Raw genomic sequence first — 115,343 nt, forward strand, 5'->3', positions numbered from 1 at the left:
TCGACGAAGCGTTCCAGGCCACCGGCGATCCAGGCGCATCCGTCCGGGTCGATCACCGGGTCCTCGTCCTCGGCGGCCGCGTCGGTCGCGTAGAGCACGCCTTCCAGGCCCAGCAACAGGTCGACGAGCTCGGTGTACGCGGTGGCGCGCACCGTTCCGGTCTTGGCGATGTGCAGCGCGAGCGCGCCGGTCGGCGCGGCGATCTCCGGGGCATCGGCGATCGCGCCGAAGTCCACGAACTCGGCGGGAGCCACCGGGTCGTAGTACTGGTTCGTCCGCGGCCAATGCACCGCGACGTTGTCCAGGCCCTTGTCGTGCGCCATCGGGCAACCCTTCCTCGACATGACCTCATGGCCTTGCGCCGTGCACGGCCCGCGCGGGTGAGGTTATGACACCAGCGCCCGCTGCTGACAGGCAGTGTGGCAGCGAGGGCGGACCCGGCCCGGAAGGCGCGCCCGGCTGGCAGCGTTTGCGATTGCGCGGCTGAGCGTTCCGTGTGGGGGGAGACGTGGGAGGCAGGCTGAATCGCGCTACGGGACTCTCAGACGCCCGGAAGGGGTGCGTGCCCTCGCCAACTCGCTTCGGCGGAGTAGAATCGACAGCGACCGGGAAAACTGTGCTTGACGGTGTTCGGACTGCTACACGCAGCTACCTTCGTCACGCTACGCGGTTTTTCCAGCCGATCACGATCCGCGGGCAGCCCGCGGCGACCGGCGTGCACGGTTCCACCGGTGGTCCGCTCTTCCCGCGGTGTCATCAGCCGGTGCTTCGTGCACGCCGATCGCTGCTGGGCGCCTGCCAACCCCGTGCGGGGCCTTCCGGGTCCGGCGCGAGAAAGCGGCCGAGGGTGGCAGAGAACAATCAGGAGTACGGTGCCGATTCCATCACCGTTCTCGAAGGCCTTGAAGCGGTTCGCAAGCGTCCCGGCATGTACATCGGCTCGACCGGCGAGCGCGGTCTGCACCACCTGATCTGGGAGGTTGTGGACAACGCCGTCGACGAGGCGCTCGCCGGGTACTGCGACACCATCGACGTCGTCCTGCTGGCCGACGGCGGTGTCTCGGTCACCGACAACGGCCGTGGCTTCCCGGTGGACCTGCACCCCAAGCTGAAGAAGCCGGGTGTCGAGGTGGCGCTGACCGTGCTGCACGCCGGTGGCAAGTTCGACAACCAGGCCTACAAGGTCTCCGGTGGCCTGCACGGCGTCGGCGTGTCCGTGGTGAACGCGCTCTCCACCAGGATGGCGGTGGAGATCCACAAGAAGGGCTTCGTCTGGCGGCAGAAGTACAACCTGTCGATCCCCACCGAGCTGATCAAAGGCGAGGTCACCGAAAAGACCGGCTCGACCGTCCAGTTCTGGCCTGATCCGAACATCTTCGAGACGGTCGAGTTCGACTACCAGACGATCTACCGCCGGTTGCAGGAGATGGCCTTCCTGAACCGGGCGCTCACCATCAACTTCACCGACAGCCGTCCCGGGTTCGAGGATGAGAACGGTGAACCCCGCAAGGTCACTTTCATGTACTCGGACGGCATCGCGGACTTCGTCCGGCACCTGAACGCGACCAAGAACGCGATCCACAAGACGGTGATCCAGTTCAGCACCGAGGACGACGAGGCCGGCATGGGCGTCGAGATCGCCATGCAGTGGAACGAGTCCTACGGCGAGTCGGTCTACACCTTCGCGAACCGCATCAACACCCATGAGGGTGGCACCCACGAAGAGGGCTTCCGTTCCGCGTTGACGACCATCGTCAACAAGTACGGCATCGAGAAGAAGTTCCTCAAGGGCGACCAGAAGCTGTCCGGCGAGGACATCCGCGAGGGTCTCGCCGCGATCATCTCGGTGACCCTGCGCGAGCCCCAGTTCGAGGGCCAGACCAAGACGAAGCTCGGCAACACCGACATGAAGAGCTTCGTGCAGCGGGTCGCCAACGAGCAGCTGGCCGACTGGTTCGACCGCAACCCGGCCGACGCCAAGCTCATCATCACCAAGGCCGACCAGGCTGCCCGCGCCCGGATCGCCGCGCAGCAGGCGCGCAAGCTGGCCCGGCGCAAGTCGCTGCTGGAGTCCGGCTCGATGCCGGGCAAGCTGGCCGACTGCCAGTCGACCGACCCGCGTGAGACCGAGCTGTTCATCGTCGAGGGCGACTCGGCCGGCGGCTCGGCCAAGCAGGGCCGGTCCAGCAAGTACCAGGCGATCCTGCCCATCCGCGGCAAGATCCTGAACGTGGAGAAGGCCCGGATCGACCGGGTGCTGAAGAACAACGAGGTCCAGTCGCTGATCACCGCGATGGGCACCGGCATCCACGACGAGTTCGACATCGGCAAGCTGCGGTACCACAAGATCATCCTGATGGCCGACGCGGACGTCGACGGCCAGCACATCCAGACGCTGCTGCTCACGCTGCTGTTCCGCTTCATGCGGCCGCTGGTCGAGCAGGGTCACGTCTACCTGGCGGCCCCGCCGCTCTACAAGATCAAGTGGAACAAGCGGGGCGACGACGCGCAGTATGCGTACTCCGACCGCGAGCGGGACGGCCTGATCGAGCTGCGCCAGCAGAAGAAGCCGAACGCCAAGCCGGACGACATCCAGCGGTTCAAGGGTCTCGGCGAGATGAACTTCCACGAGCTGTGGGACACCACGATGGATCCCGAGACGCGGACGCTGCGCCAGGTCACCCTGGACGACGCCGCGGTGGCCGACGAGCTGTTCAGCGTGCTGATGGGTGAGGACGTCGAGGCCCGGCGGTCCTTCATCCAGCGCAACGCGAAGGACGTCAGGTTCCTCGACATCTGATCTTCCCGGGTTGCACTGCTGGTCACGTGTCCACAGCGAAGGGCACCTTTCCACAGTGTTATCCACAGCAGTTCGCGGGCCTTTGGCCGAATTTGTCTGGCTTCACCTTGAGTAAGGGTTAACAGTGACTGACATTCCCGAACCCCCTGACGGCGACGCTTCCCCGGAGGAAACCGGCGGCGGTGTGACCCAGCGCGTCGAGCCGGTGGGTCTCGAGGTCGAGATGCAGCGCTCGTACCTCGACTACGCGATGAGCGTCATCGTGGGGCGTGCCCTGCCGGACGTCCGCGACGGTCTGAAGCCGGTGCACCGCAAGATCCTCTATGCGATGTACGACGCCGGCTTCCGCCCCGACCGCGGGTACGTGAAGTGCGCGCGCGTCGTCGGCGACGTGATGGGCAACTACCACCCGCACGGCGACTCGTCGATCTACGACGCCCTGGTGCGGATGGGCCAGCCGTGGTCGCTGCGGTACCCGCTGATCGACGGCAACGGCAACTTCGGCTCGCCGGGTAACGACCCGCCGGCCGCCATGCGGTACACCGAGTCGAAGCTGTCCCCGTTGGCGATGGAGATGCTGCGGGACATCGACGAGGACACCGTCGACATGCAGGACAACTACGACGGGCGTACCAAAGAGCCGACGATCCTGCCCGCGCGCTTCCCGAATCTGCTGGTCAACGGCTCCGAAGGCATCGCGGTCGGCATGGCCACCAAGATCCCGCCGCACAACCTGCGGGAGATCGCGGCCGCCGTCCAGTGGTGCCTGGACAACATCGAGGCCGACGAGGCGACGATGCTCGAGGCGCTCCTCGAGATCGTCAAGGGTCCCGACTTCCCGACCTACGGCCTGATCGTGGGCCAGCAGGCGATCCAGGACGCGTACCGGACCGGCCGCGGCTCGATCCGGATGCGCGCGGTCGTCGAGGTCGAGGAGGACCAGCGGGGCCGGCCGTGCCTGGTGGTGACCGAGTTGCCGTACCAGGTGAACCCGGACAACCTCGCCGAGCGGGTCGCCGAGCTGGTCAAGGAGGGCAAGCTCACCGGCATCGCCGACATCCGGGACGAGTCGTCCGGGCGTACCGGCATGCGGTTGATCCTGGTCCTCAAGCGGGACGCGGTCGCCAAGGTGGTGCTGAACAACCTCTACAAGCACACCCAGCTGCAGGAGACCTTCGGCGCCAACATGCTGGCGCTGGTCGACGGCGTGCCGCGGACGCTGAACCTGGCGCAGTTCATCCGCTACTACGTCGACCACCAGATCGAGGTCATCCGACGGCGTACGGCGTACCGCCTGCGCAAGGCCGAGGAACGCGCGCACATCCTGCGCGGTCTGTCCAAGGCGCTGGACATGCTCGACGAGGTCATCGCCCTGATCCGGCGCTCGCCCACGGTGGAGGACTCCCGTCAGGGCCTGATGACGCTGCTCGACGTCGACGAGATCCAGGCCACCGCGATCCTCGACATGCAGCTGCGCCGGCTGGCCGCCCTGGAACGGCAGCGGATCCTCGACGAGCTGGCCAAGATCGAGCTGGAGATCGCCGACTTCAAGGACATCCTGGCGAAGCCGGAGCGGCAGCGCGCGATCATCTCCGAGGAACTCGGCGAGATCGTGCAGAAGTTCGGGGACGACCGTCGTACCCAGATCATCCCGTTCGACGGCGAGGTCTCCATGGAGGATCTCATCGCGCGCGAGGACGTTGTGGTGACGATCACACGAACTGGTTATGCGAAGCGCACCAAGGTCGACATGTATCGATCCCAGAAGCGCGGCGGGAAGGGTGTGAGTGGCGCCACCCTGCGACAGGACGACATCGTCTCGCACTTCTACGTGATCTCGACGCACGACTGGATGCTGTTCTTCACGAACAAAGGCCGGGTGTATCGGGCAAAAGCCTACGAACTGCCCGAGGCGAACCGGACGGCCAAGGGTCAGCACGTCGCGAACCTGCTGGCGTTCCAGCCGGACGAGCAGATCGCCCAGGTCATCCAGATCTCGAATTACCAGGTCGCGCCGTACCTTGTGCTCGCCACTAAGAATGGTCTCGTGAAGAAGACCCGCCTCGACGAATTTGACTCCAACCGCAGCGGTGGCATTATCGCCATCAACCTGCGGGAGGATGACGAATTGGTGGGCGCGGCTCTGGTGGCACCGGAGGACGACCTCCTGCTCGTGTCCAAGCATGCCCAGGCCATCCGGTTCAATGCGACCGACGAGGCCCTGCGGCCGATGGGGCGGGCGACGTCCGGTGTGATCGGTATGCGCTTCGGCGACAACGACGAGCTTCTCGCCATGGAAGTGGTGCGTGACGACATGGATGTGTTGGTCGCCACCAACGGTGGGTATGCGAAGCGCACGCCGATCGAGGAGTATCCGGTGCAAGGGCGCGGCGGCAAGGGGGTGCTCACCGCGAAGATCACCGAACGTCGTGGTGGACTTGTCGGCGCTCTGGTGATCAGCCCGGAGGATGAACTGTTTGCCATCACCAGCAATGGTGGTGTCATCCGGACTCCCGTGAAGCCTGTACGGCGCACACGGGATCGGAACACAATGGGGGTCAAGCTGATGGACCTCCCTGAAGGTGTAACCATCGTGGCGCTTGCTCGCAATGCCGACGAGCCTGACGAACAGGACTAGTTGATGCCGGAGACACAGGCGAAGTCGGGGGGCCCCGGGAGCTCATCGACTCCAGGCGATGCGGCGCCGAAGGATGGCGCCGCGACGACTGGACGAGAGACCGCTGGGCGCGCCGCTGTCCCCGCCGATGCCCCGTCCCCGCCGAAGTTCACCAGGGCGCCGGGCATGGCCCCGCCGCCCGGTGAGCCCGCTGCCGCACCGGAGGCCGACAAGCGGCCCGGTGGCCCTGCCGTGGCCAAGGCCTCGGCGGCGGTGCCGGTCGTGACCAAGGGCAAGGGTGCCGCGCCCGGGGCCGCTCAGGCGCGCCCCGCGACGGCGCCCGGCACGGTCACCGGCGGCACTGCGCGGCCGGCGGGTGCCGCACCCACGGTGACCCCGCCCGGCGCCGCGAAACAGCGCACCTCGCCGGTCAGCGGGACGGCCACGCCGGCCGGCCCGGGTGGGACGTCGGCGGTCGGGGCCGCCCGGGTCTCCGAAGCGGTTCGTTCGGCCCGTTCCACGGTGTCCTCGGCAGCCGCGCGCGGCCCGCGCCGGGCTCGCCTGAACCTCAAGCGGATCGACCCCTGGTCCGTCATGAAGTTCGCGTTCGCCGTCTCCATCGTGCTGTTCATCGTGGTGGTCGTCGCGACCTCGGTGCTCTACCTGGCGCTGGACACGATGGGCGTCTGGACGTCGGTCAACGACAGCCTCAAGGAACTGGTCAACGCGAGCGGCGGTGCGGAGACCGGCGGCGGCTTCCGGATCACCGCGTGGGGTGTCATCGGCACGTCGATGCTGATCGGCGCGGTCAACGTCGTGCTGTTCACGGCGCTGGCGACGCTCGGGGCGTTCATCTACAACGTCTGCGCCGACCTGGTCGGCGGCATCGAGCTGACGCTCGCGGAGCGCGACTGACCTTCCTGTCGGGTTGTGAGCCACCCCCGTTTTGGTGGCTCGCAACCCGATGCGGTAATGTTCTGTCCGCAGGTGAGGGGCTATAGCTCAGTCGGTTAGAGCGCAGAGCTGATAACTCTGAGGTCGATGGTTCGATTCCATCTAGCCCCACGAGCGATCGGGCGATCCTGTCCGCACGAATAGCGCGGACGTCGGGTCGCCCACTGTTTTGCTCGCACAGTTTGCGTCTCCCGTCCCAGAGTGGGGGTAGTTGATGCTGAAGAAGCTTCTGATCGTGGCGGCCGTGGTCGGTGCTGCTGCGCTGGTGGTCAAGAAGGTCAAGGCCTCCAGCGACGAGCGGGCCCTGTGGCACGAGGCGACCACCGCTCCTGATCTGCGCTGAGGCGCTGTCCGGGGCCCTAGCTCAACTGGCAGAGCACCGCCTTTGCAAGGCGGGGGTTAGGGGTTCAAGTCCCCTGGGCTCCACAGACTTCTCAAGCCCTCACCATCGGTGAGGGCTTCAGCGTTTTCCAGGCCTTCGTTTCCTGTCCGGACACGTCGCCGGCCCATCTCATTCTTTTCCGTACCGGTCGTCTCGATCTTTGGTCTACTGACTCGATGAGACGGCGGGTTCTTCTGGCGGCGGTGGTCCTGGCCCCTCTGGCCGGATGCGGTCGGTCGCGGACAGAACTGGCCAGCCAGACCCGGACAGATCTGACTGACATCAGCAGTGATCAAGGACACCAGTGGGTGGGTGCCGGCGGTCCGCTCGGGCGAGGTTTCTGCCTGACCATGGTGAGCGGGCTGCGGTCCGAGGCGGCCGTGAAAGCGATCGGCGGGACCATCTCCGAGCAGGTCACCTGGCCACAAGTGGTCGGGCCCGGCGACGGCGAGGAGAACGCCGCGCGGTACTTCCTCGGCGTGAGCGGGTTCGGCCGGTGGACGATGCTCCTTGAGGATGGGCCCGGTGGCCTGGGCATGAACGAGGACATCGCGGGGCCGTTGTCCACGGGGCGGACCGTGGTGGCGTACCGCGGGGACGGCGGCGGGCGTGGGACCCGGCGCGTCTACGAGCGCGGCCGGCTGGTGACCGACGTGACGGATCACACCGAGACGGCGATCACGTGGATCGAGAAGAAGACCCGGCTCAAGCTGAGCGGGGCGGTCCTCTCCAAGAAACTCTTCCTGCTGGTCACCGTTCCGAAGGTGTAGCTACGCATTTGCCCGATACGGGTCTGCCAGTTATCCACAGAGGAATGAAGGAAACCTGCGTCGGGGCACTCCGGCGGCTAGCCTGCGACTCGTGAGCGAACGAAGACGGGCCGCTGCCGTGATCGTGCGGGACGGCCGCGTGCTGATGGTGCACGAGCGCAGCCGGCGATCCGGGGGCGGCGAATGGTGGACCCTGCCCGGTGGAGGACTGGAGCCCGGCGAGACGGCCGAGGACGCGGTGCGGCGCGAGGTCTTCGAGGAGACCGGGCTGGTCGTCAGCGACCTGCGATATGTACTGGAAATGCCGTATCCGTCGGGGATGACTTCGGTCTTCGCGGTGACCGTCGCGGACGGGGAGCCACGAGCCGGGCGGGACGACGGGAAGGGGCCCGAGCCGCTCGGGCTGGACTGGTTGCCGGTGCCGGAACTGCCGATCGAGACCAGCGGGGTGCCGGTGCCGCCGCTGATGGTGGTGCTGCCGACGATGGGGCCGGTCGTGTAGCGGGCCGGGTCGGATCGTGGCTGACCGGGAGACCGACGAGAGCACCGGAGACGGGTGAAGTAGGCCCGGACGTGGCTGACCCGGCTCGACGAGTTGTCGAGCCGGGTCAGTAAGGATGTGGATGGTCGCCGGTGACTCAGGCGTTGGCGGACTCGGCAACGGACGGGGTGGCCGGGTCGCGGTCGGACGGTTGGGCCGGAGCCGGCTCCGGGAGCGATGGAGCGGCCGGCTCGGAGGCGGTCGGCGGGGTGACCGCCGCGGTGGTTCGGGTTGAGGCGGCGGTGACCGCCGCGGTGGTTCGGGTTGAGGCGGCGGTGATGGCGTGGTGGCGTTCGGCCACGAAGTAGGCGGCGGCCGCGGCGTAGCTGAAGGTCAGCAGAAGCCCCAGGACGCGTACTGAGACCGGCGGGTAGGGCAGCAGCGCGATCGTCAGCGAGGTGACTGCCCAGCTGGCCAGAAGCACGGTGTTGATCAGATCGTTGCGGCCCCAGCGGCCGGTTCGGCGGTGGGCCTGACGCTGGATCTCCACGGTGAAGGCGTGAGCCATGCCGAGTGCCAGGAGGGCCAGCAGGATCGTCGCGAATACCGAGTGGTGGCCACCGCCGACCGCTGCCATGGCAGTGGCACCCGTCATCAGGGCCAGGCCGCTGACGCTGCCGATTCGGGGTGCGCGACGTTCCAGGGTGAGCTCCTCCTCCACAACCTCAGACATTCGGCATGATCCGCAAGAACCTGAGGCAACGTGTTGAGGGCGGCGCAGTTCGCCTCAGGCTTGCGTGGGGGTGCTGGATGGGGCTCTGAGTGGCGGCCAGGTATCGGTCGCGCGGTCATATGGCCCTGGGGCCGGGATCGGGGTGATGATGGCGGGCGTGATGGGAAGCCTGCAGACCGAATCTGCTCAGTCTCGACCCGATCTGCTCGCGGCGCCGGTGGCCAAGGCGCTGGCCGTCTGGCCGGACGATGCGCCGGTCGACATCGATCAGGTGCTGGTCGCGCCGATCGATCCGAGTCTCGCCGACACGGCGGCATTCTGCGAGGCGTACGGCGTGACACTCGCCGAGTCGGCGAACTGTGTGATCGTGGCCGGCCGGCGCGGGGAGGTCACGAAGTACGCGGCTTGCATCGTCCTGGCCACCACTCGAGCGGACGTGAACGGCGTGGTCCGGCGGCACCTCGACGTGCGTAAGTGCAGCTTCGCGCCGATGGACGAGGCCGTGTCGCTGACCGGGATGGAGTACGGCGGGATCACCCCGATCGGGTTGCCGGCCGACTGGCCGATCCTGGTCGATTCCCGGGTGATCGCCATGCCGCACGTCATCGTCGGATCAGGGGTCCGGCACAGCAAGATCGCAGTGGCCGGGCCGGTCCTCGGTGCACTTCCCGGGGCCCAGGTCATCGAAGGGCTGGCCAAGGAAATCGACTGAAGTGATCAGCGTCTATAGCGTTTCACGTGAAACGCTATAGACCGGCATCTACGGCTTCGCGCCGGGTGATCTCGGCGAACGCGTCGAGCAGGGCGGCCGTCTCCTGTGCGCCCTGCACCGCGTATTTCCCGTCGATCAGCAGGAAGGGCACGGTGGTGATCGCCAGCTCGTGTGCCGCTGTGAGGTCGGTGACGACCGCGGCGGTGCCGGCATCCGACCTTAGGTAGGCGAGCGCGGCCGCGGCATCCAGGCCGATGGCCCCGGCTATCCGGGCCAGCGTCGGGAAGGAGCCGATGTCGAGGCCGTCGGTGAAGTGGGCGCGCTGGAGGGCGTCGAGCAGGTCGGCCTGGCGACCCTGGGTGGCGGCCCAGGCGATCAGGCGGTGCGCGGCGAGCGTGTTCGCGGCCAGGGCGCGGTCGAAGTCGAGGGTCAGACCCTCGGCAGCCGCCACGGCGGTGACGTGGGCCAGCATCTCGGCGGTGCGTTGCGGGTCGCCGAACACTTCCGCCATCGCCTTCTTGAGGGGTAGCGGCTGCGGCACGGGCGAGGCGTCCAGCTGGTACGCCCGGTAGGTGACGGTGACCTCGCCGGGCCATTGGGCGAGTGCCCTCTCCAGGCGGCGCTTGCCGATGTAGCACCACGGGCAGACGGCGTCGGACCAGAACTGGATGTCCACACTTCTCCGTTCGGGGAGTCAGCTCAGCTGCTCGGAGATCTGCCGCTTCAGCCGGGCCAGGATCGCCGTGCCACCACGGACCCGGAGCGGGCTGATCGCCTGGGCCAGGCCCATCCGGGCGTAGAGATCGTCCGGCACCGCGAGAATCTCCGGCGCGGTTGCGCCGGCCAGGCCCTCGGCCAGGATTCCGGCGAACGCGCGGGTGGTGGGTGCCTCCGGCGGGCAGTCGAAGAACGTCACGACCGTGGCGTCCGGCTGCACCTCGGCTTTGAGGAAGAACGCGGTCTGGCACTCCGGGACCTGCTCCATGCCGGCATGCCCGGCCAGCTCGGCCGGGAGCGGGGAGACCGCGTCGGAGAACTCCAGCATCATCTCCAGCACCACCTCGCGGGGAGCGGAGGCGAACTCCTCGACGATCTCGGCGAGCTTCGGCGGCATATCGGTCACGATGACCAACCTACGCGCTGAGCGCACACGTCGACGGCACCGGTGAAGAGGGCCGCGTCACTCCGGAGCGGCACGAAAGCCGTGGTCGCCTCGGGCGCGGCAGGGGCTGGGCCGGGCCGAAAGCGGCGGGGCCTGAGCCAGGCCGAAGACGGCAGCGCTGAGTCGAGCCGAAAGCGGTGAGGCCTGTGTCGGGCCGAAGACGGCAGGGCTGAGTCGGGCCGAAAGCGGTGAGGCCTGTGTCGGGCCGAAACCGGCGGGGCCTGAGCCGGATCGGGAGAGCAGAGCGACAGCGATCAGGCGACGGCCGAGGTGGGGAGCAGGGCGACGTCGCTGAGGCTCAGCAGCCCGACCACCTTGCGGTCGGTGTCGCAGACCAGGAGGCGGCGGACCGCACGCACGCGCATGGCCTGCACCGCCTCCTCCACCGTCGCGTTCTGCTCGATCATGATGAGTTCCCGGGTAGCGATCGAGCCGAGCGTGGTGGTCCGCGCGGGAAGGTTCTCGGCGATGGCACGGACCACGATGTCCCGGTCGGTGACGATGCCGGCCATGGTCGGCCCGTGGGTCACCACGACATCGCCGATGCCCTGGTCACGCATCGCCTGTGCGGCCTCGTCGAGCGGGGTGTCCGCGGGGAGGTAGACCACCCGTCGCGTCATCGCGTCAGCAACCAGCCTCGCCATGCCTGCACTCCCTCGCCGCCGTCGATACGTCGATTACTCCAGTTCTCCCACGACCAACCCCGGAACGTCCACAAGTGGCACGTCCTTTCGCTCATTCGTCCGGCGGTCACGCCATTCGACGTACCCCTCGGGGAGGCGGCGGCCGAGCACGACGGACCGGGGGATGCCGATCAGCTCGGCGTCGGTGAACTTGACGCCGGCCGAGACGTTGCGCCGGTCGTCGACCAGAACCCGGACCCCGGCCCGGGTCAGCGTCCGGCCCAGCTCCAGGGCGGCCTCGACCTGCCCGTCCTTGCCGGCGGCGACCAGGTGTACGTCGGCCGGGGCCACCTCGTCCGGCCAGAGCAGCCCGCGGACGTCGTGGTGCTGCTCGGCGATCGCGGCGACCGCCCGGGACAGGCCGATGCCGTAGCTGCCCATGGTCGGCCGGACCGGCTTGCCGTCGGCGCCCAGCACGTCCACCTCGAACGCGTCGGTGTAGCGGCGGCCCAGCTGGAAGATGTGCCCGATCTCGATGCCGCGCCGCATCGTCAAGGCGCCGTCGCCACAGGCCGGGCAGGGGTCACCGGCGCGGACCTCGGCGGCCTCGATCGTGCCGTCCGGGGTGAAGTCGCGGCCGGCCACCACACCGGTGGCATGTCGGCCCGGTTCGTTGGCGCCGGTCAGCCACGCGGTGCCGGGCGCGACCCGCGGGTCGGCCAGGTAGCGCAGCTTGATGCCCTGTGGCCCGAGGTAACCCTTGACCAGGTCGGGCCGGGACGCGAAATCGTCGAAGAGGGTGGCGGTGGCCGGGGCGAGCACGGCGTTGAGGCGCTTCAGGTCGACCTCGCGGTCGCCGGGGACGCCGATGGCGACCACCTCGTCCTCCCGGCCCGGGTGGTGGACGGTGACGACCACGTTCTTCAGGGTGTCGGCGGCGGTCCAGTCGGTACGCCCGGCCAGCTTGCGTTCGTTGGCGACGTCGACCAGGGCGGCGATGGTCGGGGTGTCCGGGGTGTCGTGGACGGCCGGCTCGGGTGTGGTGGCGGGATGCTCGGTGGGCACGGGCGTGGTGACGGCCTCGGTGTTGGCGGCGTAGTCACAGCTGGTGCAGCCGACGTACGTGTCCTCGCCCACCTCGGCGGCGGCCAGGAACTCCTCCGAGGCCGACCCGCCCATCGCTCCGGAGACCGCCGAGACGATCGTGTGCTCGAGGCCGAGCCGGTGGAAGATTCGCTGGTAGGCGGCGCGCATCACGGCGTACGCGGAAATCAGCTCTTGATCTGTCAGATCGAACGAGTAAGCGTCCTTCATCAGGAACTCGCGCCCGCGGAGGAGGCCACCGCGGGGGCGCGCCTCGTCGCGGAACTTCGTCTGGATCTGGAAGAGGCGCAGCGGGAAGTCGCGGTAGGACGATGTCATGTCCCGCACGAGGAGCGCGAACATCTCCTCGTGGGTGGGCGCGAGCAGGTGGTCGGCGCCGCGACGGTCCTTGAGCGTGAAGATGTCGTCGCCGTACTCCGTCCAGCGGCCGCTCACCTCGTAGGGCTCGCGCGGCAGCAACGCGGGGAACGCGACCTCCTGCCCGTCGACGGCGGTCATCTCCTCGCGGACGATCGCGGTGATCCGGTCCAGGACCAGCTTGCCGAGCGGTAGCCAGGTGTAGCCGCCCGGGGCGGCGCGACGGACGAATCCGGCGCGCACCAGGAGCCGATGACTCGGCACCTCCGCGTCCGTCGGCTCCTCACGCAGGGTTTTGAGCAGCAGGGTGGACATCCGAAGCAGCATGGTCGTCCACCCTAGAGCGGTCGCGGCACCAAATCACGTGCTTATTCAGGTGTCGCCAGCGTCACGTTCCGCTCTCTGCGAGTCAGGTGAAAACTGGCACCCACAGCTGAACAGCCGTTTGGGGGGAACGATGGCCTGGCGCAGTTTCGTGGCAATGGGTGACAGCTTTACCGAGGGTATGTGCGACGGGTATCCGGACGGCACCTACCGTGGGTGGGCCGATTTGGTCGCCACTCGGCTCGCGGTCGACTCCGGCCCCGACTTCGGATATGCCAACCTGGCGATCCGTGGCCGGCTCCTCGACCAGGTGATCGCCGAGCAGCTCGAGCCGACCCTGCGGATGAAGCCGGACCTGGTCAGCTTCGCGGCCGGTGGGAACGACATCCTGCGGCCCCGGGTCGACCCGCACACGCTGGTCGCGAGGATCGAGCCGGTGATCGCGCGGATCCGGGCGACCGGTGCCGACGTCATCATGTTCCGGTTCGCCGACGTCGCCGTGCACATCCCCGGTGGCCAGCGCATGATCAGCGCCCGGGCGGCGGTCCTCAACGACGGCTTCCGGGACATCGCCGAGCGGCACGGGGCATATCTGATCGACCTCTTCGCCGATCACGCATACCTGAACCGCAGCCTGTGGAGCGACGACCGGCTGCACCTGTCCGAGTCCGGGCACCGGCGGGTCGCCGGGCACGTGCTCAACGCGCTGGGTGTCGGCGTCGACGAGGAATGGATGCTGATCCCGCCGGCTCCGCAGGCCACGCCGTGGCGGCTGGCGCTCAGCGCCGACCTGCGGTGGGCCCGGGAACACCTGGCGCCCTGGGTGGGGCGGCACCTACGCGGCCAGTCGTCGGGCGACCTCGTCACGGCCAAGCGGCCGGTGCTGGCCCCGATCGACATTCGGTGAGGTAGCGCTTGTCACGGGCCCCACGTGGGCCCCGCGGCGAGGGCTAACGTGACAGGCATGTCCGTTCCGAACGATCCGGCGCAGGCGCTGCAGGCCTACGCGCACCCCGACAAACTGGTCACCACCGAGTGGCTCGCCGCGAATCTGGACACCCCCGGTCTGGTGGTCGTCGAGTCGGACGAGGACGTGCTGCTGTACGACACCGGGCACATCCCGGGCGCGGTCAAGGTCGACTGGCACCTGGAGCTGAACGACCAGGTCACCCGGGACTACCTGGACCCGGCCGCGTTCGCTGCGCTGTGTGCGGCGAAGGGCATCGGCCGCGACGACACGATCGTGTTCTACGGCGACAACTTCAACTGGTGGGCGTCGTACGCACTCTGGGTCTTCAGTCTTTTCGGACACCGCGACGTGCGTCTGCTCGACGGTGGCCGGCAGAAGTGGGTGGCCGAAAGCCGGCCGGTGACGCGTGACAAGACGACCCGCCCCACCGCGGAGTACCCGGTGCCGGTGCGCAACGACGCCGAGATCCGCGCGTTCCGGGACCAGGTGATGGGCCACATCGCCAGCGGCCGTCCCCTGGTCGACGTCCGCTCCCCGCAGGAGTACACGGGCGAGCTGACCCACATGGCGGCCTACCCGCAGGAGGGTGCGCTGCGCGGCGGGCACATCCCGGGCGCGGTGAGCAAGCCGTGGAAGTCGGCGGCGAACGAGGACGGCACGTTCAAGGCACACGACGAGCTGATCAAGATCTACCGCGACGAGCTGGGTCTGGAGACGGGCGACGACATCATCGCGTACTGCCGGATCGGCGAGCGGTCCAGCCACACCTGGTTCGTGCTGCGTCACCTCCTGGGGTACCCGCAGGTGCGCAACTACGACGGTTCCTGGACGGAGTGGGGCAACCTGGTCCGGGCGCCGATCGCCAAGGGCGGGGAGCCCGGCGGGCTCAGCTGATCTTCGAAAGGGGCCCTCGAAAAGGGCCCCTTTTTGTCAGACGGACCCGGTACCGTGCGCTGCCGTGAGCAACACCTTCCAGGTCGATCTACGGGGCATCGTCGATCTACTCAGTCACCACCTCTACGCGAGCCCCCGCGTGTATGTCCGCGAGCTCCTGCAGAACGCCGTGGACGCGATCACCGCGCTCGGTCCCGACCACGCCGGCCGGGTCGAGATCACCACCGGCGACACCCTCCGGATCACCGACAACGGCATCGGGCTCACCGAGGCGCAGGTGCACGAGCTGCTCGCCACCATCGGCCGCAGCTCGAAGCGGGACGAGCTGGGCTTCGCGCGACACGAGTTCCTCGGCCAGTTCGGCATCGGGCTGCTCTCCTGCTTCCTGGTGGCCGACGAGATCCGCGTGCACACCCGGCGTGCGGGTGCCGCCCCGGTGCTCTGGACCGGTTACTCCGACGGGCGTTACGAGGTGCGGCCGGGCGACGCGCGGGAGCCGGGCACCACGGTGACGCTGATGGCGCGGCGGGGTGCCGAGCACTACCTGACCAGCACGACCGTGACCGAGCTGGCCGAGCTCTACGGCTCGCTGCTGCCGGTCGACGTGACCGTGGACGGGCGCCGCGTCACCGCCGGGACGGTGCCGTGGGCGCTGCCGGCGGGCGAGCGTAATGCGTACGCGGAAGAGGTTCTGGGTTTTCGCCCCTTCGACGTGATCGAACTGAACGTGCCCGGCTCCGGCCTCAGCGGCGCGGCGTTCGTGCTGCCCACGCCGGTCAACCCGGCGAGCCGGGGCGGCCACCGGGTCTACCTCAAGCGGATGCTGCTGTCCGAGAGCGTGGAGGGGTTGCTCCCGGAGTGGGCGTTCTTCGCGCGCTGCGTGGTGGACAGCACCGAGCTGCGCCCGACCGCGAGCCGTGAGGCGCTCTACGACGACGGCATGCTGGCCGAGACCCGGGAGGCGATCGCCGATCAGCTGCGTGGCTGGCTGTTCCGGCTCTCCACCACCGATCCGCGGCGTCTGGCCCAGTTCCTGCAGATCCACCACCTCGGGGTGAAGGCCCTGGCCCTGCACGACGACGAGATGCTGCGCCTGGTCGAGCAGTGGTATCCGATGCAGACGAATGTGGGTGAGCTGACGCTCGCCGAGTTCCGGGCCCGATTCGGGATCATTCGATACGCCGCGACGGCCGACGAGTTCCGCCAGCTCGCCGCCGTGGCCGCCGCGCAGGACGTCGGGCTGATCAACGGTGGTTACGTCTACGACTCCGACCTGATCCAGCGGCTCGCCACCCTGGACCAGGAGGTGCGGGCCGAGCGCCTCGACCCGACCGACCTGACCACGAAGTTCACCGCCGTCGACGCGGAGACCGAGCTGCGCCTGCGCCCGTTCCTGACGGCCGCGCAGCGCCGCCTCGACAAGCTGGGCTGCGAGGTGGTCATCCGCGCCTTCGACCCGGCCAGTCTCCCCGCGTTGTACCTGGTGAGCCGGGCCGCCGCGTTCCACGACGAGTTCACGGCGAGCCGCGACCAGGCCGACGACCTGTGGGGCGGGGTGCTCGACGCGCTCTCCTCGACCGTGCCGAACGATCGTCCCCAACTGGTGCTCAACCACCGGAATCCGCTGATCCGGCGGGTCAGCGCGCTCGGTGACGCCGAGCTGGCCGGGCTGGCCGTCGAGTCGCTCTACGGCCAGGCGCTGCTGCTCGGTCACCATCCGATCCGGCCGTCCGACGCGGCCCTGCTGACCACGTCGTTCCTGGGCCTGCTGGACCGGGCCGTCCCCGGGGAGGAGACCCGATGAAGACCGCGGAGGAGCTGTGGGGCGTTCTCGAGGAGGCCCATCACCTGCCGCACGGCGCGGCCCAGATCGCCCTGGTCGAGCAGGTGCTCCGGCACGCGGACGGTGCGGGGGACCCGGCGCTGGCGTTCTACACCCGGCTGTTCGCGACGACGGCGTACATCTACGGCGGTGAGTCGGTGAAGTCGTTCGCCACGTTCTCCTGGTGTGTGGCCGATTTCGATCGGAACCCGCAGCCGTACCACGAGCGGTGGACCCACAACCTGCTCTGGCTGTTCAAGACCATGACCAGCGCACTCACCAAGTTCCCGGAGATTCCGCTCGCGCGGACGTACGCGGTGCTCGACGACATGGAACGGCGTTACCGCGAGACCGGTCACGGTCTGCAGCCGGTCTACAAGCACCGCTACCTGGTCGCCCGGCACATCGGCGCGACCGAGGAGGCCGACGGCTGGTTCGAGAAGTGGCGGGCGGCGCCGCGCAACGAGCTCTCCGACTGTGCCGGCTGCGACCCGACCACGATGGTGGTCCACCTCAACCGGCGGGAGCGGTTCGAGGAGGCGGTGGAGCTGGCCGCGCCCGTCCTGGCCGGCGAGCTCAACTGCAGCGAGCAGCCGCAGAGCATTCTCAGCGAGTTGATGGTGTCGTACCTGAAGAGCGGCCGGCCGGAGGACGCGGCCGATGCGCACCGGCGTTCCTACCTGGTGGAGCGGGGTAATCTCGCCGATCTCTCCGGGATCGGTGACCACATCCTGTTCTGTGCGCGCACCGGCAACGAGGCGCGCGGGCTGGAAATCCTCCAGCGGCACATCGACTGGCTGGACAGGGCGCCGTCGCCGGCGGCGGGGATGGATTTCGCGGCGGCCGCGGTCGCGCTGCTGCGCCGGCTCGTGGCGCTCGGACACGGCGACACGACGATCCGGCGGACCGGGCGGGAGGACGTCACCGTCGCGGCGCTGGCGGACGAGTTGACGGCTCACGCGACCGGGCTGGCGGAGCGCTTCGATGCCCGTAACGGTACAGATCACCAGGGCCGGATGGTTGCCGAGACGATGGCGTCCGAGCCCTATGCCGTGGTGCTGCCGCTGTCCCCGACGGCGCGGCGGGCGCACCCTCCACTGCAGACGCCGCGGAAGGAGCAGAAGCCGGAGATCGCTGAGATTCCCGCCGGTCTTTCCGCGGCCGAGCTGCTCGACCTGGCGGAGAAACACCTGGACGCGGACGAGTTCGAGGCGATCGACGCGGTGCTGGAGGCGTTCGCCGGCCGCTTCCCTGACCCGGCCGATCCGCACCTCGCCGGCCGGCTCTGGACGCTTCGCGGTTTCCGCCGCGCCGGGGAGGAGGCCGGCGGCGCCGTCGAGGCCTTCGAAAAAGCGATTTCGGCGTACGAGGTGACGGGCGATCCCGGCAAGGTCAGCGCCCTGCGCGCCCGGGTGGCGTTGGAGCGCGCCCGCCGCGAGGAACTCGCCCCGGAGGAGGCGCTGTCGACCGTCCAGGCCGACGCCGACTACCAGGACGAGCACGGCACCCATCGGGAACGCGCGAGCGCCTGGATGCGAGTGTCCACCTTGTACTTCATGATGGAGCGGTTCGACGAGGCGAACGGGGCCGGTGACCGCGCCGATCGGCACGCCACCGAGTTCGGGGAGCCGCGCCGGGTGGCGTACCACGCCCTGATGCGGGCACGGAACCGTTCCGCCGCGGACCGCGACGACGAGGCTCGCGAGGCAGCCCGGGCGGCGTGGGACTTCTACCGGGCGAACGGGCCGGCCCGGTCCAGCGCCGAGGCGGCGACGATCTACGGCCAGATGGCCGAGGATCCGGCCGACGTCGTGACCGCGATGACGGAGTCGCTGGAGTTCGGGGTGCCCGGTGCCGAGCTGGTCGCCCATGCCCTGCGCGGTCGTGCGCTGATGGCCTCGGGTCGCACGGCCGACGCGATCGACGACATGGTGGAGGCTGTCGCGATCAGCACCGAGCAGGAAAACGACCATTCCGGATCTTTCGCCCGGCAGGATCTGGCCCAGATGTACCGGGCGGCCGACCGCCTGCCGGAGGCCGCCGAGGTGGCCGAGGAAGCCTTGCTCGGGTTCGAGCGGCTGGGCTTCGCCGCGCCCGCCAACGACACGAAGTACATGCTGGCCGGCATCTATCGTGATCTTGGTGACACCGCCCGGGCGCTGGAGCTCTACCGCGAACTGATCGAAATTCTTGCCGACAATCCGGCCGGCCGAGGTCAGATCGGTGAGGACGCCGGTGAGGTGCTCTACCGGCTGGACCGCGACGCCGAGGCGGCCTTGACGTTCCGGGCCGCGGCCGAGGCGCTGCGCGAGGCCGGTGATCCGGTCGGCGAGCTGCGCGTCCTGCGTCGCCGGCTCGCGGCCCTCAACTACGCCGACGAGGTCGAAGAGGCAGAGGAGTTGATCGCCCTGGTTACTCGCCGGTACGAAGAACTCCCCGCCGAACTGGCCGAACAGCCCGGCGTCCAGTGGGGCCGCGGCGTGTTCGCATTCGAGGTCGGCAATCTCCTGATGCGTCGCGGACGATGGGCCGAGGCCCTGCCACATCTCGACGGCGCACCCGAACGGTTGCGGGCGATCGGCGCCGATGATGACGCCGACCGGGTTGCCGGGATGCGGTCCGAGGCGTTGTTCAGGTCGGGCCGGGCGGTCGAAGCGCTCGCGCTGATGGAGACGTTGCCGCCGGCGAGGCGGATCCCGGAGCTCTACGCCGAGGTCCGGGAAGCCGTCGATCGGCTGAACGACCGTTAAGCAAGGACTTGACGAAGGGTTAAGGTGGCGAGGTGACGACGGTAGAACAGCGGCACCGGACCACCCCGCCGGCGCCCCGGCGGCGGTCACGCCGCGACGAAATCCTCGAGATCGCGGTCGGCCTCTTCGCCGCGCGGGGCTATCACGGTGTCTCGATGGACGACATCGGTTCGGCGGCCGGCGTCACCGGCCCGGCGCTGTATCACCACTTCGCCGGCAAGGAGGCGATGCTGGTCGCCGCGCTGATCCCGGTCAGCGAGGGCCTGTTGGAGGGCGGCCGGGAACGCGTCGCCCGGCAGACGGCACAGGCCGAGGCGGCGCTGGCCGACCTGATCGACTTCCATGTCGACTTCGCGCTGGCCAACCCGGCGGTGATCGCGCTGCACCTGCACGAGCTGGACCGGCTGCCGGAAGAGCCACGCCGGCAGATCCGGCGGCTGCAGCGGCTCTACGTGGAGGAGTGGGTCGGCGTGCTGACCCTGCTGCGGCCCGAGCTGGAGCCGGCCGAGGCGCGGGTGCTCGCGCACGCCGCGTTCGGCCTGATGAACTCGACGCCGTTCCTGGGCGGCGAGGTGGAGCGGCGCCGGCGGGCGGCCCTGCTGCGCGACGCGACCATGCATGCTCTGACCGGCCGCTGACCCGCCGGTGAACTGCGAAAACTGAACGAACGCGCCTGAAGACCTGCCTGCGGGGAGGCCCACCGGCCACCCTGGAGGCGACGGAAACACCGGCCGTCCTACAGGGCACGCCGGAACGCCGACACACAGGAGCCCCATGATCGAGTCGTTGCTCGTCGCCAACCGCGGCGAGATCGCCCGCCGGATCATCCGCACCGCGAAGCGCCTGAACATCCGTACCATCGCGGTTCATTCCGACGCTGACGCCGACCTGCCGTTCGTGCTGGAGGCCGACGAGGCCGTCGCCATCGGTCCGGCGAACCCGGCGCAGAGCTACCGCAACGCCGACGCCATTCTCGCCGCCGCTAAGGAGCGCAACGCTCAGGCGATCCATCCCGGGTACGGCTTCCTCAGCGAGAATGCCGGATTCGCCCGTACTGTCGAATCAAGCGGCCTGGTGTGGGTCGGACCCGCCGCCGACGCGATCACCGCGATGGGCGACAAGATCAATGCCCGGAATCTGATGGCCGCGGCCGGTGTGCCGGTCGCACCGGGCACGACCGAGCCGGTCGCCGACGTCGACGCGGCCCTCGCTGCGGCACGTGAGATCGGCTATCCGGTGATGGTGAAGGCCGCGGCCGGCGGCGGTGGGATGGGCATGGCCGTCGCGGCCGACGAGGCGGCGCTGCGCACCGAACTGGGCAAGGTCCAGGCGTTCGCCGAGCGGATGTTCGGCGACGGATCGGTGCTGCTGGAGCGCTATTTCCCGCGCGTGCGGCACGTCGAGGTGCAGATCCTCGGACTGGCCGACGGCCGGGTGATCGCCCTTTCCGAGCGGGAGTGCTCGGTGCAGCGCCGCAACCAGAAGTTGGTCGAGGAGGCGCCTTCCCCGGCGGTCGGCCCGGAGTTGCGCGAGCGGATCCTGGCCGCCGCGGTCCGCGCCGGTGAGGCGGTGAACTACCGCAACGCGGGCACGGTCGAGTGCCTGCTCGACCCGGCGACCGGCGAGTTCTTCTTCCTGGAGATGAACACGCGCCTGCAGGTCGAGCATCCGATCACCGAGCTGATCCACGGCATCGACCTGGTGGAGCTGCAGCTGCGGATCGCCAGTGGCGAGGACGTGACAGTAAGTACTGACAAATCGGGTCACGCGATCGAACTGCGGATCAACGCCGAGGACCCGAAGCGTTTCCTCCCCGGGCCCGGAAAGATCACGACCTGGGTGGAGCCGGCCGACGCCCGCGTCGACTCGGGGTACACCGAGGGCAACACGGTCACCCCGTTCTACGACTCCCTGCTCGCCAAGCTGATCGTGGTCGGCGCCGACCGGATGGAAGCGCTGGCCAAGGCCCGTGCCGCGGTCGCCGGCTTCGCGATCGCCGGGCCGAAGAACAACCTCCCGTTCTTCGCCGAGCTGCTGGAGAATCCCGAGTTCGTCTCCGGTGACTACGACACCGGCATCGTCGGCCGGATGAGGTGAAACATGCCTTTCATCAGCATCCGTGAGGTCGCGCCGCGCGACGGCCTGCAGAACGAGGAGCCGATCCCGGCCGACGGCAAGATCCAGCTGATCGACGCGCTCAGCCGGACCGGCGTGCGACGCGTCGAGGCGGTCTCGTTCGTGCACCCCAAGGCCATCCCGCAGATGGCCGACGCGGACGAGGTCTGGTCCCGGATCGACCGCAACCCGGACGTCCGTTACTCCGCGCTGATCCCGAACACCCGGGGCGCCGAGCGCGCGCTCGCCGCCGGGTTCCGCGAGATCGAAGTGGTCGTCTCGGCCAGCGACACCCACAACCGGCGCAATCTCAACCGCTCCACCGACGAGTCGCTGGACGACATCGCCGGGCTGATCCCGCTGGTGCACGAGGCCGGCGCGACGCTCGAGGTGATCGTGGCGACCAGCTTCGGCTGCCCCTACGAGGGCGACATCGACCCGGAACGGGTGGCCGGCATCGTGGAACGGGTGCGTGCCGACGGTGCGGATCGGATCGCGTTCGGCGACACCACCGGGATGGCGACCCCGCGCCGGGTCAAAGACCTTCTTTCCGCAGTACGGCCGGACCTGCTCCACTTCCACAACACCCGCGGCACCGGGCTCGCGAACATTCTCACCGCCCTTGAGCTCGGAATCGTCGAGTTCGACGCGAGCGCCGGCGGGCTGGGCGGGTGCCCGTACGCACCCGGCGCCTCCGGCAACGTGGCGACCGAGGAGGTCGTCCACATGCTCCACGACATGGGTTACGACACCGGAATCGATTTGGACAAGTTGCTCCACGCCGCCGAACTGGCCGAACGCCTGGTCGGTCGTTCCCTTCCGTCAGGTGTTCTGCGAGCTGGGCCGCGTAACCGTCTCGTGTGATTCTTCGACGCGATTCCTGCGATCATTTTTCTGATTTGCTCGCGTGACTTCTCGCTCGCTCACGTCGTTACCAATACCGAGTGGCCGATATCGCCGGTCCCGGGATCGTCCGGGAATTAAAAGCGAGGCCGACGACGAGGGGTGGAAACGATGACGGGCTGGAGGGTCGAGCGCACGCCGCGCGCGGCGTCCGGTTCCGTGCCGGCCACCCCCGGCAGCTCCCTGCTCATGCCGCCCCACAGCCAGGGGGCGGAGCGGCGGACGGAGCGCCGCGCCGGACGTGCCGGTTCCCGGTGGGTCCTGCGTGCACTCGTCGTCGGTGGTCTGGCCGGCGCGGCCTGGCTGCTCACCGGTGCCGCCGCGAACGCCGCGGAACCCGACGCCGAGCCGGTCAACGGCTCGGCGTCCGGGATCGTGCTCGACGACGCCGTCGAGCCGGCGACCACCCGGCTGAATCCGAGCCGGGTGCCCGTGGCCGGCGAGCTCCTGAAGGCGGCCGCCCAGCCGCTGGAGTCCGAGCCGAAGCCCCACCGACAAGTCCTGACGATGCTCTTCGAACCGGCCGCCGAGCCGGTGGAGGACGTACTCACGGACGAGCCCGCGGACGACGCGGAACCCACCGGCGATGCCCTGCCGACGGTGCTCGCGCCGCTGCGTACCAGCAGCGGGAACGCGGACGACCAGGAGCAGCCCGCAGCCGAGGGCGACGCGGACGATCCGATGGCGCAAGCTCCCCCGACCGACGCCGCAGTGACCCTGCCGTCCACCGCTGAGCTGCCGGAACGTACAGCCCTCACCGGTGCGGCACGGGAGGCGGCAGTGCCCGAGGGCACCCGTACCGCCCAGGTTCCGGCCGGAGACGCCACGGATGGCGCCGCGCCGGCCCGGCGGGTTCGCGATCACGCCCGGTCGCACGTCCACCGGCATGCCCCGGCCGCCCGGCCGGTTGCGCCGAGGACGATCCAAGAACCGGAGGAGATCCGGGAGGACGTGCCCGGCGGTGACGGTTCCGTACCCGTGGGGACGAACCTCGGGGCGGTCAGCGGTATCCCGGCCAGTGGGTCGGGAGCGAACACGGAGGGCGGCTCGTCGGCCGTTCTTCCGGCCGGGAACGCGAACGGCCCGGTGGCCTGCCACCGCTGCCCGGTCGCGCCCGATGTCGACGCCCGGCGGCACGATGCCGAGGCGCCGACCGTCTCACCTGACTAGCCGATGGCTCGGCGGCGCGCCCGAGGGGCGGCCGCTCGTGAAACAGGCCGGACGATTCCCGAACCGTTTGCGAACAAGCGGCGAATCGTGCGCGGTCACCAGCAGTCATCATCATCATCATCACCACCGCGGCGGCGTATGTCGACGAGCGGGTCAGGGCCGGAATTCGCTATGCGCCAGGGCACCGCTGCGCCCGGATGCGGAGTTCGCTCCGAACAGCAAATTTAATACGCGGTAATCCTTGCTGACCATTTTTGAAAGGCATCACTTTTCTCATGAAGAAGACGTGGGTTCGTAAGACGCTGAGCGTCGGGATCATGGCCGCCGGCGCCCTGCTGATGGCGCCGGCCGCGGCTCAGGCCGGCGGGTACGGCAGCGTCGCTCCGGCAGGCGGGATCACCCAGGTCTCGTCGACCAACCTCGGTGCCCTGAACGGCACCCAGTTCGCCGCGCCGGTCGTCGCGCCGCTGAACGCCAACGGCAACGCCATCGCCCTGGGCGGCGTCTCCTCCGCGACCGGCGGCGGCATCAACCGGGTCGAGGGCTCGCAGGCCCGTCGCGGCGGCAGCGGCATCGCCCAGCAGTCGGGCGGGAACGTCGGCGTCCTGAACGGCACCCAGATCGCCGTGCCGGTCACCGTGCCGATCAACCAGAACGGGAACGCCGACAGCCTCTTCGGGGTCAGCTCGGCGCGCGGCAGCGGTGTCAACCACGTCACCGAGGGCGCGCAGACCACCGGCGGCGGCTGGGGCAACGGGATCGCCCAGCAGTCGGGTGGCAACGTCGGCTTCCTGAACGGGACCCAGATCGCCGTTCCGGTGACCATCCCGATCAACCAGTGCGGCAACGCGGACAGCCTGCTCGGGGTCTCCTCGGCCCAGGCGACCTGCGCCAACTTCATCGGCAGCGGCTTCGGGCGCAGCGCGCAGCAGGGCGGCTACCAGGGTGGCGCCGCGGGTCACGGTCTCGGCGGCCGTCAGACCGGCGACATGGGCTACGGCGGCCAGCAGGGTAACTCCTGTTGCCACGGCCAGGGCAACCAGCAGGGCGGCTCCTGGGGCAACAGCTTCGGTGGCAACCGGGTCGGCGGCTGGGACAGCGGCATCAACCAGAGCAGCTTCGGCAACATCGGCTTCCTGAACGGCACCCAGTTCGCGGCGCCGATCGTGGCCCCGATCAACGCCTGCGGCAACTCGCTCGGCTCTCTGCTGGGCTCGGCGCAGTCGTCGGCGATCTGCGTGAACCGGATCGGCGACACCGGCAACGACACCATGTGGGTCAAGAAGCCGGCCAAGGGTCACTACCACAGCAACCCGAGCGGTGGCGTCCGTGGTAACAACGGCGACGACTGCTCCTGCAAGGGCGGCGACAACAACAACGGCGGCGTTCGTGGCGACCAGGGTGGCTACACCAACGGTGGCGCCTCGGCCCCGGTTGTGAACGACGACCAGGGCTACAGCAACGACGACAACGGCGACGTCATGGGCGACGACAACGGCTACGGCGACGTCAAGGGTGGCCACAAGGGCGGTCACAAGGGCCACAAGGGCGACGTCAAGGGCAACACCAAGGGCAACACCAAGGGTGACAAGGGCTACGGCGACGTCAGCCCGGACACCTACGGCGACAAGACCGGTGGCCGCAAGTCGATCGAGAGCACCTCGGTCAGCGGCCTGACCGGCAGCCTCGGTGGCCTGGACCTGCTGAACTCCCTGCGCTGACGCGCTAACCGGCGGGCGCCGTCCCGGGCGCTGCCGGCACACCGGTGCTCCTCCACGCGCCGGTAATCAGGACGGGAGCCTCCGCACTCGCGGGGGCTCCCGTTCGTCGTTCCCGGGCCCGCCTCGTTTCCTGCAGCCGGGTTTCTCGCTCGAGCCGGGTTTCTCGCTCGAGCCGGGTTTCTCGCTCGAGCCGGGTTTCTCGCTCGAGCCGGGGCAAGAGCCGGGGCGGGCGCTCGTTGCCGCCGATCTTCGTTTGCGATAGCCTAACGACCGTTAAGCCTAACGAGCGTTAAGGAAAGTTGAACGAGGGGGAACGATGGACGCCGACGCGCTGGCGCAGGTCCGCAAGCGTGTCCAGGCCGGCGGTGCGGAGCGCTACCACGCGGCCAACGCGGCGAAGGGCAAGCTCTTCGCCCGGGAGCGGGTCGCTCTCCTGGTCGACGAGGGTTCCTTCGTCGAGGACGGGCTCTATGCGAACAGTCTGGCCGAGGGTCTGCCCGCCGATGGCGTGATCACCGGAGCCGGCCGGATCGGCGGCCGCGACGTGTGCGTGATGGCCAACGACTCCACGGTCAAGGCCGGCTCCTGGGGCGCCCGCACGGTCGAGAAGATCGTCCGCATCATTGAGCGGGCCTACCAGCTCGGCGTCCCGATGATCTACCTGGTCGACTCGGCCGGCGCGCGGATCACCGACCAGGTCGACCTCTTCCCCGGCCGGCGGGGCGCCGGCAAGATCTTCCATACGCAGGTCAAGGCGTCCGGCGCGATCCCGCAGATCTGCGCGCTGTTCGGCCCGTCAGCAGCCGGCGGGGCGTATATTCCGGCCTTCTGCGACGTGGTCGCCATGGTCGAGGGCAACGCCAGTATGTATCTGGGCTCCGACCGCATGGTCGAGATGGTCACCGGGGAGAAGACGACGCTCGAGGCGATGGGCGGTGCCCGGGTGCACTGCGCCGAGTCCGGCGTCGGCCACTTCCTCTGCAAGACCGAGCAGGATGCGCTGGACGTCGTCCGCACCTATCTGTCCTATGTGCCGCAGAGCTGGACCGAGCGTCCGCCTTCGGCGTCCGCCGTCGAGGCCTCAGGGGCCGATCTTGCCGCCTTGGTTCCGGCCAGCGAGCGGCAGGCCTTCGACATGCGGAGGTACGTCAAAGGCCTGGTCGACGAGGGTTCGTTCTTCGAGATCCAGGCGTTGTGGGCGCGCGAGCTGACGGTCGGGTTCGCCCGGCTGGGCGGCGAGGTGGTCGGCGTGCTCGGCAACAACTCGATGTTCAAGGGCGGTGTGCTGTTCGTCGACTCGGCCGACAAGGCGAGCCGGTTCGTGCAGCTCTGTGACGCTTTCAACATTCCGCTGCTGTTCTTGGCCGACGTGCCCGGTTTCATGGTCGGCTCGGCGGTGGAGAAACAGGGCATCATCCGGCACGGCGCAAAGATGATCACCGCAGTCTCCGAGGCCACGGTGCCGAAGATCTGCGTGGTGGTGCGCAAGGCCTACGGCGCGGGGCTCTACGCCATGGCCGGCCCCGGTTTCGAGCCGGATGCCACGATCGCGCTGCCCACCGCCAAGATCGCGGTGATGGGCGCCGAGGCCGCAGTCAACGCGGTCTACGCCAACAAGATCGCGGCGATCGAGGACCCGGAGGCCCGGGCCGCTTTCGTCGCCGAACGCCGCGCGGAGTATGAGCGCGACATCGACATCATGCGCCTGGCCAGCGAACTCGTCGTGGACGCCGTGGTCGAGCCCGGTGAGCTGCGCGGCGAGCTGATCCGGCGATTCGCCGCGGCGCGCGGCAAGGACCGTAGTTTCTCCCGCCGCCGTCACGGGGTCACTCCCGTCTAGAGGAAGCGCATAGCGAGATGGTGGATTTCCGGCTCGGCGACGAGCTAGAGGATTTGCGCGGCAGCGTCCGGCAGTTCGCCCGTGAACAGGTGGCGCCGGTCATCGCCGATCATTACGAGCACAAGACTTTCCCGTACGACGTGGTCCGCCAGATGGGCAAGATGGGTCTGTTCGGCCTGCCGTTCCCCGAGGAGTTCGGCGGGATGGGCGGTGACTACTTCGCGCTGTGCATCGCGCTGGAGGAGCTCGCCCGTGTCGACAGTTCCGTCGCGGTCACCCTGGAAGCCGCGGTTTCCCTTGGTGCGATGCCGATTTTTCGGTACGGGACGACGGCGCAGAAACAGCGCTGGCTCCCTCAGCTGGTCAGCGGTGAGGCACTTGCCGGTTTCGGTCTGACCGAGCCCGGGTCGGGGTCGGACGCGGCCGGCATCACCACCCGGGCGGTGCTCGACGACGCGACCGGCGAGTGGGTGATCAACGGGACGAAAGCGTTCATCACCAACTCCGGTACGGAGATCACCTCACTCGTCACGGTGATGGCAGCGACCGGCACGAACCCGGACGGCTCGCGGGAGCTCTCCACGATCATTGTCCCGTCCGGCACCCCGGGTTTCACCGTCGCCGCGCAGTACTCGAAGGTGGGCTGGTGCGCGTCGGACACGCACGAGCTCTCCTTCGACGACGTCCGGGTCCCGGCGGAGAACCTGCTCGGCGAGCGGGGCCGTGGGTTCGCTCAGTTCCTGCGGATCCTCGACGAAGGGCGGATCGCGATCGCCGCGCTCTCGGTCGGCCTCGCCCAGGGCTGCGTCGACGAGTCGGTGGCCTATGCGAAGCAGCGCACCGCGTTCGGCCGGCCGATCGGGGACAACCAGGCCGTCCAGTTCATGATCGCGGACATGGAGCTGCGCGCTCACCTGGCCCGGCTCGGCTACTACGACGCGGCCGCGCGGCTGATCGCCGGTGAGGACTTCAAGCGGTACGCCGCGATCGCCAAGCTGAACGCCAGCAACGCCGCCATGGAGAACAGCCGCTACGCGACCCAGGTGCACGGTGGGTACGGCTTCATGAACGAGTCCGCAGTCGGTCGTTTCTACCGCGACGCGAAGATCCTGGAAATCGGCGAGGGCACCTCGGAGGTCCAGCGGATGTTGATCGCCCGCGGCTTGGGACTTTAGGTTTTAGTAACTCTCCGGAGTCGAATTCCCGACAAACGGCCTTCTGGGTTCGCCTCGATCGAATCCGATGCCTAGGTTCGCAGCATGGCGTCCGAACAGGGCTTCGCGGCCCTGCTGCGCAATTATCGACGGCGTGCCGGCCTGACTCAGGTGGAGCTGGCCGACCGCGCTGCCATCGGCGTGCGTACGGTCCGTGATCTGGAGCGAGGCCGCGCTTCCCGTCCACAGAGGACTACCGCCGAACTGCTGGTGCGGGCCCTGGGCCTGACCGGTTCTGATCGGGACGGATTCCTTGACGTGGCCCGCGGCCGGCTCGTCAACGGCGCCCCGGACACCCCGTTCCTGCGCGCCGCGACGGTCGACGAGCTGATCGGGCGGGACGCCGACATCGCCGAGTTCATGGCCCTGCTCTCCGACGCCGACGGGCCGCGCGGCGCGACCCTGGTCGGCGTCGCCGGCGTGGGCAAGACCAGCCTCGCCACCGTCGTCGCGCACCGGCTGGCCGGCGTCCATCCGGGCGGGGTCGCCGGCGTCGCGGTGGACGACGACTCGACCGCCGGTGAGCTGCTCGACGTCGTCGCGGCCGGGTTCGGGGCGGCTCACGCGCGGGACCTGCCCGGGCACCTCGCCGGCGGGCCGGCGCTGCTCTTCGTGGACGGGGTGGACCGAGCGCCGACGGCGGCCGGGGAGGCCCTGACCGGGCTGCTGGAACGGGTGCCACGACTGCGGTTGCTGGCGACCGGACGACAGCCGGCCGGGTTCACCGGGGAACGGGTGTGGGCGGTGGCGCCGCTGACGGTGCCGCCGGTGGAGCATTCCGCGGGGACGGTTGCGGAGCTGATGCCGTACTCGGCAATCGGTCTTTTTCTGGAACGTCTCGGACGGGTGCGCCGGACGCGGCTCGCGCCGCACGAGATCGCCCCGCTCGCGGCACTGGTCCGGCGGCTGGGCGGCCTGCCGCTCGCGATCGAGCTGGCGGCGGCCCGTGGGCGGGTGCTGACCATCCCGGAGATCCTCGCCGGCTATTCCGTCCCGGCTCCGCACCCGGTCGTGCCGTTGCCGGTCGTCGTGGCGGAGACCTACCGGGTGCTGGCGGCGCCCGAGCAGCGGGCGTTGCGGCTGCTGGCGATGTTCCGACACCGGTGGTCGCGCGAGCACGCCGAAGTGGTGCTGGACACATCGGACGGTGACCGCGCCGACGTGGTGCATCTGCTCGACCGGCTGGTCGCGTTGGGCCTGCTCAGTGTGGGTGGCGACGACGTGGTGCGGTTCCGCCTGCCGGCCGCGGTCCGGGATTTCGCCACCGAGCGCGCGGCGGCCGAGGGCGAGTTGGAGGAGGCGCGGAAGCGGCACGCACGCCTTGGCCCGGACACCGCCTCCGGCGACCGCGTCGTCCCCTGACACTTGCTGCCTGCTGCCTGCTGCTTGCCGCGTGAGTCAAGGCGCAGTCGCCTCACGGGCTGGAATCCTGGCCTCGAAGTCGGGCGAGAGCCGGGAGCCTGCCGAACGCTGCGGCCGGGACCCACGCGAGGTTGGGGAAGGCTGCGGCCGGGACCCACGCGAGGTTGGGGAAGGGTGCGGCCGGGACCCACGCCAGGTTGAGGAAGGGTGCGGCCGAAGTCTCCGCGAGGCTGCGGAACGTGCGGAACGTGCGGGGCCGGGGCCCCGGGCGCGGCGTGCGCAACCGACGCGATTCGTGCCCCCCACACGCGCCGGTCGCAGCGACGCCGCGCCCCCAAGCGGCGAGAACGAAGACTCCCCCGAAAGCCCCGTCAGTCGCCTCGAACGCGCCGCATCCCCCAGGGCCGCAACACTAGCCCGGCCGTGCACGCGGCCGAGGGAATTCGCCCGTTCTGCCGGTGGTTCTGCCGGTCTGGCCGGTCCGAGTTGGACCGTCATGACCGTTTCTGATCTGGTCTCCCATCGACCTCGGTCGACGGTTTCTGTGCGTTGACCGGGTCAGGCGGACGCCACTGCTTCCGCGCTGCCGGTGGTAGCGTCCGGGTGGCCGGGTCAGGCGGACGCGACCGTTTCCGCGCTGCTGGCGGTAGCGTCCGGCTGGCCGGGTCAGGCGGACGCGACCGTTTCCGCGCTGCCGGCAGTGGCGTCCGGATTGACCGCGTCGCGGATCGTGCGCAGCGAATCGAGCAGATCGTCCAGCCGGTCCTGCGGGAGCAGCCCGACATACCACTGCTGGACCAGTTCCAGGTGCCCCGGCAGTACCTGGGCCAGCCGGTTCTGCCCGGCGTCGGTGATCACCGCGTAGGAACTGCGCCGGTCGGTCGGGCAGGCCTCGCGGCGGACCAGGCCGCCGCGCTCCATCCGGTCGACGACCCGGGTCACGCCGCTGGTGGAGAGCGTGGTCTGGCCGGCGAGATCGGTCATCCGGAGGCGGTGGCCGGGCGAGCGGGCGAGGCGCATCAGCACCTCGAACTCGACCGGGGAGAGGCGGTGCTGCTCGAACTGTGCGGCGAGGCGGTTCATCAGACCCGTGTACGCCTCGGCCAGCAGGCCGACCGCGGTGAGGCGAGGGTCGTCCAGATCGGTGTTCACCTAGTCAACACTACCAGGCACTTGACAGGAGGAATATTGCTCCGCATATAGTTGTTCCGTCAGACAAGCAACCCGCCAGCTTTCGAAAGAAGGACAAGTCATGACGCGCGAGTTCGAGGGTCTTCAGTTTCCGGACGCCGGCACCTACGAGCTGGACGCTGCGCACAAGCGGGTCGGCTTCGTCGTGAAGCACCTCATGGTCAGCAAGGTCCGCGGTCAGTTCAGCGAGGCGACCGCGACCATCGTGGTGGCGGAGAACCCGCTGGAGTCCTCGGTGACGGCGTCGATCAAGACCGCCAGTGTCGAGACCGGGCAGGTCGACCGTGACAACCACCTGCGCACCGGTGACTTCTTCGAGGCCGAGAAGTTCCCGACCATGGATTACCGGAGCACCGGTGTGAAGTCGCACTCGGGCACCGAGTTCGTCCTCGACGGTGAGCTGACCATCAAGGGCGTCACCAAGCCGGTCGAGCTGGTCGTCGAGTTCGAGGGTGCCACCACCAGCCCCTACGGGCAGAGCATCTTCGGCTTCAGCGCCACCACCGAGATCGACCGCGACGACTGGGGCTTGAACTGGAACGTCGCGCTCGAGGGCGGCGGCGTGATGGTCAGCAAGAAGGTCAAGATCGAGATCGAGGGCGAGGCCGTTCTTCAGGCCTGATCCCCGCACTGTCCACACGCGAGGCGCCACCGGGAATCCCGGTGGCGCCTCGCGCTGTCTGTGGGTGGTCGTCTGGCGATAGCCGCCCGGGGATGGGAAGGTGGACCGACAGTATCCGCTCGTTCACAGCATGGTGATCGACGTCCGTTTCGTCCCCGACCGGCTCGGGAGGGCAGTATGGGCAAAGATCTGGCACACGCGATCTTCTCGCCCGACGATCGGGTCCGGTTCCGGCACCGGGTTCGGCGCGGCCTGGATGTGCTGGGCGGCCTGCTGGACGCCGACGTGTTCGACCCCGGGACCGGCATGACCGGGCTGGAGATCGAGATCAACCTGGTGGACGCCGATGCCCGTCCAGCGATGCGCAACGCCGAGCTGCTGGCCGATCTGGGCGACCCTCGGTTCCAGGCTGAGCTGGGACGATTCAACATCGAACTCAACGTGCCTCCGCGTCACATCTCGGCGGAGGGTTTCGCGGGCTTCGAAAAAGACATTTCAGATGCCTTGCGTACGGCCGAGGAGCGCGCCGGAAAAGCCGACAGTCGCCTGGCGCTCATCGGGATGCTGCCCACGCTCGTACCGGATGATCTGGTTCTGGAAAATCTGTCGGACGGCGAGCGGTTCCGGGCACTGAACGACGAGATCGTGGCGGCCCGGGGCGAGCAGTTCCCGCTGGACATCCGCGGGGTGGAGCGGTTGCGCAGCGCGAGCTCGACGATCGTGCCGGAGGCGGCCTGCACCAGCGCTCAGTTCCATCTGCAGGTTGCGCCGGAGTGGTTCGCGCGCTACTGGAACGCGTCCCAGGCAGTGGCCGGCGTGCAGGTCGCGCTCGGGGCCAACGCGCCGTTCCTGCACGGGCGCCGGCTCTGGGCCGAGACCCGGATCGCCCTGTTCGAGCAGGCCACCGACACCCGGCCGGACGAGCTCAAGGCGCAGGGGGTGCGGCCGCGAGTCTGGTTCGGTGAGCGGTGGATCACCTCGGTCTTCGACCTCTACGAGGAGAACGTCCGGTTCTTCCCGCCACTGCTGCCGATGCTCAGCGACGAGGACCCGGTCGAGGTGCGATCCGGCGGCGGGATTCCGCGATTGGCTGAGCTCTGCCTGCACAACGGGACGGTCTACCGGTGGAACCGGCCGGTCTACGACGTGATGGACGGACGACCGCACCTGCGCGTGGAGAACAGGGTGCTGCCGTCCGGCCCGACCGTCGTCGACCTGCTCGCCAACGCGGCCTTCTACTTCGGGGTGGTGCGCCGGCTCGCCGAGTCGGAACGCCCGATCTGGTCCCGGCTCGACTTCGCCGTCGCGGGCGCCAACTTCCGGGTCGGAGCGCGGGACGGGCTGGGTGCCGCGATGCGCTGGCCCGCGCTCGGTGAGGTGCCCGCCGCGGAACTGGTGCTGGAGACGTTGCTGCCGCTGGCGTACGAGGGACTCGACCGGTTCGGGGTCGACCCGGGCGAACGGGACCGGCTGCTCGGCATCATCGAGGGACGCTGCCGGACCAGGCAGAACGGGGCTTCGTGGCAGACCGCCGCGGTGTGCGCAGCCGAACACCGCGGCCTGTCACGAGCCGATGCCCTGGTGGAGATGACCCGCCGCTACCTCGACTGGCAGCGCACGAACGAGCCCGTACACACCTGGGTCTAGTTCTTGGGGTTGATCCGGGCGATCGGCGGGTTCGCCGGGGGTGGCGTGATCGTGGAGCGCGGGGTCGCCTCCTTGCGGGCGGCGGCGCGCTTCGCGGCGTTCTTGGTGGGGCGGGCGGCCGCGGCGATCTCCGGGTCGGCCAGGCTGTCGTCCTCGCCGGCCGAAGGCTTCGGGGCGGCAGCCGCTGCGGGCTTGGCTTTAGCCGAACCCGGAACCGAAGCCGGAACCGAAGCCGGAGCCGGAACCGAAGCCGGAGCCGAAGATGAACCCGAACCCGAACCCGAAGCCGGTACGGGTCCCGGTGTCGCGGGAGCTGCGGACTCGGCCTTGGGGGTGCGCGGTTTGCGCCCCTTGGTCTCCGGATCCGGCTCGGCCACCGGCGTCTCCGGCTCGGGTTCGACCGGGCGGCGCTTGCCGAAGAGCCAGCGACGACGGCCGGACTTCTCCTCTTCGGACAGATCCGGCGCGTACGGCTCCCCGTCCGGCGTGAATTTCGAGCGTTTCGTGGCCTTCGTGGCCTTGGCCGGCACCCGGTCGGCGGGAGCGGGCGGCTCGGCGGCCGGCGTGGGGCTCGGCGTGGGCCGCGGCTGGGCGGGCACCGGGCGGGTCGCCGCCGGCGTGGTCGCGCTGCCAGTGGCCGTACCCGAATCGGTTGGCTCTTCGGCATTGGCGCCGCTCGGCAGCGGTGGCGGAGCGGATGAACGCCGGGCGGCGCCGCGCGGCCCCTTGGCCAGCGAGACCGTCAACGCCGACCCGGCCAGACCGGCCAGGACCCCGTAGGGTGCGATCAGGTACGCCGACTGGAGCGGGCCGGTCGCGTCGGTCAGCAGCGGCGCCAGGGACAGGAACGAGATCGCCACCAGCAGCGGACCCACCGCGCCGGACGTCGCGGTGCCGAGCCCGAGGTTGCCGCGGCGGGCGGCCGGGAACGCCAGGATCAGCCCGATCAGGAACGCCGCGGCGAGCGTCAAAACGGCGCTCGGCCAGTAGATCCCGCCGTACCGGATCGGGGTCTGGCTCTCGGCGAACTGCCAGCTGGTCAGGTAGGTGTCCAGGTCACGCTTGCTCAGCAGCTCGGCGGCGACCCCGGCGACGGCGAGCGCCCAGAGCCAGGCCGCGGTGCCGAGCAGGTTCGCGGCGACGGGCGCCGAGGAGATCGCCCAGAAGGCGACCACGACCCCGGTGACCAGGCCGATCAGGGCGTAGCCGACGGCGACGAGCTGCGGCGAATGGGAGAAGAGGTTGGCCGGGCGCACCGCGGAACGCGCCGGCAGGGCGACCAGCGCGACCGAGACCAGCGCGCCGAGTGCGGCCGAACCGGCGATCGCCATGCGCCACAGCGTGCGCCAGGGCGCGGGACGATCGGCGCGCAGCCGACCGGCGATCACGGCACCGAGAACGGTGGCGCTCGCGGTGATCCAGGTGGCCCAGCCCAGACTGTTCAGCCAGGTGCTGTCCGATACGGTGGCGACGGACGGCCACTCGATGACGCCGAGGCCGTAGCCCAGACCAAGTTGTGCGGCGCCCGCGCCGGCGGCGATCCCGGCCGCGGCGCCGGCCTGTGATGTCCAGCCCTTCTCGGCCATGCCGGGCACTGTACTGGCCGTTGCCGATGTCCGCGAAACACCCATCCTGGTCACACCCTGGATTCTGTTGCTCACGGAACTCCCCGGGCTACTCCAAGATTCGATACCTTGACGCTGCGCCGAGATCGTGTGTACGGAGCTGAGGGAGCGGCTATGCCGGACGAGCGTCAACCGGGTGAGGACGAGACGCGCCCGATGCGGGCGGTCGACGGCAACGACGACGCGACCCGGGTGCAGCCGAATCAGCCGTCCGGTCGTCCCCGATCGGGGGACACCCCCACCCAGCCGATGTCACCGGCCGGCGAATGGGATCCGTGGACCGGCCGGGCCTCGGTGCGTCCGCCACGGCCGGAACAGACGGAGTACACCGAGACCGAATGGACGACCGGCCCGGAGGACGAGGAGCCGTCCGGTCGCTGGTGGATGCCGATCGTCGTCGGGATCGTGGCGCTGGTGCTGCTCGGCCTGCTCGGCTTCGGCATCTACCTGATCGTGCAGAACTCCGGCGGCGACGTGGACACCCCGCAGCCGACCCCGGCACAGACCCGGGCCACCACGACGGTGACCATCCCGGCCACGACCGAGCCGACGACCGAACCGCCGGTCAGCACGGCACCGACGACCGACCCGGCGACCACCGAGGCGACCGTGCCGGCGCTGCGCGGTATGCCGCTCGCGGACGCGGAGGCGGCACTGGCCCGCAGTGGACTGGGCTACCGGGTGATCAAGCTGCCCAGTGATGCCGAACCGGGCACGGTGATCGACTGCGACCCGGCGGAAGGCCAGCTCGTGCCACCCGACTCGAAGATCACCCTCGTCGTCGCGGCCGCGCGGACGGGCGGCCCGACCTCGACGACGACGGCGCCGGCCGGGGGTGCCAGCACCGAGCCTGACGGGAACTGACCGCGTCCCCGGCGTCGGGTCGGCTCAGCGTGGCGCACGGATCGGCCGGACGGGAGCCACGTTCGGCCTGGTGGCGGGCTGACGGCCATTGCGGGCCCGCGGGTCGGGGGCCTTGCCGACCGGTCGCAGGCCGCTGACCTGCACGAAGATGGAGCGGCGTTCCACGGCGTCGCCGGCCGAGTTCAGCTCATAGCCGTCGAGCCAGACCCAGCCCTCGTACGTCGGCCAGTCGTGCACCCGGATGACCCGGAACAGCATCGGTGATGCGAATTGGACGCTCGCCGCCTTTGTCACGTGAATGACATCACCGGACCGAGGAAGTAGCACGTCATCTCCTGCCCTGAGAATCTTTGCCGGATGGACTCGCTGGATTGACTTGTGACACAGATGCACCAGTCTGCCCGGCTCATGCACCTTTGCAAGCCTTCGACGGTGCCAACCATCGACGGTTGCAGAACGTCACCATCGCCGATCCTGCCACCCGGGTCTCGGGAGGAAGTCCAAGCTGGACCCCAGGTTGGCTCGGCACCCCGTGTCGGACGTCATTTTGGTGTGATTGCGTCGGACTTGGCTACCTCACTCAAGAACGTTAAGTGATGCAAGCCATACGGAAAGATTGCACCACCAGTGTCGTCGATGCAAGTTGCACGTCCCCCTTCCGTGATGCTGAGTGATCATGGCGCGGCTCTCGGTGATCATTGCGCTTGTGCAGGTGGGGTCGACATGAGCGGACAGTGACGCATGATCCATAGTGCTCTGAGCGATTCGGACATTAAACCCCAAATCGTGTTAATCACTGTCCAAATGCTTCTGAGCAGCCAGGATCCAACTTGTCCGATGGGACTAACCCGATCGGAGAACCCCATCCGTGATGCGCGTCCCTGCGTACCCACGGTCGTTACTGGATTCAGAGCGATCGTTGGCGGGCACGTGCCGCCGGGATCGGTACACCCCTGGGCAGAGGAGTGCCATCGTGGAAATCGAGGTCAAAGGTCTCCGGGTCGACCTGAGCCGGGCGCAGTGGTTCAAGAGCGCCCGAAGCGGTGCGGACAGTGACAACTGCGTCGAGGTGGCGTTCGTCGACGACGCGATCGCGGTCCGTGACTCGAAGAACCCGGCCGGCGCGGCGCTGATCTTCACCGCGGCCGAGTGGGACGCGTTCGTGCACGGCGCCAAGGACGGCGAGTTCGATCTCTGAACCCTCGTCCCCTCCCGGCGGCCGACTCGGTGACCTGCGCCAACGAGTCGGCCGTGGCTATTTGCCCGATTTTCCCGTCGCCGAGCGCGGCGCGCCTCGTTGAATTGTCCAAGCGCGGACCGGACCGCGCTGACGGGCCGGGACGGATTTCAACGAGGCAAGGCAGTGAGATGACGATTGGTTCCGAGAACCTCAGCAACGGCTCGGCGACGGCGCAGGACCGGTTCAGCGGAGGCGTGAGCGCGTACCGGCACGGCCGCCGCGAAGCGCTGAACGGCGACCTCGGCGACGGCGAGCTCCTGTCCCGCGGCATGTCGGGCCTCCCGACCCGCACCCCCGGACACGCCCGCAGCATCGAGCCGACCGGCCCGCTCGACCGCGCGGCCAAGCTCCCGTCGCTCGACCTCCAGGGCCTGACCGAGCCGGTCTTCCCGGCGAACTGGAACGACGGCAGCAACACCTCGATGGCGGACCACCCCCTGCTGCGTGGCCTGCTGCTCGAGCTGCCCGAGCGAGGCGCTCTGCCGCAGTCGGACTGGCTCGACCGGTGGTTCGAGGCGGCGCGGTCCATCCTGGAGCTCCTCTACGTGCAAGAGGCCAAGAAGACCGCGCACTGACCCGATCAGCGGACGCCGGCGCGGGCCCGCTCCCGGGCCCGGTCGAGCGGGGCGAGGACCAGCGGGGCCAGTCGGCCGTGGCGCAGCGCCGCCCGGATACCGATGGCCACGACCGCGACGGCCACCACGGTGATCCCGATCCCGGCGATCCCGGCGAAGCCGGTGGTGGCCGGGACCCCGCTGCCGGGCAGTTGGACCAGGCCCGCCGCCAGCGGCAGGGCGACGATCGCGGCCAGGCCGGTGACCTGGAGCGGAGCGGTGATCAGCGGGTGGGCCGCGGCGGCCCGCAGCGCGGGCGGCACCGGAGCCAGCGGGGCGGTCGCGAAGGCGCCCGCTCCCCGGCGCACCCAGCTCAGCTTGCGCACGCCCATGGTCAGCACGAAGAGGGCCGGCACGGCCGGGAGCAAGGCTGCCGCGGGCGCCGCCGAAGCGCCCGGCACCAACGCGGTGACCACAGGTACCGCGACGAACAACGCTGCCCCCGCACCGGCCAGGACGGCGAGCAGCCCGGCACGGCGGCGCATCAAGCGCGCGGTGCCGGCTGCCGGCAACCCGTCCGCCAGCAGCCCGGCAGCGAGCCAGACGGTGGCGAGGGCGCCGATCAGAATCACGTCCACAGCGGTGTTCACATCGACAGCGTTCACCCACGGTTGTCGAATCGAAACCGGGATATGCCCCCATCAGGAACCCGTAGGGGTTCGTCTCAGCCTGCTCACAGGCTTATGAGCTCGGCATACGCCGGCCAGACGGTCCGATGGCATGACTGCGGGTGTCAACATCATGACGGAGATGAACCAGGTGACCTATGTGGACCGGCCGCCGGGCGGATTGTGACCTCTGCCCCACTGTCGCCCACGGGACGAAAAAAGATCATCCGCGTCCGAAGACACGGATGATCCGAATTCGGTGCCGAAGATCTCAGACGGCGAAGCCGTGCACCTGCTCGCCGGACGGGACGGCCGGCTCCGCCTTCCACAACCCGCTCTTCTGCGCGGCGAGACGGCTCAGGTAGGCCGGGTTCAGCAGCACGTACCGCTTCCACAGGCGCTTGGGCTCCAGGCCGAGACGCCACAGCCACTCCAGCGCGTACTTCTGCATCCACAGCGGCGGGTTCTTCAGCAGGCCGGCGTGGTAGTCGAAGGCGGCACCGACGGCTAGCAGCGGCATGTCCAGCAGCGGGCGCATCGCGTAGGTGAAGACCTCCTGCCGCGGGCAACCCAGGCCGACGAGGACGATCCGGGCGCCGGACGCCTTGATCCGCTCGGCGATCTCCACCTCCTCACCGGGCTGAGCGGCACGGAACTTCGAGGCCTCGACGCCGGCGATCTTCAGCGCCGGGAACATTCCCATCAGCGCCGGCACCAGGCGGTCCAGCGTGGGCTGGGTCGACCCGTACAGATAAACCGGAAGACCCTCGGCGGCCGCCCGCTCGACGACCCGCAGAGTCAGCGTCGGGCCGTAGACCCGGTCGGTCAGGCCGGCCCCGTGCAGCACGTTCAGCGCCCAGCGCACCGGCTGCCCGTCCGGCGTCACGAGGTCGAACGAGTTCAGCCGGGCCTCGTGGGCCGGATCCTGCACCCCGGTCATCACTCCGTGCACGGCCAGCGCGGTCACCGCGAACGGCCGCCCCTCCCGTGCCGCCGAGATGATCCGCTCGGTGGCCGACGCATAGTCCGTCGCATCCACCAGGACTCCCAGCACGTTGCGCTTCCCCTGGTCAACCCCAGCAGGCACAGCGGCCACGACCACACCCCACGCTCATCCGAGACTCGAATACCGACAGCACCCAACAGGCGCGCGAGCATACCCCTGCGGCTGTCTTCACCCAATCGTGGACGGGCGCAATGCCGTACCCCGAAGGAAGTGGTTGAAGTAGTCGCAAAGCCCGAAGGGCGAGCCGAGTTCCCCACGAGCGGACGGTGACGTGTGGCACTCACCCCAGCCATCGCACCGTGGGGGTTTCCGGGGGCTCGGCCCGGAGCAGATATGACGAGGGCGACCTCAAGCCCGCGCTTTCCGCGGACAGAGATCGCCCATTCGCACTTGTGGGGATGGGGGGAGTTGAACCCCCACGTCCTTTCGGACACACGGACCTGAACCGTGCGCGTCTGCCATTCCGCCACATCCCCATGTGACTTGGTCGTTTGAGACCTTACAGCTCGTCTCTGCGACCCGTGAAACCGGCCCCTGCGGGCCAACTTCGGGTTACTACTCCCGACAGACTACGCTGTCGCAGGTAGTTATCGAGGACGCACCAAGCTCAGCTGAATCAGAACCCAGTTGAGTTGATATCGCCCCGCGACGGAGGAAACACTAGCACGGCGTCGAGGGGCGTCATACGAGGGTCAGAAGTGCCGGCTGCTCTTGGCTGCGGATGCGCAAGCGGCGGCCGGATACCATCATGTCCTCGGAACCCGAGGAGGAGCCGGTGAGCGTGCTGCAGCGCTTTGAGAAGCGATTGGAAGGCCTTGTCGAGGGGGCCTTCGCGAAGGTGTTCAAGGGTGTCGTGCACCCGGTGGAGATCCTGAATGCCATGCAGCGGGAGGCCGAGGCGCACAAAGCCATCCTCGCGGGTGGCCGCACCCTCGTGCCCAACCGCTATGTGATCGACCTGTCGCCTTATGACCACAGCCGTCTGGCGCCCTATGCGGCCGCTCTGGCGCAGGAGCTGGCGCAGTCCCAGGCCGAGTTCATCGGTGAGCAGGCCTGGACGGTCTACGGCGACGTGATCGTCGAGATCGAACGCGGCGACGGGCTGGACACGGGCATGTTCCGCGTCACGGCGGAGGTCTACACCGGTGGCGAGGTCGCCCCGGTGCAGCAGCCGGCCTACGACGCCGGCCCGCAGTACTCGCCCTATGACCAGCAGCACGGTGGCGGTTACCCGCCGCACGGCGGTCACGGTGGCGGCCCGCGCAGCGTCGGTCTGGTCTCCGGTGACGGGCGGACCTACCCGTTGCAGATGGGCTCGACCGTGATCGGTCGCGGCGATCAGGCGAACCTGCGCCTGCCCGACGTGGGCATCTCGCGCCGGCACGCCCGGCTGGACTATGACGGCAACCAGGTGGTCCTGACCGATCTCGGTTCGACGAACGGGACGATGGTCAACGGCCAGCGGGTCTCCGCGGTGGCTCTGAACCCGGGCGACATGATCCAGCTCGGGACGACCACGCTGACCTTCCGAGTGGACGGCTAGCGGCGTTGCCCGAATTCGTCCTAACCGTTGCCCGGTTCGGTTTCCTGATCCTGCTGTGGATCTTCGTGTTCACGGTGGTCGGGGTGATCCGTCGGGACCTGTTCGCGGGCGCCCGGTCCAAGAGCATCGTCGCCAGCCCTCGGGGGGTGGGCGGCGCGATCCTTCAGGGCCGGCCGGCGAAGGCGAAACGCGGTAAGGCGGCTCGGCAACTGGTGGTGACCGCCGGTCAGCTGGCCGGCACGCGGATCACCCTCGGTGAGGCCCCGATCACGATCGGCCGCGCCGAGGATTCGACCCTGGTCATCACCGACGACTTCGCGTCGGCCCGGCACGCTCGGCTGGTGCCGCGGGACGGGCAGTGGTTCGTGGAGGACCTCGGCTCGACCAACGGCACCTACCTCGATCGCGGTAAGGTCTCCGGACCCACCCCCGTCCCCCTCGGCGTCCCGATCCGCATCGGGCGCACTTCACTCGAGTTACGGCCATGACCCTGACCCTGCGCTATGCCGCTCAGAGCGACCGCGGTCTGATCCGAGACCTGAACCAGGACTCCGTCTACGCCGGGCCGCGGCTGCTTGCTGTCGCGGACGGCATGGGCGGCATGGCCGCCGGTGACGTCGCCTCCAACATCGTCATCGCGGCGATGGCGCCACTCGACGACGACGTTCCCGGGGATGCGCTGGTCGACGCTCTGCGGCACGCCGTCGGCACCGCGAACCAGCAGCTGCGGGACACCGTCGACGCCAACCCGCAGATGGAGGGGATGGGCACCACGCTGACCGCGGTGCTCTTCACCGGCAGCAAGTTCGGCATGGTGCACATCGGCGACTCCCGGGCCTACCTGCTCCGCAAGGGCGAGTTCTCGCAGATCACCAAGGACGACACGTACGTCCAGATGCTGGTCGACGAGGGCCGGGTCAGCCCCGAGGAGGCGAGCAGTCACCCGCAGCGGTCGCTGCTCACCCGCGCGCTCGACGGCCGGGACATCGACCCGGAGTACTCGGTGCGCCAGGTTCTCAAGGGCGATCGGTACCTGATCTGCAGCGACGGCCTGTCCGGCGTGGTCAGCGGCGAGACGATCGGCCAGACCATGGCGGAGATCGCCGACCCGAAGGCGTGCGTCGAGCGGCTCGTGCAGCTCGCACTGCGTGGCGGTGGGCCGGACAACATCACCGTCGTGATCGCCGACGCGACCGACGCGGACATCGTCGAGCAGGCACCGATCGTCGGTGGTGCGGCAGCGCTCGACCGCGGCAACACCACCGTGGCCGACGCCTCGACCCCGGCGTCCCGGGCGGCGGCGCTCAAGCAGCCCCCGCCGCGCCCGGCCCAGCCGGAGACCGACAACTACGACCGCGATCCCGAGCCGGCCGGTCACCCGGTGCGGACCAGCCTGCTGGTCCTGCTGGTGCTCGGCCTGCTCGGCGGCGGTCTCTGGGCCGGCTGGAAGTACACCCAGGATCAGTACTACGTCGGTGCGACCGACGCCGGCCAGCTGGCCATCTTCCGCGGCGTGCCGGGGCAGATCGCCGGGCTGAACCTCTCCGCGGTGAGCGAGACCAGCACGGTCCGCCTGGAGGATCTGACCACCGTCGCGCAGGAACGGGTCAAGCAAGGCATCCACGCCGGCAGCGTGACCGACGCCCGGAGCATGTTGACCGACCTGACCAGCGACGAGCCGTCGAATCCGAACCTGAAGCCGGTCTGCTCCGTGGCCAGCGTCGCGCCCGCCGTCTCGGCGTCGGTGCCCGCGCAGCCCACGACGGCGACCCCGGCTCCGGCTACCGCGCCGAGCGTTCAACCGTCCGAGAGCGCGTCCACCGCGGCCGACACGACCGGCTGCCGGACCGCCGATTGAGCACGGCCTACAACGTCTGGGGAATCTCTTGACCGCGCCCGCCGTACCGGCCTCCTCGCCCGCTTCCACGGGCGAGATGTCGCGTATCCCGGGGTTGAAAACGCGTCGTAACGCCGAGCTCGGGCTTCTGGCCTTCGCCATGGTGCTCGTCGCGGTTTTCGGCGCGACCGTGGAAGCCAACAAGTACGACAGCCTCCAGCCGAACTTCTGGGTGCCGGCCGCGCTGCTCAGCATCCTCTTCCTCGGCCTGCACATCGTGGTCCGCTACGTCGCGCCGTACGCGGACCCGGTGCTGCTGCCGACGGTTGCCCTGATCAACGGCATCGGGGTGGCGTTCCTGCGCCGCATCGACATCGCCAACGCGATCAACGAGAAGCAGGGCCCACCGGGGATCTTCTCCGGGATCGGCGGCCGGCAGCTCGCCTGGACGCTGATCTCGCTGATCCTGGCCGCGGCGCTGCTCCTGCTGATCCGCGACCACAAGAACATCTCGAAGTATGCGTACACGCTCGGCCTGACCGGCATCGTGCTGATGATGATCCCGGCGGTGCTGCCGGCCAGCCTCTCCGAGGTGAACGGCGCGAAGCTGTGGATCAAGCTGCCCGGCGTCTCGATCCAGCCGGGCGAGTTCGCCAAGCTGATGCTGGTCACCTTCTTCGCGTACTACCTGGTGCGCAAGCGGGAAGTCCTCTCGCTGGCGAGCAAGCGGTTCCTCGGCATCGACTTCCCCCGCGGGCGGGACCTCGGGCCGGTCCTCACGGTGTGGCTGTTCAGCCTGCTGGTCCTGGTCTTCGAGAAGGACCTGGGTACCGCGCTGCTGTACTTCGGCCTGTTCGTGGTGACGCTCTACGTCGCCACCGAGCGGTCCAGCTGGCTGATCATCGGTCTGCTGCTGTTCTTCGGTGGCGTCTATGTCGCGTACCTGCTGGGCGCCTCGATCGGTGGCCCGTTCGCGAACTTCTACGACCGCGCCGACGTCTGGCTGAACCCGTTCGACCCGGCGCAGTACAACCGGAACGGTGGTAGTTACCAGCTGGTCCAGGGTCTGCTCGGGCTGGGCACGGGCGGCCTGTTCGGGTCCGGCCCGGGCGCCGGTTCGCCGCTGTCGGTCCCCGAGGTGCAGAACGACTTCATCTTCGCCGGCCTCGGCGAGGAGATCGGCCTCTTCGGTCTCTCCGCGCTGCTGGTCTGCTACATGCTGATCGCGATGCGCGGCCTGCTCGCGGCGATCGGGGTGCGTGACTCGTTCGGCAAGCTGGTCGCCGGTGGTCTCTCGTTCACCCTGGGCCTGCAGGTCTTCGTGATCCTCGGGGGTATCACCGGGCTGATCCCGCTGACCGGTCAGACCACCCCCTTCCTCTCCTCCGGCGGTTCCTCGCTGATGGCGAACTGGCTGCTGATCGCGATGCTGCTGCGCATCTCGAACGCGGCCCGCGGCCCGGCGACGAGCGGCGGCGGCGGAACGGTCCAACCCGGGCCGAAGAAAGCTCCCACACAGTTGCACGGCGCCATGACGGAGGTGATCAAGCCGTGAATGCCCCCCTTCGCAAGTCCGGCGTGGTCCTCCTCGTGCTGTTCGCGTTGATCTTCGGAAAGCTGAACTGGGTCCAGGCGTACAAGGCCGACGACTACCGCACCCACGCCTGGAACGGTCGCGTGGTGGTCGCGGAGTACGAACGTCCCCGTGGCGTCATCGAGGCCGACAGCGGCACCGCGCTCGCCGAGAACAAGTCGACCGACGACACCCTGAAGTACTTGCGGGTGTACCCGAAGAAGGAGATCTACGCCCCGGTCCTCGGCTACAAGCCGGTCAACCTCGGCGAGACCGGCATCGAACAGAGCGAGAACGAGTTCCTCTCCGGCGAGAGCGACAAACTCTTCGCCGACCGGCTGAGCGACATGTTCACCGGTGAGGAGACCGGCGGCGGCAACGTCATCCTCTCGCTGAAGACCAAGGCCCAAGAGGTCGCCTGGAAAGAGATGACCGACAACGAGCGCGGCGCGACGAAGGGCGCGGCGGTTGCCCTCGACCCGCGCACCGGTGCGATCCAGGCGCTCGTGTCGATGCCCAGCTACGACCCGAACAAGCTGGTCGGGCACGACACGAACGCGGCGGCCAAGGCGTACAAGGAACTGCTCGGCGACAAGGCTCAGCCGCTGCTGAACCGGGCGCTGTCGCAGACCCTGCCGCCCGGCTCCACGTTCAAGGTGATCGTCTCGGCGGCGGCCCTGCAGAACGGGTACGACGTCGACACCGAGATCCCGGCCGGCAGTGAGTACAAGGAGAGCGGCGCGGTCATCCACAACGCCGAGGACGAGGTCTGCCCGGGTGGTCAGATCTCGCTCAAGGAGGCGCTGACCGAGAGCTGCAACACCGGGTACGCGAAGCTCGGCGTGAAGCTCGGCGCGGACAAGGTCAAGGCCGAGGCGAAGGCGTTCGGCTTCGAGGACGACTCGCTCAAGGTCGGCGACCTGGAGAGCGGCGACGGTCTGAGCGTGGCGGCCAGCCACACCGGTGACATCCAGAACCCGGACGGCAGCACCGACAAGGGCGCGCTCGCGCAGTCGTCGATCGGTCAGCGCGACGTGCGGATGACGCCCATGCAGGGCGCGCTGATCGCGGCCACGGTCGCCAACGGTGGCGAGCAGATGCGCCCCTACCTGGTGCAGAAACTGCTCAGCCCGGACCGCCGGACCATCTACACCGCCTCGCCGAAGAAGAAGAGCAACCCGATCGACGGCAAGGTCGCCTCGCAGCTGAAAGAGATGATGGTCAGCGTCGTCGAGAACGGCACCGGCAAGAAGGCGAAGACCTCCGGCCTCACCGTCGGCGGCAAGACCGGCACCGCGCAGAACGCCGAGGGCGCCGACCCGCACGGGTGGTTCATCGGCTTCGCCTTCAACGACAAGGGCGAAGCGGTCTCCGCGGTCTGCGTCATGCTGGAGAACGTGAAGGGCGGCCACGCGAGCGCCGAAGCGGCCCGGATCGCCGGGCTGATCATGAAGGCCGCGGCCGGCTCGGGAGGGAACTGACATGATCCGCCCGGGGGTCACGCTCGGTGGGCGCTACCGCTTGGAGGAGCGGATCGCCGGCGGCGGTATGGGTGACGTGTGGCGCGGCACGGACGACGTGCTGGGCCGGACGGTCGCGGTCAAGATCCTGCTGCCGGCACTGCTGGACGAGCCCGGTTTCGCCGAGCGGTTCCGCGGCGAGGCGCGCACCATGGCGACCATCAACCATCCGGGCGTGGTCGACGTCTACGACTACGGCAGCGACCAGCAGCTCGCCTTCCTGGTGATGGAGTACGTGGAGGGCGACGCGCTCTCCCGCACGCTGAGCCGGGTCGGCCGCCTCACCCCGGCGCGGACCATGGCGCTGGTGGCCCAGGCCGCCGACGCGCTGCAGGCAGCCCACGCCAACGGGATCGTCCACCGCGACGTGAAACCCGGCAACCTGCTGGTCCGGCCGAACGGCACGCTCGTCCTGACCGACTTCGGCATCGCCCGGTCGGCGCTGGTCGGGCAGCTGACCGTGGCCGGTGCGGTGCTCGGCACCGCGTCGTACATCTCGCCCGAGCAGGCGGCCGGTGACGTGGCGACGGCCGCCTCCGATGTGTACGCCCTGGGCGTGGTCGCCTACCAGTGCCTCTCCGGGCATCGGCCGTTCGACGGGTCGACCCCGATCGAGATCGCGATGAAGCACGTGCGGGAGACGCCGCGCCCCTTGCCGAGTGACATCCCGCCGGCGGTCCGCGCCATCGTGGAACGTGCCCTGTCGAAGGACCCGGCCGCCCGCTGGCCCAGCGCCGCGGCGATGGCGGCGGTGGCCCGGCAGGCCGCGGCGTCGCTGACCACGATCGCGCAGCCGCCGGTGAGCCATCCGCCGATCCGGGCCACGCCGACCAGCCCGGCGCCGTCGCAGCAGGCCCGGGCCTCGGTGCCGCGCCCGATCTCGGGTGCCCGGGGTGCTGCCTCGGTGCCGTCGTCGGTGCCGCCGGTCTCCACGTCGTCGCCGGCCCCGGTCGCGCCGCCGATGCCACCTCACTACCGTCCGCAGTCCGGCCCGCCGATGAGCGGTTACCCGCAGCAGGTGCCGGCGGCCAAGCCGGAGGGCACGTTCGGCCGTCAGGTGCTGATCGTGCTCGCCGTGGTCCTGGCTCTGCTGGTCCTGCTCTGTGCCGGGGTCATCTCGTTCCTGTATCGACATGACAACGCGCAAGCCGCCGCCGAAATCGCGCTGGGTGATCGCAGCAGCTCGACGGCTATCCTCCGCATGGGCGTGGCCGCCGACCCGGTGTCGACGGCGTCGTACCGTCTAATGAAGGCCGATGCCCAGCTCGGCCGGATCCGACCGAACGAAGGACGACAGACGCTATGACGGCGCAGGCCCGACTGCTCGGCGGCAGGTACCAGGTCGGCGAGCTGCTCGGCTACGGCGGTATGGCAGAGGTGCACCGGGGACGCGACCTCCGCCTGGGCCGGGACGTGGCGATCAAGATGCTGCGGACCGACCTGGCCCGGGACGCCACGTTCCAGGAGCGGTTCCGGCGTGAGGCGCAGAATTCGGCCGCGCTCAACCACCCGGCCATCGTGGCCGTCTACGACACCGGTGAAGAGGTCTCGGCCACCGGCGAGAAGCTTCCGTTCATCGTCATGGAGTTCGTCAACGGGCACACCCTGAAAGAGGTCCTGGCCCAGGAGCAGCGGCTGCAGCCACGCCGCGCCCTGGAGATCATCGCCGATATCGACGCCGCGCTGGAGTTCAGCCACCGGCACGGGATCATCCACCGGGACATCAAGCCCGGCAACGTGATGATCACGCAGAACGGCCAGGTCAAGGTCATGGACTTCGGCATCGCCCGGGCTCTGGCCAGCGGCGCGACCACGATGACGCAGACCAGCGCCGTGATCGGCACCGCGCAGTACCTGTCGCCCGAGCAGGCCCGCGGTGAGGCCGTGGACGCCCGCTCCGATGTGTATGCGGCCGGCTGCGTCCTCTTCGAGCTGGTGGTCGGGCACCCACCGTTCGTCGGTGACAGCCCGGTCAGCGTCGCCTACCAGCACGTCCGGGAGGATCCCCGCCCGCCGAGCTCGATCAACCGCGAGGTCCCGCCGGATGTCGACGCGATCGTGCTCAAGGCGCTGGCGAAGAACCCGCTGAACCGTTACCAGAGCGCTCAGGAGATGCGCGCGGACGCGTTGCGGGCCGTCTCCGGCCGCCCGGTCATGGCCACGCCGGTGATGAACGAGGCCGAGACCGTCGCGATGAGCAACGGCCCCCGGCAGTGGCAGCCGCAGGCGGCGACGACGATGCAGCGGCCGATCCCGGCGACCGTGGCCGGTGCCCGGCCGGATGACAACAAGCAGTCCTGGGTGTGGGCCGCGCTGGCCGGCCTGGGCGTGCTCGTCGTGATCGTGCTCGGCGTCGCGCTGGCGCTGAACAACAAGGACGACAAGACGAACACGCCGACCCCGACCGCGCAGGCGCAGATCCCGGACCTGACCGGCTCGACCGAGGCGGAAGCCAAGCGGAAACTGTCCACGGCCGGGTTCACCAACGTCTCCGCGGCCACGCCGACGGAAGATGCCGACTGCAAGGGCGAGGTGCAGGCGCAGACCCCGAAACAGGGGACGACCGTGCCGGTCGACACCGCGATCACCTACACGATCTGCAACCCGCCGGACAAGGTGACCGTGCCGTCCGGCCTGGTCGGCAGCACCAAGACGGCCGCCGAGAACGCGCTGAAGAACAACAAGCTGGTGGCCAACTTCAAGTCGGTCGACAGCACCGCGCCGAAGGACCAGGTCGTCAAGGTCGACCCGCAGGAGGGCCAGCAGGTCGCCCCGGGCACCCAGATCGACGTCTACATCTCCAACAACCAGCTGGTGCTCGTGCCCGACGTGATCGGCAAGACGCAGGAGACGGCCACCGTGCTGCTGCAGAACGCGAGCCTGAATGTCGACATCACCACGGTGCAGGGTGGCGGCAAGCCGGGCACCGTGATCGCCCAGAGCAAGAAGGCGAAGTCGAAGGTCGAGACCGGCACCCAGGTGGTCATCACCGTGGTCGCCGAGGATTCGGGCACCGACCCGAGCGGTGAGCCCTCGGCCGATCCGTCCTCCGGCACCGGCGGTGGCACCGGAGTCGACCAGTAAGGCACGACGACAACGAGAGCCGGCCGCCTTGGTGAAGGGCGGCCGGCTCTCGGCGTCAGTGCGGAAGGTCAGGCGGTGGCGAAAGCCGACCGGCGGCGGGTCTCCACCTCGGCGGCCAAGGCCGGAGCCTTGTCCAGCGCGCCCTCGAGACCACAACTCGCCAGCCAGTTCGCCAGCATGGTGTGGCCGCCCTCGGTGAGCACCGACTCCGGGTGGAACTGGACGCCCTCGATCGGCAGCGTGCGGTGCCGCATCGCCATCACCACGCCGGACTCGGTGCGGCCGGTCACCTCGATCTCCTCCGGCAGGGTCTCCTCGAGCACGGCCAGCGAGTGGTAGCGCGTCGCGGTGAACGGCTCCGGCAGCCCGGCCAGCACACCCTCACCCCGGTGGTGCACCAGCGAGGTCTTGCCGTGCAGCAGCTCCGGGGCGCGGGTCACGGTCGCGCCGAACGCCGCACCGATCGCCTGATGACCCAGGCAGACCCCGAAGAGCGGGACCTTCCCGGCGTACGTCTTGATCACGTCCAGCATGATCCCGGCGCTCGTCGGCTCACCCGGGCCGGGCGACAACAGGATGCCCGAAGCGCCCGCGGCGCCCACCTCCTCGACGGTGATCTCGTCGTTGCGGCGGACCTCGCACTCGGCGCCGAGCTGGCCCAGGTACTGCACCAGGTTGAAGACGAACGAGTCGTAGTTGTCGATCACGAGGATGCGGACGTCAGTCACCGGCCAGGCCTCCGGGGTCGGGGTGGTTGGAGGTCGTGCTGTAGGGGATCACCTCGGGCGCCGAGGCGTCCGGGTCGGGCGACGGGTTCGTGGCCCGGCTCGGCCCGGTGTCGGCGTTCTGGTTCACCGAGTTCGGGTCGATCTGCGAGGTGTCGCCGACCTGCACGTCGTCGAAGGGCAGCAGCGGCGTCGCCCACGGGAACACCACGTACCAGAGCAGGGAACCGACCGCGGCCAGCAGCACGACCGAAAACGTCAACTTGCTCCAGACGTTTCCCGGGAACTTCCGCCAGATCCAGGCGTACATCGGCTTATGCCTTCAACTTCATCTCGGCCGGCATTCCGGCATCCGCCTTGGTCTGGTCCCGTGGCACCGTCTTCACCAACTCGGCGTGCACGATCAGCCGCTGGTAGTTGTTGAACTTCGGGTTGCACGTGGTCAGCGTGAGCAGTGCCTTCGTCGGAGTCGCGTTCGGCTCGTCCGGCACCGCGGCGACGACCTCGACCTGGTTCGGCTTGACGATCTCCTGGCCGTAGACGTGGTAGACGTACCACGCGTCGCGGGTCTCGACGCCGATCACGTCGCCGGACTTCAGCTCGTCGATTCGCCAGAAGATCTTCTTGATGCGGTGGCCGGCGACCGAGAAGTTGCCGATCTGACCCGGCTTGGCGGTTTCCGGGTAGTGGCCGGGCGCGTACTTGATGTCCTGCGGGCGGACGCCGTCGACGACCACCCACTCCTTGTCCAGTTTCGGGATGTAGAGCCGGCCGACCAGGTTGTCCCCGGGCGCGGCCGGACCCTTCGCCGTGGTCGTCGGCGCGACCGTCGGGTCGGCCCACGACTGGTCCAGCTCCTGGGCCAGCTCGTCCTGCCCGTCCTGCACCGCGGCCGAGTTGCCGAACACCTCGTACCCGGCGAACAGCAGCACGATCAGACCGAACGTGATCATCACCTCGCCGGCCCCGCGGATGCCGGTGCGGACCCGGGACGGGCGGGTGAGCTCGGAGTAGACGCTCTTGTAGCCCTCCTCGGTCTGCTCCGGGCGGAGCTTGACCACCTTCTCGCCGCGCTTCGGCTCCTCCAGGACGACCGGCTCGGCCTCGGGCTCGACCGGAACCGGCGGGATGCCGTCGACCGGCACGGCGCCGACCACGGACTCCGGGCCGGCCGCCTCACGGGCGGCCTGAGCCGCGGCGCCGGGCGGCAGGACGGTCAGCTTGCCGGGCAGCGGAGCACCCGGGGTCAGGGTCGGCAGCTTGCCGGTAGGTGCGTCGATGGTCCGGATGATCTGCGTCTCGGACGGGTTCGGGTTGAGCGCGACCGGGGCCGGGTCGGCCTCCGGCGGCTCGTTGCTCATCCAGCGGGTGTTGGCCGTGCCCATCTGCGGCTTCGGCCGGGCCGGGACGGCGGGAACGGCGGAGGCGGCCGTCGCGGCCGGGACTGCCCCGGGGGGTGCCCAGGGTGCCGGAGCGGCGGTTTGCGGCGTCTGGGGGGCGTTCCAGGCGGTTTGCGGGGTGGCCCCGGGGCTGCCCGGCCGGCCGGTGGTCGCCTCGGCGCCACCGGTCTCGATGCGGCCGGTGGCGTCCGGATCCCACGACGGGGTGGTGGGCGGCTCCGGCGGGCGGCTGGTCACCGCAGCGGTCTGGCGGGTCGGCTCGGCGCCCCAGCCGGTGGTGACCGGGCTGCTCGGCTTGACGGTGTCCGCGTTCCAGCTCGGCCCGGCGGGTGAGCCGGACGCCGCCGGAGTCGGCGCGCTGTAGGCGGGAGTCGCCGGCACCGGGGGGCTGTAAGCCGGAGTCGCCGGGGCTGGGGCGCTGTAAGCCGGAGTCGCCGGGGCTGGGGCGCTGTAAGCCGGAGTCGCCGAGGGCGGGGCGCTGTAAGCCGGGGTGCTCGGAGCTGCGGGGACCGGGGTGCCGAAGGCCGGGCTGCCCGGAGCGCCCGGAGCCGGGCTGCGCAGAGCCGGGCTGCTCGGAGCGCCCGAAACGGAGGAGCCGAACGACGGGGCGCTCGGCACCGCCGACGGGGCGCTCGGCACCGCCGGGCTGAACGCCGGGCTGCTCGGCATGGCGACGGCCGGGGTCGACGCCGGGCTCTGCGGGCGGGTCGGCTCGGTGTTCCAACTCGGGCCGCTCGGCATGGGGGCGCCGCCGGACGGTGTCGCGGCGACCGGAGCGGGCGTGGCCGGCTCGGCCGGGCGAGCGACGGGGAGGACACCGGAGCTGAGAATTTGCTGCGTGTCGGTGACCGGCGGGGCGGGATCAGACCGTACCGTAATCGGATCTTCGGTCTTCTTCTCCGCAATGTGGCCGAAAGCGTCGAAACTGAGCGGAGCGGGCTGGGCCGTCGACGGCATGGCACGGCGGCGAGCGGCGGCCGCGGCCGCGCTGACCTCGTCGAGGCCGACTTCGGTGCCGGTCTGCGGCTGAGCGGGCTCCTCCGGGAGGGCCGCCGGCGAACCCGCCGGGCGGGGGCTCACGTTGGCGCCCAGGCCGACCGGCGGCGTCAGCGGGCCACCGGGCACGCCGTCGGGGGAGGCGTCGCTCAGGCGCGGGATGTAGGCGGTCTGGGCCTCGGCATCGGGAGCCCGGTGCCGTCCACGGCCGCCCGTGGTGCCCGGGAACTCCGCCGGCGTGCTCGTCACGGGGCCGCCTGCGCAGATCGGAGGTCGGTCGAGCCGTCGTACGCCCGCACTGTCACGTCCTTTTCCATCTTCTCCGTGTAACCGAGACCGAAGTCGGTGACGGCCTCTCGGAACTGTTTGACTCCTTCTGCGGACTCCAACGCTTCATGCATCGCTGTGGGTTCGCCGATTGCGGTGATCTTGAAGGGCGGGGAGAAAACCTGACCGTGAAGGAGCAGCGTGTTGCCGACACAGCGTACCGCGCTGGTGCTGATCACACGTACATCCATGATCGTCATGGCCTCGGCTCCACCGGCCCACATCGCGTTCACGACCGCCTGGACATCGCCCTGGTGAACGACCAGATCGTCGTTGTCGGGAGCGTCGTCGCCGAAGTCCGAACCGCGGCGCGGGGAGTCGTTCAGCAGGACCGTCAGGCCGGGGCCGTGCAGGGCGGTGTAACCCGCCGGTTCACGAATGGCGTCGGCTTGCTCACGTGCCGTCGCGACCGGGCTGTCGACCTGGGCCAGGCGGGCCGCTTCCTGATCGACCTCGGCCCGCAGAGCCGCCGCTCGCTTCTCGCTGTCCGCGAGGCGCTCGCGCTTGTCCGCGATCAGCTGGGCCAGCTGGGGCCGGCGGTCGTCGCGCAACGCCGTACCGTCGGCGGTTGTCGCGGACGTGGTGAACAGCAGGCCGGCGGCGAGCGCGATCAGCGGGACGGCGACCGACCAGATGGTCGGGGCGCCCTTGCGGCGCGGGCGCAGAGCGCCGGCCGCGCGGCGCAGCGCCAGGCGCCAGGAGGCCCCGTTTTCACTCTGCAAAGCCATCTCAGCCTCCCTCGGGAACCGACGCCGGGCATTTTCTCGCCCCGGCGGGTGCCTGTCCGCGTGCTGTCTTGATTACGCTAGCGGGCGAACAGTATTCGCCACGGGCAGCATTCCGGGTCCCGGAGCCGCTCACCGGTGGTTGTTCACCACTTGTTGCCCACAGGAGAACACCGTGCCCAAGTCGCAGGTTCGCAAGAAGAAGGTCTACACCCCGCCGTCGGACATCCGCCCTGCGGTCACGGCGGCGTCCAAGAAGCCGAGCCCCACCTGGCTGCCCGCGCTCGCGGTCATCCTGATCGTGGTGGGTATCGCCTGGCTGGTGGTCTACTACCTGTCCTCGCAGCAGTGGCCGGTGGAGTCCTGGCGTTACTGGAACCTCGCGGTCGGTTTCGGCTGCATGGTCGCGTCGCTGGGCATCCTCTCGCGCTGGCGCTGAGGCGCTCGCCCGCTCGCCGCGGGTCCGTGTGAACTTTGTTCAAACCAGGCGCACCCCCGCTCGGCGTGGGGTGCGCTTTCGGCTGAGGGGCCGTAAGTCATAAGTCATTGACCTGCGGCCCGCACCGGCCTATTACTCATGGGTAACATAGGCTGGCGCCCAGCCGACCGAGGAGGCACAACACACATGGGCTACGCGCAGATCATCGCCACCGTGCTGTCGGTGGCGGTCACCGTGGTGGCCGTCGCCCTGGCGGTGCGTGCGGTTCTCACGATCACGAAGGTGATCCGGTCGGGCCAGCCCGCACCGGAGCGCTTCACCGACAAGGGCACCCGGACCAAGACGCTCCTGAAGGAGTCGGTCGGGCACACGCGGATGCTGAAGTGGTCCGCGATCGGTGCGGCCCACTGGTTCGTGATGTTCTCGTTCATCATCCTGTCGTCGCTGGTGCTCGAGGCCTACTTCGAGGCGGTCACGCCCGACGGCGAGCTGCCGATCATCGGGCACTGGGCGATCTTCGGGTTCGTCACCGAGTGGTTCGGGATCCTCGGCACCATCGGCATCCTCTACCTGATCTTCGTCCGGCAGCGGAACAAGCCGGGCGCGGTCAAGCGCTCCCGCTTCCTGGGCTCGACGATGTGGCAGGCCTACTTCGTCGAGGCGATCATCGTCGGCGTGCTGGTCTGCGGGTTCATCATTCGTGGGCTGAAGGTCGCCAACGACACGTTCCCCTACCCGGTCTGGGCCGCGCCGCTGTCGCACGCGATCGGCAACGCGCTGCCGGCCTGGGAGGACGGGCCGACCTGGGTCGCCCTGGTCAAGCTGCTCATCTCGATGGGCTGGCTGATCACCATCTCGCTGAACCCGACGATGGGCGTGGCCTGGCACCGCTTCCTGGCGTTCTTCAACATCTTCTTCAAGCGCAGCCCGGAGAAGCCGGCCGGTTCGGGTCTGGGCGCGCTCAAGCCGATGATGAGCGAGGGCAAGCCGCTCGACTTCGAGGAGGCCGACCCGGAGAAGGACCTGTTCGGCGTCGCCCAGGTCGAGCAGTTCACGTGGAAGGGCCTGCTGGACTTCTCCACCTGTACGGAGTGCGGCCGCTGCCAGTCGCAGTGCCCGGCGTGGAACACCGCCAAGCCGCTCTCGCCGAAGCTGCTGGTGCTGTCGCTGCGGGATCACGCGTACGCGAAGGCGCCGTACATGCTGGCCGGCGGCGGCAAGGACCTGACCGGTGAGGAGAAGGCGACCGAGGCGCAGCTGGCGCACCTGGACGTGCTCTCGCTGGCCGAGGGCAACCGCCCGCTGATCGGTGGCGTCGACGAGAACGGCGTGATCGACCCGGACGTGCTCTGGTCCTGCACCACCTGCGGCGCGTGCGTCGAGCAGTGCCCGGTCGACATCGAGCACATCGACCACATCGTCGACATGCGGCGTTACCAGGTGCTGATCGAGTCGAGCTTCCCCTCCGAGGCCGGCGTCATGCTGCGCAACCTGGAGAACAAGGGCAACCCGTGGGGCGCCCCGCAGAACACCCGGGAGGACTGGACCAAGGGACTGGACTTCGAGGTGCCGCGGGTCGGCGAGGTCGAGGACTTCGACTACCTGTTCTGGGTCGGCTGCGCCGGTGCGTTCGAGGACCGGGCGAAGAAGACCACCCGCGCGGTCGCGACGCTGCTGCACGAGGCCGGGGTGAACTACGCGATCCTGGGCGAGGGCGAGACCTGCACCGGTGACCCGGCGCGGCGCATCGGCAACGAGTTCATCTTCCAGATGCTGGCCCAGCAGAACGTGGAGACGCTGAACGAGGCGTTCGGCGACAAGAAGGTCAAGCGGATCGTCGCGACCTGCCCGCACTGCTTCAACACGCTGGGCAACGAGTACGAGCAGCTGGGCCTCGAGGTCGAGGTCGTGCACCACACGCAGCTGCTCGCGCACCTGGTCAAGGAAGGGAAGTTGACCCCGGTCCAGCCGATCGAGGGCGACGTCACCTACCACGACCCGTGCTACCTGGGCCGGCACAACCGGGTCTTCGACGCGCCCCGCGAGGTGCTCGGCGAGGCCGCCAACCTGGTCGAGATGCCGCGCAACCAGGAACGTTCCTTCTGCTGCGGCGCCGGTGGCGCCCGGATGTGGATGGAGGAGCGGATCGGCAAGCGCATCAACGTCGAGCGCACCGAGGAAGCCCTGGCCACCGGCGCGAAGACGATCGCGGTGGGTTGCCCGTTCTGCTACACGATGATCGGAGACGGGGTCACCGGCAAGGGCAAGCAGGAAGAGGTCGAGGTCGTCGACGTCGCCACGGTCCTGCTGCGCTCGCTCAAGCAGGACGTCTGATCGGACGTGCACCGGACGGCCGGCCTCTCCGCTACAGGAGGCCGGCCGTCCGGCGTTTACGACCCTAAAAGTTGTGCGCTAGGAACTGATCACGGCGGCCGTGCTGGCGGCGACCGCCCCGGCCATGATCGCGGCTTGGACGTCCTGGATCGCCTGGTGGACCGCGGCGGCGGCCCAGTCCCCTTCCCCGATCTGCTTCAGCCGAGCCTTGACCTGCCGCCGGTCCAGGTCCGCGAACACCTTGCGGTCCAGCTCGGTTGCGGCCACCAAGGCACAGAGCGCGGCGGTACGGCCATCGACCGGGCCCGTCCCGAGCACCGCCGCCCGCATCCGATGGCGGGCCTCGGTCTCGACGACCGGCTCGGTCCCGTGGACCGGCGGATAGGTCGTCCGCGGGAAGATCCAGAGGACCGAACCATGCTCGACCCGGAGAATCTCCGTCGAAACCAGGTGATCCAGGACACGTTGGCGCGTGCCTTTCGCGAGCTTGCCGACCCAATGTCCGGGCTTGCGGCTCCGCGAGTCGCCCGCGATCCGGGTCAGCGCGTCGTCCACGAGCGGGTCACCGGAGGGGCTCGGATCGAACACCACGACGTCCTTGCCGACCACGCCCACACGTTCCGACAAGGCCATTTCCAGCAACAATGCACCGCCGAGCCCGAGATCCAGGCGGGTGCTGTCGTGAATCTTCCGGCCTGCGTCGTCATAGGCCAGCAGGAGGAGCTCTGCGGCAAGGTTCATGATTCGACGTTAGATCGCGCTGTCACCCACAGGGTTAGTGCCGGATGGTCCGAGTCCGGCAGAATGAGGGCCGAGGTGAAGCGATCATGGACGGCCTGCTCCTGACCGCGGTGCTCCCGCTGGCGGCTTTCGCGCTGCTGACGGTGGGCAACGCGTTTTTTGTGGCCGCCGAGTTCGGGCTGGTCACCGTCGACCGGGCGGAAATCGATCAACGAGCCGCGGCGGGCGACCGCCGGGCCAAGACGGTCCGCAACGCGCTGCACGAGCTTTCCTTCCAGCTCTCCGGCGCCCAGCTCGGCATCACACTCACCGCCCTGCTCACGGGTTACCTGGCCGAGCCGGCGCTGTCCCGGCTGATCAGCCCGGTGGTCGAGCCGGTGGCCGGGTCGGCGACCGAGACCATCACGCACATCCTGGCGCTGGTCGTGGCGACCCTGGTGTCGATGCTCTTCGGTGAGCTGGTGCCGAAGAACGCGGCGCTGGCCCGGCCGATGGGTCTCGCGCTGGCCACCGCTGCCCCGCTGCGCGGTTTCTCCAGACTGTTCAAGCCGATGATCACCGCGCTGAACGGAACGGCCAACTGGCTGGTCCGGCGGATCGGCATCGAGCCCCAGGAGGAACTGGCCAGTGCCCGCTCGCCGGAGGAGCTGGGCCTGCTCGCCGCGATCAGCGCCCGGGCCGGCGCGCTCCCGGCCGAGACCGCGACGCTGATGCGCCGGACCATCCGCTTCGGCGAGAAACGCGCCGCCAAGGCGATGACACCGCGGGTCGACGTCGTCGGCCTGAAGACGACGGCCAGCGTCGCCGACCTGATCACGGTGGCCCGCGACACCGGACACACCCGATTTCCGGTGTACGAGACCACGCTGGACGTCGTCACCGGCGTGGCCGGGGTCAACGATGCGCTCGGAGTCCCGCCTGAGCGCCGCGCCGCGACCAAGGTGTCGGTGCTCGCACGGGAGCCGGTGTACGTACCGGAAAGCCTCGGTCTTGACAAGGTTCTGGCTGCTCTGCGGGCCGCCGATGCCGACCTGGCCATCGTCGTCGACGAGTACGGCGGGACGGATGGCGTGGTCACCGTCGAGGACCTGATCGAGGAACTGGTCGGGGAGATCGCCGACGAGTACGACACCGAGCTCGACGAGACCGGCACCGCCGAGCTGACCGCCCCCGGCGGGGAGAAGACGTTCCTGGCCGACGGGCTCCTGCGGGAGGACGAGGTGCTCGAGCAGACCGGGTTCCGGCTGCCCGAGGGTCCCTACGAGACGCTGGCCGGCTTCCTGCTCGCGCGGCTCGGTCACATCCCGGTGGTCGGCGAGTCCCTGGAGGAAGACGGGTGGGAGTTCACCGTGATGGAGGTCGACCGGCACCGGATCGAGCAGGTCCGGGTCGTCGCCCCGCCGGAGGAGCCGGCCGATGACTGACGTGCTCATCACGGTCCTGCTGCTGCTCGGCAACGGCCTCTTCGTCGGTGGCGAGTTCGCGCTGATCGCCTCCCGGCGCACCGCGATCGAGCCGCTCGCCGCCACGTCCAAGGCGGCCGGCTGGGCGCTCTCCGCGATGAATCAGATCCCGCTGATGATCGCCGGTGCCCAGCTCGGCATCACGATCTGCTCGCTGGCGCTCGGCGCGATTGCCGAGCCGGCCCTGGCGCACCTGCTGGAGGGGCCGTTCCACGCGGCCGGCCTGCCCGAGCGGGCGGTGCACCCGGTCGCGTTCGTGCTGGCCCTGGTGGTCGTGGTCTTCCTGCACACGGTCATCGGCGAGATGGTCCCGAAGAACATCACCCTGGCCGGCCCGGAACGCTCGGCGCTCATCCTCGGGCCGTTCATGCTGGCGTTCTGCACGGCGACGAAACCGCTGCTGGTGGCCATGCGCTGGGCGTCGCGGACGGTCCTGCGGCTGTGGAAGATCGAGGCGACCGACGCGGTCAAGACGGTCTTCACCGCCGAGGAGCTGGCCGGGATGGTCACGCAAGCGCGCAGCGAGGGCCTGCTGGGCTCGGAGCAGTACGCACGGATCCACGCCGCGCTGGGGCTGAACAGCCGCACCGCCGCCGACACCCTGCTGCCGTGGGCGCGGGTCACCACGGTCGCCGCCGACGTGTCACCGGCGACGCTGGAGACGGTGGCCACCCGGAGCGGGCGGTCCCGGTTCCCGGTGGTGCAGCGCGACACCCGGCGGGTGCTGGGGTTCGTGCACGTCAAGGACGTGCTCGGGATCCCCGGGGGGCAGCGCCGCCTGCCGATCCCGGCCGACGTGATCCGGCCGCTCGCCGTGGTGGCACCGGAGCGCAGCCTGGCCGATCTGCTGCTGACCATGCGACGCGATCGGCTGCACATCGTGCTGGTCAGCGATGGGCGGCGCCCGCTGGGCGTGATCACGCTGGACGATGTGCTGCACGCGGTGATCGGCGAGCCGGCGCACGCGGCGAACTCGGCGCGCTGACGCTCGTTGGATTCGTGAGTCGTCGCGGCGGGGTCTTTCGGGTTCGGCGGTTCGGGTGAACGCGTACGAGTGGTCTGGCGTGTGTCCGGAGTTTCGACACAAGAGTTAAGCGACAATGCGGACAATAACCCCATGCCTCATTCCCGGCGGCGCGCCGTTCCGCTCGGCGCCCTGTCAGCGATCCTCGTACTGGGCAGCCTGATCCTCCTCACCCCACGCTGCGTCAGCACACCCGCGGGGGCGGAACCCGCCGACCGGCTTCTGCCGTCCCCGGCCGGTGGGGTGCTCGCCAACGCGGCTCGCTTCCCGGCACCGGCCGACCTTCGCCGCGTCCGGACCGCCAGCGCGCCGGTGGCACTGCGCTACGACTTCGACGGCGGGGTGGGCAAACCGATCGAGGACACCGGTGGGCAGCACGAACTGCGGCCGCTCGGGCAGAACGGAGGGACGCTACGCCTCGTACCCGAAGGAACCGGTCTTGCCGTCGCCTACCCGGACCGATGCAATCTGCCCAAGGAGAAGGACTGTCCACGGGCAATCCTGGAAGGCCAGCGGGACGACAGTCTCAACCCCGGCCGGCGGCCGCTGCGGTACGGGGCGTCGGTGCTGATGACGCACGCCGACCTGGCCGACGGCGCGAACGTCGTGCAGAAGGGCTACTCCGTCGGCGGCGTCAGCCAGTTCAAGCTGCAGGTCGACCACCGGCAAGGGCACCCGAGCTGCGTGATCGCGGGCAACCGGGCCCGGATCTACCGGGCCGAACCGCAGATCGACGTGGCCGACGGCCGCTGGCACGACCTGGAGTGCAACCGCACCGCGGAGAAACTGACGCTGCTGGTGGACGGGACGCCGCACGCGTCGGTGCCGGTTCCGCCGACACTCTCCATCGCCAACGTCGAGCCGCTCCGGATCGGGGGCAAGGGGCCGGGCCTCGGCAACGACCAGTTCGCCGGCGAGATCGACAACGTCTTCCTCGACATCGGCGCGTAAGTAGCCGGTCTGCGGTTCACAACGGCCTGGCCACGGGAACCGTCCCGTCGCCAGGCCGACTCCGGCTATCGCTTGACGACGACCGTCTTGCTGGTCGACCGGCCGTCCACGTACCCGGTCTTGCGGGCGATCACCGTCACGGTGAGCTTCTTGCCGGCCATCGACTTGGTCAGCCTCAGCGTCGTCCCGGTGCCGGCCAGCTTGCCGTTGACCCGCCACTCGTAGCGGTACGAGCTGGCCTTCGGTGACCAGGCGCCGGCCGAGACCCGCACCTGGCGGCCCGCCTTCGCGGTACCGGTGATCTTCGGACGGGTGGTGGCTCGCGGTGCCTTGCCCTTGGCGACCACGGCGGTGGCGGCCGAGGTCGCCGTCCCCGACGGGTAGCCGTCCCGGGTCGCGGTCACCGCCACGGACAGGCGCTTACCCAGCAAAACACTGGTCACAGGTAGGTTGGCGCCGGTCGCGCCCTTGATCGTGACGCCGTTCGCGGTCCACCGGTAGGCGTACCCGGCCGGCTGCGGGGTCCAGACGCCGGCCGTGGCGTGCAGCGTGCTGCCGACCGCGACGGTGCCGCTGATCGCCGGCACCTTGGTCACCTTGAGCGCCGGCACGGCCGGCGGTGCGATCGGCGGCGCGCCACCGGAGAGGGTCAGGGCCGAACCCTGCCCGTCAGCCGGCTGCGCGGTCAAGGTCCAGCCGGCGACCCCGGTCTCGGTCCAGCTCGCGGTGATCTGGCCGCGCGCCTCCGAGCCGGTCAGCGTGCGGACCGTGGTGCCGGCCGCGTCGTGCAGGGCGAGCTGCCAGGAGCCGGCGGGCTTGGACAGCCACCAGGTCGCCTGGCCGGCGCCCACCACCGAGTCGATCGCCGTCAGCGCGCCGGCCGGGATGCCGGTGTCCAGCACATGCACCCGCTCGGTGGCGTCGGCGTAGGCCACCCCGCCACCGAACCGGTCGACGGTCCAGTCGTAACCGGCCTGGGCGCCCGGGGTCAGCTGGGCGGCCGGCACCAGAGTGCGCTCGGCCCGGTCGACCAGGTTGACCAGCTTGAGGCCGTCGGCATCAGTCGACTGCACGAGGTAGCCGTCGCCGAGCAGAACGTTGCGGTACGCCGCGGACGTCACGCTCTTGGTCACCCGGTCGTAGACCCCCGCGCGGTAGGAGCAGGAGTAGTAGACGAACCGGCCGACCGCCTGCAAGCCCTCCGGGGTGCAGTTGCCGCCGGTGGTGAAGCCCTCGCCGGTGCTCGACCACACCTGCCCGTTCTCGGCGCCGTTCCAGACCGTCGCGCCCCAGACCGCGGTGGCGACCGAGTTCTGCGGGGTCGACTTGGCGGTGGAGACGCCAGGGAACTCCACGACGTACGGCGAGCCGCCGACCCCGGAGCGGACCACGCCCCACCGGCCGGAAAGATCGGTGAGCCACGGGCTGGACACCTTGGTCGCCACGCTCGGACCCTGCGCGGCAGCGCTCCCGTTGGCCAGGAGCATGGTCAGGCCGGAGTAGGTGGCGTTCTGCCGGCCGTGGAAGCCGGTGCCGTCGGCATACATCCGGACACAGCGTGGTCCGTCGCTCGAGGTGCAGAACCCGTCCGAGCCGGTGACGTAGCCATCCACGCTGGATTTGACGATCTCCCGGCCCGCGCCGGTGGACAGCCAGGTGCTCTGGTAGGTGCCGTACTGGTCGCCGGGGTGGAAATACGTCCCACTGGTGGCCCTGGTCAGGATGCCGCTGCCCAGCGACAGGCCGTAGATCCGGGCCGGGGCCGGCGCGATCGCGGTGACCCGGGTCCGGGTCACGGTGCCGTCCGCGGCCTGGGCGACGCGGTAGAAGCCCCAGTCGAGATCGCCCTCGTCGAGATACTTCGCGGCGCCGGCCACCAGCACCGATCCGTCCGGCAGTTGGGTCAGCTCACCGGCCGCCGGGTTCATCACCAGACTCATCGACGCGTCCGGCTCGTCGACCGGCAGCGCCCACAGCTGGCGGCCGCGGTGGTCGCCGCTGCTGGCGTGGGTCGGTTCGACGGCGAGCAGCGTCGACCCGGTCAGCCCGAGCACGTTGTTGTAGACCGCCATGGAGCCGTTGTCCACGGTGCGGGGCGGGGCGGACGGGTCCGACCGGTCGTAGACGTCGACCGAGGACCGACCGGTGCGCAGGCGCAGCAGAGACGCCGGGGTCAGCCGGAACCCGGACACCTCCCAGTCATCGGATGAGCCGTCCCACCGGTCCGGCAGACCGGAAGCCGTAGCAGTGGCGATCTTGACGATGCTGAAGTGCCGTGCGCCGTCGGACCGGTATTTCAGAATCAAGCCGGTGGCGTCGCCGTCCTCGATCGAGAAGTCGCCGGCACCGTCGGGCAGGCCGGTCACCGTGCGGTCGGCACCGTCCGCCAGCAGATGCCAAGCCCCGCCGGCGTCGGTGGTCACCACCGTCTCGCCGGACACCCGCTGGTACTGCTGGCCGTCCGGGATCTCGACGGTCCGCGTCTGCCCGCCGGAGGTCAGCGTGACGTGCGGCGCCGGCTCGGCGTAGTACAGCGCGATCGTGTCGGTGTGCGTGTCCGCCACCTGGAACGACTGGAACGACCGCTCCAAGAAACGAAAATATCCGTCGTACGGGTCGTATTCCACCGCCGCGGACAACCGCTGCGCCAGCGGGGTGGTGACCCCGCTCGCATACTCCGTCCACAGCAGCCGGTCGTCGCCCTCCTGAATCCAGAGGAACCCGGTCTGACCTGCGCTCAGCACCTGCGTGGCCCGTGGCACCGCCCGCGCTGCGGCCGGCACCACCACCTCACCGCCGACCGGCGGCTCGGCCGCCAGCGCCGCCCCGCTCAGCGTTCCCACGCCGAGCGACGCCACCAGCCCGATGACGCCGGCCGCGGCTCCCGCCGCCCGCAACCCTTGCCGAACCTGATCCTTGCCCACCGCGGCCCTCCCCGAAGAGGCAGCCGGCAACTCAATCGGTCGCAACGCTACTGCCTCGTCCCCACGAAATGCCGGTGACCTTACCATCAAATAGATCTCCATAACCGCCCCGGAACCCGGCCCCAAGACCCCAACCGGCCCGGCGCCCCACCGCTGGCAAAGAGCCAGCCCAGAGCGTTGCCAAAGGCGGAACCGACGGAAACCTCGCACCCGAACGAAACGCCCAAGCACCCGAGCTGTCCCGTCACAAGAAGCAAGGCAGAGCCAAAGCGCGAGCCGACCAGCCGCACGAAACGAGGCGAGCCCCCAACTGTCCGGTGGCGGGCCAGGCAAAGCCACGCATGACCGAGCCGAGCCGAGCCAAGCCGAGCCGAGCCGAGCCGAAGGCAAAGGCAAAGGCAAAGGCAACCCACCAGAGCGAGCCGAAGGCGACGCCCCGCACCTGCCCACGGGCCGCAAGCACCGTAACGCGGGGTCTGGGGGCTCGGCCCCCAGGCAAAATGCGAAGAGGCCCGGTCCACGCACTCCGTGGACACAGGCCCCTGCCTCTGAGCGGGTGACGGGAATCGAACCCGCGCTGTCAGCTTGGGAAGCTGATGTTCTGCCATTGAACTACACCCGCAAGCGGCCTCACTGTACCTGATTATCCGAGTCCGTGGTGGAGGCACCCCCGCAATGCAGGCCGTCCGCGCGCCCGGGGTGGGATCGTTGTCCGGTGGACGTGCGGGCGGCGGTTCTCGGCGATGTGGACGGGTTTCTGGCGTTGGCGGCCGGGGTCGAGCAGTGGTTCGGTCCGATGGTGGCGGATCCCGGCTTTCTCGACGTGCTGCATCGGAACATCGGGCGTGGGAGCGCGTTCGTCGTCCCCGGGCCGGAGGGGCAGTTGCTCGGCGGAATCCTGACCGGTGGACAAGCGCCGTCGCGCCGCATCAACTGGCTGGTCGTGGAGGCGGCGGCCCGGCGCAGTGGTGTGGGTCAAGCGCTGGTCGATCACGTGGTGCAGCTTTGCCGGCGCCCCTGCAGCCTCGAGGTGGTGACCTTCAGCGCGGATCACCCGGCGGCCCATCCGAGTGGCGCGCGAGCGTTTTACGACCGGCTTGGGTTCGTCGCCGGTGAGAGCCTCGAAAACGGCAGCCGCCAGCGGTTCCGCCTCGCGCTCGGTTAGGCCGTGTCCTGCCGATCGGCCGGGGCTGCGGCGTGGCCCAGGTGGTGGCGGACGACGCCGGCCATTATCTGCACCTTGCCTCGCGCTCGGGTGATCGGCAGGGCACGGCCTGGACGCTGGGCGTCGCCGTGGCGGACCGATGGCATCAGCTGACCATGGCGAGCGCCCGGGGTAACTTGCGCGGCGCCCGCCAGCTCTGCGCGATCGGCATCGGCAGCGGCGCGGCTGCCAGCGGCAACGCTCCCGCCGGGCCGTGGTGGCGCAGGGTCGCCGACTCCACCGAGAGCTCGAACAGCTGCCAGTCCACATCCGGAGACGCGCGCAGGGCGTCCGCGATGCCGGCGATCACCCGCGGGTCGCGGACCGCGAAGGCCTGGCCGGTCAGATAGGCCTCGTCGTCGCTTTCCTCCGGCGGATAGGAATGCAACGCGTAGCGCGGGTCCCGCTCCAGGTCGCGCCGTTTCGGCGAGTTGACCAGGAAGCAGTAGAGCCCGCCGCCGGAGAAGACCGGCGAGATCGGGTGCACCCGCGGGCCGCCGTCGGGGCGGACCGTGGCGAGGTAACCCATGCCAGGACCGTACTGCTGCAGGAGCGCACGGATGCCGGTGGCGAGCGAGGGCTCGGCGGCAGCGAACTCGGACCAGGAAGCCATGCGTGCAGTCTATCGAACATATGTTCGACCCGGCCACCGAACACACCGATCGGGGGATGTCGTCCGAGCGGCGGAAACCCTCGTCGGTATGGTGTTGCGATGCTGCTCTCCGACCGTGACCTGGTTTCTGAGATCAAGGCCGGTTCTCTCGCGCTGGAGCCCTTCGAACCGTCGCTGATGCAGCCGTCCAGCATCGACGTGCGGCTGGACCGCTTCTTCCGGGTTTTCAACAACCACCTGTACACGCACATCGACCCGGCCGAGCAGCAGGACGAGCTGACCGCGGCGGTCGAGGTCGAGGACGGGCAGCCGTTCGTGCTGCACCCGGGCGAGTTCGTGCTGGCGTCCACGCTCGAGGTGATCACCATCGGGCAGGAGCTGGCGGCACGGCTGGAAGGCAAGAGCAGTCTGGGCCGTCTGGGCCTGCTCACGCACTCGACGGCGGGCTTCATCGACCCTGGCTTTTCCGGTCACGTCACGCTGGAGCTCTCCAACGTGGCGAACCTGCCGATCAAGCTCTGGCCGGGGATGAAGATCGGACAGTTGTGCATTTTCCGGCTGTCCAGCCCGGCCGAGCACCCGTATGGGTCGGCCGTCTACGGATCTCGCTATCAGGGCCAGCGGGGCCCGACGCCGAGCCGTTCGGCGATGAATTTCCGGACCTGGCCGACGCGCTGACGCCGGCTCCGGCTCACCCGGGCGAGCGCCGCGGCTCGGCTCGAGGTTCGCTCATTTCGCGCGCTTCGCACGCCATTGCCGCAGTACGGCGTTGAGCGCACCTCAGCGACGCACCCGTAGTCCCTGCGTGATCGCCGCCCCGAGCACCTGCTCCACCTCGGCCGCGCTCAACCCGGTCGTCGGCACCCGCACCCACCGCCCGCCGCGCAGCCCGAACAGCAGCTGGCCGGAGAGCGCCTCCACACTGCGGAAAGCCCGCCACGCCCAGGCGTGCCGCCCGACGTCGTCCGAGCGGGCCACGCCGCCGTCGCTGATCTCGTACGTGGTGACCCGCCCGCCCCGCATCGACCGCCGGGCCGTCCGGTTGAGCAGGATCATCGGCAGGGCGAGGGCGAGCAGTGCTCCAACGGCGAGCGGGCCGGGCTGGAGTTCCCCGGTGGCGAACTGGATCAACGCTGTGACGAGTAGCAACGCCCATCCGGCGCACCGCGCGGCGAGAACGGGTGTTCGCAGCCGTCGCCGGGTGGCGGCCGCGATCAGAGCCGGGTCGGGGGCCGCCGTGATCTGGATCTGCACGCTCCGAAAGTAGCCCCGTAACTGGGCAAATCATCACCACCCGGACGGCCGGGAGACCTCCTCCGCCCAACTGCCCCCCGTCCGCGGAACGCGGCCACCACGTCCCCCGAACGGGTGTGGCACACCCGTCACCGCAGTCCGGGCGAGGTGGCGTCAGCGGAGATCTACGATGACGCCGTGTATCTCATGATTTCGACGTACCAGAAGCCGCTCGCCGAGGTCGATCAGGCACGGGAGGATCACCTCGCGTTCGTCGCCGGGCTGGAGGAGCGGGGCCTCTCCGTGACCGCCGGCCGGCAGGACCCGCCGACGGGCGGGATCATCCTGCTGGACGTGGACACCGAGGCCGAGGCGCAGGAGATCATCGCCCAGGATCCGTACGTGGTGCGTGGCCTGGCCACCTACGCCGCGGTCGGCTGGCAGATCAGCCGGGGCGCGCTCGCCGGTTACCAGCGCAAGTACTGATCAGTCAGGACGTCACGGCAGATCTTCGCCGCTGAGGAGACTGCGGATGGTCAGTTCGGCGGTGACCGCGGGCGGGCACTCGTCGACGATCACCGCGGTCCCCAGGTAACGATCGCCGAGGAGGGTGCGCAGGCCGCGTGCCTGCGCGCCGGTCGACGCCCAGTCGTCGACCACGAGCACGCGGTCGTCGGCGGCGAGCAGCTCACGGCGTACGCCCAGATGTTGAATGTCGCCTCGATGGTCGGCCGGCACTTCGGCCCAGATCATCGGCTCGGCGATGGCCCGGCGTGCCCCGGCGCGGTATGCCTCGACGAAGCCCACCCCGAGCGCCCGGGCGACCAGGGGGCCGAGCAGGAATCCGGTCACTTCCGGCGACACCACGACGGTGGGACGGTCGGCCCGGAAGTGGTCGGCGAGGGCCGGCCCGAGCCTGTCGAGGATCACCGGATCGCGCCACCAGCCGGACCGGTCGCTGACGAGGTAATCGGCCGGCGGACCGGGGTTGGTCCAGCGGAAAGCCCGGCGGAGACGGTCACGGAGATCGTCGTTCATCGGAACATCGTGTCATCGTCGTGCAGCCTCGGGTGGACCGACCGAATGACCCGGTTACTGACAGGTGGTCAGAACCTCATCGGACAACGGGTCAAGTTGATGCCCGACGTCCCGTGGATCGGGCATGCTGTTCGGCGGAACCATGCCTACCTTCGCGCCGGGCCGCCGCCCGATGAGCCCAGGGAACCGCGCCGGACTCGGTGCGGCTTTTGTGCTGCTCGTCATCGTGTCCGCGGTGGAGTCCACGGACGTCTCCTCGGCCGGCTACATCGGCCTGTTCGCGATCGCCCCGTTCGCCGCCGCCCTTTTCGCCGTCTGGCAGTACGTGGCCGGTGTCGGGGTCGCCGCCACGCTGATCGCGGCGGCTTTCGTCAGCCAGTCCGGTTCGGCGGGTTCGAGCGCGATGGTCTACCTGCTCGGCATCATGTCGGCGACCGGCATCGCGGTGGCCGCCGCCACGATGCGGCAGCGTCAGACGGAGCGGATCGCCGAGTTGCGACAGCTCGCCTCGGTGGCCCAGCAGGCGGTGCTGCGACCGATCGGCCCGCAGGTGGGTTCGCTGGCGATCTCCGGGCGTTACATCTCGGCGACCGCGGCCGCGGACATCGGCGGCGACCTCTACGAGGCGTTGAACACGCCGTACGGGGTCCGCATCATCATCGGTGACGTGCGCGGCAAGGGTCTGGACGCGGTCCGGCTGGCCAGCATCGTCCTGGGTTCCTACCGGCACGTCGCCTACGAGCGCGCGGACCTGAAGTCGATCGTCGCCGACCTGGACCGGGCCGTGGCCCGCAGTGTCGGCGACGAGGACTTCGTGACCGCCGCGCTGGTCGAGGAGCGCGGCGGCACGCTGACGATCGTCAACTGTGGACATCCGGCGCCGTTGCTGCTGCGCCGTGGTCTGGTCATTCCGCTGGAGCCGCCGGCCCCGGCACCACCGCTCGGGTTCATGCCCGAGGTGAAGGTGCGGGTCGAGCGGCTGGAGCCGGGTGACCGGCTACTGCTGTTCACCGACGGCCTGGGTGAGGCGCGCCGGGAGGGCGAGTTCTTCCCGACCGCCGACCGCGCGTGGCGCCTGCTGGGTCACGGCACGGTCGGCGACGGGCTGGCGTCCTTGGAGACCGCGCTGGTCGACTGGGTGCACGGCCGTCTGGAGGACGACATCGCCCTGGTCCTGCTGGAGTACGCGGGGCCGGACGCGGGCGTGTCGGTCCCGGTCCCCAGCTGGGAAGTCGGCGCGGCCGGAAGCTAGGCCGTGCGCCGCAGCCCCGGTCGGACCTCGGCGCAGGGCCTAGGCGGCGGGGGTTTCCTCGGGTTCGGCCGGAGCCGGCGCGGCCGGCACGGGTGCCGGCGTGACCTGCTCGGGCTGGCGATGCCGGCCGACGTAGTTGCGCGGCTGGTTCGCCTGGCGCGGCTCCGGAATCAGGCTTTTGATCGTGGCGAACATGTCGTCCCCCTTAAAGCTCGGTCTATCCGGAGCAACGAGACTCATGGGTACGCGATACGTGGTTCCCGGTTCGAAACGTGCAAATGGCCGAACGGCTGTACCGGTGACCACCCGATCGGAGACGTTTCCACCTCGATCCGACGGACACCCCCTCCGAGCAGGTGGGTTGGTCACAGATTGCTGCCCGGCTTGTCCCTGCCTACCGATGAGTAATACAGTGCTAGTTACTGACGGGTAACTCGCGTTCGGAGAGCGGGCCAATCACCATGACTCACTACCAGAGCAACCTTCGGGACCTCCAGTTCAATCTGTTCGAGGTCTTCGGGGCGGACAAGGCGTTCGGTCAGGCACCGTTCGACGAGATCGACGCGGAGACCGCGCGGGACGTCCTGGCCGAGATCAACCGGATGGCCCGCGAGGACCTCGCGGCCAGTTACACGGACGCCGACCGGAACCCGCCGGTGTTCGACCCGGCGACGAACACCGCGCCGCTGCCGGAGTCCTTCAAGAAGTCCTACGAGACGTTCATGGCCTCCGAGTTCTGGCGGCTGGAGCTCCCGACCGCGCTGGGCGGCAGCTATGCCCCGCGGACCCTGGTCTGGGCGATCGCCGAGCAGATCCTCGGTGCGAACGCCCCGATCTGGATGTATGCGTCCGGTCCGTCCTTCGCCCACGTGGCGTATGTCGAGGGCACCCCGGAGCAGCAGGAGTGGGCGAAGCTCTTCGTCGAGAAGCAGTGGGGCTCGACCATGGTGCTGACCGAGCCGGACGCCGGTTCGGATGTCGGCGCCGGCCGTGCCCGGGCGATCCCGCAGCCGGACGGCTCGTGGCACATCGAGGGCGTGAAGCGCTTCATCACCTCGGGTGAGCACGATCTGACCGACAACATCATCCACTACGTGCTCGCCCGCCCGGTGGGCGTCGAGGGCGTCGGTGGCCCGGGCACCAAGGGCCTGTCGCTGTTCATCGTGCCGAAGTACCACTTCGACCCGCAGACCGGCGAGTTGGGCGAGCGCAACGGCGTCTACGCCACCAACGTCGAGCACAAGATGGGCCTGAAGGTCTCGAACACCTGCGAGATGACCTTCGGTGAGCACGGCACCCCGGCCAAGGGCTGGCTGCTGGGCGAGAAGCACGACGGCATCCGCCAGATGTTCATGATCATCGAGGCGGCTCGGATGATGGTGGGCACCAAGGCGATCGCCACCCTCTCGACCGGTTACCTCAACGCGCTGGAGTACGCGAAGAACCGCGTCCAGGGTGCCGACCTGGCCAGCAACGACAAGGCCGCGCCGCGGGTGACCATCACCCACCACCCGGACGTACGTCGTTCGCTGATGCTGCAGAAGTCGTACTCCGAGGCCCTGCGCGCCTTGGTGATCTACACCGCGTCGTGGCAGGACAAGGTCGCGATCGCGGAAGCGGCCGGCGACGAGAAGGCCGCGAAGATTGCCAGCAAGGTCAACGACTTCCTGCTGCCGCTGGTCAAGGGCGTCGGCTCCGAGCGGGCGTACGAGCTGCTCGGCCACGAGTCGCTGCAGACCTTCGGTGGCTCCGGCTTCCTCCAGGACTACCCGCTGGAGCAGTACGTCCGGGACTCCAAGATCGACACCCTGTACGAGGGCACTACCGCGATCCAGAGCCTCGACCTGATCTTCCGCAAGATCGTCAAGGACAACGGGCGGGCGCTCGGCACGATCGCCACCGAGATCCAGACGTTCATCGAGAGCGAGGCCGGCAACGGTCAGCTCAAGGACGAGCGGCTGGCGCTGGGCAAGGCACTCGGCGAGCTGCAGCAGATCCTCGGCGTCACCATGGGCTGGCTGGCCGCGGTCCAGGGCGGCGAGACCCGCGAGCTCTACAAGATCGGTCTGACCTCGCGCCGGATCCTGCTCGCCCTCGGCGACGTGGTCCTGGCATGGCTGCTGCTGCGCCAGGCCGAGGTGGCGCTGAACGCGCTGAACGGTGAGGTCTCCGAGGCCGACAAGAAGTTCTACACCGGCAAGGTGGCGGCGGCCCGCTTCTTCACCCGCGAGATCCTGCCGCGGATCGGCTCCGACCGCCGGATCATCGAGAACACCACCCTCGACCTGATGGACCTGGACGAGGACGTGTTCTGAGGTAGCAAGCTTTTCCCACTCTCCTGAAAAAGACGTAGACCGGCGGACAATGGCGTCCGCCGGTCTTCGTCGTCTTCCGATCGTGACCTGATCGGAGGACGCTACCGTAACGACGTACCCGTATGATGCTCTTCGATACTGAAGATCATCGAATGCGGGGGCCTTCGGTGCGCATAGTCGCTACCTGCCTTTCTTCCCTTCTCCTGGCCGGTCTGGTCGCCACTCCCGCGCGGGCCGACGAGGCGCCGCCGGTCATTCTCGACATCGGGGTGCGGCAGATCTCCGACCGCAGCGACGTGGTCGCTCGCTTCGCCGCCCGTACGCTGAGTCGTCGTGTCGTCGTCGGGCTGAACGCGGTGACCATGACGGTGGCGGCGGCCGACCGGGAGAGTTTCGTGGCCGATCTGCTGGCCGATCCCGCGGTGACCTGGGTCGAGGAGGACGCGCCGGTTCACGCGGACTCGGCCGGGCCTGTCAACGACCCGTTCTACTCCCCATCGCTTGATGCCGCGGCCGTCCCGGAGGCGTGGACGTGGACGACGGGCAGTGCGGACGTGACCGTCGCCGTCGTCGATTCCGGCGTGACGGCGAACCGGGACCTCCCGGCCGCCCGGATCCTCCGCGGGCTCAACCTGGTGGAGAGCGGCCGGGAACCCGTCGACGACGACGGCCACGGGACCCTGGTCGCCGGGGTCATCGCGGCGACCGCGAACAACGGGGTGAGCGCGGCCGGGGTCTGCCCGCAGTGCCGGATCCTGCCGGTCCGGGTCCTGAAGCATGACGCGGACGGCGGCGCGTCGGGAACGTCTGCCCTGGCCGCGTCGGGCATCACCTACGCCGCCGCCAACGGCGCCCGGGTCATCAACACCTCGTTCAGCACCACCACGGACAGCCGGTTGCTGCGCGAGGCGGTGCAGTACGCGGCCGACCGCGGTGCCCTGGTCATCGGCTCCGCCGGGCAGGACGACTATCGCTCCGACCGGCACTACCCGGCAGCTACCGAGCCGGCGCTCGCGGTCGCCGCGGCAATGCCCGACGGTCTCCCCGCGGCTGGAACCAACATGAATCCGCTGAACAGCCCGGCCGACCGCTGGATCGATGTGGAAGCACCCGCCTCGCTCTGGGCGGTCGCTCCGTCGGGCACCGGAGGCCCGCTGTTCGGCACGTCGGCTTCGGCGGCCGCGGTCTCCGGAGCGGCGGCGCTTGCCTTCAGCCTGAAGCCCACGGCCAGTGCGGACGAGGTCCGGTCGGCGATCGTGAAGACGGCCGGCGACCCGGATCTGACCGGATTCGGACTCGTGGGCGAAATCTCGCCGTACCTGGATGTCGCGGGTCTCCTGCACAGCCTCGGGGCGCCGGACACCGAGGCACCGAGGATCACGTCGTCAACCCTCACCCTCGGCGTGCTCGGCGCGACCGGGACCACGGTGCTCCCGCAGGCCGTCGACGATCACGGGGTGTACGGCTTCGAGCTGGTGGCCGACGGCAAGGTCGTCGCCTCGACGCGGGACGCCAGCTGGGACCGGCAGATGAGGCTCGTGCCGCCCGAGCACTATCGCGGCGACTGGCCGGTGACGTTGCGGGCCATCGACTACGCGGGCAACGTCACCGAGAAGACGTACGCCGTGCCGGTCGACACCGGCGGCCCGCTCGACGCCGACGGGCCGGTCGCGACCGGACTGCTCCCCGCCGCGAACACGCGGATCCGGGGCACGTTCACCAGCACGATCAGCGGAGTCACCGACTCGTCCGGAGTGGCGTCGGCCGAGCTGTGGTCCAACGGAAAGCTCGTCGGCCGGGACACCTCGGCGCCCTACGCGCTCACCGTGCGGACCGGGACCGCCAGCGGCTACGTCAACCTGATCTGGAAGCTGACCGACACGCTCGGCAACACGAGCGACCACACCCGCCGGGTGATCGCGGACAACGCCGGCCCGACCGTGTCGATCACCAAGGCGCCCGGTAACAAGGCCAAGGTCAAGGGCACGGTCAAGATCTCCGTGAAGGCGTCCGACGCCGCCGGGGTGGCCCGGGTCCAGGTGCTGGTGAACGGCAAGGTCGTCGCCACCGACACCCGGTCGGCCTACCTGCTCTCGGTCAACACCGCCAAGCAGGCGAAAACCATGAAGATCCAGATTCGGGCGTACGACCGTCTGGGCAACCTGCGCTACACCAGCGCCCGTACCTGGTACCGGAAGTAGGAGCTCAGCCGCGGGCGGTGTGCCGTCGTGACAGGCGCATCCCCTTCGGCTGGGCGTCGGACCATCCGTCCTCGGTGGTGTGCACGGCGATCCCGGAGGTTTTGAGTTCGACCGCCGCGCCGTCCCACTGATCGTCCGGGATGAGCAGAGCGGACACTTCGGACACCGTCGGGTTGTGGCCGATCAGCAGAATGGTGCGCACGGTGTCCGGCACCGCCCGGAGCAGGTCGAACACTTCGGTCCGGCCGCCGTAGTAGAGCTGGTCCTCGTAGTGCACCTCGGGCGCCCCGTGGGCCGGGTCGCCCTGGGCCAGCGCGAGGGACGCGGCCTGCCAGGTCTGCCGCGTGCGCTTGGCCGGTGAACAGATCACCAGGTCGGGGTGCAGTCGCTCGTCCACCAGCCAGGCACCGGCCGCGTCAGCGTCCGACGTGCCCCGCTCGGTCAAGCTTCGGTCGAAATCCGGTATTTCGCCGGGAGTCTCCGCTTTGGCGTGGCGTAGCAGGATCAGCGTCCGCAAGGTCATTGGAACAGCTTGCCTGATTGGAACTTCACGCGTCCGGGTAAGGCGTCGATCGACGTATTCAGGATGGTCGAGCGAGGCAAGACATCACCGCCCGGCCGCTTTCGAGGAGGACCCGATGGGCATCGGCGCAAGTATTTTCCTGCTCGCTCTGGGGGCGATCCTGGCGTTCGCCGTCAACGCGGACATCAGCGGCCTCGACATCAGCGTGATCGGCTGGATCCTGATGGCCGCCGGCCTGGTCGGTCTGGTCATCACACTCTGGTTCTGGAACACCCGTCGCCGGACGGTCGTCACCCGCTCCACCGGCGCCCCGGTCGCCGGGACCGGCTACGCCGCCAGCGAGTACCACGAGGTGCGTCAGGACGACGTTCCCCCGCCCCCGCCGCCGGCGTACCGCTAAAAGCTTCAGATAGTGCAACGGCCCGGCGGTTGACCGCCGGGCCGTTTCGCGTGTGAGGTCATCGGGCGTACAGAGCGAAGTAGATCGCGATGTGGTGACAGAGCGCGGCCACCAGGGTGCAGGCGTGGAAGAACTCGTGGTGACCGAAAACGGTCGGCCACGGGTTCGGCCGCCGCAGGGCGTAGAAGACCGCGCCGACCGTGTAGATCAGGCCGCCGGCCACCATCAGGACCAGGCAGGTGACGCCGCCGGCGTGCAGCACGTCCGGGATGATGCCGACCGCGACCCAGCCGAGCGCGACGTAGAGCGGTGCGCCGGCCCACCGCGGCAGGTGCGGCCAGATCACCTTGAGTGCGACCCCGCCCAGGGCGCCGCCCCAGACCAGGCCCAGCATCAGCTCGGCCATGCCCTTGCTCAGCAGCTGGACGCAGAACGGCGTGTACGTGCCGGCGATGAAGATGAAGATCATCGAGTGGTCCATGCGGCGCATGATCTGATAGCCACGCTCGCTCCAGACGCGCCGATGGTAGAGCGCGCTGATGCCGAAGAGGCCGCAGACCGTCACGCTGTAGATCAGGACACTGATGAAGGGCGCGATGCCCGGTCGGCTGAGGGCGATCGAGCAGAGCACGATGCCGCAGACCAGGGCGACGAAGAACGCGTACTGATGCAACCGGCCGCGGAGTCGCGGCTTGCCGAGGTCGGTCGGCTTCATCCGAAACGGGGCTGAGGTCGTCACGGGATCCAGGTTACGGCAGCGTAGGTTACCAGTGGGTAGTGATGCCGCATACGGTGTCTGATGTCGCATGATTTTCTCGTGACCCCGATTGATCTGAACGCCGATCTCGGCGAGGGCTTCGGCGCCTGGCGCCTCGGCGACGACGACGCCCTGCTCGACGTGGTGACCTCGGCGAACGTGGCCTGCGGCTTCCACGCCGGTGACCCGTCCACGATGCACCGGGTGTGCGGTGCGGCCACCGCCAAGGGCGTCGCGATCGGGGCCCAGGTGGGCTATCGGGACCTGGCCGGTTTCGGCCGTCGCCGGATCGACTACGAGTTCGGCGAGCTCCGCGACGACGTTCTCTACCAGATCGGGGCATTGGAGGCGTTCTGCCGGGCGGCCGGCAACCGGGTGCGCTACGTCAAGCCGCACGGCGCGCTCTACAACACCGCAGCCGTCGACCAGCGGCAGGCCGACGCCGTGGTGGCCGCGGTGCTCGCCTACGACAAGACGCTCCCGCTGCTCTGCCAGCCCGGCTCGGTGCTCTTCGCGACCGCGGAGGCGGCCGGGCTCACCGCGGTCGGCGAGGGGTTCGCGGACCGCGGCTACCTGCCGGACGGCCGCCTGGTACCACGGTCACGGCCGGAGGCGCTGGTGCACGACCCGGCCGCGGTGGTGGAACGTGTCACCCGGATGGCCGCCGACGGCGAGGTGGTCGCCGCCGACGGCACGGTCATCGCCTGCCCGGTCCGCTCGGTCTGCCTGCACGGCGACACCCCGGGCGCGGTCGAACTGGCCCGCGCGGTCCGGGCCGGGCTCGAGACCGCCGCGATTCCGATTCGACGGTTCAGTGAGTGACGCCGACCTTGTCGACCAGCGCTAACGCTTCCTGCGAGGTGTCCGGGGACCCGAGCAGCACGTGCTTCTCCGGGTCGAAGATCCACATCACCTGGGCGTCCTTCTGGCCCGGGGAGACCCACGCCACTCCGGTACCCGCCCGGCCAGTGGCGTCGGTGACCCCCGGAACCAGCCGGATGCCGTCGAAGCGGCCGAGCGCGCGGTACACCGCCGCCCGCTGTGCCGGACGCAGCCAGTAGTTCGAGGTCAGCGACCAGATGTCCTTGGCCACCCCGTTGACGTTGTAGGCCGCGCCGTCGGATCCGGGATTGCGGCGCTTCAACCAGGAGACCACGCCGTCCGGATCACTGGGCAGGTCGGCGAGATACAGACGAGCCGGGTCGCAACTCACGTCCACCGGATCGGACGGGTCGTACGCCTTGCCGTTGACACATGCCGCCAAGGTGATCGTCTTACCACCCGACCGCTGCTGGCCGAGGTGCTCGCCGTCGATCGAGGACCAGTACTCCGTGCGGGCGCCGCCGGACTCCACGATGCGGGTGTAGATGAACTGGTCACCGCGCGGCACGACATCCTTGGCCTGCTCGGCGACGACCGCGGCATCGTCGAGGAACTGGGCGACCGCCTCCATCTGAGTTCCGCTGCCGGGTGCGGGCGGGGGGCTTGACGGCGTACCAGGGAAAATCGAAGCGACGCCGGCGGCAGCGGCAGCCACCGCGCCCGTTGCGATGATCGCCCAGCGCAGACGCGACTTCCTGGTCTTCGGAGTCGGCCGGACGGCCGGCGCCGCGGCGGTCAGCTCAGCCATCAGCCGCGCGCGCGCCGGCGCCAGACGGTCGGGCGACGGCAGCGGAGTCTCCCGGCCCAGTTCCCGGGTCAGCGTGATCTCATCCATGACGAACCTCCTCGGTGCTGGTCAGGGGATTGCTGCCGCCGAGCGCGGCCTTCAGCACGGAACGCGCGCGGTGCATCCGCGAGCGGACCGTGCCCACCGGGATCTCCAGCGCCGTCGCAACCTGCTCATACGTCAACTCCTCCTGTGCGATCAGCAGGAGGACGTCGCGGTCGCTGTCGGAGAGCGCGGCCAAAGCGTCGGTGAGCGCGTCGCGCAGCGCGGCCGCGGTGACGTCGGCGGCCACCTGATCGGCGTGACAGAACGCGTCCGCCTGTGGCGGGACGGCATGCTGCAGGCGCAGCGCGCGAGCCTCGTCCCGGCGATGCTGGGAGATCAGGTGCGTGGCGATGCCGTAGAGCCAGGGCCGGGCGCCGTGCGGGCCGGGCCGGAAGGTGTCGCGTCGCCGGAACGCGGTCAGGAACGTCTCGGCGACCAGATCGTCGGCCACCTGGTCGCCGAGCCGGCGGGCCAGGTAGCGATGGATGTGCGGCGCATGTCGGTCGAACATCGCCGCGAACTCCTCCGGCACGTGACGTGACCGGAGGATGATCGCGGCGTCATCAGGTTCGCTGACTTGCATGAACCGTCCTTCCCGTTGTTCGCGAATGACGTCTGTTATCCGTCGCTCACGGGAAAAGAGTTCACGCTTCGAAGATCAAGGCCATTCCGCCGTACGTCGTTCAGCCGTCCATCCCCCGCAGGATCAGCGGCAACCGGCTGGGGGCGGCAGGGTCGACCACGATCGGCACCCCCCAGTCCTGCCTGGTCAGATGGCACGCCCCGAACTCAGCGTCCACATCGCACGTCGCCGCCTGAGCCACCACCTGCAGCACCCCCTTCGGCACCTCCGGGTTGAGCACGAGCCGGCGGGACAAGTCGGTCGTCGTGCCCTCGCCGTCGAGCAGCAACTCGGCCGGGGAGGCGGACACGGTCAGTCGCAGCGGCGAGCCGAACTGGCTGTCCAGCTTCTGCCCCGGAGCCGGCGTGAAGATCACGTCGAGCGTGACCTCACCCGGAGCCAGGTGGGACGGCGGGCGCTCGGTCTTGTGCCGCTCCCCGGCGACCGTCTTCACCACGCCGGGCGCCAGCCGGGTCAGCCGGTGCGCCGCGGACTCCACGACCAGGACGTCGCCGGCGGCGGTCAGCAGGATGTCGCTGGGCTCGGCGAGACCGGAATCCACGGTGGACACCTCGTTCACCACCGGATCGAAGCGCCGGACCGCACCGTTGTACGTGTCCGCGACCAGCACCGACCCGTCCGCCAGGGCGGCGACCCCGAGCGGGTGCTGGAACAGTGCGGTGTCGGCCGGCCCGTCAACGTGACCGAAATCGAACAGCCCCTGACCGATCGCGGTGTGCATGACGCCGCCCTCGACATACCGCAGCGCGGACGTCTCGCTGTCCGCGATCCAGAGGCGCTTCCCGTCCGCGCTGACCGACAGGCCGGACGGCTGGGCCATCCACACATCCGGGATCGGGCCGTCACGCAGCGCCTCGACCGTGGTGCCGGCGTACACCCCGACCGTGCGCTGGATCGGGTCGAACCACCACAACTGGTGAATACCGGCCATCGCGATGATGACCTTGTCATCGAACCAGGCCAGATCCCACGGCGAAGAGAGATCGGCGGCCAGCGCGTCGTGCGGGTGATCATCCACGGTCGAGCGCCACGGCCGCCCCGAACCGGCGACCAGAGTGATCTCGCCCGTCGCCAGGCTCAGCGCGCGCAGCTGGTGGTTGACCGTGTCGGCGACGACCACGTCGTACCCGGTGAGGTCCTTGATCGCCGGCGGCAGGGCCAGCAGACCCTGCGGCTCACTGAACGGCTCGTTGCGACCGGCCCCGAACCGGCGGACCAGCGTCTCACCGTCCGGAGACAACTCGACGACCGAGTGCCGCGCCGAATCGGAGACCAGCAGATTGCCGCCGGGCAGCTCGATCGCCTTGCCGGGGAAGTGCAGCAGACCCTCCGGGGCGGGCGGCGGCACGTACGGCCCGTCACCGCGGTGCAGCGTGCCATCCGCCTCGTGCTTGGCGACCAACTCGTCGATCAGCCGGGACAGGCCCTCGGCGTGACCCTCGCCGGCCATCGAAGCGACCAGGTAACCCGTCGGGTCGACCACGGCCAGGGTCGGCCAGGCCTTCGCCGCATACTGCTGCCAGAGGTGCATGTCGCCGTCGTCGATCACCGGGTGGTGCACGCCGTAACGCTCGACCGCCGCGGCCAGCGCCTGCGGATCCCGTTCGTGCTCGAACTTCGGCGAGTGCACGCCGATGACGACCAGGGCGTCCCCGTACTTCTCCTCCAGCGGCCGCAGCTCGTCCAGCACGTGCAGACAGTTGATACAGCAGAAGGTCCAGAAGTCCAGCACGAGGATCTTGCCCCGCAGGTCGGCCAGGGTGAGGGCCTTCCCACCGGTGTTGAGCCAGCCGCGACCCTTGAGTTCGGGCGCACGCACGCGAGAAGTCATCCGCCCATGGTGCCTCAGCGCAGGCCTTGATCGGCCCCGGGGCCGATCAAGACCACATCGCGATCAGCCGGCCGGCTTGACCAGGCAGTAGACCTTGTCGTCAGCCTGCAGGTACGGCTGCGCCTGGTCGGTGCACTGTTCCTTCTTGTCGACGATCTGCTTGATCTGGTACGCGTCGGCAGAACCGCAGTCGACCTTCTCGACCTTGGAGCCGTTCTTCACGCAGTCACCCGCGGCGAAACTGTCCCCGCCACCACCGGCGATCAGGTAGACCAGGCCGAAGACCAGACCGAGCAGCAGCGTGGCACCGAGCACCACGGCCAGCGTCACCGGACCGGTCTTCACGACCGGCTTCGGCGGCGCAGGCGCCTCCTCCGACTTGAACTGGTCGAACTTGTCCTGCTCGGCCGGGCCGGGCCAGCTCGTCGTGTCCTCCGGGCCGGGCGGCGTCACCGTCGCCCGGGACGCCGGATCGGCGCCGAACGGATCCGACGTCGGCACACCCGGCATCGGGGTCAGCGCGGGCGCCGGAACATACGGCGAATTGCCGCGCCCCGAAACGTCCGTCGTGCGCTCGCTGAAGTCGCCACCCGCAGGGGCCGCGGCGGTGAAGTCACCCCACGACGGGCCGTCCTGCGGTGCGGCGCCCGGACGAGGCCCGAACGGCGTGCTCGGCGAAGCACCCGGGAACGACGACGAAGGCGGCGGGAAGGTCGGCTCCTCGCCCGGCTGCCCGAACGGCGGGAAGACCGGGGCGTTGCCCGGACCCGACGGCGCGCCGGAGAAGGCGGCCGGGGAACCGGACGGCGGGAAGCCCTGCTGGGGGAAACCCGGGGCCGGCGATCCGGGAGCCGGGAAACCCTGGCCGCCGAACGGCGAGTTCGCGTCCGGCGGGGAGACCCGGGCACTGCCCTCGACCCGGGCGCTGCCGGACGTCGGGTTGGCCGGGGCACCCGGCTCGGGCGGGGAGACCCGGGCGCTGGCCGAGGCGCGGGCGGTGGCCCGGCCCGGGGACTGCGGGGACCCCCCCGGGGTCTCGCCCTGCGGGAACGCGCCGTAACCGCCGGAACCCTCCTCGACGCGCTGCGGCGGCGGGAAGGAACCGAAGCCGCCGGAACCCTCCTCGCCACGCTGCGGGTCAGAGAAGCGCTGCTGGTCCGAGAAGTGCTGCTGGTCCGAGAAGTGCTGCGGGTCCGAGGAGTGGTGCGGCTCCGAGGAGTGCTGCGGCTCTGAAGAGTGCTGCGGCTCCGGGGAACGCTGGGCGAACGGGTTGGCCTGAGCGCCGCTGTTCTCCTGGCCGAAGCCAGGCGCGCCGAAACCCCCCTGCCCGAAGCCCGACTGACCGGGATTGCCCGGCCCGAAGTCACCCTGGCCGGAATCGGCGTGACCGAAGCCGGCCTGACCCATGCCGGCCTGCCCGAAGTCACTATGGCCGGGGCCGGCCTGACCGAAATCGCCCTGGCTGGAACCGGCCTGACCGAAATCGCCCTGGCCGGAACCGGCCTGACCGAAATCGCCCTGGCCGGAACCGGCCCGGCCGAAGTCGTTCTGGCCGAAGCTGTTCGGGCCGGAGTTCGGCTGGGCGAAATCGTTCTGGCCGAAGCTGTTCGCGCCGGAGCTGGGCTGGCCGAGGCCGTTCGACCCGGACCGCTCGCGGCTGCCGTTCTCGCGGCCGAAGTTGTCCTGGTCGCCGGTCTCCTGCGGAGCGAACGGCGACTGCGGCTCGGGCGAGCGCTGCGCGAACGGGTTCGCCGACGGGTCCGGCGCGAACGCTTCCGGCATGCGCGCACCCGGGAAGGGCACATTGCCGAACGGCGGCTCCTCGGCGGCCGGAGTCTCCTCGGCCTCCTCGGGCGCCTGAGCCGGTCGTCCGTACACCCGGGCCTGCGGCGCGGTGGGGGGCGGCGGCGGGTTCTCGGCGCCGTCGGCCGGCGGGGTGACCAGGCCGGGAACCGAGACGCTCGCGGTCACTGGCCGAGCCGAGCCGGATGCGGGCCGGGCACCGGCCGCCTCCCGCGGCTGCGGCACCGAAGCGGCACCGGCCGAGCCGGGAACGGAGGCGGCACCGGCCGAGCCGGGAACCGAGGCCGCACCGGACGAGCCGTATTCCGAGGCGGCATCGGACGAGCGGTGCACGGATGCCGAAGCCGACGAGCCGTGCACCGAGGCCGAACCGGAACCGGGCACGGAGGCGGCACCGGAGGACGGCGCGACCGGCGGCACCGGGACAGCGCTGAACGGCGACCCGGAAGCGGTACCGGCGGGCGGCGAGGCAGCGCTGAACGGCGAGCCGGAAGCGGTACCGGCGGGCGGCGAGGCAGCGCTGAACGGCGAGCCGGAAGCGGAACCGGCGGGCGGCGAGACAGCGCCGAACGGCGACCCGGCCGGCGGCATGGAGGCGGAACCGGCGGACGGCACAGCCGAGGCACCGGAAGAAGCCGAAGCGGCAGCCGCGGCACTCGGTGACGGCAGCGAACCACCCGAACCGAGCGCGGCGCCGGGCACCCGCTGCGGGAAGCCCGACGGAGCGGACGGCGCCGACCCGTCGCCGAACGGGGACGCGGGCCCGCCGAACGCCGACTCCTCGGACGCCGGGGCCTGCGCGCCATAGGTGGACGGTGTTCCGGACGGAGGCGCGGAATACCCGGACGTGCTTCGAATCGGTAGGTCAAGGTTGGGGGTGGAGCCGCTCGGCTCGCCGTCTGTGCCCGGGCCGGCCGGAGCGCGCAGCGGGAACCCGCCGCTCTCGCCCCCACGGGTCGGGAACGCGGTGGCGGCTGGCTTCGACGCGTCACCGGGGGCCGGGCGGGTGGTGTTGCCGAGCCAGCTGTTCTCAGCCGGGCCGGTCAGGCCGGGGCGCCCGGAAGAATCCGGAACGTCGGTGAGGGTCGCGCCCGGCACACGCGACTTCTGCTCGCCGAAGGCGGAGAAGGTCGACTGGTCGGCCGCGGCGGCGGAGGCACCCGGGGTCCGGGTCGGCAGCCCGCTGCCGGCGGTGGCCGGCGGCGGCGGGAAGGCCGGCGACTCCCCGGCAGCGCCCGAAGCGGCCGGCGGCGGGAAGCCCGCGGGACCTGAAGCGGCCGGCGGCGGGAAGCCCGCGGGACCTGAAGCGGCCGGCGGCGGGAAGCCCGCGGCACCCGAAGCAGGCGGCGGGAAGCCCGCGGAAGCGGAAGACTGCGGCGGGAATCCAGCACCTGAAGACTGCGGCGGCGGGAACCCAGCGGCAGCCGAGGACGGCGGCGGGAACCCAGCGGCACCGGAAGCGGAGGCCGGCGGCGGGAATCCAGGCGCATCCGAGGACGGCGCCCCGAACGACCCGCCCCCGGGCACGGAGGCAGAGCCGCGCCCCTCACCGGCCGGAGCCGGCGGCGCCCACGCGGACGGCGACTGCTGCTGGTCGTAGGGCTGCTGCTGCTGGAACGGCGAGGAACCCTGGGCCGGCGCAGCGCCATACGTCGAACCAGGCGAAACGGACCCGTAGGGAGAAGCCGTGCCAGGCGACACCGATCCGTACGGCGAAGCCTCTTCGGGCTGTCGAGCCGATCCATACGGCGTCCCGGTCGGGTTCGACCCCGAACCGAAGGTGGAGACTGCCGGAACCACGAACGGTGACCCCCCGCCCGGCGCCGACTGCGGCGGCGGACCATACGACGTGGGGGTGCCCTCGGTCGGAGGCGGAGCCGATGCCCGGCCCGACACTCGCTGACCGTCGGGTTCGTTCCCGCCCGACGCGGCCTCGGCCGGCTGCCCGGCGTGCTGCCCCTCGGACGTCATACGCGCCTCCTCATCGATGCGGCCGTGCCAGCTTTGCACGGACGCGACCCCGTCGGCGACCTTCCGCCAAGGCCGTGCCAGCTTCTCAGGCTTGGCCGTGCTGGGGCGCTGTCGAGAGCCCCGGTCCCCACTCCGGCGGGCCGTGCCGGGTTGGGAACCAGTGCCCAACCGTACCGGGCGTTCCCGGCGGAGAAAATCCCGGTGTACGCCACTGAGGTAATGCCACGCGGGGTGTTGACATGGTCGCCGATACGAAACAGCCCGCCCGGGTGACGCGGGCGGGCTGGTTGGAGAGCGCTGCTGCCTAGAAGGGCTGGCGCTGGGCGATGAAGGCGATTTCGTCGCGCATGGCCTGGGTCGGCGCGGTCCGCATGGCGCTTTCGATGGCGCGGTGCTGACGGTTGATCTGGCGGCGGCGACGAATGCGGTCGATGACGTTCACTGCACTTGCTCGTTTCCCCGGCTGTCACCGGTATCACGACGTGCAGCCCCCGGCCCGCTTGTGGCGGACACCGTCGGCGCACGTCTCAGGTGTGCCTCAAGTGTCCGCCTCCGCGGTGGATCTTGCCAACTATTTAGATGGTGATCCCGGTCATCTGCCTAACGATCGAAAGCCGCTGAGGCAGGTGACCTTAATGAAATCAGGTCCAGGCGAGGAGAGCGCCTTCCGGATCGGTGAGGAACTCCCCGATGTCCCGGAGGAACTTCGAGCCCAGCTCGCCGTCGATGATCCGGTGGTCGAAGGAGAGGCCCAGCGTCGTGACCTGGCGCACCTTGATCTTGCCCTTGTGCACCCAGGGCGTCGGCCGGATCGCGCCGAGGGCCAGGATCGCCGACTCGCCCGGCGGCAGGATCGGAGTTCCGGTGTCGACGCCGAACACGCCCACGTTGGTGATCGAGAGTGTGCCGTGCGCCATGTCGGCCGGCGGCGTCTTGCCGGTCTTCGCCGTCCGTACGAGGTCGTCGAGTGATTCGGCCAGTTCCCGAAGACTGAGACGACCGGCGTCCTTGATGTTCGGGACGATCAGCCCGCGCTCGGTCGCCGCGGCGATCCCCAGGTTCACGTACTCCTTGATGACGATCTCGTTCGTGGCGGCCGACCACGACGAGTTGACCATCGGGTAGCGCTTCACCGCGAGCAGCACCGCCTTCGCCACCAGCAGCAGCGGGGAGACGCGGAGGTCGGCGAAGTCACGCCGGGCCTTCAGCTTCTCCAGCGCCTTCATGCTGCGCGTGACGTCGACGGTCAGGAACTCGGTGACGTGCGGCGCGGTGAACGCCGAGGCGACCATGTTCTCGGCGGTGAGTTTCCGCACGCCCTTGACCGGGATGCGCTGCTCACGCGACGCGTCGAACACCGCGACGGGCCGGGCCGCGACGTTCGCCGCCGGCTTCTCGGCGCCTTCGGCGGCTTTCTTGTGTACGTCGTCACGAGTCACCGACCCCAGCGGCCCGGTCCCCGCGATCGTGGCGAGGTCGACGCCGAGATCACGCGCAAGCTTCCGGACCGGCGGCTTGGCCAGCACCGGCCCACTGCGCGCAGGCGTCACCGGGGCGACGGGGGCGACGGACTCGGCCGCCGGGGGGACGGCCGAAACCGGAGCCGAGGTAGCGGGAGTGCTGACCCGTGGCCGCCGTTTCCCACTGGCTTCCCGGACGCCGTATCCGACCAGCACCGGCGTACGCCCGACGCCCGGCGCCGCGGGTGCCGGCGAACCGACCATCCCGGGCTCGACCGCGCCTTCGCTGGGAGCGATGGTGACCGCGGCCAGCGACTCGGCGGACGGCTCGGGCAGGTCCCCGGCGCCCGGGTCGGTGTCGATCGAGATGATCGGGCGGCCCACCTCGACGGTGGTGCCGGCCTCGTGGAAGATCTTCGTGACGACCCCGCCCCACTTCGCGGGGATCTCCACGGCCGCCTTCGCGGTCTCCACCTCGACGATCGGCTGGTTCAGCTCGATCGTGTCGCCGACCTTGACGAGCCAGGCCAGGATCTCGCCCTCGGTCAGGCCCTCACCCAGGTCGGGCAGGTTGAATTCCTTGATCCGCGACATCGGGGTCACCAGCCGAACGAGCGGTCGACGGCGTCGAGCAGCCGATCCAGGTCGGGCAGGTACTCCTCCTCGGAGCGGGCCGCCGGGTACGGAATGTCGTACCCCGTCACACGCAGCACCGGCGCCTCGAGGGAGTAGAAGCACTCCTCGGTGATCCGGGCCGCGATCTCGCCGCCCAGGCCGCCACTGCCCGGGGCCTCGTGCACCACGACGGCACGGCCGGTCCGCTTGACCGATTCGAAGATCACCGGGTAGTCGATCGGCGAGAGGGTGCGCAGGTCGATGACCTCGAGACTGCGACCGTCCTCGGCGGCGGCGGCCGCGGCGTCCAGCGCGACGCGCACCATCGGCCCGTACGCCAAAATTGTTGCGTCGGCCCCGGGCCGCGCCACCCTGGCCGAGTGAAGCGGGTAGGCGCCGGTCAGCGGCGCCTCCAGGTCGACCTCGCCCTTCTCCCAGTAGCGACGCTTGGGCTCGAAGAAGACGACCGGGTCGTCGGAGGCGATGGCCTGCTGGATCATCGTGTAGGCGTCGGCCGGGTTGGCGCAGGTCACGACCTTGAGGCCGGGGGTGTGCGCGAAGTATGCCTCGGGCGACTCGGAGTGGTGCTCGACCGCGCCGATGCCACCGCCGAACGGGATCCGGATGACGATCGGCACCCGGACCTTGCCCTTGGAGCGGTAGAACATCTTCGCCACCTGGGCGACGATCTGGTTGTAGGCCGGGAAGACGAACCCGTCGAACTGGATCTCGCAGACCGGGCGGTAACCGCGGATGGCCAGGCCGACCGCGGTCCCGACGATGCCGGCCTCGGCCAGCGGGGTGTCGATGACCCGGTCCTCGCCGAAGTCCTTCTGCAGGCCGTCGGTGATCCGGAAGACGCCGCCGAGCTTGCCGACGTCCTCACCCATGACGACGACCTTCGGGTCTTTCTCCAGGGCTCGGCGCAGGCCGTGGTTGAGGGCCTTGCCCAGGGTGATCGTCTCGGCCATCAGTGCCCACTCCCCTCGAACGACGCGTGGTACTCGGTGAACGCGGCACGCTGCTCGTCGATCTCGGGCGAGCCGTTCGGATAGACGTGGTCGAACATCGTGACCGGCTGTGGGTCGGGCATCGCCAGCACCCGTTCGCGCAGGTCCAGCGCGAGGGTGCGGGCGGACTCGTCGACCTCGCCGAAGAAGTCCTCGTCAGCCAGTTTCTGCTTGGTGAGGAACGCACGGACGCGGGAGATCGGGTCCTTCGCCTTCCAGGACTCCACCTCGGAGGCGATCCGGTAGCGCGTCGGGTCGTCGGAGCTGGTGTGCGCACCCATCCGGTACGTGTACGCCTCGATCAGCGTCGGGCCCTGCCCGTTACGGGCGTTGTCCAGCGCGGCGCGGGTCACGGCGTAGCTGGCCAGCACGTCGTTGCCGTCGATCCGGATGCCGGGGAAGCCGTAGCCGAGTGCCCGCCGGTACAGCGGGATGCGGGTCTGCCGCTCCAGGGGCTCGGAGATCGCGTACTGGTTGTTCTGGCAGAAGAAGACCATCGGGGCGTTGAACACCCCGGCCCAGACGAAGGACTCGTTGACCTCGCCCTGGCTGGTCGCACCGTCGCCGAAGTAGGCGATCACGGCTTCGCCGTCCGGGCTCCCGGTCTTGCCGTCCATCGTGATGCCCATGGCGTAGCCGGTCGCGTGCAGCGTCTGCGAGCCGATCACGATGGTGTAGCTGTTGAACTTGTGCTCGTTCGCGTCCCACCCGCCCTGGTCCACGCCGCGGAACAGGCCGAACGGCATGATCGGGTCGATGCCCCGGCAGTACAGCACGCCGTGCTCGCGGTAGGTGGGGAAAGCCATGTCCTGCTTCCGCAGCGCCCGGCCGGAGCCGACCTGAGCCGCTTCCTGACCCAGCAAACTGGCCCAGAGCCCCAGCTCGCCCTGCCGTTGCAGAGCGGTCGCCTCGGCGTCCAGACGCCGAACGGTCACCAGGTCGCGATAGAGCCCGCGGTACTCCTCGTCGGTGAAGTCGACCGAGTACGTGGTCCCGTCCGCCGTGGTGACGCTGCCGAGGTGTTCACCGTCGGGCGTGAGCAGCTGGACGAAGCCGCCCGCCGGAGCGTCACTGCCCCCGGACGAGGGGGGTGCCGCTGCGGCTTTGCCTTTCGCCATCCGTGTCTCCCTGTATCTCTCTGCGCCCGCGGCGGGTGTCGCCCGATCCACGAGGCGGACCACTGGGGTAGCCGCGCATATGCCGGGTGAGGCTGCCGCGCGACGTTCCGGCGAGACTGTGTCCCGGCCAGGACGGCCCGCCGTAGCCCCGCTGGTCGGCGGAGACGACGGCGGCGGTGCCGTCGCCTTCATCCTGACAGAGGTAACGACGGCTGCGAGAGCCCGTGGATCACGATTAGAGATTTTCTGTTGACGCATCGTTAAGGGTATTTGTCCGCTTTAATCCCTTTCATGCTCTCGCGGTCGTGCGAATGCGCCGACCCCGCCGCTGCCGAACGGGCCATGGGTCGTTCACCCCTTTGACCGAGACGGATCTAGGTTGATCTTTGGTTCGAAAGGGACACCCGCGTGCCGCACCTGCCCGACGACGACGGCTTCGAGCCGCCCCTGAAGGTGCTCCGGAAGCGGTTCAACGGCGTGTACCGCGAGGACCACGGCCTCTCCGGGCCGGCCCGCCGATACGTCCTGCTGGTCGCGATGCTGGTCGCGCTCGCCTCGGTGCCGACGCTCGCCGTGGTCACGATCGGAACCAGCGAGATCGCCGGCAAGGATCGCACCGGCGCCATGGACGCGCCGTTCCTGCCGCCGCCGGTCACCGGTCCGGTGCGGCCTTCAAGCCCAACCCCCAACCCTTCGGCGTACGACCACCCGGGGCGACCCCCGTCCGTTCCTGATCAGCCCTCGGGAGTGTCGCCCGGTGCGTCGCCCCCAGCCGGCCCCGGCGCACCTACCCCCACCGTGTCCGGACTCCCCGCGGTCCCCGACGACGGTCCGTCCGTCGTGGCGACGCGCCCGAGTTCGCCTGTGGACAGTCCGCCGGAGCCCGCTGACGAGGGAGTTTCGCGCCCCAGCCCGATCGCCGCGTTCCCCACGGTCCCGGGCCTGCCGGCCGTTCCGGACGACGAATGGGAGCGTCCACTGGCCCGTCGCGTCGCGCCCGGCGAGCGGCCGCGGTTCGACGGATCCGCCTGGGACAAAACGGATTCTTCAGATGATGACGATTCCGATGACGATGCGGACGGCCGGAGTGATGACGGGCCCGCGAGCCAGGACGCCGTGACCACAGACGACTCGTCGACAGACGACTCGTCCACAGACGAGCCGTCCATAGACGAGGTACCCGCGGATGAGCCGTCCGCGGACGACGTCCCCGCGGACGAGCCCTCCGCGGACGAGCCGCACGCCGACCGGGACGACTCCGAGGATTCCGGCGACCACGACGAGGACTCCGAGGACCCGGATCCCGACGACTCCTCGCATCACGAGTGCGAAGCCGCCTTCCGTTCCCCCATCCCCGACCGGCCCCGAACCGGTCCGACTCCAGCCGGAGGACAGCCGTGACCGAACGCCCGCTCCACGTCAACGCCGCCCGGATAGTCGAGTACAGCTACCCCGCCGGCCGGAACGTCCGTCGCTCGATGACGCAGCCCCGCTCCGAGGAGGGCCGGATCACCAACCGTCCCTACCGCGGCCACCACCGCGCCGAGCACACCTACCACGACGAGCAGACCCCGGCCCGTCAGCGCAGCTCACGGGTGGGTCGCCACCATGCTGACGGCCTCGCTGCGCTCGGTGGCGTTGCGCCCCTGGCGGCCGACGCCGAGAGGTCCGGGACCGACGACGCTGCGCTCGCCGTTTCCGAACCTCTCGACATCGGCGGGCGCAATGCGCGGTGGTCGAGGGCCAGACCGTGATTACTCGTCGCCCAAGCGGTCCTGGTTGGCCTGGAGCCAGGCGTCGATCGCCTCGGAGTCGTTCGGGTCGACTCCCTCGGCGATGAGCTGGGCGACCGCCGCGGTGGCCGCGCTGCGCCGCTCACCGGTGGAGTAGAGCCGCACGAACTCCGGCACCAGCTTCTCCACCTCGGCCGCGGTCTCGGCGATCGCGGCCGCCGGCAGCCCGCGCCGCCACGTCGCATAGGCCGACCAGGCGCGCACGACCTGGGGCAGCATCGCCGCGTCGTCGATGTCCAGCACCGCGCGGCGATGCACCCAGTCCAGCAGGAACAGGCCGGCGATGGCCGGGCTCCAGCGCAGCGGATCACCACCGGGCAGCGTGGCCGCGTGGTCGAAGAGCAGGCCGAGGCAGAACTGCAGGGACGGCTGGTCGGTCTCCGGCCCGGCCAGCCCGGCGCGGGCCGCCTCGGGGGAGGCCAGGAAGTCCCGCAGCAGCTCGGCCGCGGGCGGACCGGCCGGCTCGTCGAGCGGCGGGGTGGTGGCCGCGGGCAGCATCGTGAGCCGGGACGCGACCAGCGCGCGGTCGGTGGCCAGCGAACCGTCGGCCGGCAGCTCGCCGAGCTCGTCGGTGATCGCCAGGTGCCGGGCCACCTCGTCGCGCAGCCGGCCCGGGTCCTCGTCGCGGAACCAGGTCAGCTCGTCCTGCTCGCACACGGCGCGCACCGAGCCCAGCACCTGATCGGCGGCGGACGAGACGAACAGGTCCTTGACGATGCCGATGTTGTGGTCGACCAGGACCACCATGGCGTGCTCAGGGCCACCGAGGGCGGCATCCTCGTACGCGAACGTCACCAGGTAGGAGGTCTGGTCGCCGTACACGTCGCCGTAGGCGTGGAACCCGATCGGCCGGACCCGGCCCAGTTGCCCGGCCCACGAGGGGCCCCGCGTGTCGTGCGTGATTCGGTCGGCGCCGGTCGCATCGGGCACGAGCGCGGCGAAGACCTCGCGGATGGTCGCGGCGGCCGGCTCGGTGCTGCCGCCGGTCGCGGTCAGGAAGTCGCCGACGAACTCCCGGACGGCGGTGGCCCGATCATCCTGGGCCACCGAGTAAACGCTGCCCAGCAGCGCTGTTCCGAGCATCTCGGCGTCCAGCGCGCAGTCCAGCTTGATCACGTCGCGGGCCGCGTGCAGCACCGCCTCGTACACGCTGTGGGGTGCCGGCATGCCGCGAGCCTACCGCCCGCGGCATGTTCCCCGAACTACTCCGAACGCACCACGCCGAGCGCCTCACGCGCCTGGGCGTACGCGTTGAGCACCTCACGCACCGGCGCGACCACATATTCACGGCCGACGTCGGTCACCGCGGCCCGCAGCTTCTGCTCGGCCCGGCGCCGGGCGCGTCGCCCGCCCGCCTCGACCAGCGGTTTCAGCAGCAGCCAGAGCAGCAGGCCGAGACCCAGCCCACCGAGCAGCAGCAGGGTCGCCAGCGGCACCGCCCCCACCTTGGGGTCGCCGATGTCGGGCAGGCCGAGCGCGCTCATCGCATAGCCCAGCACCAGCCAGATCAATCCGGCGGCGGCCGTGGCCAGCAAGATCCACTGCAGCCCGCCGACCAACCGCCACCAGGCCGGTTTGTGATCGGCGCCCAGGTCGGTGGTGGCGATCGCGCGGTCCAGCGCGTCCGGCAGGTCACCGGTCTTCGACCGGGCGGCGGCGTTCAGCGCCGGAGCCCACACCTCCGGCAGCGGGGCCGCGGCCCGCGCGGCGACCGCACGGACCGACAGGCCGACCGCCGACTTCTGGGCTGCGTCGGCCTCCGGGAGGGAGGTTCGTGGCACGACGTCGGTCGACACCCCGTCGGTCGCGGTCTTCTCCCCGAGGTGCAGTTTGCGCAGCGGGTCCGGACGCAGCCGGCGCAGCCCCCGGACCAGCGGCCAGCCGGTGGCCGCGGCGGCGCGCTGCCGGTAGGCCGCGGCGGCGGCGTCGGCGACCGCGGGCACCCCGGCCGAGGCCGCGAGCGCGTCGGTGAGCTGACGCACGGTCGCGCGGTCCACCTCGTCCTCGGCCGCCGGCGGGCCCATCATCGCGGCCAGTTCCTCGCCGGTCACGTCGACGTCGGCGGCGAGGCGGCGCAGCGCGGCCTGCCGCCCGGCGACCGTCGCCTCCAGCGCGTCGCGCAGCTCGCCGAGCATGCCGGGCTGTTTCGCCGAGGAGGCCAGCACCGGCGCGCCGGTCAGCCCGTCCTCCTCCAGCAGGCGCTTCAGGTCGGCCAGGACCGCCTCGGTGTCCGGAGCGCTCAGCCGGTCGGCCTGGTTGAGCACCACGATGGTCACGCCGGCGTGCGTGTTGAACTGCGAGAGGTAGGCGCGGTGCAGGATCCGGTCGCCGTACTTCTGCGGGTCGACCACCCAGACGATCTGGTCGACCAGGCCGAGCAGCCGGTCCACCTCCAGCTGGTGGGCCTGCTCGATCGAGTCGAAGTCGGGCAGGTCGAGCAGGACCAGACCGCGCAGCGAGGCCTCGTCGTCGCCGTCCAGCGCGCTCTCCCGGACGAAGCGCTGCCGAGGCAGCACCCCGATCCAGTCGAGCAGTCGGTTGGCGGGTTCCAGCGGACCCCAGACGACGGCGTGCGCGGTGCCGGTGGTCGGCCGCCGCACGCCGACCGGCGACAGCTTGAACCGCGCCAACGCGTTGAACAGGCTGGACTTGCCGCTGCCGGTGCTGCCGGCCAGCGCCACCACGGTGTGGTCCAGCGACAGCGTCAACCGCCCGCTGGCCCGTTCCACGAGGGTGTGCGCCGTCACCAGTTCGCCGTCCGGCAGGTACGGATCGACGAGCCGGAGGAACCGGGTCAGTGCCTCCAGCCGCCGCGTCAGGTCCTCGGCGTCCACCCGATCGGTGTCCCGCACCTTTTCCACCAGACTCATGACCCCGATCCGGTCAACGCGATGTCCTTCCTGGCGCTCTCCACCTCAGCGGCGGCCCGGCGCAACAGTGTGCCGGGTTCCGCTTCGAGGCGCACGGTCGCGGTGCGTTCCGCGTACCGTGCGGCCTCGGCGTCGAGCAGTTCGTCGAAACGGGCGACCAGTTCGGTGCGGGCCCGCGTGGCGAGAGTACGGATCGCCTGGTCCCCGAAGACCGCCTCGAGCACCTTCTGCGCGGCGACCGTGGTCCCGGCCCCGACCGCCACCTCCAGGCCGGTCGGGATGAACGCGGTCGAGGTGAACACGGCGATCATCACGGCCAGCCCGGCGCCGTTCACCGCGTACGCCGCGCCACGGGCGACCGAGCGCTTGTCGCCGCCCTCGCGCCGGACCAGGTCCAGCACCCACTTCTGCCAGTCCCGGACCATCCGGTCGGTCTTCTCCGGCAGCGTGGCCGAGGCACTCTTCAGCTCCGGCAGCAGCAGCGCCTCGCCGGCCGGGTGCTGCTGCCAGGACGTGTACGCCTGCTCGGCGGCATCCGTCGCCACCCCGCGCAGCAGCGTGACCAGCTGGGACTCCAGCGCGGTCTGCAGGCTGCGGCTGGGCTCGGGACGGCCGGTGACGGCCGCGACGAACCTGTCGCGGAGAGCGCCGACCCGGGATTCCAGGGTGCGGAGGAACTCGCCGGTGCCGACGAATTCCTGCCAGCGGGCCAGCACCTCGCCGCGGAGCAGCCGCCCGTCCTGCAGCCCGTCCCGGACGGTCTGCTTGGCGGCCCGGTAGGCGGCCGCGGCCCGCTCGTCCAGTGCCTGCGCCGCACGGGTCTGGTCCTCGGCCGCGTCGGCCAGGCCGTTCACCGCCGGGACCAGTGCCGCCAGCGCCCCGTTGAGCGTCTGCCGGGCCACCGCGTCACGCGCCGCAGGGTCGGCCGAGAGCTGGGCGAACCACTGCTGCATGGGCTGGATGACCGGGGCTGGGAGCATGCCGCGGGTGTCCAGCTCGCTTTCCGGCAGGACGAACAGCGGTGCCGAGCCGAGGTCGTGCTCGGTCAGCATCTCGCCCAGGTGCGCGGAGATCTCGGCGGCCGCGTCGAGCGGCACCCGGTCCAGTACCAGGGCGATCACGGTGCCGCGCAGGCGGGCGGTCTTGAGCAGTTCCCAGGGCACGGCGTCGGCGTAGCGCGCGGCGGTGGTGACGAACAACCACAGGTCGGCCGCGGCCAGCAGCTGGGCGGCGAGCTTGCGGTTGTGGTCGACCACCGAGTCGACGTCCGGCGCGTCGAGCAGGGCCAGGCCGGGGCCGATGCCGCGAGCGCCGATCACCTGCAACGAGTTCGGGTCGTCGCTGGTCTTGACGGTGCGGATCAGCCCGGGCAGCAGGTGTGGCTGCTCGAACCAGCCCAGGTTCTCCGGGTGCGCGACCAGGACCGGCGAGCGCGTCGTCGGGCGCAGCACGCCGGCCGTCGTGACCGGTTCCTGGATCAGGCTGTTGACCAGCGTCGACTTGCCGGCGCCGGTGGAGCCGCCGACCACCACGAGCAGTGGTGCGTCGAGCCGGGCCAGCCGGGGGAGCAGGTAGTCGTCGAGCTGGGCGAGCAGGGCGGACCCGACGCGGCGCGCCTCCTCGGCGGAGGGCAGCACCAAGGGGTACGAGACCGTACCGAGTGCGGTGTGCAATCGGTTCAGTGCCGCCACGAGCCTGCCCACGGTGGGTGGGGGTGCGACCGGGTTGATGCCGTTCTCCTTGTTCGCCGGACGGGCGAGGTCGGACCTCGTACCATCGGAAAGGTCTGCTCGCACAGGGCTGACCTGGTCTTTCTTGATTTCCACGGCAGGGACGGCGGATGGGGCCGACGGACCGACCGCGTCTCCGTGCGTCGTCACGGATAAAGCGTGCACGATCTATCCAGGTCGAGCAACGGGAACCGGTATGCCGTGACCGGACAGGTATGTGCGAAGAGGGCGCTCAGCGCTCGACTTGCGCGGCTCCGACTCAACTTCGATTTGACGGTGTGCAGACCCGTGGCATCATTGAGTCGGCTCCACTCAACCCTGTTGAAGCGAGGAACACACCATGGCACGTGCGGTCGGCATCGACCTCGGCACCACGAACTCCTGCGTCAGCGTTCTGGAAGGAGGCGAGCCCACCGTCATCGCCAACGCGGAGGGCTCCCGGACGACGCCGTCGATCGTGGCCTTCGCCCGCAACGGCGAGGTGCTGGTCGGCGAGGTCGCCAAGCGCCAGGCGGTGACGAACCCGGACCGGACCATTCGTTCGGTCAAGCGGGAGATCGGCACCAACTGGTCGATCGACATCGACGGTAAGAAGTACACCCCGCAGGAGATCTCCGCGCGGGTGCTGATGAAGCTCAAGCGCGACGCCGAGGCGTACCTGGGTGAGCAGATCGCGGACGCGGTCATCACCGTCCCGGCGTACTTCAACGACGCCCAGCGTCAGGCGACCAAGGAGGCCGGCGAGATCGCCGGTCTGAACGTCCTGCGGATCGTGAACGAGCCGACCGCGGCCGCGCTCGCCTACGGCCTGGACAAGGGCTCCAAGGAGCAGACCGTCCTGGTCTTCGACCTGGGTGGCGGTACGTTCGACGTCTCCCTGCTGGAGCTGGGCGACGGCGTCATCGAGGTCAAGTCGACCTCCGGTGACAACCACCTCGGTGGCGACGACTGGGACCAGCGGATCATCGACCACCTGGTCAAGACGTTCCGCGGCGAGCACGGCATCGACCTCTCGCAGGACAAGATGGCCCTCCAGCGTCTGCGTGAGGCCGCCGAGAAGGCCAAGATCGAGCTGTCCGCTGCCACCACCACCAGCATCAACCTGCCCTACATCACCGCCGGGGCGAACGGCCCGCTGCACCTGGACACCTCGCTGTCCCGGGCCGAGTTCCAGCGCATGACGCAGGACCTGCTGGACCGGTGCAAGGGCCCGTTCGAGTCCGCGATCAAGGACGCCGACGTCAAGCTCTCCGACATCGACCACGTCATCCTGGTCGGCGGCTCGACGCGGATGCCGGCCGTGACCGAGCTGGTGCAGAGCCTGATCGGCCGCGAGCCGAACAAGGGCGTCAACCCGGACGAGGTCGTCGCCGTCGGTGCCGCGCTGCAGGCCGGTGTGCTCAAGGGCGAGGTCAAGGACGTTCTGCTCCTCGACGTCACCCCGCTGTCCCTGGGCATCGAGACCAAGGGCGGCATCATGCACAAGCTGGTGGAGCGCAACACCACCATCCCGGCGCACCGTTCCGAGGTCTACACCACGGCCGACGACAACCAGCCGTCCGTGCTGATCCAGGTCTACCAGGGTGAGCGCGAGATGGCGGCGTACAACAAGAAGCTCGGCACCTTCGAGCTCAGCGGCATCGCGCCGGCTCCGCGTGGCGTCCCGCAGATCGAGGTCTCCTTCGACATCGACGCGAACGGCATCGTGCACGTGTCCGCCAAGGACCTGGGCACGGGCAAGGAGCAGAAGATGACGATCACCGGTGGCTCCGCGCTGCCGAAGGAAGACATCGAGCGCATGATGCGCGACGCCGAGTCGCACGCCGACGACGACAAGAAGCGCCGCGAGGACGCCGAGGCCCGCAACCTGGCCGAGCAGCTGCAGTGGCAGACCGAGAAGTTCCTGGCCGAGAGCGGCGACAAGCTCCCCGAGGACAGCAAGAACAAGATCGGCGAGGCGCTCGGCGAGCTGCGTGGCGCGCTCGGCGGCACCGACATCGAGAAGATCAAGTCGGCGCACGAGCGGCTGTCGCAGGTCTCGCAGGAGGCCGGCTCGGCCCTCTACTCCCAGGGTGAGGCCCCGCAGGCCGGTCCCGCGGACGCCGGTGCCCCCGGTGGCGCGACCGGTGCCGGCCCGGCCGGCGGTGGCGACGACGTCGTGGACGCCGAGATCGTGGAGGACGACAAGAAGTGAGTGCCAAGGACGACGACAACGACGGTCAGGCGGCCGAGCGGGAAGTCATCCAGGGCGAGATCGACTCGACGACCGAAGAGGCTCCCAAGAAGAAGCGCGGGGCACACCGCGCACCTGACCAGGAGGACGAGGCTCGGGTGGCCGAGGACACCAAGCCCGACGGTCTCGGTGCCGAGCTGGCGGCGGTGCGCAGCGAGCTCGACGAGCGGACGCACGACCTGCAGCGGGTGACGGCGGAGTACGCCAACTACCGCAAGCGGGTCGACCGCGACCGGGGCGCGGCCGCCGAGCAGACCACCGGTGCGGTGCTCACCGCGCTGCTGCCGGTGCTCGACGACATCGACCGGGCTCGCGAGCACGGTGACCTGGTCGGGCCGTTCGCCTCGGTGGCGGAGCAGCTCACCGCGGTGACCGGCAAGCTCGGCCTGGTGGCCTTCGGGGAGAAGGGCGACCCGTTCGATCCGAATCGCCACGAGGCGGTCGCCCACCAGACGTCCGCGGATGTCACGGAGGCGACCTGCGTCGAGGTGATGCGTCGTGGCTACACGCTGGGCGAGCGGCTGCTGCGCCCGGCGATGGTCGCCGTCGCCGATCCGGAGTGAGTTTCCGTTGTGGTCCCGCCCGCCGGTTCGCCGGCGGGCGGGACTTCACCCGTAAGTCGAGGAGGTGGACCGGGTGAGCTCGAAGGACTGGCTCGAGAAGGACTTCTACGCCGTTCTTGGCGTGAACAAGTCCGCCACAACCGACGAGATCAAGAAGGCGTACCGGAAGCTCGCCCGCGACCTGCACCCCGACCGGAACCCGGGCAACAAGGAGGCCGAGGAGAAATTCAAGGCCGCCTCCGAGGCGTACGACGTTCTGGCCGACGACAAGAAGCGCAAAGAGTATGACGAGATGCGCTCCCTGTTCGGCTCGGGCGCGTTCCGTCGTGGTGCGGGCCGGCCCGGCGCGGGTGGGGCGCAGTTCGACCCGTCCGACCTGTTCGGCGGGTTCACCGGCGCGGCCGGGGCCGGCGGTGCGGACCGCCGGTTCGGTGGCACCGGCTTCTCCGACATCTTCAGCTCGATCTTCTCCGGTGGCGGCAACGCTCCGGGCAATCCGGCCGGGCGGCGTGGCCCGCAGCGCGGCCGGGACGTGGAGACCGAGGTGACGCTGGACTTCGCGCAGGCCGTGCGGGGCACCACGCTGCCGCTGACCCTGCGCACCCCGGGTGCCTGCGACACCTGTCACGGCAGCGGGGCCAAGCCGGGCACCACGCCGCGCGCGTGTGCCAAGTGTCAGGGCACCGGCTTGATCTCCAGCAACCAGGGGTCGTTCAGCTTCTCCGAGCCGTGCCGTGAGTGCCAGGGCTCGGGCAGCATCGTGGACGAGAAGTGCCCGGAGTGCCGGGGCACCGGTGGCGTCACCAAGAGCCGGACGATCAATGTCCGGTTCCCGGCCGGTGTCGCCGACGGGCAGCGGATCCGGCTGTCCGGCCGCGGCGAGCCGGGTGACCGGGGTGGTCCCGCCGGCGACCTGTACGTGCAGGTCAAGGTGCGTCCCGACGACCTGTTCGGGCGCAGCGGCGACGATCTCACGCTGACCGTCCCGATCACCGTGGCCGAGGCCGTTCTCGGCACCGACCTGCGGGTCCCCACCCTGGACAACCCGGTCACGCTGCGGGTGCCGGCCGGTACGCCGAGCGGCCGCAAGCTGCGGGCCCGGGGCAAGGGCGTGAGCCGTAAGGAAGGGCAGTCGGGCGACCTGATCGTCACCGTCGAGGTACAGATTCCGTCCGGCGTCACCGGCGAGGCCCGGGACGCGCTGGAGAACTTCGCGAAACTGACCCCGCCGGCCGGGCGGGAACGGCTCGAAGCGCGGTTGCGCAAGGCCGGCTAGGGACCTTCCGGAGGTGGCACATGTATGAAGAGATCAGCATCTCGGTGGAACAGGCCTCCGACGCGAAGGTCCTGATCATCTCGGTGGCCGCCCGGCTTGCCGGGATGCACCCACAGACGCTCCGGCAGTACGACCGGCTCGGGCTGGTCCAGCCCGGCCGGGCCGGCGGCGGTGGCCGGCGATACAGCCAGCGCGACGTCGCCCTGCTCCGCGAGGTGCAGAAACTCAGCCAGGAAGAGGGCGTCAACCTGGCCGGCATCAAGCGGATCATCGGCTTGGAGCAGCTCGTCGGCGACCTGCAGCAGCGGGTCACGGAGCTGGAGCACCAGTTGGAGGACGCGTATGAGCGCATCGCTCAGCTGGAGTCGATGAACCCGTACGCCGGCCGGGGTGATCTTGTTCGTCAGGAGAGGCACTCGACCGCTCTCGTGGTGTGGCGCCCGCGCCGCTCTCCGGACAAGTGAAGTGTCGGAAAACCAGAAGCGGCGGCCCTCCGGTTCGGAGAGCCGCCGTCACTGCATGTAGTGACCGAATGATTACCTTCGGTTGAAGAGGCCGACCCGCCGCGGGTTGCGCACCAGGCCGCCCTCCATCCAGTCGTGGTGGTCGAACAACTCCGGCCGGGTCATCAGGACCCGGCAGTTGTGCGCCCATATCTGCATCGGCTCGTCGCCGACCTGCTCGGCGCGCTCCATGAACTTCTTGAGCCGCCGTTTGCGCTGGCTGGATGCGTTCTGCCGAACGCCGTCCGCCGCGTAGATGTACATACAGTGCTGCGCGAACCGGCGGGCCGGACACTGCCGGTCCATGGCCAGTTCGAACAGGGTCGGGCCGAGCACATCGCCGGAGATCAGCAGGTCCCAGTCCTTCGGCATCGTGCTCAGCGGCACTGCCTCGGGGTGGTAAGCCCACGCCTCCAGCTCGGCCGGCCGGGGGTCGACCGGGTTGCCGAACCCGATGAAAGTCGCCTCTCGCACACTCAACGCCGCCGCCTTATTCACCCGTCCGGAACCGCGACAGGAATCACACCGTCCGTCGCGCGTGTCGAACGTCCCAATACAGAGAGTCGTCGCGGCGCAACGGTAGCGCGATCAACGAGTGAACGGAAGTGTCAAGAGTTCACATTCAGATACTGGACAGTAACTTTTGGCTTTGCCCCAGGTTGTGCTGTTCGTTACCAAGATCACTCAACCGTGGGCAGCGGTTTTGTCGTGGAACGCTGTGCTGCCATCCGTCTGTGCACCAGCCGCTTGAACCAGCCGTAGTCCGGCAGGCGGGCCAGCATCGGGCCGGTGACGACGGTGATCAACACGTACGCGGTGGCGAGCGGAGCGAGTCTCGGCTCAACCCCGGAAGCGACCGCGAGCCCGGCGATGACCACCGAGAACTCGCCGCGAGGGGTGAGCGCGAAGCCGGCTCGCAGCCGCCCGGGCAGCGCGATCCCGGTGCGCCGGGCGGCTAGGTAACCCGTAGTGATCTTGGTCAGCATGGTGAGCGCGGCCAGTCCGAGCGCGGGCAGCAGCACCGGCGGCATGTCGGCCGGGTCGGTGGAGAGCCCGAAGAAGACGAAGAACACCGCCGCGAACAGGTCACGCAGGGGCGACAGCATCTCGGTGGCGTGGTGGGCGACCGGGCCGGAGAGCGCAATCCCGACCAGGAACGCCCCGACCGCCTCGGAAACCTTCAGCTCAGCGGCCACGCCGGAGACGAACAGCGTCAGACCGAAAACGCTCAGCAGGAGCGCTTCCGGGTCCTTCACCGACATGAACCGGCTGATCGGGCCGCCGTAACGGATCGCCACGACCAGCACCGCAATCACCGTGACCACCGCGACACCGAGCGTGCTCAGCCCGCCGAGCAGCCCCACCCCGGCCAGTACCGCGGTGGCGATCGGCAGGTAGAACGCCATCGCCAGGTCCTCGATGACCAGCACCGAGAGGATCACCGGCGTCTCCCGGTTGCCGAGCCGGCCCAGGTCGGCGAGCACCTTCGCGATCACTCCGGACGAGGAGACCCAGGTGATCCCGGCCAGCACCAGCGCCGCCTTCGCGTCCCAGCCCAGCAACACCGCGAACAGGGCGCCGGGCAGCGCGTTCAGCAGCATGTCGATGACACCGGCCGGGGCGGCCGAACGCAGGTTGCCGACCAGCTCGTCGGCCGAGTACTCCAGACCCAGCATGACCAGGAGCAGGATCACCCCAATCTGGGCACCGATCCCGATGAACTCCTGGCTGGCCGAGAGCGGCACCAGGCCGCCCTGCCCGAAGGCGAGACCGGCCAGCAGGTAGAGCGGGATCGGCGAGAGCCCGAACCGGCGGCCCGCCCGGCCGAGCATCCCGAGGCCGAACAGGAGCGCCCCGATCTCGATGAGCAGGACGGTGGTGTGGTGCACTCCAACCCCCGGTTTTCCTTTGGTTTTCCGCCGCGGGCTGGCTCAGTCAGCCGGTGGTGTCGCCGGCCAGGATGGCGGTGACGCCGTCCAGCCCGTCGCGGGTGCCGACGGCGACGACCACGTCGTTCGCCTCGAACTGGAAGGACGGGCCGGGGGAGGGGATCACCTCGCGGTCGCGCAGCACGGCGACGATCGAGGCGCTGGTGCGGGTGCGGGCACGGGTGTCGCCGAGGCGGCGGCCCACGAACCGGGAGCCGGCCGGCAGCGCGATCTGCTCGGTGAGCAGGCCGGCCGCCTGCTGGCGCAGCCCGGCGAGCTGGCCCAGCATCAGCGACGCGCCGAGGACGTCGGCCAGCGCCTCGGCCTCGTCGTCGGTGAGCGGGATCGAGGCCAGGCAGGCATCCGGGTCGTCGACGTCGTAGAGCACCAGGTCGCGGCGACCGTTGCGGTGCGAGACCACCCCGACGGTCCGCCCCGAGGACGTCACGAGATCGTGTCGGACGCCGATTCCCGGCAGCGGAGTCTGTTCCACCCGTACGCGCACGATCACCACGTTAGCCCGCGAGCAGTGACTTGCGTCGCGTCCGTCAGACGTTCCCCGTCCTGATCCCCGGGATCGGCTCGATCGGGGTCCGGGCCGGCGGGCGGGCGATGAGCAGCAGGATCAGGCCGAGAACTGCCAGACCGAGATTCATCATGTAGGCGAGGCGGTAGTCGTACCCCTGGGCGACGCCGAACAGCGGTGCCGCCAGGATCTGCCCGAGCGGGAACGTGTTGGTGAACATCGTCGTCGCCCGGCCCGGATGCGAGGGCATCAGATCTTGCACGTACGAGATCCCGAGCCCCGAGTTCGTCGCGATGAACACCGCGTTCAGCACCTGGGCGGCGGCCAGCATCCACACCGAGTGCGCCGCCGCGGCCAGCGCCTGGTACGCCACCCCGCTCACCGCGCCCGCCAGGATCAGCACGCGCAGCGGCACCCGCGTGCTCAGCGCGCCGAAGCCCAGCATCAGCGGGATCTCCAGCGCGGCACAGAGCCCGAGGACCAGGCCCGAGTCCCCGACGCTGCCGTGCAGGTTCTTCGTGACGAACAACGACATCGCCTGCACGCCGAGGACCATTGTCGTGGTGATCAGCACGAACCCGCCGATGATCGGGTAGGCGGCCCGCGGCGGGCGGAAGTCGTCACGGCCGCCCTTGGTGGCTGGCGCGGGCGCCTCCAACTCGGGCAGCCAGCGTGTGGTGATCAGGGCCGCGATCAGGTAGAGCACGGCGGCGGTGCCGTAGACGTACCGGAAATCGGTCTTGTCCAGAAGGATCGCGGCGAGCGGTGGGCCACCCACCCAGGCGATCGAGAACACCGTGCGCAGCGAACTGATCCCCATGGCCGCGCGGGTCGGGTTCTCGCTGGTCAGGACCTGTCGGGCATAGGCGAACGACTGCGGGTAGAACGAGCCGGCGACCGCCGTGGCCGTGACGGTCAGCGCCAGCAGGACCCAGTAGTTGCGGACCACCGAGGTCAGCCCGGTGCCGGCGCACCCGGCGAGGGCGGCCGCGATCAGCAGCGTGCGGCGCATCGGCCGGCGATCCGAGATCCGGGCCAGGACCTGCGACATCGCGACGCCGGAGAGCGCGGCGACGATCAGGAACGCGGAGACCTGGACGGGGCCGGCGTGCACCGCGGTGCTGAGAAACAGCCCCAGGAACGGGCCGACCACCGCGGTTGCGATCCCGGAGGCGAGAAAGATGAAGCCGAGCGGGAGCAGCCGCCGGGACAGGAGGCGCGTCACCCTTCGAACTTACGGCCCTTCGGCTGGAGAGCGCTCTCGGTGGTGGCCACCATCACCACGGGTCTGCCCGGAGGAGGTAAAGTTGAGTGGAATACGCTCAAGTCTGTTGGGTTACACCCGGTGGGACGCCGATCAGGGGAGCTCATGAACGCCGAACGTTTGACCACCAAGAGCCGCGACGTGATCAAGGGCGCCGTGGCCAACGCCGCACAGAGCGGGCACGCCACGGTCGAGCCGTGGCACATGCTGCTCGCCCTGCTGGACACCGCCGGGTCCACCGCGCCCGCACTGTTGCGTGCGGTCGGTGCAAATCCCGCGGACGTACGCCGTGCCGCCGCCCGCGCCGTCGAGCAGCTGCCCAGTGCCCGCGGCGCCAGCACCGCCGAGCCCAGCCTCTCCCGCGAGTTCGTGAACGCGATCGGTGAGGCCGAGCTGATCGCCCAGCCCCTCGGCGACGAGTACATCTCGACCGAACACCTGCTGGCCGGCCTGGCCCGGGGCGGCGGCGCGGTCGGCCAGACCCTGAAAGGCGCCGGTGCGACCGAGGAGGCGCTGGTCGCGGCGTTCCCGCAGGTGCGCGGTGGGGACCGCAAGGTGACGAACGCGGACCCCGAGCAGACCTACAAGGCGCTGGAGAAGTACAGCGTCGACCTGACCGCACAGGCGCGTGAGGGCAAGATCGACCCGGTGATCGGCCGCGACGCGGAGATCCGGCGCGTGGTGCAGGTGCTCTCACGGCGTACCAAAAATAATCCGGTTCTGATCGGAGAGCCCGGTGTCGGCAAGACCGCCATCGTGGAAGGGCTCGCCCAGCGGATCGTCGCCGGTGACGTGCCGGAATCGCTGCGCGACAAGACGCTCGTCTCCCTGGACCTGGGCGCGATGGTCGCCGGCGCGCAGTACCGGGGCCAGTTCGAAGAGCGGCTCAAGAGCGTGCTGGAGGAGATCCGCAGCTCGAACGGGCAGGTCGTGACGTTCCTCGACGAGCTGCACACGGTCGTCGGCGCCGGCAAGGGCGAGGGCTCGATGGACGCCGGCAACATGCTCAAGCCGATGCTGGCCCGCGGTGAGCTGCGCATGGTCGGCGCGACCACGCTCGACGAGTACCGCGAGCACATCGAGAAGGACCCGGCGCTGGAACGGCGCTTCCAGCCGGTCGTGGTCGGCGAGCCGACCGTCGAGGACACCATCGGCATCCTTCGTGGGCTCAAGGGCCGGTATGAGGCACATCACCGGGTGCAGATCACCGACGCCGCGCTCGTCGCCGCGGCCAGCCTCTCCGACCGCTACATCAGTGACCGTTTCCTCCCGGACAAAGCGATCGACCTGATCGACGAGGCCGCCTCCCGGCTCCGCATGGAGATCGACTCCCGGCCGGTCGAGCTCGACCAGCTGCAGCGCCAGGTCGACCGGATGCGGGTCGAGAAACTCGCGCTCAGCAAGGAGACCGACCCCGCGTCGGTGGCCCGGCTGGAGCGGCTCGACCGTGACCTCGCCGACCGCGAGGAAGAGCTGACCGCGTTGAACGCCCGGTGGGAGCGCGAGCGCGGCGGCCTGAACCGGGTCGGTGAGCTGAAGAAGCAGCTCGACGAGGCGAAGGCCGCGCAGGAACGAGCGCAGCGCGACGGTGACCTGCTCCAGGCGTCCCGCCTGCTCTACGAGGTGATCCCGGGCCTGGAGAAGGAGATGGACGCCGCCGCCGAGTCGGAGGAGGAGAACACCGAGCCGCCGATGGTCAAGGAGGAGGTCGGCGCCGACGACATCGCCGAAGTGATCTCCTCGTGGACCGGCATCCCGGCCGGCCGGATGATGGAGGGCGAGACCGCGAAACTGCTTCGCATGGAGGAGTCCCTGCAGGCCAAGGTCATCGGCCAGCGGGAGGCGGTCGCCGCGGTCGCCGGTGCGGTCCGCCGGGCGCGAGCCGGCATCGCCGACCCGGACCGCCCCACCGGCAGCTTCCTCTTCCTCGGCCCGACCGGCGTCGGCAAGACCGAGCTGGCCAAGGCCCTGGCCGGCTTCCTCTTCGACGACGAGCGCGCGATGGTCCGCATCGACATGAGCGAGTACGGGGAGAAGCACTCCGTGGCCCGTCTCGTCGGTGCCCCACCCGGTTACGTGGGTTACGAGGAGGGTGGACAGCTCACCGAGGCGGTGCGTCGCCGGCCGTACAGCGTGGTCCTGCTCGACGAGGTGGAGAAAGCCCACCCGGACGTCTTCGACGTGCTGCTCCAAGTGCTCGACGACGGGCGGCTCACCGACGGGCAGGGCCGCACGGTCGACTTCCGCAACGCGATCCTAGTGCTCACGTCGAACCTCGGCTCGTCCACGGCCGACTTCACGATGAGCGACGAGGAACGGCACGACGAGGTACTGGCCGTGGTCCGGGCACACTTCAAGCCCGAGTTCCTGAACCGGCTCGACGACATCGTGGTGTTCCACGCGCTGACCAAGGACGACCTGCGGGAGATCGTCGACATCCAGCTCAGCCGGCTGCGGGCCCGGCTCGCCGAGCGGCGGCTCACGCTGTCGGTGGGGGACGACGCGGTCGCGTGGCTGGGCGAGCACGGCTACGACCCGATCTACGGCGCCCGGCCGCTGCGGCGACTGGTCCAGGCCACGATCGGCGACCTGCTGGCCAAGGCACTGCTGGCCGGGGAGATTCAGGACGGCGACAGCGTGCTGGTCTCGACCAACCAGACCGGTGACGGGCTGACGATCCAGGCCGGTTAGCTCCCATGGAAAAGGGGCCCCTCGGGGCCCCTTTTCGCTTTCACTTCTCGCTACGAAGCTTCTTCTCGTTGCCGGTACGCGTGGGTCATCAGGATGTCCGTGATGGCGTGCTCGCCATCCGCGGACCAGATCCTGATCCCGTCCCGATGGAGTTGATATCGGACGTCCTTGAAGCGGGTCCGGGTGTCGTCATGGTGAACGACGGTCAAGGTGTCTGCGTGCGGCATGGGACTCACCGGTCCTTGTCAGGTCTGGGGCGGCCGCGGTGTGGTCACGCGGCCGGCGCAATCGGGAAGGCGCCCGGAATCGGTCTGCCTCGGCCCCGGCGATGTGTGAGCGGGGCGGGCGACTCGTGCGGGCAGCAGGCGTCACTGGAGGTCTCTGGAGCCTGCCGGACGCCATGTCAAGGAAGTCTAGGGGGTGGCGGCCAGCAATGTCGCCCCTCGATCGAGCGACCCTTTGCGGGCATTTGCATCATCGTCGCCCGATGTTGCCACAGCGTTGCCCAGGGTGCGTGCCGGTCGCGGGACCTGGTTCCCGACCGATACCGTGAACGGATCTAGAGGAGGACTCTGTGACCGTTCCCACGTATCCACCGTCGCCGTATCCGCCGATGCCGCCACCGCACGGGCGGCCGGTCACCGTGACGATCGCGTCCGCGCTGCTCTTCGCGGTCGCCGCCATCCAGGTGGTGTACGGGATCCTGACCTTCTCGGCGCTCAGCAAGGCCGCGGATGTCTACGACGCGGCATACAGCGGCACGGAGTTCGCCGACCTCGGCGCCACCGTCGTCGGATACTCGGTACTGCTGATCGTGCTCTACCTGATCATCGGGATCGGGATGGGCCTCCTCGGCTTCTTCAACCTCCGCGGCAAGCAGCCCGCGCGAGTGATCACCTGGGTCGTGGCCGGCCTGCTCATGTGCTGCGCGGTGATCGTGCCGCAGACCGCGGGAGTGCTGATCACCGACTTCGCTTCGGTGATCGCCGGGAACGCCGACGACACGAGGGGGCTGCCCAGCCAGCGGCAACTGGACGCGCTGCTCGACGGGTCGGTGCCCGGATGGTTCGACAGCATCGGGGTCTGGTTCACGCTGGTCTCGCTCGCCGCGCTGATCGCGGCGGTGATCCTGCTGGCGGTGCCGCCGTCGAACCGGTTCTTCCGGAAGCCGGTGGCCGGGTGGAACCCGTATCAGCAGCCGGGGTATCCGGGTGGGTATGGCCAGCCCTATCCCGGGGCGTACCCGCCGCCGGGTGCGGTGCAGCCTGGGTTCGGTCAGCCTGGTGCTGGTCAGCCTGGGTATGGGCAGCCTGGTGCTGGTCAGCCCGGCTTTGGACAGCCTGGTGCTGGTCAGCCCGGCTTTGGACAGCCCGGCTTTGGGCAGCCTGGGTATGGGCAGCCTGGGGCGGGGCAGCCTGGATCTGGGCAGCCGGGGCAGGGGTCGGGGCAGTCCGGGTTCGGGCAGCCCGGGCAGCCTGCTCCGGGGCTTCCGCCGTATCCGGGTCAGCCCTCCTACAGCCCTCCGGTCGGTTCCCCGGGAGCGCCGGGAGCGCCTGCTGCGCCCGAAGGGCCTACGTCGCCCGGAGCGCCGGGGACCTACCCGGGCGAGCCCGGACCGTATTCAGGACAGGCCGGGTCGTATCCGGGACAGCCTGCGCCGTATCCCGGTCAGGCCGGGTCGTATCCGGGACAGCCGGCGCCGTATCCGGGGCAACCTTCGTCGTATCCGGGACAGCCGGCGCCGTATCCGGGGCAACCTTCGTCGCATCCGGGACAGCCGGCGCCGTATCCGGGGCAACCTTCGTCGTACCCGGGCCAGCCTGGCGCCTACCCGCCGCCTTACGGCGCGCCCAGCTACCCCGCCAACCCCTGGCAGGCGCCGTCATCGGCGCCACCCGCGTCCGGACCGCCCTCCTCGTCCGCGTTGCCGCCTCAGCCGCCGCTGACCCCGCCGCCCGGTTCTCAGCCGTCCGGCCTCCAGGCGCCGGGCTCGCCGGCGCCGTCCGAATTCGGGCCGCCGAGTGACCCGTGGGGGCTGCCGCCCACGGCTCCGGGCTCGTCGTCCGGTGCTGCTCCGGGAACCGGCTCGTCACCTGGCGATCAGCCATCGTCGGCTCCGCCGGCTTCGGGCCCGCCCGCCTCCACGGCACCTCCTGTTCCGCCGACTCCATCCGTTCCGCCGGCCCCGCTGGTTCCGCCGGCGGATGACGAGCGGCCGCCGCGCGACTCGGCCTGATCGCCGACGCTCGCCAATCCTGGCCGAGGTTTTTCGAACCGGCCCGCCTGTCCACAGGCGGGCCGGTTCCGTTATCCACAGGCGTTCCGGTCCGCCCGCCCCGGATCCCGAAGACGCGATAGGTTTCCAGCCAACCGAACACCGGGAGCCCTCGATGTCCTACGCCGCCGTGCCACCCGTCACCGCGCCTCCGCCGCCCACCAGCGCGCGCCCGCCCGCCGTGACGACCGCCTCATTCCTGCTCTGGCTCATGGGCGCGGCCGGCCTCTGCTACTCGATCGCGACGGTCGCCGTTGCCGCCGGCACGGTCAGCCGGTTCCGGGGGGCGACCTCGGGCGACGCGGCAGACCAGTTCGTCACCGTGATCTGGCTGGACGCCGCGCTCGCCGCCGTCCTGTCGATCCTGTTCTTCGCGCTGCTCGTGGTGCTCGGCCTGGGCCTGCGCCGCGGCAGCCGGGTTGCCCGGATCGTCTCGCTGGTCGTCTGCGTGCTCGGCATGCTCGGCGGTCTCGCCTCGTTCATCACCGTTCTGGCCCAGCGCTCGGGTGACCCGGCGCCGGGCTCGATCAGCGACGCGCTCGGCTCGGCGTACCCGGCGGGGTGGATCGGCCTCAACGTCGTCGTGGCCGGTCTGCAGGTGCTGGCCTACGCCGCGGTCGGCGCGATGCTGCTGGTCGCGCCGCGCACGTTCTTCGGTCCCGCCCCGGCACAGTCCGCTCACCCCAACCCTGCCTTCGGGCCGTATCCGCAGTCGTTCGCCGCGCCGGGCTCGTTCGCCCAGCCCGGTGCCCCGGGCTCGTTCGCCCAGCCCGGTGCCCCGGGCTCGTTTGCCCAGCCCGGTGCCCCGGGTCCGTTTGCCCAGCCCAGTGCCCCGGGTCCGTTTGCCCAGCCCGGTGTTCCCGGTTCTTACGGTCCGTCAAGCGGTGGCGGCGCTCCCGGTTCTTACAGTGCTCCGGGCTCCTACGGTCCGCCCAGCCCATTCGGTCCGCCCAGCTCACCGGGTGCTGTTCCGGGCTTCCCGCCGGCGCAGGGCTCGCCATATGCCCCACCAGGGACCCACGGCTTTACCCCGCCTGCGGGCGACGGCTTCACCCCGCCTGCGGGCCATGGCTTCACCCCGACTGTGCCGCCTGCTGACAATTCCGCTTACATGCGGCCTGTTTCGCCGTCCACGGACGTTCCGTCGCCGCCGTCTGTGGCGGATGCCGCCGCGCAGACCTCGGTGGCGCCTGCTGGTTCGTCCGGGTCTCAACCACCTGCATCGCCGAACAACTACCCGCCCGTGGGCGGTGTTTCCGCCACGCCGCCGGTTGTTGCCACGCCGCCGGTCGTTGCCACGCCGCCCGTCGCCGGCACGCCACCGGTTGTTGCCACGCCGCTGGATGTCGACGCGCCGTCCACGGCCGTTGCTGAGGCCGGTCCGTCGAACTCATCCAGCGCGGCCGAGGGAGCCCCGTCGGACGAGTCCGGTGGAGCTTCCTCACCTGTGGGTCGCTCCGGTGAATCCGGCGGAGTCGGCTCGGCTACGGGTCTTTCCCATGAGCCCGAGGGGGTCCCGGTTCGGCCTGCCGAGGACGATCGGCCAGCCTGACAAGCCCTGTTCTGTCGCCCGGCGTTGGGTGAGCCTGGACACGCCGGGCAGGGCCGTCGTGCCCTCATGGTCCTGGCGAGATCGACTGCCGTGGGGTGGCGGAGAGCGCTGGAAATGAGCCGCTGATGTTTGAGCGCTGCGCTGCGTGGAGAAGGGCCGTCTGGGCGTTGGATGCGTCAGCCGGCAGCTATGCGGTCGGGCCCGTCTGCCGTCCGCCCGTGTGGTGAGGCCCCTCGGCTGTGTGGTGAGGGCAGTGCCGGACCTGAGCACATCGATCGGGGGCCGTGTCGGGGTACGGGCCGGGTTCGACGTGGGCGCGTCAGTTGAGGGGGCGGGGGCCGTCCACGCAGGGGTGAACGGCCAGTCGGGTAGCTGACCGGAGTGGACCGGTTCGTGAATTTGTTGCGGGCTCCTTGGAGATCGCTGAAAGGGCACCTTCGATCGTCAAGCGCTGTAACGCACGGTTCGGCCGAAGGTTCAAATCCGGGTTCGGCTACGGAGAGTGGGTAAGGACACATCGGAGACGTTCCGCGGTGGGATGATCGGACCGGAGGCGGTTCGGGCCTGGATCCGATGACGAATACTCACGGTTGTCATCGGAGTGACCATGCGGAAGGACGCCTAGATCCGGTTCTCCATCGACAACTGTGGGTCACTCGAACGGGTACGGACGGTTTCCTTCGATGTCACCCGATCGGCTGTCCGGATAGCACTAGATCGGCCATCCGGTGGGTGTTTTCGCCTGGACGGACAAACGTGATTCCCGGGGTTCACAGCACTCTCACAGCGCGGCTACCAGGTCATCTTGAGGGGTGGATGGGTACCGTGGCGGTGTTAGCTGCTTTGAGCTGCATCTATGGTCTCCGGGAAAGGTCGAGATCCGTTGTCCGTTCGGTAAACCTTCTTTACAGAGCCATGAAGAGAGCTGGGTCAATAGTTCGGTTCCGCCCCGGCGGGGCGAAAGATTCCGGTTTCCTTCAAGCCAGTACGCTCGATGTCATGAAGGCACGGCACGACCTGGGTAAATTCATCACTGAATTGCCCGTCGCACAGCGTGGCGTCGTGCTTTCATCGGGTCGTGAGGCGCGCAGCGGCCCGTTGATCGCGCAGCGTGGCGTGATGGTGTCGACGCGTTCCGTGCCGAGTCATCGTTCTGGGTCGTGAACCGAAACAATCGATGAATTGACAATGTGGGTTGGCTCACTCCCGAGAAGGGGATCGAGAGCTCGACACGGATGGGTAGCGACCAAGTGGCGGCTGAGGCGTTGCAGGAGGCAGAGACCGAAGTCGGTGTCGGCGGAAAGGTTGATCGGATGAGTGGTGCGGTTCGGGGATCCGGCCCGTGCCGGCGGTTGACCGACACGGCGATCGATGTCGGCCTTACGGCCTGAAAGTTAGCCGGTTCGTTCCTGCTCACATGCAGGAGAATCGATGCAGTTGGTGGAAGGATGGAGATCGTGGGAACTGCGTTGGCGGAAATGACGATGCCTCAGATCTCGCCGCTTGCCGGCGAGCCAATTGAACGCGCCGACGCCGAGCGCCTGGCGGGAGTGCTGAAGGCGCTCGCCGACCCGGCACGGCTGCGGCTGTTGAGCCTTATTCAGTCCGCGACGGACGGTGAGGCTTGTGTCTGTGACCTGACGGCTCCTCTGGGCCTCTCGCAGCCGACTGTGAGTCACCACCTGCGGATCCTGACCGAGGCGGGTCTGCTGGAGCGGGAGAAGCGGGGAGTGTGGGCCTACTACCGGCTCGTGCCGACCGCGATCGCGACGATTGCCGACCTGCTGACGCCGCCCCGTAAGCGGGCGACCAAGAAGGCTCGCTGATCCGTGGGCAATGCCTGGCGTCACTGAAACATGGGGGCGTGACGCCAGGCCGAGGACCTCTTCCCTGGCCACCCCTGGCGATTCGAGGAGGAACGGGTGAACTACGTGCCTGGTGACCTGCGTGATCAGCTCGCGCACGTGGGTTACGACGTGGTCCAGGCCGGTCTCGTCTGCGGCTCGGGCGGCAACCTGTCCGCCCGGATTCCCGACGACGAAGCCATCTGGGTGACCGCGAGCGGCGCCTGGCTCGACCGGCTCAGCCGGGCGAGTTTCGTGCCGGTCAGCATCACGGACGGTGCGGTCGCGACGGTTGGCGCTCTGCCACCGCCGCGGGTCGAGCCGACCAGCGAGCTGGCATTGCATCTTGCGCTCTATCGCGCCCGGCCGGACGTCAACGCCGTGGTGCACCTGCACCCGCAGACGGCGTTGCTGCTGGACGCGCTGGGTGAGCACATCCGGATCGTCACCACGGACCACGCGTTCTATCTGCGCAGAGTGTCCACCGTGCCGTTCCGGCTGCCGGGCACGACCGAGCTCGCCGCGATGACCGCGGCGATGGCCGCGGACGGGACCGACTGCCTGGTGCTCAGCCAGCACGGCTGCGTGGTGATGGGTGACTCGGTGGAGCTGGCGCACAAGCGCGCCCGCAACCTCGAGGAGGCGGCCTCGCTGACGTACAGAGCGCTGGCTGCCGGTCGGTTGGAGAATCTCCGGGACTGCCCGGAGGAGTTTCTGGACCGGCTTTCCGGGTCCGCGGCGGTCACCGTCTGAGCGGACCCATCGACGCTGCCAGCCGGCCGTCCCTAAGGCCGGCTGGATCGCGTCCTGTCGACTGAGCCTGGCCATCTCCGGCCAGGCTTTTTTCATGCGCCGAGCGGATGACGCGAGCCGGCGCGCCCCGCGAGGGCGGCCGGAGACGGACTGCAGGGGCGCTGCGGTGGCGGGCCGGAAACGGACTGCAGGGGCGCTGCGGTGGCGGGGCGGAGACGGGCTGCAGGGGCGCTGCGGGGGCAGGCTGCGGGACGCTGCGGGGGCGGGGCGGAGACAGGCTGCGGGCGCGGGGCGGACACAGGCGCCGCGGGCGCGAGACGGCGACGGGGTGCCCGAGCGCGAAGCCGGATCGGCCGCGCGGGTGCGGCGTGATGCGAGAGGCAGCGATGTGTGCGCGAGGCGCGGCCGAGAAGTGCGTGAGTTGGGCCGGGCCGTGCGAGCGTGCGGCGGGGGCTGGGCCGTGCGGAGTGGGGCCCGGGCTGTGCGGGAGTGGGGCTGGGCCGTGCGGAGTGGGGCTGGGCCGTGCGGAGTGGGCCGCGCGGAACGGGCGTGGGCGCCCGGTGGGCGCGGGGTGGTCAGCGGGGCGCGGGGCCGGGGTGGTCAGCGGGGGCGCGGGCGCGGGCTGACGACGTACGGCGGAAGGGATTTTGATCTGGGAACACAGCGGCCGGCCCTGGAAGCCAGGACCGGCCGGGTGGTGGACGAAGGGTCAGGCGCGGTGCGAACGCGGCCGGCGGTTCCGCTCGTCGTCCTCGTCGTCGTTGACGTGCAGGTGGGCTGCCTCGGCGAGCCCGGCGATGCTGGCCGCCGCGACCACGCCGACCGCCGCGGACGCCTGCGGGCCCTGGTGCGTGCCGTTCCTCTTGGCTTTCCGCTCGCGGAGGAACTCGATGAGGATCGGCAGCGCCGAGATCAGCACGATCAGCACCACGACCGGCAGGATGTAGTGGTCGATCTTGTCGCCGATGGCGTCGTAGATCTGCTTGGCCAGCGCGTGCCCGATGATCAGCACACCGTCGGTCCACAGGACGGCGCCGACGACGTTCCAGATGAAGAACTTGCGGGCCGGCATGCCCAGGGTGCCCGCGACCGGGTTCAGGAACGTGCGCACGATCGGAATGAACCGGGCCAGGACCACGGCCTTGGCCGGGCCGAACTTCTCGAAGTAGTACTCCGCCTTCTCCACGTACTCCCGCTTGAACAGCTTGGAGTCGGGACGCTCGAACATCTTCCGCCCATATTTCGCGCCGAGCCAGTGCCCGAACTGGGCGCCGGCGATCGCGCAGATCGGCGCACCGATCAGCAGACCGGCGAACGAGATCTGGGTGCCGTCGCCGAAGATCGCGTCGGCGACCGGCGATGCGGCGATTCCGGCGAGGAAGAGCAGCGAGTCGCCGGGGAAGAAGAAGCCGACCAGCAGGCCGGTTTCCGCGAAGAGGATGGCCCACACGCCGTAGAGGCCGAATGTGTGCAGCAGGTCGGCCGCGTCGAGCGGGTTGAGGGCGAGCTGCTCGGTGAGCGCACGGATGTCCACGGTTAGCAGGGTACCGGCCGTCCGGTGCGGCCAACCTGTACGACTGCTGTGGATGCCTTGTGTCTACGGACAGGAACAAGGCATCCACCGCAAAACGATCAGAGCCGCGGGTCGACCGGCTCCGATTCCGCCGCCAGGATCGCGAAGACCAGCTCGTGCACCCGCCACGAGGGTGCGCCCTCGGCCAGCCGGTCGAGCGCCGCGAGGCCCATCCCGTGCTCGCGCAGCGCCATGTTCCGCTTGCGGCCCAGGTTGCGCTGCCGCAGGCGGGTGAGCTGCTCCGGCCGGGTGTACTCCGGGCCGTAGATGATCCGCAGGTACTCCCGGCCGCGGCACTTCACGCCGGGCTGCACCAGCCGGCCCTTGCCGTCGACGGCGGCGAGACCGGCGTACGGCTTCACCACCATGCCCTCGCCGCCGGCCCCGGTCAGCGTCAGCCACCAGTCGGTCGCCTCCGCCTCGGCGGCCGGGTCGGCCAGGTCGACGATCATCCGGCGGGTCGCCGTGAACAGCTCCGGGTCCGCGGCGACCAGGCGATCCGCCATGGCCAGGTGCCAGCCGTGATCCTTGCCGGCGTAGGAGACCCCGGCCCCGGCCAGCACCGCGAACGGCGCCAGCGTGACACCCCGCAGACCTTCGGTCGGTTTCACGTACGCCCGGTACGCCGCCGAGTAGCCGTCGATCTCCGAGGAGCGCAGCCCCAGCCGGTCACGTAGCGCGGTCACGTCCAGCCCGCGGCCGGCGACCCGGTTCACCACGTCCAGGGCGGCCGGCAGTGCGGCCCGGCCGGCTGCGCCCACCCCGGCGTAGTGCTCCCGGATCAGGCTGCCGGCCTTGGCCGACCAGGGCAGCAGTTCCGCGTCGAGGAGCAGCCACTCGGTCTCCAGCTCGGCCAGGATCGGCTCGATCGCGGCCCGGACCCGGGCGAGCAGAGGCCCATCCATTTCCGGGCCGAAGAACGGCCGGCCGGTACGGGTCCAGATCGCGTCCCCCTTCCCGGACGCCGAGACGCGGACGACCGCGCGGGAGCCCATGTGCTTCTCCTCGCAGACGACCCGGTCGACTCCGGCCGCTCGCAGGTCGGCGAAGGCGGACGACGGGTGCTCGAGGTAGCCGTCGACGGTGGAACTGGAGCACGGCGCCATCGTCGGCGGCAGCCAGACCAGGATCTCCGGGTCGACGGCGAAACGGCCCATCACCTCCAGCGCGGCGGCGGCGTTCTCGGCCGGGACGGTGGTTCGCCCGTACCCGTAATCGAGGTGTTTGCGGCCAATGACGTCGGCGATGTCGAGACCTCGGTCGGGCTCCGACGTCGTGGTGAAGAGCGGGCGGACCGGCGCGTAGTGCTCCTTCTCGGCCGGCACGTCGATCAGCTCGCGTTCGGGCCAGCGCAGCGCGGTCAGTGCGCCACCGAAGACGCAACCCGTGTCCAGGCAGATCGTGTTGTTGATCCACTCCGCGCGCGGGGTGGGCACGTGGCCGTAGACGACGGCGGCCGAACCGCGGTAGTCCTGGGCCCACGGGTAGCGCACGGGCAGGCCGTACTCGTCGGTCTCGCCGGTCGTCTCGCCGTAGAGCGCGAAGCTGCGCACCCGTCCGGAGGCGCGCCCCTGGTACGCCTCCTTCAGCCCGGCGTGCGCGACCACCAGCTTCCCGTCGTCGAGCACGTAGTGGCTGACCAGGCCGTCGATGAAGGTGCGGACCTCGGTGACGAACTCGGCCGGCTCGGCCTCGAGCTGCTCCAGCGTCTCCGGCAGGCCGTGGGTGAGCTGAACGTTGCGGCCGTTCAGCTTGCGGGCGAGCTTCTGTTCGTGGTTGCCCGGCACGCAGATCGCGTGACCGTTCGCGACCATGCCCATGACCAGCCGCAGCACCCCCGGTGAATCCGGCCCGCGATCGACCAGGTCACCGACGAAGACCGTCTTTCGACCCTCCGGATGTACGGCGTCGACCGGCCGGCCCGCGTCGTCCCGGATCAGCTCCCAGCCCAGCCGGGTCAGCAGCGCCTCCAATTCGCTGCGGCAACCGTGCACGTCGCCGACGATGTCGAACGGCCCGTGCTCGTCCCGGCGGTCGTTGAAGAGCTTCTCGTAGCGGATCTCGGCCGCCTCGATCTCCTCCAGCCCGCGCAGCACGTGCACCTTGCGGAACCCCTCGCGGGTCAGCTGACCCAGCGATCGGCGCAGGTCACGATGCATCCGGGTGAGGACCTGGCGACCGAACGTACGGTCCTCGCGCGCCTGGGTCCGTTCCCACGCGACCGCCTCGGGCACGTCCAGAACGATCGCGACCGGCAGCACGTCGTGCTCGCGGGCGAGCTTGACCAGGGCGGCGCGGCCGTGCGGCTGCAGGTTGGTGGCGTCGACGACGGTGAGCCGCCCGGCGGCCAGCCGCTTGCCGGCGACGTAGTGCAGCGCGTCGAACGCCTCCGCGGACGCGGCCTGGTCGTTCTCGTCGTCGGCGATCAGACCCCGGAAGTAGTCCGAGGAGAGGACCTGCGTCGACTTGAAGTGCTGGCGCGCGAATGTCGATTTGCCGGATCCGGAGATGCCGACCAGCGCGACCAGGCTGAGCTCCGGAACGTCGATCATGCGGTCACCTCCGTGGTGGCTTCGATCTTCTTGAAGAGGGCGAGCTGGGTGGGTGCGCCGGTCGTCGGGTCCTCGTCGCCGACGCCGCGGATCGACACGGTGTAGTCGTAGCGCGAGGCCATGCGTTCCGCCCAGGCGGCGAACTCGGCCCGGGTCCACTCGAAGCGATGATCCGAGTGCCGCATGCCGGTCAGCCCCGCGTAGTGCACGTTGTACTCCACGTTCGGCGTGGTAACGACGACCGCACCGGGCCGGGCCCGACCGAACACGCCCGCTTCCAGGGCGGGGAGCCGGGGCAGGTCGACGTGCTCGATCACCTCCATCAGCACGGCCGCGTCGTACCCGTCGAGCCGGTCGTCGTGGTACGTCAGCGCGGTCTGGATCAGTTTGATCCGGTCACGCTGGCGCGGCGGCATCCGGTCCAGGCGCAGCCGGCGCTCGGCCTGCTCCAGCACCCGGGCGGAGACGTCGGCACCGACGATCTCGGTGAACCGTCGCTCCTTGAGCAGGGCACCGAGCAACGCGCCGGGACCGCAGCCCAGGTCGAGCACGCGGGTGGCACCGACCTCGGCCAGCGCGGCGAGCACCGCGTCGCGCCGCTGACCGGCGAGCGGCGCCTTGCGGGCCACCGGCAGCTCCGACTCCTCCTCGGTGACCGGCTGATCGGCGTCGAGAAGTTCCAGCGCGGTGGTGGCCAGCGACTTGCGGTGGGCCAGGTATCGCCGGGCGATCAGCACCTTCTCCGGGTGGCCGGCGAGCCAGCCCGCACCGGACCGCAGCAGTTTCTCGATCTCGTCCGGCGCGACCCAGTAGTGCTTGGCGTCGTCCAGGACCGGGAGCAGCACGTACAGATGGTTGAGCGCGTCGGCCAGCCGCAGCGTCCCGGTCAGGAGCAGGTCGACGTAACGGCTGT

Annotated in this window: 98 protein-coding genes and 4 tRNA genes (2 of these 102 only partly in view); 59 read left to right on the forward strand and 43 right to left on the reverse strand. The window is 69.8% G+C overall.

Annotated features, from left to right (window positions below):
* On the reverse strand, positions 1-323 hold the 5' portion of the coding sequence (locus ACH442_RS24290; RefSeq protein ID WP_203743602.1) for a hypothetical protein. 244 nt of this gene lie to the left of the window's left edge; the window shows 323 of its 567 coding nt (coding positions 1-323); its start codon is at positions 321-323; its stop codon lies beyond the left edge, outside the window.
* A 524-nt stretch (positions 324-847) separates the two neighbouring features.
* Between ACH442_RS24290 and gyrB the strand changes: the two genes are divergently transcribed.
* The 8 genes from gyrB (at position 848) to ACH442_RS24330 (ending at position 8,025) form a co-directional block, all read left to right on the forward strand.
* Entirely contained in the window at positions 848-2,800 is a 1,953-nt protein-coding gene (gene gyrB, locus ACH442_RS24295; RefSeq protein ID WP_396340380.1) for a DNA topoisomerase (ATP-hydrolyzing) subunit B, read from the forward strand.
* A 124-nt stretch (positions 2,801-2,924) separates the two neighbouring features.
* Positions 2,925-5,438, forward strand: coding sequence for a DNA gyrase subunit A (gene gyrA, locus ACH442_RS24300; protein ID WP_396340381.1), 2,514 nt, complete (start codon positions 2,925-2,927; stop codon positions 5,436-5,438).
* Between the two features lie 3 nt (positions 5,439-5,441).
* Positions 5,442-6,332: a DUF3566 domain-containing protein gene (locus tag ACH442_RS24305; protein WP_396340382.1), complete on the forward strand. Its 891-nt coding sequence runs from the start codon at positions 5,442-5,444 to the stop codon at positions 6,330-6,332.
* Between the two features lie 76 nt (positions 6,333-6,408).
* A tRNA-Ile gene (locus ACH442_RS24310) sits at positions 6,409-6,482 on the forward strand.
* Between the two features lie 103 nt (positions 6,483-6,585).
* Positions 6,586-6,714: a DLW-39 family protein gene (locus ACH442_RS24315; RefSeq protein WP_212847121.1), complete on the forward strand. Its 129-nt coding sequence runs from the start codon at positions 6,586-6,588 to the stop codon at positions 6,712-6,714.
* Between the two features lie 10 nt (positions 6,715-6,724).
* Positions 6,725-6,797: transfer RNA gene (locus ACH442_RS24320), tRNA-Ala, on the forward strand.
* Between the two features lie 264 nt (positions 6,798-7,061).
* The gene (locus ACH442_RS24325; RefSeq protein WP_396340383.1) at positions 7,062-7,523 is read left to right on the forward strand and encodes a DUF6461 domain-containing protein; all 462 of its coding nucleotides are present in this window, start codon (positions 7,062-7,064) and stop codon (positions 7,521-7,523) included.
* Positions 7,524-7,614: 91 nt separating this feature from the next.
* Entirely contained in the window at positions 7,615-8,025 is a 411-nt protein-coding gene (locus tag ACH442_RS24330) for an NUDIX domain-containing protein (protein WP_396340384.1), read from the forward strand.
* A gap of 136 nt (positions 8,026-8,161) precedes the next feature.
* On the opposite strand, the gene ACH442_RS24335 is transcribed toward ACH442_RS24330, so the two are convergent.
* Positions 8,162-8,737, reverse strand: a complete 576-nt coding sequence (locus tag ACH442_RS24335) for a hypothetical protein (RefSeq protein WP_396340385.1) — start codon at positions 8,735-8,737, stop codon at positions 8,162-8,164.
* 160 nt (positions 8,738-8,897) lie between these two features.
* Here ACH442_RS24335 and ACH442_RS24340 point away from each other — a divergent pair, with 160 nt between their 5' ends.
* Positions 8,898-9,449: a YbaK/EbsC family protein gene (locus ACH442_RS24340; RefSeq protein ID WP_396340386.1), complete on the forward strand. Its 552-nt coding sequence runs from the start codon at positions 8,898-8,900 to the stop codon at positions 9,447-9,449.
* A 34-nt stretch (positions 9,450-9,483) separates the two neighbouring features.
* On the opposite strand, the gene ACH442_RS24345 is transcribed toward ACH442_RS24340, so the two are convergent.
* From ACH442_RS24345 to ACH442_RS24360, 4 genes are all read right to left on the reverse strand, one after another.
* Positions 9,484-10,125, reverse strand: a complete 642-nt coding sequence (locus ACH442_RS24345; protein ID WP_396340387.1) for a DsbA family protein — start codon at positions 10,123-10,125, stop codon at positions 9,484-9,486.
* 18 nt (positions 10,126-10,143) lie between these two features.
* A complete protein-coding gene (locus ACH442_RS24350; RefSeq protein ID WP_396340388.1) occupies positions 10,144-10,572 on the reverse strand; it encodes a SufE family protein in 429 nt (142 codons plus the stop codon).
* Between the two features lie 293 nt (positions 10,573-10,865).
* Positions 10,866-11,255 (reverse strand): CBS domain-containing protein, encoded by a 390-nt coding sequence (locus tag ACH442_RS24355; RefSeq protein WP_396340389.1) that lies wholly within the window; start codon positions 11,253-11,255, stop codon positions 10,866-10,868.
* Positions 11,256-11,288: 33 nt separating this feature from the next.
* Positions 11,289-13,022, reverse strand: coding sequence for a proline--tRNA ligase (locus ACH442_RS24360; protein ID WP_396340390.1), 1,734 nt, complete (start codon positions 13,020-13,022; stop codon positions 11,289-11,291).
* 130 nt (positions 13,023-13,152) lie between these two features.
* Here ACH442_RS24360 and ACH442_RS24365 point away from each other — a divergent pair, with 130 nt between their 5' ends.
* From ACH442_RS24365 to ACH442_RS24420, 12 genes are all read left to right on the forward strand, one after another.
* Complete coding sequence (locus tag ACH442_RS24365; protein ID WP_396340391.1) at positions 13,153-13,926, forward strand: SGNH/GDSL hydrolase family protein; 774 nt, start codon at positions 13,153-13,155, stop codon at positions 13,924-13,926.
* Positions 13,927-13,983: 57 nt separating this feature from the next.
* Positions 13,984-14,883 carry a sulfurtransferase gene (locus ACH442_RS24370; protein ID WP_396340392.1) on the forward strand — a complete coding sequence of 300 codons (900 nt, stop codon included), beginning with the start codon at positions 13,984-13,986 and terminating at the stop codon, positions 14,881-14,883.
* 64 nt (positions 14,884-14,947) lie between these two features.
* Entirely contained in the window at positions 14,948-16,687 is a 1,740-nt protein-coding gene (locus ACH442_RS24375) for an HSP90 family protein (RefSeq protein ID WP_396340393.1), read from the forward strand.
* Positions 16,684-19,455, forward strand: coding sequence for a tetratricopeptide repeat protein (locus tag ACH442_RS24380; RefSeq protein WP_396340394.1), 2,772 nt, complete (start codon positions 16,684-16,686; stop codon positions 19,453-19,455). The genes ACH442_RS24375 and ACH442_RS24380 overlap by 4 nt, the downstream gene beginning before the upstream one ends.
* Before the next feature lie 32 nt (positions 19,456-19,487).
* Positions 19,488-20,093 carry a TetR/AcrR family transcriptional regulator gene (locus ACH442_RS24385; protein ID WP_396340395.1) on the forward strand — a complete coding sequence of 202 codons (606 nt, stop codon included), beginning with the start codon at positions 19,488-19,490 and terminating at the stop codon, positions 20,091-20,093.
* Between the two features lie 136 nt (positions 20,094-20,229).
* On the forward strand, positions 20,230-21,552 hold the full coding sequence (locus tag ACH442_RS24390) for an acetyl/propionyl/methylcrotonyl-CoA carboxylase subunit alpha (RefSeq protein WP_396340396.1): 1,323 nt from the start codon (positions 20,230-20,232) through the stop codon (positions 21,550-21,552).
* Positions 21,553-21,555: 3 nt separating this feature from the next.
* Positions 21,556-22,434, forward strand: coding sequence for a hydroxymethylglutaryl-CoA lyase (locus tag ACH442_RS24395; protein ID WP_396340397.1), 879 nt, complete (start codon positions 21,556-21,558; stop codon positions 22,432-22,434).
* Between the two features lie 150 nt (positions 22,435-22,584).
* On the forward strand, positions 22,585-23,643 hold the full coding sequence (locus ACH442_RS24400; RefSeq protein ID WP_396340398.1) for a hypothetical protein: 1,059 nt from the start codon (positions 22,585-22,587) through the stop codon (positions 23,641-23,643).
* Positions 23,644-23,918: 275 nt separating this feature from the next.
* Positions 23,919-25,364, forward strand: a complete 1,446-nt coding sequence (locus tag ACH442_RS24405) for a hypothetical protein (RefSeq protein ID WP_396340399.1) — start codon at positions 23,919-23,921, stop codon at positions 25,362-25,364.
* Between the two features lie 316 nt (positions 25,365-25,680).
* Complete coding sequence (locus ACH442_RS24410) at positions 25,681-27,204, forward strand: acyl-CoA carboxylase subunit beta (RefSeq protein WP_396340400.1); 1,524 nt, start codon at positions 25,681-25,683, stop codon at positions 27,202-27,204.
* 20 nt (positions 27,205-27,224) lie between these two features.
* Positions 27,225-28,379: an acyl-CoA dehydrogenase family protein gene (locus ACH442_RS24415; protein ID WP_396340528.1), complete on the forward strand. Its 1,155-nt coding sequence runs from the start codon at positions 27,225-27,227 to the stop codon at positions 28,377-28,379.
* Positions 28,380-28,463: 84 nt separating this feature from the next.
* Complete coding sequence (locus ACH442_RS24420; RefSeq protein WP_396340401.1) at positions 28,464-29,780, forward strand: ATP-binding protein; 1,317 nt, start codon at positions 28,464-28,466, stop codon at positions 29,778-29,780.
* Between the two features lie 666 nt (positions 29,781-30,446).
* Here ACH442_RS24420 and ACH442_RS24425 read toward each other — a convergent pair.
* The gene (locus ACH442_RS24425) at positions 30,447-30,932 is read right to left on the reverse strand and encodes a MarR family winged helix-turn-helix transcriptional regulator (protein WP_396340402.1); all 486 of its coding nucleotides are present in this window, start codon (positions 30,930-30,932) and stop codon (positions 30,447-30,449) included.
* A 100-nt stretch (positions 30,933-31,032) separates the two neighbouring features.
* Between ACH442_RS24425 and ACH442_RS24430 the strand changes: the two genes are divergently transcribed.
* The gene (locus ACH442_RS24430; RefSeq protein WP_396340403.1) at positions 31,033-31,593 is read left to right on the forward strand and encodes a YceI family protein; all 561 of its coding nucleotides are present in this window, start codon (positions 31,033-31,035) and stop codon (positions 31,591-31,593) included.
* A 177-nt stretch (positions 31,594-31,770) separates the two neighbouring features.
* Complete coding sequence (locus ACH442_RS24435; protein WP_396340404.1) at positions 31,771-33,240, forward strand: glutamate--cysteine ligase; 1,470 nt, start codon at positions 31,771-31,773, stop codon at positions 33,238-33,240.
* On the opposite strand, the gene ACH442_RS24440 is transcribed toward ACH442_RS24435, so the two are convergent.
* Positions 33,237-34,826 carry a Hansenula MRAKII killer toxin-resistant protein 1 gene (locus ACH442_RS24440; protein WP_396340405.1) on the reverse strand — a complete coding sequence of 530 codons (1,590 nt, stop codon included), beginning with the start codon at positions 34,824-34,826 and terminating at the stop codon, positions 33,237-33,239. The two genes, ACH442_RS24435 and ACH442_RS24440, sit on opposite strands and share 4 nt — an antisense overlap.
* 153 nt (positions 34,827-34,979) lie before the next feature.
* Between ACH442_RS24440 and ACH442_RS24445 the strand changes: the two genes are divergently transcribed.
* Positions 34,980-35,729 carry a PASTA domain-containing protein gene (locus ACH442_RS24445; RefSeq protein WP_396340406.1) on the forward strand — a complete coding sequence of 250 codons (750 nt, stop codon included), beginning with the start codon at positions 34,980-34,982 and terminating at the stop codon, positions 35,727-35,729.
* A 24-nt stretch (positions 35,730-35,753) separates the two neighbouring features.
* Here ACH442_RS24445 and ACH442_RS24450 read toward each other — a convergent pair whose 3' ends face one another.
* Entirely contained in the window at positions 35,754-36,056 is a 303-nt protein-coding gene (locus tag ACH442_RS24450) for a hypothetical protein (protein ID WP_396340408.1), read from the reverse strand.
* A 646-nt stretch (positions 36,057-36,702) separates the two neighbouring features.
* Between ACH442_RS24450 and ACH442_RS24455 the strand changes: the two genes are divergently transcribed.
* Positions 36,703-36,927 (forward strand): DUF397 domain-containing protein, encoded by a 225-nt coding sequence (locus ACH442_RS24455; protein ID WP_396340409.1) that lies wholly within the window; start codon positions 36,703-36,705, stop codon positions 36,925-36,927.
* A gap of 170 nt (positions 36,928-37,097) precedes the next feature.
* Positions 37,098-37,544: a hypothetical protein gene (locus ACH442_RS24460; RefSeq protein WP_396340410.1), complete on the forward strand. Its 447-nt coding sequence runs from the start codon at positions 37,098-37,100 to the stop codon at positions 37,542-37,544.
* Between the two features lie 5 nt (positions 37,545-37,549).
* On the opposite strand, the gene ACH442_RS24465 is transcribed toward ACH442_RS24460, so the two are convergent.
* From ACH442_RS24465 to ACH442_RS24475, 3 genes are all read right to left on the reverse strand, one after another.
* Positions 37,550-38,173, reverse strand: a complete 624-nt coding sequence (locus ACH442_RS24465; protein WP_396340411.1) for a hypothetical protein — start codon at positions 38,171-38,173, stop codon at positions 37,550-37,552.
* A gap of 289 nt (positions 38,174-38,462) precedes the next feature.
* Positions 38,463-39,278, reverse strand: a complete 816-nt coding sequence (locus ACH442_RS24470; RefSeq protein ID WP_396340529.1) for a WecB/TagA/CpsF family glycosyltransferase — start codon at positions 39,276-39,278, stop codon at positions 38,463-38,465.
* A gap of 312 nt (positions 39,279-39,590) precedes the next feature.
* Positions 39,591-39,673 (reverse strand) — tRNA-Leu (locus ACH442_RS24475).
* 272 nt (positions 39,674-39,945) lie between these two features.
* On the opposite strand from ACH442_RS24475, the gene ACH442_RS24480 reads away from it, so the two are divergent.
* From ACH442_RS24480 to pknB, 7 genes are all read left to right on the forward strand, one after another.
* Positions 39,946-40,740 carry an FhaA domain-containing protein gene (locus tag ACH442_RS24480; RefSeq protein ID WP_396340412.1) on the forward strand — a complete coding sequence of 265 codons (795 nt, stop codon included), beginning with the start codon at positions 39,946-39,948 and terminating at the stop codon, positions 40,738-40,740.
* Between the two features lie 5 nt (positions 40,741-40,745).
* Positions 40,746-41,228 (forward strand): FHA domain-containing protein, encoded by a 483-nt coding sequence (locus ACH442_RS24485; RefSeq protein ID WP_185038479.1) that lies wholly within the window; start codon positions 40,746-40,748, stop codon positions 41,226-41,228.
* Positions 41,225-42,598 carry a PP2C family protein-serine/threonine phosphatase gene (locus ACH442_RS24490; protein ID WP_396340413.1) on the forward strand — a complete coding sequence of 458 codons (1,374 nt, stop codon included), beginning with the start codon at positions 41,225-41,227 and terminating at the stop codon, positions 42,596-42,598. The genes ACH442_RS24485 and ACH442_RS24490 overlap by 4 nt, the downstream gene beginning before the upstream one ends.
* 76 nt (positions 42,599-42,674) lie before the next feature.
* The gene (locus ACH442_RS24495; RefSeq protein WP_396340414.1) at positions 42,675-44,132 is read left to right on the forward strand and encodes an FtsW/RodA/SpoVE family cell cycle protein; all 1,458 of its coding nucleotides are present in this window, start codon (positions 42,675-42,677) and stop codon (positions 44,130-44,132) included.
* Positions 44,129-45,631 carry a peptidoglycan D,D-transpeptidase FtsI family protein gene (locus ACH442_RS24500; RefSeq protein ID WP_396340415.1) on the forward strand — a complete coding sequence of 501 codons (1,503 nt, stop codon included), beginning with the start codon at positions 44,129-44,131 and terminating at the stop codon, positions 45,629-45,631. The genes ACH442_RS24495 and ACH442_RS24500 overlap by 4 nt, the downstream gene beginning before the upstream one ends.
* Position 45,632: 1 nt before the next feature.
* On the forward strand, positions 45,633-46,976 hold the full coding sequence (locus ACH442_RS24505) for a serine/threonine-protein kinase (RefSeq protein WP_396340416.1): 1,344 nt from the start codon (positions 45,633-45,635) through the stop codon (positions 46,974-46,976).
* Positions 46,973-48,754: a Stk1 family PASTA domain-containing Ser/Thr kinase gene (gene pknB / locus ACH442_RS24510; RefSeq protein ID WP_396340417.1), complete on the forward strand. Its 1,782-nt coding sequence runs from the start codon at positions 46,973-46,975 to the stop codon at positions 48,752-48,754. Before ACH442_RS24505 ends, pknB begins: the two co-directional genes overlap by 4 nt.
* A gap of 68 nt (positions 48,755-48,822) precedes the next feature.
* Here pknB and ACH442_RS24515 read toward each other — a convergent pair whose 3' ends face one another.
* Genes ACH442_RS24515 through ACH442_RS24530 form a run of 4 tightly spaced genes read right to left on the reverse strand, consistent with a single transcriptional unit; the run spans position 48,823 to position 52,930 of the window.
* A complete protein-coding gene (locus ACH442_RS24515; RefSeq protein ID WP_396340418.1) occupies positions 48,823-49,482 on the reverse strand; it encodes an aminodeoxychorismate/anthranilate synthase component II in 660 nt (219 codons plus the stop codon).
* A complete protein-coding gene (locus ACH442_RS24520) occupies positions 49,475-49,789 on the reverse strand; it encodes a hypothetical protein (RefSeq protein WP_396340419.1) in 315 nt (104 codons plus the stop codon). The genes ACH442_RS24515 and ACH442_RS24520 overlap by 8 nt, the downstream gene beginning before the upstream one ends.
* Before the next feature lie 4 nt (positions 49,790-49,793).
* Positions 49,794-52,124: a class E sortase gene (locus tag ACH442_RS24525; protein ID WP_396340420.1), complete on the reverse strand. Its 2,331-nt coding sequence runs from the start codon at positions 52,122-52,124 to the stop codon at positions 49,794-49,796.
* On the reverse strand, positions 52,121-52,930 hold the full coding sequence (locus ACH442_RS24530) for a DUF881 domain-containing protein (protein ID WP_396340421.1): 810 nt from the start codon (positions 52,928-52,930) through the stop codon (positions 52,121-52,123). The genes ACH442_RS24525 and ACH442_RS24530 overlap by 4 nt, the downstream gene beginning before the upstream one ends.
* 172 nt (positions 52,931-53,102) lie before the next feature.
* Between ACH442_RS24530 and ACH442_RS24535 the strand changes: the two genes are divergently transcribed.
* Complete coding sequence (locus ACH442_RS24535; protein ID WP_396340422.1) at positions 53,103-53,366, forward strand: cell division protein CrgA; 264 nt, start codon at positions 53,103-53,105, stop codon at positions 53,364-53,366.
* Positions 53,367-53,552: 186 nt separating this feature from the next.
* Positions 53,553-55,700: a (Fe-S)-binding protein gene (locus ACH442_RS24540; RefSeq protein ID WP_396340423.1), complete on the forward strand. Its 2,148-nt coding sequence runs from the start codon at positions 53,553-53,555 to the stop codon at positions 55,698-55,700.
* 78 nt (positions 55,701-55,778) lie between these two features.
* On the opposite strand, the gene ACH442_RS24545 is transcribed toward ACH442_RS24540, so the two are convergent.
* A complete protein-coding gene (locus tag ACH442_RS24545; protein ID WP_396340424.1) occupies positions 55,779-56,441 on the reverse strand; it encodes a GPP34 family phosphoprotein in 663 nt (220 codons plus the stop codon).
* 86 nt (positions 56,442-56,527) lie between these two features.
* On the opposite strand from ACH442_RS24545, the gene ACH442_RS24550 reads away from it, so the two are divergent.
* The 3 genes from ACH442_RS24550 to ACH442_RS24560 all read left to right on the forward strand — a co-directional run bounded on the left by ACH442_RS24550 (position 56,528) and on the right by ACH442_RS24560 (position 59,879).
* Complete coding sequence (locus tag ACH442_RS24550) at positions 56,528-57,865, forward strand: hemolysin family protein (protein ID WP_396340425.1); 1,338 nt, start codon at positions 56,528-56,530, stop codon at positions 57,863-57,865.
* Positions 57,858-58,889, forward strand: a complete 1,032-nt coding sequence (locus ACH442_RS24555) for a hemolysin family protein (protein WP_396340426.1) — start codon at positions 57,858-57,860, stop codon at positions 58,887-58,889. Before ACH442_RS24550 ends, ACH442_RS24555 begins: the two co-directional genes overlap by 8 nt.
* Positions 58,890-59,021: 132 nt before the next feature.
* Positions 59,022-59,879, forward strand: coding sequence for a LamG domain-containing protein (locus tag ACH442_RS24560; RefSeq protein ID WP_396340427.1), 858 nt, complete (start codon positions 59,022-59,024; stop codon positions 59,877-59,879).
* Between the two features lie 65 nt (positions 59,880-59,944).
* On the opposite strand, the gene ACH442_RS24565 is transcribed toward ACH442_RS24560, so the two are convergent.
* Together ACH442_RS24565 and ACH442_RS24570 are read right to left on the reverse strand one after the other, a co-directional pair.
* Positions 59,945-62,803 (reverse strand): hypothetical protein, encoded by a 2,859-nt coding sequence (locus tag ACH442_RS24565; RefSeq protein WP_396340428.1) that lies wholly within the window; start codon positions 62,801-62,803, stop codon positions 59,945-59,947.
* Between the two features lie 551 nt (positions 62,804-63,354).
* Positions 63,355-63,425 (reverse strand) — tRNA-Gly (locus ACH442_RS24570).
* Positions 63,426-63,518: 93 nt separating this feature from the next.
* Between ACH442_RS24570 and ACH442_RS24575 the strand changes: the two genes are divergently transcribed.
* Entirely contained in the window at positions 63,519-63,968 is a 450-nt protein-coding gene (locus tag ACH442_RS24575) for a GNAT family N-acetyltransferase (RefSeq protein WP_396340429.1), read from the forward strand.
* A gap of 145 nt (positions 63,969-64,113) precedes the next feature.
* Here ACH442_RS24575 and ACH442_RS24580 read toward each other — a convergent pair whose 3' ends face one another.
* On the reverse strand, positions 64,114-64,620 hold the full coding sequence (locus tag ACH442_RS24580; RefSeq protein ID WP_396340430.1) for a pyridoxamine 5'-phosphate oxidase family protein: 507 nt from the start codon (positions 64,618-64,620) through the stop codon (positions 64,114-64,116).
* Between the two features lie 99 nt (positions 64,621-64,719).
* On the opposite strand from ACH442_RS24580, the gene dcd reads away from it, so the two are divergent.
* Positions 64,720-65,298 carry a dCTP deaminase gene (gene dcd, locus ACH442_RS24585; protein ID WP_396340431.1) on the forward strand — a complete coding sequence of 193 codons (579 nt, stop codon included), beginning with the start codon at positions 64,720-64,722 and terminating at the stop codon, positions 65,296-65,298.
* Positions 65,299-65,400: 102 nt separating this feature from the next.
* Here dcd and ACH442_RS24590 read toward each other — a convergent pair whose 3' ends face one another.
* Positions 65,401-65,874 (reverse strand): YcxB family protein, encoded by a 474-nt coding sequence (locus tag ACH442_RS24590; protein WP_396340432.1) that lies wholly within the window; start codon positions 65,872-65,874, stop codon positions 65,401-65,403.
* 186 nt (positions 65,875-66,060) lie between these two features.
* Between ACH442_RS24590 and ACH442_RS24595 the strand changes: the two genes are divergently transcribed.
* A complete protein-coding gene (locus tag ACH442_RS24595; RefSeq protein ID WP_396340530.1) occupies positions 66,061-66,339 on the forward strand; it encodes a YciI family protein in 279 nt (92 codons plus the stop codon).
* A gap of 12 nt (positions 66,340-66,351) precedes the next feature.
* On the opposite strand, the gene ACH442_RS24600 is transcribed toward ACH442_RS24595, so the two are convergent.
* Positions 66,352-66,891: a phosphoribosyltransferase gene (locus ACH442_RS24600; RefSeq protein WP_396340433.1), complete on the reverse strand. Its 540-nt coding sequence runs from the start codon at positions 66,889-66,891 to the stop codon at positions 66,352-66,354.
* A gap of 124 nt (positions 66,892-67,015) precedes the next feature.
* Here ACH442_RS24600 and ACH442_RS24605 point away from each other — a divergent pair, with 124 nt between their 5' ends.
* Positions 67,016-68,143, forward strand: coding sequence for a PP2C family protein-serine/threonine phosphatase (locus tag ACH442_RS24605; RefSeq protein ID WP_396340434.1), 1,128 nt, complete (start codon positions 67,016-67,018; stop codon positions 68,141-68,143).
* Positions 68,144-68,182: 39 nt separating this feature from the next.
* Here the strand turns inward: ACH442_RS24605 and ACH442_RS24610 are convergent, their stop codons facing one another.
* Positions 68,183-68,338, reverse strand: a complete 156-nt coding sequence (locus tag ACH442_RS24610) for a hypothetical protein (protein ID WP_396340435.1) — start codon at positions 68,336-68,338, stop codon at positions 68,183-68,185.
* A 266-nt stretch (positions 68,339-68,604) separates the two neighbouring features.
* On the opposite strand from ACH442_RS24610, the gene ACH442_RS24615 reads away from it, so the two are divergent.
* Positions 68,605-70,458: an acyl-CoA dehydrogenase gene (locus ACH442_RS24615; RefSeq protein ID WP_396340436.1), complete on the forward strand. Its 1,854-nt coding sequence runs from the start codon at positions 68,605-68,607 to the stop codon at positions 70,456-70,458.
* A gap of 167 nt (positions 70,459-70,625) precedes the next feature.
* Complete coding sequence (locus tag ACH442_RS24620) at positions 70,626-72,659, forward strand: S8 family serine peptidase (RefSeq protein WP_396340437.1); 2,034 nt, start codon at positions 70,626-70,628, stop codon at positions 72,657-72,659.
* A 4-nt stretch (positions 72,660-72,663) separates the two neighbouring features.
* Here the strand turns inward: ACH442_RS24620 and ACH442_RS24625 are convergent, their stop codons facing one another.
* On the reverse strand, positions 72,664-73,182 hold the full coding sequence (locus ACH442_RS24625; protein WP_396340438.1) for a SixA phosphatase family protein: 519 nt from the start codon (positions 73,180-73,182) through the stop codon (positions 72,664-72,666).
* Positions 73,183-73,297: 115 nt separating this feature from the next.
* On the opposite strand from ACH442_RS24625, the gene ACH442_RS24630 reads away from it, so the two are divergent.
* On the forward strand, positions 73,298-73,582 hold the full coding sequence (locus ACH442_RS24630; RefSeq protein WP_396340439.1) for a DUF6458 family protein: 285 nt from the start codon (positions 73,298-73,300) through the stop codon (positions 73,580-73,582).
* A 58-nt stretch (positions 73,583-73,640) separates the two neighbouring features.
* Here ACH442_RS24630 and ACH442_RS24635 read toward each other — a convergent pair whose 3' ends face one another.
* The gene (locus ACH442_RS24635) at positions 73,641-74,321 is read right to left on the reverse strand and encodes a hemolysin III family protein (protein ID WP_396340440.1); all 681 of its coding nucleotides are present in this window, start codon (positions 74,319-74,321) and stop codon (positions 73,641-73,643) included.
* Positions 74,322-74,408: 87 nt separating this feature from the next.
* Between ACH442_RS24635 and ACH442_RS24640 the strand changes: the two genes are divergently transcribed.
* Positions 74,409-75,161 (forward strand): LamB/YcsF family protein, encoded by a 753-nt coding sequence (locus ACH442_RS24640; protein WP_396340531.1) that lies wholly within the window; start codon positions 74,409-74,411, stop codon positions 75,159-75,161.
* Here the strand turns inward: ACH442_RS24640 and ACH442_RS24645 are convergent.
* From ACH442_RS24645 to ACH442_RS24660, 4 genes are all read right to left on the reverse strand, one after another.
* Positions 75,151-76,056, reverse strand: coding sequence for a CU044_5270 family protein (locus ACH442_RS24645; protein ID WP_396340441.1), 906 nt, complete (start codon positions 76,054-76,056; stop codon positions 75,151-75,153). The two genes, ACH442_RS24640 and ACH442_RS24645, sit on opposite strands and share 11 nt — an antisense overlap.
* Positions 76,049-76,636, reverse strand: coding sequence for an RNA polymerase sigma factor (locus ACH442_RS24650; protein WP_396340442.1), 588 nt, complete (start codon positions 76,634-76,636; stop codon positions 76,049-76,051). Before ACH442_RS24650 ends, ACH442_RS24645 begins: the two co-directional genes overlap by 8 nt.
* 100 nt (positions 76,637-76,736) lie before the next feature.
* Entirely contained in the window at positions 76,737-78,527 is a 1,791-nt protein-coding gene (locus tag ACH442_RS24655; RefSeq protein ID WP_396340443.1) for an NHL domain-containing thioredoxin family protein, read from the reverse strand.
* A gap of 63 nt (positions 78,528-78,590) precedes the next feature.
* A complete protein-coding gene (locus ACH442_RS24660; protein WP_396340444.1) occupies positions 78,591-80,498 on the reverse strand; it encodes a hypothetical protein in 1,908 nt (635 codons plus the stop codon).
* Here ACH442_RS24660 and ACH442_RS24665 point away from each other — a divergent pair.
* Positions 80,464-81,138, forward strand: coding sequence for a hypothetical protein (locus ACH442_RS24665; protein ID WP_396340445.1), 675 nt, complete (start codon positions 80,464-80,466; stop codon positions 81,136-81,138). The two genes, ACH442_RS24660 and ACH442_RS24665, sit on opposite strands and share 35 nt — an antisense overlap.
* 1,467 nt (positions 81,139-82,605) lie before the next feature.
* On the opposite strand, the gene ACH442_RS24670 is transcribed toward ACH442_RS24665, so the two are convergent.
* The 4 genes from ACH442_RS24670 to pdhA all read right to left on the reverse strand — a co-directional run bounded on the left by ACH442_RS24670 (position 82,606) and on the right by pdhA (position 86,504).
* Entirely contained in the window at positions 82,606-82,743 is a 138-nt protein-coding gene (locus ACH442_RS24670; protein ID WP_396340446.1) for a hypothetical protein, read from the reverse strand.
* Between the two features lie 199 nt (positions 82,744-82,942).
* Positions 82,943-84,364 carry a dihydrolipoamide acetyltransferase family protein gene (locus ACH442_RS24675; protein WP_396340447.1) on the reverse strand — a complete coding sequence of 474 codons (1,422 nt, stop codon included), beginning with the start codon at positions 84,362-84,364 and terminating at the stop codon, positions 82,943-82,945.
* Complete coding sequence (locus ACH442_RS24680) at positions 84,361-85,350, reverse strand: alpha-ketoacid dehydrogenase subunit beta (RefSeq protein WP_396340532.1); 990 nt, start codon at positions 85,348-85,350, stop codon at positions 84,361-84,363. The genes ACH442_RS24675 and ACH442_RS24680 overlap by 4 nt, the downstream gene beginning before the upstream one ends.
* Positions 85,347-86,504, reverse strand: a complete 1,158-nt coding sequence (gene pdhA / locus ACH442_RS24685) for a pyruvate dehydrogenase (acetyl-transferring) E1 component subunit alpha (protein WP_396340448.1) — start codon at positions 86,502-86,504, stop codon at positions 85,347-85,349. The genes ACH442_RS24680 and pdhA overlap by 4 nt, the downstream gene beginning before the upstream one ends.
* A gap of 408 nt (positions 86,505-86,912) precedes the next feature.
* Between pdhA and ACH442_RS24690 the strand changes: the two genes are divergently transcribed.
* A complete protein-coding gene (locus ACH442_RS24690) occupies positions 86,913-87,905 on the forward strand; it encodes a hypothetical protein (RefSeq protein ID WP_396340449.1) in 993 nt (330 codons plus the stop codon).
* Complete coding sequence (locus ACH442_RS24695) at positions 87,902-88,258, forward strand: hypothetical protein (RefSeq protein WP_396340450.1); 357 nt, start codon at positions 87,902-87,904, stop codon at positions 88,256-88,258. Before ACH442_RS24690 ends, ACH442_RS24695 begins: the two co-directional genes overlap by 4 nt.
* Here the strand turns inward: ACH442_RS24695 and ACH442_RS24700 are convergent, their stop codons facing one another.
* The 3 genes from ACH442_RS24700 to ACH442_RS24710 are packed head-to-tail and all read right to left on the reverse strand — an operon-like array spanning position 88,259 to position 93,047.
* Positions 88,259-89,464, reverse strand: coding sequence for a hypothetical protein (locus ACH442_RS24700; RefSeq protein ID WP_396340451.1), 1,206 nt, complete (start codon positions 89,462-89,464; stop codon positions 88,259-88,261).
* 35 nt (positions 89,465-89,499) lie between these two features.
* On the reverse strand, positions 89,500-91,167 hold the full coding sequence (locus ACH442_RS24705; RefSeq protein ID WP_396340452.1) for a GTPase family protein: 1,668 nt from the start codon (positions 91,165-91,167) through the stop codon (positions 89,500-89,502).
* A complete protein-coding gene (locus ACH442_RS24710; RefSeq protein WP_396340453.1) occupies positions 91,164-93,047 on the reverse strand; it encodes an ABC transporter in 1,884 nt (627 codons plus the stop codon). The genes ACH442_RS24705 and ACH442_RS24710 overlap by 4 nt, the downstream gene beginning before the upstream one ends.
* Before the next feature lie 190 nt (positions 93,048-93,237).
* Between ACH442_RS24710 and dnaK the strand changes: the two genes are divergently transcribed.
* The 4 genes from dnaK (at position 93,238) to ACH442_RS24730 (ending at position 97,433) form a co-directional block, all read left to right on the forward strand.
* Positions 93,238-95,091, forward strand: a complete 1,854-nt coding sequence (gene dnaK, locus ACH442_RS24715; protein ID WP_396340454.1) for a molecular chaperone DnaK — start codon at positions 93,238-93,240, stop codon at positions 95,089-95,091.
* A complete protein-coding gene (grpE, locus tag ACH442_RS24720; protein WP_396340455.1) occupies positions 95,088-95,693 on the forward strand; it encodes a nucleotide exchange factor GrpE in 606 nt (201 codons plus the stop codon). The genes dnaK and grpE overlap by 4 nt, the downstream gene beginning before the upstream one ends.
* Before the next feature lie 73 nt (positions 95,694-95,766).
* Positions 95,767-96,969: a molecular chaperone DnaJ gene (gene dnaJ / locus ACH442_RS24725; RefSeq protein ID WP_396340456.1), complete on the forward strand. Its 1,203-nt coding sequence runs from the start codon at positions 95,767-95,769 to the stop codon at positions 96,967-96,969.
* A gap of 20 nt (positions 96,970-96,989) precedes the next feature.
* Positions 96,990-97,433: a heat shock protein transcriptional repressor HspR gene (locus ACH442_RS24730; protein ID WP_396340457.1), complete on the forward strand. Its 444-nt coding sequence runs from the start codon at positions 96,990-96,992 to the stop codon at positions 97,431-97,433.
* Between the two features lie 72 nt (positions 97,434-97,505).
* Here the strand turns inward: ACH442_RS24730 and ACH442_RS24735 are convergent, their stop codons facing one another.
* The 4 genes from ACH442_RS24735 to ACH442_RS24750 all read right to left on the reverse strand — a co-directional run bounded on the left by ACH442_RS24735 (position 97,506) and on the right by ACH442_RS24750 (position 101,151).
* Positions 97,506-97,952: a hypothetical protein gene (locus ACH442_RS24735; RefSeq protein ID WP_396340458.1), complete on the reverse strand. Its 447-nt coding sequence runs from the start codon at positions 97,950-97,952 to the stop codon at positions 97,506-97,508.
* A gap of 200 nt (positions 97,953-98,152) precedes the next feature.
* Positions 98,153-99,361 (reverse strand): cation:proton antiporter, encoded by a 1,209-nt coding sequence (locus ACH442_RS24740; RefSeq protein WP_396340459.1) that lies wholly within the window; start codon positions 99,359-99,361, stop codon positions 98,153-98,155.
* 46 nt (positions 99,362-99,407) lie between these two features.
* A complete protein-coding gene (locus tag ACH442_RS24745; protein ID WP_396340460.1) occupies positions 99,408-99,905 on the reverse strand; it encodes a cation:proton antiporter regulatory subunit in 498 nt (165 codons plus the stop codon).
* 43 nt (positions 99,906-99,948) lie between these two features.
* Positions 99,949-101,151, reverse strand: a complete 1,203-nt coding sequence (locus ACH442_RS24750; RefSeq protein WP_396340461.1) for a sugar efflux transporter — start codon at positions 101,149-101,151, stop codon at positions 99,949-99,951.
* A gap of 144 nt (positions 101,152-101,295) precedes the next feature.
* Here ACH442_RS24750 and clpB point away from each other — a divergent pair, with 144 nt between their 5' ends.
* The 6 genes from clpB (at position 101,296) to ACH442_RS24780 (ending at position 110,305) form a co-directional block, all read left to right on the forward strand.
* Positions 101,296-103,881 (forward strand): ATP-dependent chaperone ClpB, encoded by a 2,586-nt coding sequence (gene clpB / locus ACH442_RS24755; protein ID WP_396340462.1) that lies wholly within the window; start codon positions 101,296-101,298, stop codon positions 103,879-103,881.
* Between the two features lie 574 nt (positions 103,882-104,455).
* Positions 104,456-106,117 (forward strand): hypothetical protein, encoded by a 1,662-nt coding sequence (locus ACH442_RS24760; RefSeq protein WP_396340463.1) that lies wholly within the window; start codon positions 104,456-104,458, stop codon positions 106,115-106,117.
* 250 nt (positions 106,118-106,367) lie between these two features.
* Positions 106,368-107,708 carry a hypothetical protein gene (locus tag ACH442_RS24765; protein ID WP_396340464.1) on the forward strand — a complete coding sequence of 447 codons (1,341 nt, stop codon included), beginning with the start codon at positions 106,368-106,370 and terminating at the stop codon, positions 107,706-107,708.
* 999 nt (positions 107,709-108,707) lie between these two features.
* Complete coding sequence (locus tag ACH442_RS24770) at positions 108,708-108,872, forward strand: hypothetical protein (RefSeq protein WP_396340465.1); 165 nt, start codon at positions 108,708-108,710, stop codon at positions 108,870-108,872.
* A gap of 284 nt (positions 108,873-109,156) precedes the next feature.
* Entirely contained in the window at positions 109,157-109,534 is a 378-nt protein-coding gene (locus ACH442_RS24775; protein ID WP_014440216.1) for a helix-turn-helix transcriptional regulator, read from the forward strand.
* A gap of 96 nt (positions 109,535-109,630) precedes the next feature.
* Entirely contained in the window at positions 109,631-110,305 is a 675-nt protein-coding gene (locus ACH442_RS24780) for a class II aldolase/adducin family protein (RefSeq protein ID WP_396340466.1), read from the forward strand.
* Positions 110,306-111,014: 709 nt separating this feature from the next.
* Here the strand turns inward: ACH442_RS24780 and ACH442_RS24785 are convergent.
* The 3 genes from ACH442_RS24785 to ACH442_RS24795 form a co-directional block, all read right to left on the reverse strand.
* Positions 111,015-111,839 (reverse strand): DedA family protein, encoded by an 825-nt coding sequence (locus ACH442_RS24785; RefSeq protein WP_396340467.1) that lies wholly within the window; start codon positions 111,837-111,839, stop codon positions 111,015-111,017.
* Positions 111,840-111,937: 98 nt separating this feature from the next.
* Entirely contained in the window at positions 111,938-114,430 is a 2,493-nt protein-coding gene (locus tag ACH442_RS24790) for a polynucleotide kinase-phosphatase (protein WP_396340468.1), read from the reverse strand.
* On the reverse strand, positions 114,427-115,343 hold the 3' portion of the coding sequence (locus ACH442_RS24795; protein ID WP_396340469.1) for a 3' terminal RNA ribose 2'-O-methyltransferase Hen1. Its footprint extends 457 nt past the window's final position; only the last 917 of its 1,374 coding nucleotides appear in the window; the start codon falls outside the window, past its right edge — the gene reads right to left on this strand; the stop codon is at positions 114,427-114,429. Before ACH442_RS24795 ends, ACH442_RS24790 begins: the two co-directional genes overlap by 4 nt.

The sequence above is a fragment of the Actinoplanes sp. NPDC020271 genome (assembly GCF_044388125.1).
GTDB lineage: Bacteria > Actinomycetota > Actinomycetes > Mycobacteriales > Micromonosporaceae > Actinoplanes.

What these genes read in the sequence shown, in the direction of transcription:
- ACH442_RS24580 (WP_396340430.1), bottom strand. Translation starts at nt 64,620, where the DNA reads ATGGCTTCCTGGTCCGAGTTCGCTGCCGCCGAGCCCTCGCTCGCCACC.
- ACH442_RS24520 (WP_396340419.1), bottom strand. Translation starts at nt 49,789, where the DNA reads ATGTACGCCTGGATCTGGCGGAAGTTCCCGGGAAACGTCTGGAGCAAG.
- pdhA (WP_396340448.1), bottom strand. Translation starts at nt 86,504, where the DNA reads ATGGCGAAAGGCAAAGCCGCAGCGGCACCCCCCTCGTCCGGGGGCAGT.
- ACH442_RS24400 (WP_396340398.1), top strand. Translation starts at nt 22,585, where the DNA reads ATGACGGGCTGGAGGGTCGAGCGCACGCCGCGCGCGGCGTCCGGTTCC.
- ACH442_RS24340 (WP_396340386.1), top strand. Translation starts at nt 8,898, where the DNA reads ATGGGAAGCCTGCAGACCGAATCTGCTCAGTCTCGACCCGATCTGCTC.
- ACH442_RS24530 (WP_396340421.1), bottom strand. Translation starts at nt 52,930, where the DNA reads ATGGCTTTGCAGAGTGAAAACGGGGCCTCCTGGCGCCTGGCGCTGCGC.
- ACH442_RS24305 (WP_396340382.1), top strand. Translation starts at nt 5,442, where the DNA reads ATGCCGGAGACACAGGCGAAGTCGGGGGGCCCCGGGAGCTCATCGACT.
- ACH442_RS24605 (WP_396340434.1), top strand. Translation starts at nt 67,016, where the DNA reads ATGCTGTTCGGCGGAACCATGCCTACCTTCGCGCCGGGCCGCCGCCCG.
- dnaK (WP_396340454.1), top strand. Translation starts at nt 93,238, where the DNA reads ATGGCACGTGCGGTCGGCATCGACCTCGGCACCACGAACTCCTGCGTC.
- ACH442_RS24790 (WP_396340468.1), bottom strand. Translation starts at nt 114,430, where the DNA reads ATGATCGACGTTCCGGAGCTCAGCCTGGTCGCGCTGGTCGGCATCTCC.
- ACH442_RS24770 (WP_396340465.1), top strand. Translation starts at nt 108,708, where the DNA reads ATGAAGGCACGGCACGACCTGGGTAAATTCATCACTGAATTGCCCGTC.
- ACH442_RS24650 (WP_396340442.1), bottom strand. Translation starts at nt 76,636, where the DNA reads ATGCAAGTCAGCGAACCTGATGACGCCGCGATCATCCTCCGGTCACGT.
- clpB (WP_396340462.1), top strand. Translation starts at nt 101,296, where the DNA reads ATGAACGCCGAACGTTTGACCACCAAGAGCCGCGACGTGATCAAGGGC.
- ACH442_RS24405 (WP_396340399.1), top strand. Translation starts at nt 23,919, where the DNA reads ATGAAGAAGACGTGGGTTCGTAAGACGCTGAGCGTCGGGATCATGGCC.
- ACH442_RS24550 (WP_396340425.1), top strand. Translation starts at nt 56,528, where the DNA reads ATGGACGGCCTGCTCCTGACCGCGGTGCTCCCGCTGGCGGCTTTCGCG.
- ACH442_RS24630 (WP_396340439.1), top strand. Translation starts at nt 73,298, where the DNA reads ATGGGCATCGGCGCAAGTATTTTCCTGCTCGCTCTGGGGGCGATCCTG.
- ACH442_RS24560 (WP_396340427.1), top strand. Translation starts at nt 59,022, where the DNA reads ATGCCTCATTCCCGGCGGCGCGCCGTTCCGCTCGGCGCCCTGTCAGCG.
- ACH442_RS24490 (WP_396340413.1), top strand. Translation starts at nt 41,225, where the DNA reads ATGACCCTGACCCTGCGCTATGCCGCTCAGAGCGACCGCGGTCTGATC.
- ACH442_RS24540 (WP_396340423.1), top strand. Translation starts at nt 53,553, where the DNA reads ATGGGCTACGCGCAGATCATCGCCACCGTGCTGTCGGTGGCGGTCACC.
- ACH442_RS24315 (WP_212847121.1), top strand. Translation starts at nt 6,586, where the DNA reads ATGCTGAAGAAGCTTCTGATCGTGGCGGCCGTGGTCGGTGCTGCTGCG.
- ACH442_RS24335 (WP_396340385.1), bottom strand. Translation starts at nt 8,737, where the DNA reads ATGTCTGAGGTTGTGGAGGAGGAGCTCACCCTGGAACGTCGCGCACCC.
- ACH442_RS24395 (WP_396340397.1), top strand. Translation starts at nt 21,556, where the DNA reads ATGCCTTTCATCAGCATCCGTGAGGTCGCGCCGCGCGACGGCCTGCAG.
- ACH442_RS24445 (WP_396340406.1), top strand. Translation starts at nt 34,980, where the DNA reads ATGCCGGACGAGCGTCAACCGGGTGAGGACGAGACGCGCCCGATGCGG.
- ACH442_RS24355 (WP_396340389.1), bottom strand. Translation starts at nt 11,255, where the DNA reads ATGGCGAGGCTGGTTGCTGACGCGATGACGCGACGGGTGGTCTACCTC.
- ACH442_RS24655 (WP_396340443.1), bottom strand. Translation starts at nt 78,527, where the DNA reads ATGACTTCTCGCGTGCGTGCGCCCGAACTCAAGGGTCGCGGCTGGCTC.
- pknB (WP_396340417.1), top strand. Translation starts at nt 46,973, where the DNA reads ATGACGGCGCAGGCCCGACTGCTCGGCGGCAGGTACCAGGTCGGCGAG.
- ACH442_RS24765 (WP_396340464.1), top strand. Translation starts at nt 106,368, where the DNA reads ATGGGCGCGGCCGGCCTCTGCTACTCGATCGCGACGGTCGCCGTTGCC.
- ACH442_RS24370 (WP_396340392.1), top strand. Translation starts at nt 13,984, where the DNA reads ATGTCCGTTCCGAACGATCCGGCGCAGGCGCTGCAGGCCTACGCGCAC.
- ACH442_RS24505 (WP_396340416.1), top strand. Translation starts at nt 45,633, where the DNA reads ATGATCCGCCCGGGGGTCACGCTCGGTGGGCGCTACCGCTTGGAGGAG.
- ACH442_RS24545 (WP_396340424.1), bottom strand. Translation starts at nt 56,441, where the DNA reads ATGAACCTTGCCGCAGAGCTCCTCCTGCTGGCCTATGACGACGCAGGC.
- dcd (WP_396340431.1), top strand. Translation starts at nt 64,720, where the DNA reads ATGCTGCTCTCCGACCGTGACCTGGTTTCTGAGATCAAGGCCGGTTCT.
- ACH442_RS24365 (WP_396340391.1), top strand. Translation starts at nt 13,153, where the DNA reads ATGGCCTGGCGCAGTTTCGTGGCAATGGGTGACAGCTTTACCGAGGGT.
- ACH442_RS24390 (WP_396340396.1), top strand. Translation starts at nt 20,230, where the DNA reads ATGATCGAGTCGTTGCTCGTCGCCAACCGCGGCGAGATCGCCCGCCGG.
- ACH442_RS24440 (WP_396340405.1), bottom strand. Translation starts at nt 34,826, where the DNA reads ATGGCCGAGAAGGGCTGGACATCACAGGCCGGCGCCGCGGCCGGGATC.
- ACH442_RS24705 (WP_396340452.1), bottom strand. Translation starts at nt 91,167, where the DNA reads ATGAGTCTGGTGGAAAAGGTGCGGGACACCGATCGGGTGGACGCCGAG.
- ACH442_RS24480 (WP_396340412.1), top strand. Translation starts at nt 39,946, where the DNA reads ATGTCCTCGGAACCCGAGGAGGAGCCGGTGAGCGTGCTGCAGCGCTTT.
- ACH442_RS24610 (WP_396340435.1), bottom strand. Translation starts at nt 68,338, where the DNA reads ATGTTCGCCACGATCAAAAGCCTGATTCCGGAGCCGCGCCAGGCGAAC.
- ACH442_RS24730 (WP_396340457.1), top strand. Translation starts at nt 96,990, where the DNA reads ATGTATGAAGAGATCAGCATCTCGGTGGAACAGGCCTCCGACGCGAAG.
- ACH442_RS24700 (WP_396340451.1), bottom strand. Translation starts at nt 89,464, where the DNA reads ATGCCGGCACCCCACAGCGTGTACGAGGCGGTGCTGCACGCGGCCCGC.
- ACH442_RS24645 (WP_396340441.1), bottom strand. Translation starts at nt 76,056, where the DNA reads ATGGATGAGATCACGCTGACCCGGGAACTGGGCCGGGAGACTCCGCTG.
- ACH442_RS24460 (WP_396340410.1), top strand. Translation starts at nt 37,098, where the DNA reads ATGACGATTGGTTCCGAGAACCTCAGCAACGGCTCGGCGACGGCGCAG.
- ACH442_RS24600 (WP_396340433.1), bottom strand. Translation starts at nt 66,891, where the DNA reads ATGAACGACGATCTCCGTGACCGTCTCCGCCGGGCTTTCCGCTGGACC.
- ACH442_RS24410 (WP_396340400.1), top strand. Translation starts at nt 25,681, where the DNA reads ATGGACGCCGACGCGCTGGCGCAGGTCCGCAAGCGTGTCCAGGCCGGC.
- ACH442_RS24615 (WP_396340436.1), top strand. Translation starts at nt 68,605, where the DNA reads ATGACTCACTACCAGAGCAACCTTCGGGACCTCCAGTTCAATCTGTTC.
- ACH442_RS24420 (WP_396340401.1), top strand. Translation starts at nt 28,464, where the DNA reads ATGGCGTCCGAACAGGGCTTCGCGGCCCTGCTGCGCAATTATCGACGG.
- ACH442_RS24595 (WP_396340530.1), top strand. Translation starts at nt 66,061, where the DNA reads ATGATTTCGACGTACCAGAAGCCGCTCGCCGAGGTCGATCAGGCACGG.
- ACH442_RS24380 (WP_396340394.1), top strand. Translation starts at nt 16,684, where the DNA reads ATGAAGACCGCGGAGGAGCTGTGGGGCGTTCTCGAGGAGGCCCATCAC.
- ACH442_RS24555 (WP_396340426.1), top strand. Translation starts at nt 57,858, where the DNA reads ATGACTGACGTGCTCATCACGGTCCTGCTGCTGCTCGGCAACGGCCTC.
- ACH442_RS24435 (WP_396340404.1), top strand. Translation starts at nt 31,771, where the DNA reads ATGGGCAAAGATCTGGCACACGCGATCTTCTCGCCCGACGATCGGGTC.
- ACH442_RS24625 (WP_396340438.1), bottom strand. Translation starts at nt 73,182, where the DNA reads ATGACCTTGCGGACGCTGATCCTGCTACGCCACGCCAAAGCGGAGACT.
- ACH442_RS24775 (WP_014440216.1), top strand. Translation starts at nt 109,157, where the DNA reads ATGGAGATCGTGGGAACTGCGTTGGCGGAAATGACGATGCCTCAGATC.
- ACH442_RS24430 (WP_396340403.1), top strand. Translation starts at nt 31,033, where the DNA reads ATGACGCGCGAGTTCGAGGGTCTTCAGTTTCCGGACGCCGGCACCTAC.
- ACH442_RS24495 (WP_396340414.1), top strand. Translation starts at nt 42,675, where the DNA reads ATGTCGCGTATCCCGGGGTTGAAAACGCGTCGTAACGCCGAGCTCGGG.
- ACH442_RS24360 (WP_396340390.1), bottom strand. Translation starts at nt 13,022, where the DNA reads ATGCTGCTTCGGATGTCCACCCTGCTGCTCAAAACCCTGCGTGAGGAG.